The organism is Dolichospermum planctonicum, assembly GCF_005402965.1.
GTDB classification, from domain to species: domain Bacteria; phylum Cyanobacteriota; class Cyanobacteriia; order Cyanobacteriales; family Nostocaceae; genus Dolichospermum; species Dolichospermum planctonicum.
In genome coordinates this window covers 1-89123 of sequence record NZ_BJCF01000014.1, presented here as the reverse complement: position 1 = coordinate 89123, position 89123 = coordinate 1, and the positions used below count along the sequence as shown (strand labels likewise).

At 37.5% G+C, this 89123-nt stretch carries 72 protein-coding genes, 2 tRNA genes and 3 pseudogenes; 44 read left to right on the top strand and 33 right to left on the bottom strand.

Annotated elements, in window-relative coordinates; all coding sequences use genetic code 11:
• Positions 1 to 125 precede the first annotated feature (125 nt).
• From FFO06_RS08560 to FFO06_RS08510, 11 genes and pseudogenes are all read right to left on the bottom strand, one after another.
• Positions 126 to 461: pseudogene (locus FFO06_RS08560) on the bottom strand (FIST N-terminal domain-containing protein); the annotation flags it as partial.
• A gap of 169 nt (positions 462 to 630) precedes the next feature.
• Complete coding sequence (locus tag FFO06_RS08555; RefSeq protein WP_137907657.1) at positions 631 to 1185, bottom strand: Uma2 family endonuclease; 555 nt, start codon at positions 1183 to 1185, stop codon at positions 631 to 633.
• A 252-nt stretch (positions 1186 to 1437) separates the two neighbouring features.
• Positions 1438 to 4644 (bottom strand): Eco57I restriction-modification methylase domain-containing protein, encoded by a 3207-nt coding sequence (locus FFO06_RS08550; protein WP_236097105.1) that lies wholly within the window; start codon positions 4642 to 4644, stop codon positions 1438 to 1440.
• A gap of 48 nt (positions 4645 to 4692) precedes the next feature.
• Positions 4693 to 8112, bottom strand: coding sequence for an Eco57I restriction-modification methylase domain-containing protein (locus FFO06_RS08545; RefSeq protein ID WP_137907655.1), 3420 nt, complete (start codon positions 8110 to 8112; stop codon positions 4693 to 4695).
• Between the two features lie 95 nt (positions 8113 to 8207).
• Positions 8208 to 8846 carry a Uma2 family endonuclease gene (locus tag FFO06_RS08540; protein ID WP_137907654.1) on the bottom strand — a complete coding sequence of 213 codons (639 nt, stop codon included), beginning with the start codon at positions 8844 to 8846 and terminating at the stop codon, positions 8208 to 8210.
• Positions 8847 to 8867: 21 nt separating this feature from the next.
• On the bottom strand, positions 8868 to 12164 hold the full coding sequence (locus FFO06_RS08535; protein WP_137907653.1) for a helicase-related protein: 3297 nt from the start codon (positions 12162 to 12164) through the stop codon (positions 8868 to 8870).
• Positions 12165 to 12387: 223 nt separating this feature from the next.
• Positions 12388 to 14667 (bottom strand): dynamin family protein, encoded by a 2280-nt coding sequence (locus FFO06_RS08530; RefSeq protein ID WP_137907652.1) that lies wholly within the window; start codon positions 14665 to 14667, stop codon positions 12388 to 12390.
• Positions 14668 to 14679: 12 nt separating this feature from the next.
• Complete coding sequence (locus tag FFO06_RS08525) at positions 14680 to 15369, bottom strand: hypothetical protein (RefSeq protein WP_162501185.1); 690 nt, start codon at positions 15367 to 15369, stop codon at positions 14680 to 14682.
• A gap of 56 nt (positions 15370 to 15425) precedes the next feature.
• Positions 15426 to 16283: a hypothetical protein gene (locus tag FFO06_RS08520; RefSeq protein WP_137907650.1), complete on the bottom strand. Its 858-nt coding sequence runs from the start codon at positions 16281 to 16283 to the stop codon at positions 15426 to 15428.
• 44 nt (positions 16284 to 16327) lie between these two features.
• Positions 16328 to 18748 carry a dynamin family protein gene (locus FFO06_RS08515; RefSeq protein WP_137907649.1) on the bottom strand — a complete coding sequence of 807 codons (2421 nt, stop codon included), beginning with the start codon at positions 18746 to 18748 and terminating at the stop codon, positions 16328 to 16330.
• A 270-nt stretch (positions 18749 to 19018) separates the two neighbouring features.
• Complete coding sequence (locus FFO06_RS08510; protein ID WP_028090359.1) at positions 19019 to 19369, bottom strand: hypothetical protein; 351 nt, start codon at positions 19367 to 19369, stop codon at positions 19019 to 19021.
• A gap of 231 nt (positions 19370 to 19600) precedes the next feature.
• Between FFO06_RS08510 and cdf31 the strand changes: the two genes are divergently transcribed.
• Positions 19601 to 20497 carry a CDF family zinc efflux transporter Cdf31 gene (gene cdf31 / locus FFO06_RS08505; protein ID WP_137907648.1) on the top strand — a complete coding sequence of 299 codons (897 nt, stop codon included), beginning with the start codon at positions 19601 to 19603 and terminating at the stop codon, positions 20495 to 20497.
• A 49-nt stretch (positions 20498 to 20546) separates the two neighbouring features.
• Here the strand turns inward: cdf31 and FFO06_RS08500 are convergent, their stop codons facing one another.
• A complete protein-coding gene (locus tag FFO06_RS08500; protein WP_137907647.1) occupies positions 20547 to 21263 on the bottom strand; it encodes a pirin family protein in 717 nt (238 codons plus the stop codon).
• Positions 21264 to 21412: 149 nt separating this feature from the next.
• Here FFO06_RS08500 and FFO06_RS08495 point away from each other — a divergent pair, with 149 nt between their 5' ends.
• The 3 genes from FFO06_RS08495 (at position 21413) to FFO06_RS08485 (ending at position 23416) form a co-directional block, all read left to right on the top strand.
• Positions 21413 to 21826 (top strand): thiol-disulfide oxidoreductase DCC family protein, encoded by a 414-nt coding sequence (locus FFO06_RS08495; RefSeq protein ID WP_137907665.1) that lies wholly within the window; start codon positions 21413 to 21415, stop codon positions 21824 to 21826.
• A gap of 146 nt (positions 21827 to 21972) precedes the next feature.
• Complete coding sequence (locus tag FFO06_RS08490) at positions 21973 to 22311, top strand: type II toxin-antitoxin system RelE/ParE family toxin (protein ID WP_137907646.1); 339 nt, start codon at positions 21973 to 21975, stop codon at positions 22309 to 22311.
• Positions 22301 to 23416, top strand: a complete 1116-nt coding sequence (locus FFO06_RS08485; RefSeq protein WP_137907645.1) for a helix-turn-helix domain-containing protein — start codon at positions 22301 to 22303, stop codon at positions 23414 to 23416. The genes FFO06_RS08490 and FFO06_RS08485 overlap by 11 nt, the downstream gene beginning before the upstream one ends.
• 29 nt (positions 23417 to 23445) lie before the next feature.
• Here FFO06_RS08485 and FFO06_RS08480 read toward each other — a convergent pair whose 3' ends face one another.
• Complete coding sequence (locus FFO06_RS08480) at positions 23446 to 23874, bottom strand: Tery_1686 family protein (RefSeq protein ID WP_137907644.1); 429 nt, start codon at positions 23872 to 23874, stop codon at positions 23446 to 23448.
• 143 nt (positions 23875 to 24017) lie between these two features.
• Here FFO06_RS08480 and psbQ point away from each other — a divergent pair, with 143 nt between their 5' ends.
• From psbQ to FFO06_RS08455, 5 genes are all read left to right on the top strand, one after another.
• On the top strand, positions 24018 to 24470 hold the full coding sequence (psbQ, locus tag FFO06_RS08475; RefSeq protein ID WP_137907643.1) for a photosystem II protein PsbQ: 453 nt from the start codon (positions 24018 to 24020) through the stop codon (positions 24468 to 24470).
• A 203-nt stretch (positions 24471 to 24673) separates the two neighbouring features.
• Positions 24674 to 25843, top strand: a complete 1170-nt coding sequence (locus FFO06_RS08470) for an NAD(P)/FAD-dependent oxidoreductase (protein WP_137907642.1) — start codon at positions 24674 to 24676, stop codon at positions 25841 to 25843.
• 424 nt (positions 25844 to 26267) lie between these two features.
• Positions 26268 to 27713 (top strand): signal recognition particle protein, encoded by a 1446-nt coding sequence (gene ffh / locus FFO06_RS08465; protein WP_137907641.1) that lies wholly within the window; start codon positions 26268 to 26270, stop codon positions 27711 to 27713.
• A 189-nt stretch (positions 27714 to 27902) separates the two neighbouring features.
• On the top strand, positions 27903 to 28685 hold the full coding sequence (locus FFO06_RS08460; RefSeq protein ID WP_137907640.1) for a Uma2 family endonuclease: 783 nt from the start codon (positions 27903 to 27905) through the stop codon (positions 28683 to 28685).
• Between the two features lie 167 nt (positions 28686 to 28852).
• Entirely contained in the window at positions 28853 to 29431 is a 579-nt protein-coding gene (locus FFO06_RS08455; RefSeq protein WP_137907639.1) for a Uma2 family endonuclease, read from the top strand.
• Positions 29432 to 29494: 63 nt separating this feature from the next.
• Here the strand turns inward: FFO06_RS08455 and FFO06_RS08450 are convergent, their stop codons facing one another.
• Together FFO06_RS08450 and FFO06_RS22285 are read right to left on the bottom strand one after the other, a co-directional pair.
• Positions 29495 to 29683, bottom strand: a complete 189-nt coding sequence (locus tag FFO06_RS08450) for a cyanobactin biosynthesis PatC/TenC/TruC family protein (RefSeq protein WP_236097104.1) — start codon at positions 29681 to 29683, stop codon at positions 29495 to 29497.
• Positions 29684 to 29697: 14 nt separating this feature from the next.
• Positions 29698 to 29853, bottom strand: a complete 156-nt coding sequence (locus tag FFO06_RS22285) for a cyanobactin biosynthesis system PatB/AcyB/McaB family protein (RefSeq protein WP_255501544.1) — start codon at positions 29851 to 29853, stop codon at positions 29698 to 29700.
• Between the two features lie 564 nt (positions 29854 to 30417).
• On the opposite strand from FFO06_RS22285, the pseudogene FFO06_RS08430 reads away from it, so the two are divergent.
• Positions 30418 to 31101 (top strand): annotated as a pseudogene (locus tag FFO06_RS08430) (Uma2 family endonuclease).
• Here FFO06_RS08430 and FFO06_RS08425 read toward each other — a convergent pair.
• The 3 genes and pseudogenes from FFO06_RS08425 to FFO06_RS08415 form a co-directional block, all read right to left on the bottom strand.
• A complete protein-coding gene (locus FFO06_RS08425) occupies positions 31094 to 31699 on the bottom strand; it encodes a hypothetical protein (protein ID WP_137907638.1) in 606 nt (201 codons plus the stop codon). The pseudogene FFO06_RS08430 and the gene FFO06_RS08425 sit on opposite strands and share 8 nt — an antisense overlap.
• Positions 31700 to 31762: 63 nt before the next feature.
• Entirely contained in the window at positions 31763 to 32098 is a 336-nt protein-coding gene (locus FFO06_RS08420; RefSeq protein WP_137907637.1) for a XisI protein, read from the bottom strand.
• A gap of 33 nt (positions 32099 to 32131) precedes the next feature.
• Positions 32132 to 32347 (bottom strand): annotated as a pseudogene (locus tag FFO06_RS08415) (element excision factor XisH family protein); the annotation flags it as partial.
• Positions 32348 to 32415: 68 nt separating this feature from the next.
• Here FFO06_RS08415 and FFO06_RS21920 point away from each other — a divergent pair.
• Positions 32416 to 32595 carry a hypothetical protein gene (locus FFO06_RS21920; protein ID WP_228036437.1) on the top strand — a complete coding sequence of 60 codons (180 nt, stop codon included), beginning with the start codon at positions 32416 to 32418 and terminating at the stop codon, positions 32593 to 32595.
• The gene (locus FFO06_RS08410) at positions 32579 to 33841 is read left to right on the top strand and encodes a PatA/PatG family cyanobactin maturation protease (RefSeq protein WP_236097102.1); all 1263 of its coding nucleotides are present in this window, start codon (positions 32579 to 32581) and stop codon (positions 33839 to 33841) included. The genes FFO06_RS21920 and FFO06_RS08410 overlap by 17 nt, the downstream gene beginning before the upstream one ends.
• Positions 33842 to 33892: 51 nt before the next feature.
• On the opposite strand, the gene FFO06_RS08405 is transcribed toward FFO06_RS08410, so the two are convergent.
• The gene (locus tag FFO06_RS08405; RefSeq protein WP_137907636.1) at positions 33893 to 34081 is read right to left on the bottom strand and encodes a hypothetical protein; all 189 of its coding nucleotides are present in this window, start codon (positions 34079 to 34081) and stop codon (positions 33893 to 33895) included.
• A gap of 68 nt (positions 34082 to 34149) precedes the next feature.
• Between FFO06_RS08405 and rpsP the strand changes: the two genes are divergently transcribed.
• The 8 genes from rpsP (at position 34150) to bchI (ending at position 39185) form a co-directional block, all read left to right on the top strand.
• Complete coding sequence (rpsP, locus tag FFO06_RS08400) at positions 34150 to 34410, top strand: 30S ribosomal protein S16 (protein ID WP_137907635.1); 261 nt, start codon at positions 34150 to 34152, stop codon at positions 34408 to 34410.
• Positions 34411 to 34417: 7 nt separating this feature from the next.
• On the top strand, positions 34418 to 34804 hold the full coding sequence (locus tag FFO06_RS08395) for a KH domain-containing protein (protein WP_137907663.1): 387 nt from the start codon (positions 34418 to 34420) through the stop codon (positions 34802 to 34804).
• A gap of 411 nt (positions 34805 to 35215) precedes the next feature.
• Complete coding sequence (locus FFO06_RS08390) at positions 35216 to 36166, top strand: PhoH family protein (protein WP_137907634.1); 951 nt, start codon at positions 35216 to 35218, stop codon at positions 36164 to 36166.
• Between the two features lie 60 nt (positions 36167 to 36226).
• Positions 36227 to 36634, top strand: a complete 408-nt coding sequence (locus tag FFO06_RS08385) for a ChuX/HutX family heme-like substrate-binding protein (protein WP_137907633.1) — start codon at positions 36227 to 36229, stop codon at positions 36632 to 36634.
• A gap of 79 nt (positions 36635 to 36713) precedes the next feature.
• Entirely contained in the window at positions 36714 to 37490 is a 777-nt protein-coding gene (locus tag FFO06_RS08380) for a DUF6816 family protein (protein ID WP_137907632.1), read from the top strand.
• Positions 37491 to 37648: 158 nt separating this feature from the next.
• Positions 37649 to 37731, top strand: a tRNA-Tyr gene (locus FFO06_RS08375).
• Between the two features lie 88 nt (positions 37732 to 37819).
• Positions 37820 to 37891: transfer RNA gene (locus tag FFO06_RS08370), tRNA-Thr, on the top strand.
• A 175-nt stretch (positions 37892 to 38066) separates the two neighbouring features.
• Positions 38067 to 39185, top strand: a complete 1119-nt coding sequence (bchI, locus tag FFO06_RS08365; protein ID WP_028083523.1) for a magnesium chelatase ATPase subunit I — start codon at positions 38067 to 38069, stop codon at positions 39183 to 39185.
• 90 nt (positions 39186 to 39275) lie between these two features.
• Here bchI and FFO06_RS08360 read toward each other — a convergent pair whose 3' ends face one another.
• Both FFO06_RS08360 and FFO06_RS08355 read right to left on the bottom strand, forming a co-directional pair.
• Positions 39276 to 40046, bottom strand: a complete 771-nt coding sequence (locus FFO06_RS08360) for a DUF3226 domain-containing protein (RefSeq protein WP_306420200.1) — start codon at positions 40044 to 40046, stop codon at positions 39276 to 39278.
• 23 nt (positions 40047 to 40069) lie between these two features.
• Positions 40070 to 41194 (bottom strand): AAA family ATPase, encoded by a 1125-nt coding sequence (locus FFO06_RS08355; RefSeq protein WP_201275443.1) that lies wholly within the window; start codon positions 41192 to 41194, stop codon positions 40070 to 40072.
• A gap of 171 nt (positions 41195 to 41365) precedes the next feature.
• Between FFO06_RS08355 and FFO06_RS08350 the strand changes: the two genes are divergently transcribed.
• From FFO06_RS08350 to FFO06_RS08330, 5 genes are all read left to right on the top strand, one after another.
• On the top strand, positions 41366 to 41920 hold the full coding sequence (locus FFO06_RS08350) for an RDD family protein (RefSeq protein WP_137907630.1): 555 nt from the start codon (positions 41366 to 41368) through the stop codon (positions 41918 to 41920).
• Between the two features lie 46 nt (positions 41921 to 41966).
• Positions 41967 to 42161 (top strand): 50S ribosomal protein L33, encoded by a 195-nt coding sequence (rpmG, locus tag FFO06_RS08345; RefSeq protein ID WP_010998585.1) that lies wholly within the window; start codon positions 41967 to 41969, stop codon positions 42159 to 42161.
• 2 nt (positions 42162 to 42163) lie between these two features.
• Positions 42164 to 42379: a 30S ribosomal protein S18 gene (gene rpsR, locus FFO06_RS08340; RefSeq protein WP_137907629.1), complete on the top strand. Its 216-nt coding sequence runs from the start codon at positions 42164 to 42166 to the stop codon at positions 42377 to 42379.
• Between the two features lie 197 nt (positions 42380 to 42576).
• Positions 42577 to 44637 carry a ribonuclease catalytic domain-containing protein gene (locus FFO06_RS08335; protein ID WP_137907628.1) on the top strand — a complete coding sequence of 687 codons (2061 nt, stop codon included), beginning with the start codon at positions 42577 to 42579 and terminating at the stop codon, positions 44635 to 44637.
• Positions 44638 to 44801: 164 nt separating this feature from the next.
• Entirely contained in the window at positions 44802 to 45893 is a 1092-nt protein-coding gene (locus tag FFO06_RS08330) for an extracellular solute-binding protein (RefSeq protein WP_137907627.1), read from the top strand.
• Positions 45894 to 45895: 2 nt separating this feature from the next.
• Here FFO06_RS08330 and FFO06_RS08325 read toward each other — a convergent pair whose 3' ends face one another.
• The 4 genes from FFO06_RS08325 to FFO06_RS08310 form a co-directional block, all read right to left on the bottom strand.
• A complete protein-coding gene (locus FFO06_RS08325) occupies positions 45896 to 46426 on the bottom strand; it encodes a hypothetical protein (protein ID WP_137907661.1) in 531 nt (176 codons plus the stop codon).
• 177 nt (positions 46427 to 46603) lie between these two features.
• On the bottom strand, positions 46604 to 47500 hold the full coding sequence (locus FFO06_RS08320) for a restriction endonuclease (RefSeq protein WP_137907626.1): 897 nt from the start codon (positions 47498 to 47500) through the stop codon (positions 46604 to 46606).
• Between the two features lie 135 nt (positions 47501 to 47635).
• A complete protein-coding gene (gene uvrA / locus FFO06_RS08315; RefSeq protein WP_137907625.1) occupies positions 47636 to 50578 on the bottom strand; it encodes an excinuclease ABC subunit UvrA in 2943 nt (980 codons plus the stop codon).
• A 91-nt stretch (positions 50579 to 50669) separates the two neighbouring features.
• Positions 50670 to 51566 carry an alpha/beta fold hydrolase gene (locus tag FFO06_RS08310; RefSeq protein WP_137907624.1) on the bottom strand — a complete coding sequence of 299 codons (897 nt, stop codon included), beginning with the start codon at positions 51564 to 51566 and terminating at the stop codon, positions 50670 to 50672.
• Between the two features lie 253 nt (positions 51567 to 51819).
• On the opposite strand from FFO06_RS08310, the gene FFO06_RS08305 reads away from it, so the two are divergent.
• Positions 51820 to 53322: an S-layer homology domain-containing protein gene (locus tag FFO06_RS08305; protein WP_137907623.1), complete on the top strand. Its 1503-nt coding sequence runs from the start codon at positions 51820 to 51822 to the stop codon at positions 53320 to 53322.
• A 93-nt stretch (positions 53323 to 53415) separates the two neighbouring features.
• Here FFO06_RS08305 and ppc read toward each other — a convergent pair whose 3' ends face one another.
• Entirely contained in the window at positions 53416 to 56415 is a 3000-nt protein-coding gene (gene ppc / locus FFO06_RS08300; RefSeq protein WP_236097100.1) for a phosphoenolpyruvate carboxylase, read from the bottom strand.
• A gap of 603 nt (positions 56416 to 57018) precedes the next feature.
• Between ppc and FFO06_RS08295 the strand changes: the two genes are divergently transcribed.
• Genes FFO06_RS08295 through FFO06_RS08285 form a run of 3 tightly spaced genes read left to right on the top strand, consistent with a single transcriptional unit; the run spans position 57019 to position 62056 of the window.
• Positions 57019 to 60225, top strand: a complete 3207-nt coding sequence (locus FFO06_RS08295) for a glycoside hydrolase family 15 protein (protein ID WP_137907622.1) — start codon at positions 57019 to 57021, stop codon at positions 60223 to 60225.
• 38 nt (positions 60226 to 60263) lie between these two features.
• Positions 60264 to 61367, top strand: a complete 1104-nt coding sequence (locus FFO06_RS08290; RefSeq protein WP_137907621.1) for an AAA family ATPase — start codon at positions 60264 to 60266, stop codon at positions 61365 to 61367.
• Entirely contained in the window at positions 61367 to 62056 is a 690-nt protein-coding gene (locus FFO06_RS08285; RefSeq protein WP_137907620.1) for a DUF4276 family protein, read from the top strand. The genes FFO06_RS08290 and FFO06_RS08285 overlap by 1 nt, the downstream gene beginning before the upstream one ends.
• Positions 62057 to 62222: 166 nt before the next feature.
• Here FFO06_RS08285 and FFO06_RS08280 read toward each other — a convergent pair whose 3' ends face one another.
• On the bottom strand, positions 62223 to 63149 hold the full coding sequence (locus FFO06_RS08280) for an Rpn family recombination-promoting nuclease/putative transposase (RefSeq protein WP_137907619.1): 927 nt from the start codon (positions 63147 to 63149) through the stop codon (positions 62223 to 62225).
• 289 nt (positions 63150 to 63438) lie between these two features.
• Positions 63439 to 63753: a YkvA family protein gene (locus FFO06_RS08275; protein WP_137907618.1), complete on the bottom strand. Its 315-nt coding sequence runs from the start codon at positions 63751 to 63753 to the stop codon at positions 63439 to 63441.
• 263 nt (positions 63754 to 64016) lie between these two features.
• On the opposite strand from FFO06_RS08275, the gene FFO06_RS08270 reads away from it, so the two are divergent.
• The 3 genes from FFO06_RS08270 (at position 64017) to FFO06_RS08260 (ending at position 65984) form a co-directional block, all read left to right on the top strand.
• On the top strand, positions 64017 to 64727 hold the full coding sequence (locus FFO06_RS08270) for a MotA/TolQ/ExbB proton channel family protein (protein WP_137907617.1): 711 nt from the start codon (positions 64017 to 64019) through the stop codon (positions 64725 to 64727).
• A complete protein-coding gene (locus FFO06_RS08265; RefSeq protein WP_137907616.1) occupies positions 64717 to 65376 on the top strand; it encodes an ExbD/TolR family protein in 660 nt (219 codons plus the stop codon). Before FFO06_RS08270 ends, FFO06_RS08265 begins: the two co-directional genes overlap by 11 nt.
• A 245-nt stretch (positions 65377 to 65621) precedes the next feature.
• Positions 65622 to 65984, top strand: coding sequence for a phage holin family protein (locus FFO06_RS08260; RefSeq protein WP_137907615.1), 363 nt, complete (start codon positions 65622 to 65624; stop codon positions 65982 to 65984).
• 76 nt (positions 65985 to 66060) lie between these two features.
• Here FFO06_RS08260 and psb29 read toward each other — a convergent pair whose 3' ends face one another.
• Both psb29 and hemF read right to left on the bottom strand, forming a co-directional pair.
• Positions 66061 to 66768: a photosystem II biogenesis protein Psp29 gene (gene psb29, locus FFO06_RS08255; protein WP_137907614.1), complete on the bottom strand. Its 708-nt coding sequence runs from the start codon at positions 66766 to 66768 to the stop codon at positions 66061 to 66063.
• 230 nt (positions 66769 to 66998) lie between these two features.
• A complete protein-coding gene (hemF, locus tag FFO06_RS08250) occupies positions 66999 to 68045 on the bottom strand; it encodes an oxygen-dependent coproporphyrinogen oxidase (RefSeq protein ID WP_137907613.1) in 1047 nt (348 codons plus the stop codon).
• A 351-nt stretch (positions 68046 to 68396) separates the two neighbouring features.
• Here hemF and FFO06_RS08245 point away from each other — a divergent pair, with 351 nt between their 5' ends.
• From FFO06_RS08245 to FFO06_RS08215, 7 genes are all read left to right on the top strand, one after another.
• Positions 68397 to 68927 (top strand): SRPBCC family protein, encoded by a 531-nt coding sequence (locus FFO06_RS08245; RefSeq protein ID WP_137907612.1) that lies wholly within the window; start codon positions 68397 to 68399, stop codon positions 68925 to 68927.
• Positions 68928 to 69033: 106 nt separating this feature from the next.
• Positions 69034 to 70104 carry an Mrp/NBP35 family ATP-binding protein gene (locus tag FFO06_RS08240; protein WP_137907611.1) on the top strand — a complete coding sequence of 357 codons (1071 nt, stop codon included), beginning with the start codon at positions 69034 to 69036 and terminating at the stop codon, positions 70102 to 70104.
• 14 nt (positions 70105 to 70118) lie between these two features.
• On the top strand, positions 70119 to 70358 hold the full coding sequence (locus tag FFO06_RS21140) for a hypothetical protein (RefSeq protein ID WP_162501184.1): 240 nt from the start codon (positions 70119 to 70121) through the stop codon (positions 70356 to 70358).
• The gene (gene rodA, locus FFO06_RS08230; RefSeq protein ID WP_137907609.1) at positions 70258 to 71568 is read left to right on the top strand and encodes a rod shape-determining protein RodA; all 1311 of its coding nucleotides are present in this window, start codon (positions 70258 to 70260) and stop codon (positions 71566 to 71568) included. Before FFO06_RS21140 ends, rodA begins: the two co-directional genes overlap by 101 nt.
• Positions 71569 to 71782: 214 nt before the next feature.
• Positions 71783 to 71977, top strand: coding sequence for an NAD(P)H dehydrogenase subunit NdhS (locus FFO06_RS08225; protein WP_137907659.1), 195 nt, complete (start codon positions 71783 to 71785; stop codon positions 71975 to 71977).
• 198 nt (positions 71978 to 72175) lie between these two features.
• Positions 72176 to 72856: an HAS-barrel domain-containing protein gene (locus FFO06_RS08220; protein ID WP_137907608.1), complete on the top strand. Its 681-nt coding sequence runs from the start codon at positions 72176 to 72178 to the stop codon at positions 72854 to 72856.
• A gap of 77 nt (positions 72857 to 72933) precedes the next feature.
• The gene (locus tag FFO06_RS08215) at positions 72934 to 73125 is read left to right on the top strand and encodes a hypothetical protein (protein ID WP_028083513.1); all 192 of its coding nucleotides are present in this window, start codon (positions 72934 to 72936) and stop codon (positions 73123 to 73125) included.
• Between the two features lie 52 nt (positions 73126 to 73177).
• On the opposite strand, the gene FFO06_RS08210 is transcribed toward FFO06_RS08215, so the two are convergent.
• Entirely contained in the window at positions 73178 to 73447 is a 270-nt protein-coding gene (locus tag FFO06_RS08210; RefSeq protein ID WP_137907607.1) for a YciI family protein, read from the bottom strand.
• 362 nt (positions 73448 to 73809) lie between these two features.
• Here FFO06_RS08210 and urtA point away from each other — a divergent pair, with 362 nt between their 5' ends.
• From urtA to urtD, 4 genes are all read left to right on the top strand, one after another.
• Positions 73810 to 75126 carry an urea ABC transporter substrate-binding protein gene (gene urtA / locus FFO06_RS08205; RefSeq protein WP_137907606.1) on the top strand — a complete coding sequence of 439 codons (1317 nt, stop codon included), beginning with the start codon at positions 73810 to 73812 and terminating at the stop codon, positions 75124 to 75126.
• 204 nt (positions 75127 to 75330) lie between these two features.
• Entirely contained in the window at positions 75331 to 76491 is a 1161-nt protein-coding gene (gene urtB, locus FFO06_RS08200; protein ID WP_137907605.1) for an urea ABC transporter permease subunit UrtB, read from the top strand.
• Between the two features lie 51 nt (positions 76492 to 76542).
• Positions 76543 to 77718 (top strand): urea ABC transporter permease subunit UrtC, encoded by a 1176-nt coding sequence (gene urtC / locus FFO06_RS08195; RefSeq protein WP_236097098.1) that lies wholly within the window; start codon positions 76543 to 76545, stop codon positions 77716 to 77718.
• Positions 77693 to 78463: an urea ABC transporter ATP-binding protein UrtD gene (gene urtD, locus FFO06_RS08190; RefSeq protein WP_137907604.1), complete on the top strand. Its 771-nt coding sequence runs from the start codon at positions 77693 to 77695 to the stop codon at positions 78461 to 78463. The genes urtC and urtD overlap by 26 nt, the downstream gene beginning before the upstream one ends.
• A gap of 173 nt (positions 78464 to 78636) precedes the next feature.
• Here urtD and FFO06_RS08185 read toward each other — a convergent pair whose 3' ends face one another.
• The gene (locus FFO06_RS08185; RefSeq protein WP_137907603.1) at positions 78637 to 78837 is read right to left on the bottom strand and encodes a hypothetical protein; all 201 of its coding nucleotides are present in this window, start codon (positions 78835 to 78837) and stop codon (positions 78637 to 78639) included.
• A 140-nt stretch (positions 78838 to 78977) separates the two neighbouring features.
• Between FFO06_RS08185 and urtE the strand changes: the two genes are divergently transcribed.
• Positions 78978 to 79676 (top strand): urea ABC transporter ATP-binding subunit UrtE, encoded by a 699-nt coding sequence (gene urtE, locus FFO06_RS08180; RefSeq protein ID WP_137907602.1) that lies wholly within the window; start codon positions 78978 to 78980, stop codon positions 79674 to 79676.
• A 115-nt stretch (positions 79677 to 79791) separates the two neighbouring features.
• Here urtE and FFO06_RS08175 read toward each other — a convergent pair whose 3' ends face one another.
• Positions 79792 to 88770: a beta strand repeat-containing protein gene (locus FFO06_RS08175; protein WP_137907601.1), complete on the bottom strand. Its 8979-nt coding sequence runs from the start codon at positions 88768 to 88770 to the stop codon at positions 79792 to 79794.
• Between the last annotated feature and the right edge of the window lie 353 nt (positions 88771 to 89123).

The window sequence follows — 89123 nt, the reverse complement described above, 5'->3', positions numbered from 1 at the left end:
ATGACGTTTTTGGTGATTTACTGTTTCTCAAATGCCTTTTTTCACTTTATATGTTTGTTTTGATGCTCTCTTTAATTTTTTCTCTACGTAATTTACCTCTGTGACAGTTTGGGGTGCGGAATGTGGGCTAAAATATGAAAAGGTCGGATTTTTACACCCGGAAGATGGGCTAAAGTCAGACTTAAGGCAGGTTGTGCTTCTATTTCTTCCGTTTTTCCAGTCTGTTTCCTGCCAATTACACCCCCTGCACTACAACCAATTAATACGGGTACAGAAAGTTTTTCTGCCAATAAAGGTAAAAGCCTTGTATACTCACTCATAAAAGCAGAAGAAATGAATACCAGCCCTAAATCCGCTGGTGCTGTTAAAGATGCCACAGCTTGTTCTACGACATCGTTAATAGCCGCTTCTAAAGAAGAACGGGTTGATAAAGCATTTGTCCACTGCATTTGATCTACCATGAGTTTTCGGTGTGTTTCTGTTTTGAGGTTAGTTGAATATTTTAACTAAGTTTGTCACTTTGTTGGTGATTAGGGAATAGGGAACTCTGAGCAGGGAACTCTGAACAGGGAATAAATTGGTGTGTACTTCATTAGACAGGGATTCGCTATATAAACACTTATTCAGAACTTATTCAAATACAGGAGGCCATAATTCAGAAATAGCAATTTCCCAACCAGGAAATAATTCACTTACAGTTAATTTATCATCTTCTGTTAATAATGTCATTTTCCCATCAGGACGATAAACAGTAACAGTTAATTCATCAGGATTAACAAGAATTGCTACCTTAGCACCTAATTCTAAAAACAATTTGAGTTTATCTTCTAATTTAGAAACTCTATCAGTTTTTGATTTAATTTCTACCACTAAATCAGGAACTAAATTCCCAAAATCTCTCACAGTCCGTTTTAATCTTTGAGCAGAAACAAAGGAAACATCAGGAGCGCGTAAATCAGTATTTGGCATAATAAACCCACCACTGGAGTCAAATATTCTCCCTAATTTACGAGGATTAGTCCATAATTTTAGCAAATATATGAACTCAGCACCAATTTCACTAGATTCTATATCCGATGGACCCATAATTAAAATATTCCCTTCTTGTAGTTCTATTTGATAGTCGTTATCATCATCTTTTAATATTTGTTCTATTTTTTCTACGTTGTCAATTGTCAGAGTCATATAATTTTCATCTCCAGTGATATTTGTGATGATTCGATATTATAGCATTTCGTCAAACTATGTAGGATGCGTCAGATATTATAAATCTATTTATTGATATAATTTACAGCAGTTCCCGGCATTATGAAGCACAGATATTAATGATAAAACTCTTGTGGTGCGGGCATACTTCGACCAAACTCAGTACAAGTCTTGCCCGCATAAAGTATACCTCACTCAATCTGAACGTGCTGTATGCAGTAGCAAAGCACCTTACTTATCTATTTTTATCTCTGCATATTCTTGTTCTGTTAGTGCAAATTCGGGGTCTATGATTTTCACTTCTTGATAAGTTAGTTCATAAAGTTTATAAACCATATTGTCTATTTGTTGTTCTAATGCAGTGGTATCTTTACCTTGAGATTTGAAGGTTATAATTTCTTCTGCTTTTTTAATAAATATATTTTGGACATTTTCACAGGTTAACATAATAGGAATACGCGACGTTACAGGACTATCAAAATGTATTGTTTTAATTGCTTTTCCAAGTATAAAAAGATAGACATACCAATTTACAAGTTTTGAATTTAATAAGCACCAAATATATTTAGATGATATCTCATCTTTTTTTATGGTAACTTGATTAATAGTATCTACTAAAATTAGGTCAGTTTGTTCAGAAATACAGCTAATAATTTGAATATGTTCATAAGGTTTATTAATATGGGCTACAATATTCTGTACAAGCACAGAATTTCTATTAATTTTTGCTTTTTCACTAATTAAAATGGCATCATTGATATATCCTTTAATATTTCTAATTCCATATTTATTAATTTCCTTACCTCCTATAACTGCATATTTACCTTCTGTAACTAAATGTTTTTGTAATCCAATTTCCCCTCTACTATTATCAGCAATATCATTGAGAAAATTACTTTTTTCAAAAATCTTATTACCAATAATGAGTTCACTATTATTAATTCCATTGGGGAAAAGCCCAAATTTTGTCTTTAAGTTTTTGTGGATATTACCCATAAAATTAAAAGATTTATCAGCTTTAAATAAGATTGATTGATAGTTATTTAGTATTTTACCTTTATGTATAGAAATAATGCAAACTTCAAGTTTTACATTTTCAAATGCTTTTCCACAGTCTGCAATCAAAGAAATTTCTTTCTCAACAAAATCTCTTATGTCTGCATAATTTGATGCAAAAGTGAATGATTTGGGAAGAATATATGTTTTTATGCTCTTTTCTTTAGTCAATAAAATACCTCTTTCAATGAAAAGTATTGCAGTTTCAGAAGTTTTTATTTGATATTTTTCTTGAAAAAACTTAATATCTAATGTACTTAATTTTGCACCATAAGGAGGATTACCAATAACAATATCAAAACCCACATTTTCCACAACTTGCTGATTCATAACTTCAGGAAAATCTAACCTCCAGTCAAAGAAATTAAGAAACTGATCAGGATGATCTTTTAAATGTTTCAATTCCTGAATATTTTGTTTCCAACCAACAGTTTGTAAATAAATTTCCGTTTGCTTAGTTAAAGCTTTACCCCTACCAGTGGGTTTAGTTTCCATACCCTTACTTTTAATCATCAATTCCAATTGACTTATCAACAAATCAACTTTCAAATTACGGATATCCACAGCTAATTTTTTCTTATCGCTATCAGGACTAAAAAACTGCTTTTGTTTCTCACTAATTTTCCTCAGAATTTCTTCCGGTTGGAAAACATCAACTAAAAGACTACCTTGTTTAACATCCTTCATTTCCCAATCAATATCAATAATATCATCACCTAACTTACTTACCAAACTATTACCCACCACAATTTTATAATCAAGATTAGGTAAAGCTTTGGGTTGTTTTTCATCTACAATTAAACTCAACCAAAAACGTAATCTAGCAATATCCACAGCACCCCGTTCAATATCTACCCCATAAATACTATTTTGGATAATATTTAATTTCACTTCCGCACCATCAAAATTAGTCGTATTCCCAAATTCAAAAGTATGTAGAGTTTGTTTTGCGGTAAATATTTCATGTAACAAACCCATAGGAAAAGCACCCGAACCAATAGCAGGATCACAAATCTTGACTTTATCCAATGCTTGATTAAATTCAGCAGCATAATTTTTAATTAACTTTTGATCATCATCATCTAATTTATTTTTCAGTAACTTTTCAATTAATGTCCTATTTATTTGTTTAGATGCATCAAAGTTAGCTAAACTTGCATCAGTAATAACTTCATAACCGTGATTTTCAAACCAAGTAGTCAGATATTCAATCAAACTTTCCTGACACATATAATGGACAATTTCTTTCGGAGTGTAATATGCACCCTTATCTTTATTATCTTCCAGTAAATTCTCAAAAATATGACCTAACATTTCCGGGTCAACAGCTATAGTATGATCATCAGGATCATCTTCATAGATAGTAAAATTATATTGATCAAAAAAGTTAAAAAGATTTGCAAATAAATAGTCAGGAAAAACTAAATTACGATAATTTCGATTATCTTCCTCAAATAAACCCCCATTTAAGTAGGGTATTCTACAAGGTTGATTTTCACCAAGTTGAATTAAATCCTGAGGACGTTTTGTATTTAAAGTATCAAAAAATAACACAGATAAAAAATCTTGATAAAAAAGTTCTTTATGGGTAAAATTCTGAAATTGATTAGTTAAAAAATGATCATCACCATTTCCCCAAGTTTCATGTTCTGGGACACCTAACCAGCCTTTTTTCTGGATAAAATATAAAAAGACAATCCTTCCCAATAATTTTTTATTAAAATCACGAATAGTTTTTTCATTACCATTAAAGATAGTTTGGTAAATTCCTGGTTGGGAAATGATATATTTACAGAATATATCATAATGTTTTTTATATTCCTGGAAAAATGTTTGAGAAAGTTTTTCTACAGAAAACGCTTCTTTGATATCATCTAAAGTAGCTTTATTACCTTTATTAATAATCCGTTCAAACCGTTCTACCGCAGTTTTAATACTTTCACCCTCACCTAATATATAAGTATAGCGTTTAGGTTCGGTGGTGATTTTTATAAATTCTCCCTCTGGGTCATAACCTGTTAATTCGGAAACGTAGGTAAAACGCCAATTTGTATTTTCTGGATGATGATAAACAATGAAAGCAGCATCAATATTTTGCCAATATTTACGCAATAAATTTCTTAATCCTACCCGATTTCGTTCTAAGATAATACCATTTGCTAGGGTGACTTCATAAACTGCGATTTGTCTATCAATACCATTTTCGTCAAGTAATATATAGCCTAATTTTTGAGCATTGGTAGCCACATGATCATCAATACCTGTTAAGTTTTCAGGGGTTGATAATAATTGCACGTTAGCAAATGTTTGTCCTAGAAATTGTTTCCATTTAGCTTGGTTGTAGGGTTGGTTAAATAGGTTTTGGATTTGTTGTTTTTTCATAATATTATCATACCTGATTTGTTTTTGCATGATATCGAAGTCGAGAATTTAAACAGTTGCTAGTTTTATGTCTGCATATTCTTTTTCTGTTAGTGCAAATTCGGGGTCAATGATTTTCACTTCTTCGTAAGTTAGTTCATAAAGTTTATAAACCATATTGTCTATTTGTTGTTCTAATGCGGTTGTATCTTTACCTTGAGATTTGAGGGTTATAATTTCTTCTGCTTTTTTAATAAATATTTGTTGCTGTTCATTGGATATTTGCGGAACTGGTAACTGTTCAACAAACATTGGTTTATATTCAAAATAGCCGCCATTTCTCGTAACACCTAATTTTCTGATGTAGTAATCTGAAACAGGTGAGTTTAAAACAGCAAGAATGTATTTATTACCAGGTGTAATAATTGGACATGGCGCACATAAATACAAATTTTTATCTACAAAACTATATTGAGCGTTAAGTGCTAAATTACCCCATGTAATCTTTTCTTTTTCAAATTCTTCGTAGTAACCGATTTGATCTTGTGTTTCAAACCATTCATTACTTGTTTTTTTTCTTGATTTAGCCTTTTGTCCAATTTCATCAATAAAATCCTCCCCTGTTTGATATATTCTTCTACCAAAACTTTGAAGGTATTTTTTTACAACAGGATAGTTATCAATATCTATTTTTAAAGCGGGAAAAGTTGCAATTAACCACAATCCTACCCATTCAGCCTTGTAGCGTTTTATATCTCTACCGCGTAAAATTGGTTTTATAATTTCGGCACTTTTAGGATCTTCTTGACAAAGGCGTTCTTTAGTTACAGTATCAATAATAAACGCTTCATTAAAACCTGTTAAAATACCTCTATAAATATTAATATCCCAATTTTTTAGAGGTTTACCAATACGTTCTATTTTTTTCTTAATATTGTTTTGTGTAGAGTTAAGAATTGTCCAAGTTTCATCACTAAGTTGATCAACAATAACCCATTGTGTATCAAATTCTGCAAATGAATGAATCTGTTTTAATTTGGAAATATCCAAAGCTTTGAGTTGAAATTTATTGATAGACTTTTCAACTTTTTGTATTAAAAGAATATTTGTATCTACTGTAGCACTTTCAAAAATTCCAGCACCTAAATCAATTATTTTTAGTGGATTATGTTTACAGAAAAATGCACGAGTTGATTTACCATAACCTGCTCGCATCCACTTATTAGAAGTAATATACATTAAAACGCCTTTTATTTTTGCTAATTCAATCCCTTGTTCATAAAAAAGAGAATAAATATCTCCTTTGCGTTCAAAGGTTTCAAAACCTTGATTAACAAACATATCAGCTAATTTACCACCATCTTTTTGCAATTGAATATAAGGAGGATTACCAATAACAATATCAAAACCCACATTTTCCACAACTTGCTGATTCATGACTTCAGGAAAATCTAACCTCCAATCAAAGAAATTAAGAAACAGATCAGGATGATCTTTTAAATGTTTCAATTCCCGAATATTTTGTTTCCAACCAACAGTTTGTAAATAAATTTCCGTTTGCTTAGTTAAAGCTTTACCCCTACCAGTGGGTTTAGTTTCCATACCCTTACTTTTAATCATCAACTCCAATTGACTTATCAACAAATCAACTTTCAAATTACGGATATCCACAGCTAATTTTTTCTTATCACTATCAGGACTAAAAAACTGCTTTTGTTTATCACTAATTTTCCTGATAATTGCTTCCGGTTGGAAAACATCAACTAAAAGACTACCTTGTTTAACATCCTTCATTTCCCAATCAATATCAATAATATCATCACCTAACTTACTTACCAAACTATTACCCACCACAATTTTATAATCAAGATTAGGTAAAGCTTTGGGTTGTTTTTCATCTACAATTAAACTCAACCAAAAACGTAATCTAGCAATATCCACAGCACCCCGTTCAATATCTACCCCATAAATACTATTTTGGATAATATTTAATTTCACTTCCGCACCATCAAAATTAGTCGTATTCCCAAATTCAAAAGTATGTAGAGTTTGTTTTGCGGTAAATATTTCATGTAACAAACCCATAGGAAAAGCACCCGAACCAATAGCAGGATCACAAATCTTGACTTTATCCAATGCTTGATTAAATTCAGCAGCATAATTTTTAATTAACTTTTGATCATCATCATCTAATTTATTTTTCAGTAACTTTTCAATTAATGTCCTATTTATTTGTTTAGATGCATCAAAGTTAGCTAAACTTGCATCAGTAATAACTTCATAACCGTGATTTTCAAACCAAGTAGTCAGATATTCAATCAAACTTTCCTGACACATATAATGGACAATTTCTTTCGGAGTGTAATATGCACCCTTATCTTTATTATCTTCCAGTAAATTCTCAAAAATATGACCTAACATTTCCGGGTCAACAGCTATAGTATGATCATCAGGATCATCTTCATAGATAGTAAAATTATATTGATCAAAAAAGTTAAAAAGATTTGCAAATAAATAGTCAGGAAAAACTAAATTACGATAATTTCGATTATCTTCCTCAAATAAACCCCCATTTAAGTAGGGTATTCTACAAGGTTGATTTTCACCAAGTTGAATTAAATCCTGAGGACGTTTTGTATTTAAAGTATCAAAAAATAACACAGATAAAAAATCTTGATAAAAAAGTTCTTTATGGGTAAAATTCTGAAATTGATTAGTTAAAAAATGATCATCACCATTTCCCCAAGTTTCATGTTCTGGGACACCTAACCAGCCTTTTTTCTGGATAAAATATAAAAAGACAATCCTTCCCAATAATTTTTTATTAAAATCACGAATAGTTTTTTCATTACCATTAAAGATAGTTTGGTAAATTCCTGGTTGGGAAATGATATATTTACAGAATATATCATAATGTTTTTTATATTCCTGGAAAAATGTTTGAGAAAGTTTTTCTACAGAAAACGCTTCTTTGATATCATCTAAAGTAGCTTTATTACCTTTATTAATAATCCGTTCAAACCGTTCTACCGCAGTTTTAATACTTTCACCCTCACCTAATATATAAGTATAGCGTTTAGGTTCGGTGGTGATTTTTATAAATTCTCCCTCTGGGTCATAACCTGTTAATTCGGAAACGTAGGTAAAACGCCAATTTGTATTTTCTGGATGATGATAAACAATGAAAGCAGCATCAATATTTTGCCAATATTTACGCAATAAATTTCTTAATCCTACCCGATTTCGTTCTAAGATAATACCATTTGCTAGGGTGACTTCATAAACTGCGATTTGTCTATCAATACCATTTTCGTCAAGTAATATATAGCCTAATTTTTGAGCATTGGTAGCCACATGATCATCAATACCTGTTAAGTTTTCAGGGGTTGATAATAATTGTACGTTAGCAAATGTTTGTCCTAGAAATTGTTTCCATTTAGCTTGGTTGTAGGGTTGGTTAAATAGGTTTTGGATTTGTTGTTTTTTCATAATTTTGGTATAGGTTAATTACATTCATTTCTTAATTCACGTAGGTGGACTTTGTTTGTGTAGCACCGAATTATATTCGCAGGTTTAATTCTTTCTTATTGCTGTTTTAACCATTGTCGAAACTTCCTTAAAGTAGGACTTCTCCCAAAAATACGACTTTCTTGAACGAATTGAGGAATTATTGGCAAAATTGGTAAATTAGGAAAATTAGGACTAACTTCTGATTCTATATATTTACCATTTTGTAGAATATTAATGTATAATTTATCATCTTCATATCGCCATACTTCGGGAACTGCTAAAGCTAAATAAGCATCTAATTGTGTTTTGGAAGTAACATCAATTTCTATGACTAAATCAGGAGGAGGATCAATAGTTAAATCTATTTTTTGTTTACCAATCATCTGTAGATGATTTTGAATATAAAATGAATCATCTGGTTCTATACCACTATTCATATCTTGACGTTTAAAAGTAGTTGAACCAAAACATTCACAATCAATTTCTAACTCCTCTAGGATAATTTTCACTAAATCTCCAATAATAACTTTCGCTACTTCATGCTTAGGTAACGGCATTTTAATTTCTAAATTCCCCTGATAATAAGCTAATCTACTACCACGATTTTCTCCTAATTCTGTTAATATTTCTTCAAATTCCGGCCAAGAAATTTTGTGTAATATAATTCTATGTCCTGGTGGTACTGTTAATTGTCTTAGTTGTATTGTCACCATATTAGAAAAGGGGTAAGATGATTATATAAAAGATTCAGAAATAATTAATACTGGTTTCTCAACTTTTCTTTTTTCTCCTTTTAGGAAATTGGCTGAATCTAGACTATATTTTTCAGCGATTTTATCAAGTTCCAAAATAGCTACATCTAATTTTAACTTTTTCTTTTGTAATTTGTCAACATCCGCAGGTAAATTAGTGTATTTTCCTATATCAATTAACATGATAATTTTCTTAATATTTTCCCTTTGTTTTTCCATAATTTTAGGATGATTAATAATTTGAGACAGGAACTTTTTAGCATTTTGGGCTACACCTCCGAACGCTTCTGGATCTATTTGTGATTGTACTAAGTTATATTCTATCCTTTCAAAATGCTTGATAGCGTTATTTATGTGATCATGATGGTTAGCGATTAATTCTTCAGGTTTTTCGTTTTCATCAGCTTCAAATATTTTAAATGCTTCTAAGGGTGTAATCTCTCTGGGTTGGTTATGACTATCTATCCAATAAAACTCAAATTTTTTATCTGTCTTTAAAAAAGCAATTGTACCATTTTGTAAAGCAGGTTTTTTAATTGCAGTGGAATTTCTACCTACTCTCGATTTTAACGGCATTTTTTGGATTTTCTCAAACCAAGTTTGATGTTTTTTTCTAAAGTTTCGTAAAAAGTACAAAAATCTTAATCTTTCGTCTTGTTCTTCCTGATAATTCCCGCTAAAAAGTTTAACTTCATCTAAAATTTCCTCAGTAGAGAATACTTGATTATCTTCTCCAAATGCAGTATGAAAAGCCTGAATTTTCATCAAAGCAGTTTTGTTTAACTGAATTTGTGAATCTCCCTGTGCTGAGGGATAAAAAACATAGTTATAAATTGCATTGGCCTTTGTCCCAATGCGATTAACTCGGCCAATTCTTTGCATTAACTTAGTTGAGTTCCAAGGTGTATCATAGTGAATAATCACATTAGCACGATGTAAATTTACACCTTCTGCTAAAACCTCTGTAGTCATGATAATACTATAATCATTTACCTGTTTATCCACCGCACAATTAGCATCAAAATTACTAACAATAGTATCATAAAGCTGTTTTCTGTTTTCACTAGAAACTACCAAAACATCTTTGCGAAATTTAGCCTTTAAAGCCTGGGACAAATAATCAACAGTATCCTTTGATTCAGAGAATATCACCAATTTACCTTCTAAATTCATCTTTTTATCAAAAAACAGATTATTTAATTTAGTAATAAATACATCTAATTTCGGATCATTTTCAATTGCGTTCCAATCTTCTACTAATTCGCTTAAAATTTCAGCATCTTTCCTTAAACTTTCAATAAACTCAGGTTTAAAATCCGTACTTTTAAAAGTTTGATTTTTAGGATTTTCTTCGCTTAGTCTCTCAATTTCTTTTTCGATTTCTTCCTCACTCCAACCCTTATCTAACAACTTATTAATATTAGTATCAGGAGCTATAAATATTTTATCATTAGCAAACATACTAATCATTCTCTTAGTTGCTTGTTGAAAATTAGTTAATGATTTTTTAAAAGCATAAAAACTACTTTCTAATCTTTTCACTAATTGGGTTTTCATGATAAATGCTAAGGATTTAGAAACCGTTTCCGCATTTTCATAATACTTACTTTGAATTTCTGGATTTAACCCCGCAATAGCTTGATAACGACTATATGTAAGTTTATATGTCAGTTGTTCCTTACCAGTCAGATAAATCACAGTTTTATGAAATAACTCATTTAATTTTTCATCCATAAGATATTCCACTTTTTGAGGTGGTTTTACTTGAGGAAATATAATTCCTTGCGCTGCTAAATCTAATTTATATTCAATAATATTTTCTAAATCTGTTCTAGTTCTTCTAATAGTAATAGGTTCAATTACCTTACTCCTAATTTCTCCATAAATTGCTCTGAGTTTATTCACATCTAATTCTTCAAATCGTTTCAAACTTTTATACTGTTCCATTAAAGGATTAAAAAAAGCAGTTAAATTTGTAATTGGTAGGGTTGACTGTCTAGCGTCTTGAAACATTTGAATTTGATAATAAATGTCATCTGGACGATTATTTAAAGGTGTCGCAGATATTAAAATTACTTTTTTTTGATTACCGGGAATTAAACCCTGATTTATTCTGGGACTTTTACAAATTAATTGCAAGTTTTGAAAAGCACCAGTTTTATGATGACGAAATTTATGGGCTTCGTCAACTATCACTAAATCATATTCTTCCTTGTTCCAATAATCTTGATGTTGTGTTAATATCTTATCAAGACTACCATTAGTGATAAACTTGGTATATTTGTCAATATTAAAATCTTTGCAAGTGTTTTTCCAATTCTTTTCTACTGCTGGAGGATAAACAACTAATATTTTTGTATTGTTTCTGCCATTTTCCATTAAAAACTTTTTAGCTACCATAACTGCGATTACCGTTTTACCTAATCCCACCACGTCAGCTAAAATAAAGCCATTGTGCTTGATCAACATATTAAAACCTTCATTTACAGCATCAACTTGATAAGAAAGTTTTTTAAAATTTTCCGGTAAATCACCCATAGAATCAGCATCATAACTAATATGATCACCAACATATTCACTAAAATATTCACTCAGTAATTTTATATATAATTCAAAGGGAGTGGTTTCTGCATTCAAATAAGTTTCTTTAGTAATATCTTTAATATCAACTGGTAATATATCAACAGATTCAACCCAAAGTTTCTCAAATTCCGTAGTCGCAAATTGCACATCCTCATATTCCGTTAATTGCACATTAAACTCATAATTATAAAAATTTCCCCCACCCAAACCTGCATCTGTGAGATTAGAAGAACCAGTTATGACCGTAGCTGGTGTATGTTGATTAAATGGTTCAGGACGTAAAATATAAACCTTCGCGTGCATCTTTTTTTCTGGATGTGCTTTGACTTGAATTTTGTTTTGAATTATGTCATCAATAAATTGTAAAATCCCTTCTTCAGTCTCTTGATCATAATTAGCACTTTGAATATCTTTTTGCATTTCCCGAATAAAATCTGCTCTTGTCCTTTCCTCATGTTTAAAAAATTCCAGTCCTGATTTTTGAGCATTAGCCAGCATTTGATCAACATTAATTCCTACTAATATTCTAATCTGGGGAACCTTGTCTAAAAATGGTCTAATCCTAAAATAACCTGATGCTCTAAAATATCCTACCAAAGCATCAAAATATTGAATATGAGGATTATATGTAAACACCCCTGCAAACTTGTTAATTAGGGTATTTTCTTCGCTATTAGTGAAAAATTTTGTTGACATATTAATTAATGTTTTTTAGATATTCTTTCCCCCATTCTCCATAATATTACTTTTTAAAGCTAAGTAGGTGAACGGAAAAAAACCGACATCAGTAACGAAAAGTAAAGTTGCTCAAAACCGTTCGGCTGACGCTCACGGCGAAGCCCCTTCCCAGTTAAGAGTTCCCAGTTAAGAGTTCCCAGTTAAGAGTTCCTTTGTCATAACGACAATTTTTAGCGCCCACCTACTTACTTTTTAAAGCAATAGATAATTGTCGTAATCTTTCACTAACTTCTAAATTAGATGCTTGTGATTTTAAATGATTTAAATTATTTGGTATCTCCGCTAATAAAAGCGGATTTCCTTGTAACCATTCATTCAAAGCTACCCCCGTCCAAGTACCTTCCTTTTCTCGAAAACTATCAACTAAACCCTTGAGTTCTTGAATACAATAGGATTCAAAACTAGCAGCGTTAAAAATTGCAAACTTTAAATATTCCTCAAAAGCATTAAGATCATTTTCCACTTCAAAAATTACCGCTTGTTGTGGTATTTCATTATTAATAGCTGCTGTTGCTATTCCTGTTACTATTCCCGTTATTCCCAATACTTGTTGACGAACTTCTAAGTTAAAAAGTAAATCTGCACCATATTTGACATATCTTTTCAAAAGACTATAAGCAGGTTCTTTACCACTATAATAATTGTCAACAATTTCAATATCTACCCCCAGACCTTTAATGATTTTATTGCGAGTGTCACTATTAACAGGACCTCTAATTAATGCTTCTGCGACAGGCCGCGCAAACCGCAAAAATAAAACACTGAGACTATTTTCCAATTTAGCTAAAAAATAATCTTCTGAATTTTCAATTAACCTAGCTTTTACTTGATCACTTCCCCATAATAAACTTGTCATATATGTAACCAAGTTTAAGGATTCATGTTGTAATTCTAAAGCCAATTGTCTAGCAATATTAGATAAAAGTCTACTTATATCATTATACAAATCCTCTCTCCAAGCAAAGTTAGCTTTCATTCTATCAAATTCAGGATTAGAATTAGCCAAAAAGATAGTATCTTTCTTTTTAAATGTTTCCCCTCGGAGTTTCTGCATTTCCTGATCAACGATTTCCAGATATCCTTCTCGAAACTTCTCTATTTGAGTTAAGGAATTAGCAGTTAAATCTTCTACAGCTTTGTTGACAACATAGGTATCATAATATTTTTGTAAATCAGCTTTAATGATTAACCATTTTTGATTCCACCATTCTGCAAATAAAACCCGTTGATTGTTTTCTGCAAATAGCTTGGCCTGTTCAGGATTTTCTGGATGATTTTTACTAACTAAACGATAAATTTCTTCAGATGTGCTAATAATTGTATTTAGAGAAGCTTCACACCGTTTCCTTAAAATAGCGACTCTTTCGGTATTAATATAATCAAAGATTTTCTCCTTAATTATCGGCATACCAGTAGCATCTGTTTTGAGAATTTCCACATCATCAATACCTGTTAATCTCTGCAAATGAGATTGAATAACATGAGTATCTCCTATTTCTAATTTAGTTTGTTCTCCAGCAATATTATTTAATAGCAAATATGCACCAGCAGAACCAGAAACTATTCTATGATTTGGTAAATTTGCCCGTTTTAACCAATCTTGAGCAGCTTCTTGAATGTGGGTTTTCATTGCTTCTGCACTACCTAATGAATCAATGCGACTTAAAAATACAAATAATTTATCAGCAACAGTGACGTTTTTATCTCCCTGTTCTGTAAACTTAATGATTTCTAATTCCTTTTCTCGCAGACTGGTAAAACGCTGTACTAATATCACAGCATCACAATCTGATAACATTTCTTGAGCTTCGTCAACGTGCTTTGCTAAACCAGAATCTAAACCAGGAACATCATAAAATACAATCCCTTCCGCTTGTGCAAGTTTGTTTGTATAAAGTCTCGCTTCTAACACAGCATGAGCATATTTTTCATCTGCTACATATTTTTTTAAAGGTTCTCGAATATCCTCTAATCTCGTAAATGGAAATGTTAGATTTCCTTCTTGTCTCACTTGTTGTAAAGTGATTTCATTGGTGCGAATAGTATTAATATCTTCTTGAGCTTGAGCTTTTTCTAATTCTTTGAGTAAGTTGATAAATTCAGCTTCGGTTTTTGCTTGTACTTCTAATCTTTGTTCTGATTCATGTTCAACCGAATAAATTTGTGTGGTAGTAAATGTACATCTTCCTCCCTTTGCTGGAAGTAAGTCACATTCTAACCAAGCATTCACAAAAGTGCTTTTCCCGGCTTTTTCTAACCCGACTACTGCAATGCGAAATTCCCGTTTTTTGAGTCTTTCCAGTTGACGACGTGCGGGTTGTGCTTCTTGTAATAGGATTTGTTTTAATTTAGGGGGAACTTCTGCTTGAGGTAAGTTGGCTAAATTAACCGCGTGTCTTTGAATATTTAAAGCGTCGGTTAAACGGGTTTCATAGTAGGAAGATGCTGTTTTCCAATCCATTGTAGATACTCCTTAAATAATGCGGTTAAAATTTTCTAAACCAGATACAGATAGATATTTCAGACAAGCTATTTTTCTCACCACACCTTGTCCATTAGCAGGAAGATTTCTCTTTAAAATGTATGGAACTTTTTTTCCCATGATTCCTGGTGCATCAGCAATATTAATTCTGATGTAAACTTCTCTTTGTTCACTTACATTCGTCATATTTTCCTCAGTTAATTCTAGCTGATTTTGTATCATATCTGCTTCTGCTGGTTCTATACAGAGAAAATATGCAGAATTATCTATTAATTTTTCTAAATCAGAGATATCAATAGGATAATTTTCTCTTATATTTCCTCCCAATACCGAGGCTGGTACAACCAAACACAAGGATACAGGTGATACAGTTTGAGGATTTTTTTGTGGTGGTGAAAATTTACCTGATGGTATAGTTTTAGAACTTTGTGGTTGCTGAAGATATATAAGATAAGCAGCAAATCCTACAATTAAACATCCTGCAACAATCATCAGTAATGGGAGATCATTATTTTCCATATATTTACTCAAATCCGGTAAGTTGTTAGGGGGTTGTTTTTGATCATTTGACGTACTCACAAAAAGACTCAAGAGGTTATCTCTTAATAATGCTTTACTAACAATACCAAATGATGAGCAAATTTTTGTCGCCAATTCTTGTAGAACTATTGAATATATCACTTGACCTAAGACTCCTTTTTTTCATTTTTTATGTCGGGATAACGGGATAAATTTCTTCAAAAAATGCGGTTAAATTCGTCTAAACCAGATACAGATAAATATTTAAGACAAGCTATTTTTCTCACCACACCTATTCCATTAGCAGGAAGATATCTCTTTAAAATATATGGAAATTTTTTTCCGATGATTTCTTCTGCATCAGCAATATTAATTCTGATGTAAACTTCTCTTTGTTCACTTACATTCGTAATATTTTCCTCAGTTAATTCTAGCTGATTTTGTATAGTATCTGCTTGTGCTGGTTCTATACAGAGAAAATATGCAGAATTATCTATTAATTTTCCTATCTCAGAGATATTAATGGGATAATTTTCTTTGATATTTCCGCCTAATACCGAAGCCGGTACGACCAAACACAAGGATTGAGGATTTTTTTGTGGTGGTGAAGAGTTACCTAATGGTATATTTGATGGTATATTTGATGGTATATTTTTAGGGCTTTGTTGTGCTTTTCTGAGAAATGAAAGACAAGCAGAAGCTCCTACAATTAAACATCCGATCACAACAATTTGAAATAGCTTGAGATCATTATTTTCATATTTATTCAAATCCAGTAAGTTGTTAAAGACTTCTTGGAACTGTGCTGTGATCTGTTGTTTTTTACCATTTGGCGTACTCACAAAAATATCAATGATGTCAGATAATATAGATAAGTCCTCTTCTACCGATGCTTTATCACTAATATTTGATAATGAGAGAATTTCTTGGGCATTTTCTGGAACTATTAAATGTATTACTGTAAAGAGAATTCCTTTTTTATGACCGTTTATGTGGGGATAAACTTTTTCAAAAACTTGTTCATAAAGGGTCTTTAAGTTTTGACCTGGGGAGGATACTAGTTTTTTGTTGCTCATATCATTGTATTTTTGGATGGATAGATCTTATTTTACTTACAAGATTAGTTCTTGAATTTCCAGGAAGTTTCTAAACCAGAAAATTCTGCTGATAGATTTTGAGCTTTTGCTTGCATAGGTAGCCAAACATCTTTTTGTTTTTCATAATCTAAGGTAATTTCTTGGTTAGCTCTATCCAGTTTTTCTTGATAACGATCAAGAATATCATTCTGAATATTATTTACATTTTTTTTTAGAACGTCAATTTGTTCTAACAACCAACGCGCAATTTGATTTACTATTTTAATTTGTTCACCTTGTGATTGGATAATCCAACCTGCTAGTAAGTCTTCCACACTAGGTACTTGAGCATTATCACTAGAACGGGTTTCATATTGGGTTTCATAAAAAGTATGTTCCCAAAGCCATAATGTGTACCAATCTCTTCGCTTTTTTTCAATCTTTATTGCTTCTAGCCATGTTCCTTGTGTAATCGCAAATCCTGCTGTAAACTGAAAATTGAATGTTAGTTGATGATCAACTTGATTGAGTTGATAATCAGAAAACTTGATAGATATATCAGGTGCAATTGTATTTAATCCATCTTCAGTATAAGACAAATGGTGACGAAATAGTTGAGATACAGCTTCATAAATCCTATTTAATTCTTGGGTAGAAATTTGCTTTAATACATCCTCTATGACAATATTGAGGTGGATAGCTAATTCATTCAGTTCTTCATTGATTTGTTGAAGTTGATTTTTCTCTTCCTCTGTCTTTGCTTCCATTGTTTTACCTTCTTTAGCAACGGCAGCAGTATAACCCAAGTTGACTAAATGATTTAAGTTTCTGGATAGTAAATTTACATCTGAAATATTTGCCTTTTTCAAATTTGGATTGTTTAAGTCTATCTTACCAGTTTCTAAAGACTTGGCTACCGCTTCTAATACTTCCTGAAGTCCTTTTCTTAACGCATCACGCCATCCAAACAGGGGAGATAATTTTTCTCCCAATTCTTTATATGGTGCTACATTTTGCAATTCCGCAATTGCCTTTTTGATATGATTTACAGCATCATCTTTTAATTCCTCTTTTAATTCCTCTGCTAGAACTTGCTTAACTTTTGTATCTAATTTTTCAAAAGGTTTTCTTAAATTTGTATCGCTAATTTTCAGAAAACGCTCAATTGATGATCTAATCTGTGATATCTTTTCACATTCTTCTTGATACCGTTCCTCCGAACTATTAAGAATAGCATTTGTTGTCTGTGTTGCCCATTCCGCGATCGCATTTCCAGCAGCTATATTAAAACGTTCTATAATTTGGGGAATTACTAACTGGGGAAAATGTTTATTAATATGTTCCCTGAGATTTTCCTGAAATTCCTCACCATAGGATTTGTCCCATAATGCTTCAGCAACTCTATTTTTATCGTGTCTATTCCATTTTTGTGTATTACGTGGCAAATCTTCTAAAATATCTTCAATTAAGCCATTAAAATGATTATCGGCTTTTTTACAAGCTTCAGCACTGTAAAAATCATCTTGGTTTTGAATTTGCAAAGCTAACAAAGCAGGCCATGTACTCAGTTTAACTACTTTTAAATTTTCAATATCTTCGGTATATTCCTTTAATTGCTCAGTTAATTCATTTTTAATATCACGAATAGCTTTTTCTACAAACCGATTTTCTGATTCTGGCCAGCTTCTATCGGCTCGAAAAACATCAATCCTATTCAGTGCAAAAAGCATCCGCGCTGGAGAACCACCTAAATCTTTTACCTGCTGTACTACCTCTTGCAATAAACTTTTTACCTTCTGAGAATCTGTCTCAGCACTATTATAAGTAACTATACACAAAGCCTCTCGACATTGTTTAATCACATTAGCATTACCCTGATCACCCACATAAGCTAAACCAGGTAAATCAAGTATTCTTACTCTTGTTGCTTTTGGTAATTGTAATTGAGATTCTTTTAACAGTCGAAAAGGATAAGTAATTGTAGATTGGGGACAGGCTAAATTAGGTTGGGTTTCTCTATTTTCGATATAACCTATCATTGCTTGATAAAGACGTTGATAAATTTTATCGTCACTAATGCCTCTCCATTCTCCACATTCCCATAACGCCCCTGGTGTTTCATGAATGATCAGAGATTTTTCTGTATTATACTCAATGGTCACTGCACCAGCGCTCATTTCACTAACTGCAACCGGGACAATTTCCGCACCACATAGCAAATTAACCAGAGTGCTTTTACCACTGCTGGTAGTTCCCGTTGTGGCCAGGGTGAGAGTAGGATTTTGTAGTTCGTAGACTAATTGATTTAATGCTGTTTCTAATTTATCGGTAAGTTCTTGTATTTCCGGTTGATAACTCTCCGGTAGGTGCTGGGATATTTCCGTATGAAAGTTATCCCAGTATTGAGCTAGTAGTTTGGCTTTAGACTCGATTTCTGCAAATACTTTATATACTGAGTTGCTCATATTGCCAAATCCATACTTGGTAACTTTGGGTGTTGTCTGGTTGAAAATCCTATTACATAGTATATACATAGAATGTTTCATAAAGCAAGTCCAAGCAAAAAATAGCTTAGTAACAATAGCTCCACCGGAATTTGGTGACAAGTTTAGTCAGGGGTGCTAACTTATCTGGTGATCTCATTCCCATACTCTGTATGAGAGTGAGATATACGCACATTTAATTTTCACCAGATGTTTATTGGCAAAAATTCCCCTTCTTCCCTACTACCTAATTTAAAACTGCTCTAAATACTGATTAAGATCCTCAATAACGCGGGTAAGTTCCGCCTCTGTTGTCAACCGAATACCTAAATTGCGAATTGTTAACAAAACTTTAGCCGCAAAGGGAGTAGGCCAGATATTAGGATTACAAAATATCTCCACAAATACATCCCCAGTATAACGATACTCCAGGGAGGGTTGGGGGCTAACTTTACCTGTACCTGGGGTGGTTTTAGCAGCAACAGCTTTGAGGCTTTTCATTAATTCATTGATTTCTGCTTTTAATTCTTGCGCTGCTTGGGGTGAAAAACTGAAGGAAACAGAACCTTCTACTAGATTTAGTGTTAAAGGTACAAAAGACATAAGCTACTTATTAAAAATAATTCGTAATTATCCATATTACCTCAAGATGCTCCCAGATACCCAACTTCTCAAAGAAGTTGAGAATCTTTTTCTGTAATAAAGATATTAATTCTTAATTAGCAACTTTTGACCTATTTCCTGTATATTTATTCCTAGAAATAAATACCTATTGTTGTACAGTAAGAGAATAAATTCTCCATTCTTTTTTCCACAAATCACAATTATAAATATATGACTTACGATAACCGCACTGAAGTTAGGAAAGTTTTAATTATCACTCTCCTGCTGAATGTATTCGTCATGGGTTTAAAAGTCGTTGTAGGTTATTGGACAGGTTCTTTAAGTTTACTAGCGGATGCTTTACATAGTGTGACAGATAGTGCTAATAATGTCTTAGGATTAGTTGCTATTAAGTTTTCTTCACCATTACCAGACCGAGAGCATCCTTATGGACACAATAAATTTGAAGCAGTGGGGGCTTTAGGTATCGCTGCATTTTTAGGTATAGCCTGTTTTGAAATTGTCCAAGGTGCAGTAGAAAGAATTATCAAAGGTGGTGAACCTGTGAGAGTATCACCTATAGAACTGTGGTTATTACTGATTGTGTTAGGAGTAAATATTTTTGTCGCCTTTTATGAGCGCAATGTCGGGAGAAGAGTCGGTAGTTCCATTTTAGTCGCTGATGCTACCCATACCATGAGTGATGTGTGGGTGACAATCTCCGTTATCGGTGGTTTAATTGGGGTTTGGTTGGGTTATCAGTTGTTAGATGTCCTACTGGCTTTCCCAGTGGCTTTACTGGTATTTTGGAGTGGTTGGTCAGTTTTAAAAGAAAATTTACCTTGGCTGGTAGACCAAATGGCGATCGCTCCAGAAATAATTCATACAATTGCAGTTTCCGTACCTGGTGTCATTAACTGTCATGATATCGCCTCCCGTGGTGTCATCGGTCGTCAAGTATTTATAGAAATGCACTTAATTGTAGATGCACGCGATGTAGAGACTGCTCATATTATCACCGAAGAAGTAGAAAGACAACTAGAAGAACGTTTCAGTCCAGTCAGGATTTTAATTCATGTTGAACCACCCGCATATCAGTCTGAGCGCATAACCTTTGAATCTGAATAAACACTGTTTTCGGTTTAACTTTTGACTTTCGCCGATACTAGTCTGTATTTTAACTTAAATCAAACAGTAATATTTCCCCATTTGAATTACTGCTAATTGTTAATTTTTCTTCTCCTGTAATTTCTACACCATCTCCTGCTTTTAATTTATGATTATTAAAAACTACTTCACCTTTAGCTATTTGTAACCAAGCATAACGATGATTTTGAACGTGATAATTTACCACCTCACCTGGTGCTAAAATTCCCGCATATAAGGATAGGTCTTGGTGAATAATTACAGCCCCATCTCGTCCATCTTCAGCCGCAATTAACCGCAGTTTTCCCCGCTTTTCTTCTATAGGAAAAGCTTTTTGTGCATATCTAGGTTTTAGTCCTTGCTGATTTGGTAAAATCCAGATTTGCAGTAAATGTAATTCTTCTGTTTGAGAAGGATTAAATTCACTGTGCATAATTCCCGTTCCCGCACTCATAACCTGTGCTTCACCAGGAAGAATTACCGCACCTGTGCCTAAACTATCCTTATGTTCAACTGCACCGGATAAAACATAAGTAAGAATTTCCATATCCTTATGTCCATGAGTGGGAAATCCTGCACCAGCAGCAATGCGATCATCATTAATTACTCGCAAAGAACGGAATCCCATCCGCTTGGGATCATAAAAACTGCTAAAAGAAAATGTATGATAACTATTGAGCCAGTCAATATGATAATGTCCACGGGCATCGCCATCATGAATTACATAATTAATGGTATTTTGAGTCATGATTCCACCTTACTATTAATAGTTAGTTGTTTGTACCAGATAATAAATATTTTTCATCTGTTTATATAGTAAAGTAGTTACAGGTAAATTCCCAAATACACACTAAAAAGTAAGATACTTACCAAAAATATACTATGGCTAATAATTTTATGAACTACTACGTGATCTATGATGGCAACTGTAATCTTTGTGTAACTTTAGTCCAATTGTTGGAAACTTTAGACCAAGGGAAACTGTTTCGCTACGTTTCTATGCAAGATGAAGAGACATTATGCCAATGGGGAATTACTTCAATAGATTGTCAACAGGGGATGATTTTAATTGATAGTAATGCCACAGAGAAACGTTGGCAAGGTAGTAATGCTGCTGAGGAAATTGGACGACTATTGCCTTTGGGTAGTATATTTGTGGATGCGTATCGGGCGTTACCGGGGATGAAATGGGCAGGGGATAGGTTTTATGAACAAATTCGGGATCATCGTTATACATTGTTTGGGAAGCGTTCTCAAACCTATCAATCAGTATACTGTCTAGATGGTAGTTGCAAAGCTGATCATGAGTAATTTTGAGTCAGACTTTAATTTAGTACATGAGTTCTATTATGTAAGAATTTAAACCTCTTTTCTGGGCTATTGCCGTTATTTTTGCATTTAAAGCCTAAAATATATTTAACCTTAAAGGTTAACAATATTTATGAAAAATTGGTATAATGGATATTGTATTCGAGAATAGCAAATTTGAAGAAGAGTGCAATAACCAACGCCTTTTAGTCAAAAATCATGGTGCAGATCGAGCAAAACGCATCCAAAAACGGCTCAATTCCTTACTTTACGCCAACGTACTAGAGGATATGCGAAATGTTCCTGGACGTTGCCACGAATTAGTTCATGATCGAGCAGGTCAATTAGCGCTTGACTTGGATCATCCATACAGACTCATCTTTGAACCTGCAAATCACCCAATTCCCACCAAATTAGATGGTGGTCTCGACTGGAATCAAGTAACTACCGTAAAAATAATCGGCGTGGAGAATTATCATGGAAAGTAAGATCCAAAATCGGTACAATCCAGATTACGTTTCACCTCCGGGGGATACCCTGTTGGAAGTGCTGGAAGATAGGGGTATGACCCAAGCAGAACTGGCTGAACGGACAGGAAGACCAAAAAAAACAATTAATGAAATTATTAAGGGTAAAGCCGCAATTACCCCAGAAACAGCATTGCAACTAGAACGGGTATTCAATATCCCAGCCAGTTTTTGGAACAATCACGAACGACATTACCGGGAATTTTTAGCACAAAAGGAAGAAAAAAAGCGTTTAGCAAAACAAGTACCCTGGCTGAAAGAAATTCCTGTCACAGCTATGATTAAATCTGGCTGGATTCGCCGCTGTGGGGATAAAGTAGAGCAACTGCGGGAAGTGTTAAATTTTTTCGCCGTCGCCTCCCCTGAACAATGGGAGGGTATATGGTTGAATCATCATATAAATTTTCGTCAATCTCAAGCATTTCAAAGCGACCCTAAAGCTGTATCTGCTTGGTTACGTCGGGGAGAAATCGAAGCATCGGCAATTGTTTGCGCTCCTTACAATGCCAATAAGTTTAAAGAGACACTACAAAAAATCCGTACTCTCACATTAGAACCACCAGAAATTTTCCAAGCAAAATTAATACAATTATGCGCAGAAGCTGGTGTAGCTGTGGTTTTTCTGCCAGAACTTCCGAAAATGCGAACTAGTGGTGCAACTCATTGGTTGAATGCTGACAAAGCCCTTATTCAACTCAGTTTGCGGTATAAAACTGATGATCATTTGTGGTTTACATTCTTCCATGAAGCTGGTCATATTTTACTACATGGTAAGCGGGATTTCTTTCTTGAGGGAACAGGTATTATCTCCGTTGAGGATCAAGAAAAAGAGCAGGAAGCTAACAAATTCTCTGCGGATATACTCATTCCTCCTGGAGATTTACAACGATTTCTGGACTCAGTTTCACAAATTAGTAAAACCAATATTATCCAGTTTGCTAATGAGATTGATATTGCACCGGGAATTGTCGTTGGTAGACTTCAACATGATCAAGTTTTACCCTCTAATCACTGTAATGATTTAAAGCAAAGGTGGGAATGGGCGTTAGATCAACAGAAAAACTAAAGAAAAACTAATTATTTTTACTGTTATTTTTACTGACTCGGCCGATTAAACACCTCTAAAATTTGCCGACAAACCTGTTTGAGTTTTTCCCCAACAACAGCCAAAGGTACAGAATCACCGATAAAACTCCAGGTTTCCACCGTAGAAAGTCGCCAAACTTCACCACGATGGTCAAATCCAGCCGCTTCCACACCAATGGCGCGACGGTGATCAGTGATGGGATCTTGATAAAATCGAATTTGAATTAAAATACTGCGACAGCGCCAAGATTTGCTGACACCTGGGAAGTGAAAACCGATGTCAATGGAATCTGGATCTACTAATTCTCTGGTTTCCAGGTCATTATGCCAGGGTTTGAGATCAGATTTGACATCAGGAAATTCGTATTTAAACAAATTGACCACCGTAGCAATTTTGCTGGCAAATTCGACGTTTGTGGCTTGTTCGGCTGCGTTCACTCAATAATCTCCTATATTCGGTTAGCCTGGAGGGAAGATGAAGATAAAGACAGAAAAACCTAAGTTAATTGTAACGGTTGATTACATAGCGATCTAAAATAACACTGTTCATCGGCAACCAAAGAAAAAATTAATTTCCATTTATGGTGCGTCAACGTTCTATTTTCTCACTGATTTTCGTATTATTAGCAACATTCCTGATTGGTTGTGGTGGTCCTAGTGTTGCTACTTTACCACCATCTTATACAGCAGCGGAAGTTGCTAAAATTCAGGAGTATGTTCCGGGAATTAAAGCGGTAATTGATCGCCAAGGGGAACTGAAAAGCTTGATTTCTGAGGGTGAATGGATAAAAGTCGGCAATTTTATCCATGGACCGATGACGGAAGCTAAGTTAAATATGACTTATGTAGTCCCCAATTTGGCACAGCAGTCCCAGGGAAAGGCAAGACAAATCATTAAAGATTTGTTGAATGACTTAGTAAAAATAGACCAATCTGCTACCGTTGGCAATACCAGTCAGGCTTTGAGTAATTACAAACAAGCTTTTGCGGATATTGACAAGTTCTTAGAACTAGTTCCCGAAAAAAGTAGCTAAAGGAAAAGGCCACAGGCAACAGGTAGGAGGAAACAGGGAATAGGGTAAAGAATAATAAATATATATAATTTATTATAATTCTCCCTCTACTCCCTGCTTCCTGCCTGCTTTCGAGTCTTGAATCACAAAATGCTAGGGTGATGGAGTGATAGGGTGGAGAGGAAGACTTTTCATTCTTCACCCCTGACTCAAGTGCGAAAACCATGAATGTAGTAATTATCGGTTGTGGTGTGGTTGGGGCGGCGATCGCCTATGAACTGAGCCAAGTTAAAGGTTTAAATATCACTGTTTTTGAGCAAAAACAACCGGCACAAGGTTCTACTAGCGCCGCCCTCGGTGTATTAATGGGTGTAATTAGCAGTAAAACTAAGGGTATTGCTTGGCGAATGCGAGAAAGTAGTATCCAACGCTATGGAACTTTGATTCCTGAATTAGAAGCAATTACGGGGCGGAAAATCCCCTGTAACCGGCAAGGAATCGTCATGTTGTTATCGGAAAATTTAGAGCGTCCCCTAGAAAGTGGCGTTGAGGTACTTTCAGAATGGGAACAATTGCGGGAAATTCGTCAATCCCAAGGTTGGCAATTACAAGTTTGGGATCAAGAACAACTCGGAAAATATTGCCCCCAGGTTAATTATCCCCAAAGTATTGGGGCTGTCTATTCTCCCCAAGATCTACAATTAAATGCTACAGCTTTAACTTTAGCTTTAGTAGATGCCGCCCAACGCAATGGGGTAAATTTTCAATTTGGTGTGTCTGTTACGGGTACAGAAACCCCACCTCCTCCCCCCCCAACACCCTTACACATCAAAAAAGGATTGGGAGAAGCACACAAATGTAATTTTATTGAAACTACACAGGGTAAAGTCACCGCTGATTGGTTTATCATGTCTGCGGGTTTGGGTTCAACGGCTTTAACTGCAAAATTAGATCAGATGGTAAATATCCGTCCGGTACTGGGACAAGCTTTATATCTAAGTTTAGGACGGACTTTAGGAAATCCTGATTTTCAACCGGTGATTACTGGTAATGATGTGCATATTGTCCCCATGGGCAATGGTGATTATTGGGTTGGTGCAACGGTAGAATTTCCTAATGATCAAGACCAAATACCGCCAAATCAAGAATTATTAGATGCTGTTAGACAACAAGCGATCGCTTTTACCCCAGATTTAGCCGCCGCTAAGGTTCTCCGCACTTGGTCGGGACTGCGTCCCCGTCCTGAAGGACGACCAGCACCAGTTATTGATAAGTTACCGGGTTTTACTAATGTTCTTCTGGCTACGGGACACTATCGCAATGGTGTTTTACTCGCCCCAGCCACAGCCACAGCCATTCGAGAAATGATTTTACCCCAAGATTCTCATTCTTAAATTTTCCTATATTCCTAGTCCATCAGACCCCGGATTTCTTCAAGAAGTCTGGGATCTGAAGTATAGCGATTTCTATAATTAAATACAATTACTGCAAGATAGTTCTTCCTTATCAGAATCCATTATACCAAATTCCCCAGCACAAGTCAATACCTTTAACTCTTAAAATGCGAAATTTTTTCTTTTTCATGAATAGCAATCAGAGAGAAATAATTTCCCACCCTTGTTTATCCGTGTTCTATGTGTTCTTGAGTAGTTATTTTTAAATTTTTCTACGTAAGAGGACATCTATTACTGACTACCAGACTTTGAAAATTACAGTTTACCAGATCAATGGACTGCTAGAGTCGGATAAGCTGGGTATTGAAGATCCTGAAAAACTTACCAAATATTCTCAACAGACTAACTACATTGTAACTGAACTATGTTTGATGCACTATCTGACCGTTTAGAATCCGCCTGGAAAAAACTGCGAGGACAGGATAAAATATCAAAATCTAACATTCAAGACGCTTTACGGGAAGTGCGTCGGGCTTTGTTGGAAGCAGATGTTAATCTTCAAGTCGTTAAAGATTTTATTAGCGAAGTTGAAACCAAAGCACAAGGGGCTGAAGTTATCAGCGGTGTGCGTCCTGACCAACAATTCATCAAAATTGTTTATGATGAACTGGTGCGGGTCATGGGAGAGGAAAATGTTCCCTTAGCAGAAGTTACAGGGAAAACCACCGTTGTGTTAATGGCTGGTTTACAAGGGACCGGGAAAACCACAGCCACAGCCAAATTAGCCTTACATTTACGCAAACAAGAGCGTAGTTGCTTATTAGTGGCTACGGATATTTATCGTCCCGCAGCAATTGATCAATTAATCACTCTGGGTAAGCAAATTGACGTACCAGTTTTTGAACTGGGAATTGAGGCAGACCCCGTAGAAATTGCCCGTCAGGGTGTGGAACGCGCCAGAGCAGAAGGCATAAATACAGTAATTATTGATACTGCCGGACGGTTGCAAATAGACGAAGGGATGATGGCGGAATTAGCCCGTATTAAACAGGTAGTTGAACCCGACGAAACCTTGCTGGTTGTGGACGCAATGACCGGGCAAGAAGCGGCAAATCTAACGCGCAGCTTCCATGATAAAATTGGTATTACAGGGGCAATCCTGACAAAAATGGACGGGGATAGCCGAGGTGGTGCAGCGTTATCTGTGCGGCAAATTTCCGGCGCGCCGATTAAATTTGTGGGTGTGGGGGAAAAAGTCGAGGCCTTGCAGCCATTTTACCCGGAACGCATGGCTTCGCGGATTTTGGGCATGGGGGATGTTCTCACCCTAGTAGAAAAAGCCCAAGAAGAGATAGATTTGGCAGACGCGGAGAAAATGCAGGAGAAAATCCTGTCAGCGAAATTTGATTTTACTGACTTTCTCAAGCAAATGCGGTTGTTGAAGAATATGGGGTCATTAGGAGGAATCATGAAGATGATTCCGGGTATGAATAAGCTTTCCGATGACCAGTTAAAGCAGGGAGAAACCCAGCTAAAACGCTGTGAAGCGATGATCAATTCCATGACCGGAAAAGAGAGACGTGATCCAGATTTATTATCTAGTTCTCCCAGTCGGAGAAAGAGAATAGCATCTGGTTCTGGATACAGAGAAGCGGATGTAAGCAAACTAGTGGCGGACTTTCAAAAAATGCGATCGCTCATGCAGCAAATGGGACAGGGTGGCATCCCCGGTATGCCAGGAATGTTTGGGGGTGGAAATCCTTTAGCCGCAGGAAATCGCCCGGCACCGGGCTGGCGCGGTTATCCTGGGGGCGCAGCACCAGCGAAGAAAAAGAAAGAGAAAAAGAAAAAAGGTTTTGGCACTCTTTAAAATTTAAGCACAAAATCCCGGATTTCTTCCATAAATTCGGGACTTGCCAAGTGCAATAACTACGGAGTTTGTTTAGGGGTTCAAAAAAACGCAAAGCGATCGCAAATCACTATAATTGTTAATATATTCATCAGTGCCACTGCTTGTGTTCAAAACTTTATTTACCTTTGGTAAAATGGAGATTTAGATATGGTACAGCAACTTATACCACCAGAAATCAAACCAGAAATCATCTACCCTGATAGTGATGGCAACCTTATGTCCGATAATACTAAACAATATGAATGGATTGTTAAAATTAAGGAAAATTTAGAAATACTATTCGCCCCAAACGATGATGTATTTATAGCGGGTGATTTACTTTGGTATCCTGTAGAAGGAAGTGTAAAAACCCGACAAGCGCCTGATGTCATGGTGGTGTTTGGAAGACCCAAAGGTGACAGAGGTTCTTATAAACAATGGCAAGAAAATAATATTCCTCCCCAAGTGGTATTTGAAATCCTATCTCCGGGAAATACTACCAAAGAAATGGCCAAAAAAATCCTCTTTTATCAACGTTATGGAGTAGAAGAGTATTATATATACAATCCAGATACAATTGAATTAACAGGATTTATTCTTGAACAAGAATGTTTAGAGGCAATTGAGGATATTAATAATTGGGTCAGCCCGCGTTTAGACATACGTTTTAAACTCACAGCAGATAACTTAGAAATTTATTATCCTCATGGCGGTAAGTTTCTCACATCTGTGGAATTAAATCAACGTGTCGAAGAAGAAAAGGAACGTGCCGACAAAGAAAAAGAACGTGCTGAACAAGAACAACAACGTGCTGAACAAGAACAACAACGTGCTGAACAAGAACAACAACGTGCTGAACAAGAAAAAGAACGTGCCGACCAAGAACACAAAAATTATCAAGACCTATTAGCAAAATTAGCAGCTAAAGGTATTGATCTCAATAATCTCTAAAAATTAGAATTATATCCCCAACTTCTCAAAGAAGTCGGGGATATGAAAACCGCACCAACTAACACCACCAACTAACACCAAATGCGACCACGACGCAAAGGTTTATCAGGTTCAGTGTGTTGGGATTTTTAGAATATATAATAGCAAATCCTCAAGGAGCAACATATATGACTACAATTCAGGTTAAAAGCTTCACCCTAGAAGAATATCACGAACTCATCGAAATTGGCTTTTTAAAAGAAGATGATCACATTCAATTAATTAACGGAGAATTGGTAGAAATGGTATCAAAAGGTACGGCACATGAAACTTGTTTAAGAAAGCTATTAAAGGAACTTCCAAAACTTATAGAAGATAGAGCAATTCTGCAATCTCAAGCCCCTATTAGTATACCACCCAAAAGCGAACCAGAACCAGATTTTGCCATTGTCAAAAACCGTGATGATGATTATTTTTCATCTCACCCACAAGGGACAGATATATTGTTAGTCATAGAAGTTGCAGATTCTTCCATAGACTATGACCAAAAAGTGAAAATACCTCTTTATGCAAAAGCGGGAATACCTGATTATTGGATATTTAATTTATTAGATAATTGCTTGGAATGTTACAGTGAACCATATCAAAATAAACAGGGGATATTTGGGTATACAAATAAGCGAATTGTTTTACCTACTCAGGTGATATCTTTACCTTGGTTTACTGATTTACAGCTTGATTTAAGTAAAGTGTTTCCTGTGTATTAATGAATATCCCCAACTTCTCAAAGAAGTCGGAGATATGAAAACCGCACCAACTAACACCACCAACTAACACCAAATGCGACCACGACGGAAAGGTTTATCAGGTTCAGTTTGCTGGGCTTTTTGTCTAGCCATTTCCTGTGACCAAAAACCATAATCTTCCAAACCAGTAGATAACAATTTGCGTTCAATTTCTTGTGACTGTTGAGGTTCTGGTTGACTCGAATTTGCGGGGGTTTTCTTTTGTTTACTCATAACTTTGATAACTCCTAAATTGCACAACTGCAAGAAGATTTAATTTGCTGATAGCTACGATTTTGAAATGCGGCGGGGTCATTATAATTAGCACCATGTAATAAGTCCATACGAATGCTAACAAGGAAATAATAGCTGGAAGAATAGAAAATTTGAATCTTTATTATCAAATGAGTTCTTCTACAACCACCAACAGAAACTAACAATAACCTGTAATTCTACCTGGCAAAGACAGCAAAGATGCAAAACCCTATCAAGAGAAAGATATAATAGAAAGTATCAAATAACTTGAACAACTAGAAAAAGGAGATGAACTATGAAATATAGTATTCTAATTCAATAGTCCCAAGAAGATCAAGCGTATATTGCTTTTTTACCTGAGTGGGGAAAATATGCTAAAACCCACGGAGAAAGCTATGAAGAAGCTCTAGAAAATGCTAAGGAAGTGTTAGAAGATTTGCTGTATGGCTATAATCAAATCGGTAAGCCTATACCCCAACCCCAAATATTACAAAATATAGCTTAAAAAAGACATAATCTGACAATAATGATATCTATAAGTTAGATGTAGGTTGGGTTAAGCGACAGCGCAACCCAACAACATTAAATCACAAAATCACCGAAATGTTGGGTAACATCCTGTAAATCCTGAAATCCTGTACTTCGACTCCGCTCAGTAACCGTAAATCGTGATTGGTGACAATTTCATTTTCTGCAAAATTTGAGCAAATTTTATGATATCTACTACTGCAATTTCTCCCATCTTAACTATTCCTCCCCTAGAAAACGGCGACAAATTAACCCGTCATGAATTTGAACGGCGTTATCATGCCATGCCGAATCTCAAAAAAGCCGAATTAATTGAAGGAGTAGTTTACGTGGCATCACCATTAAGAATCAAAAGTCATGGAGAACCCCATGCTTATATTATGACTTGGCTGGGAGTTTATAAAGCAGCTACACCGGGTATAGGTTTCGCCGATAATGCCACAGTGCTAATAGATACAGATAACGAACCACAACCGGATGCTTTATTAAGAATTGAAACAGGAGGACAATCAAGAATAAATAAAGATGATTATGTAGAAGGTGCGCCAGAATTAATTGTGGAAATTGCTGCTTCTAGTGCTTCCTATGATGTGCATGAAAAACTCAAAGTTTATCGTCGTAATCAAGTCCAAGAATATTTAATCTGGCGAGTTTATGACCATCAATTTGATTGGTTTAGGTGACAATAAGGGGAGTATATTCAACTTCAAGCCAATGCAGATAATATAATTTGTTCCCAAGTATTCCCCGGTTTATGGTTAGATAAAACAGCATTATTAGGAGGAGATTTAGGTAGAGTATTAGCTGTTTTGCAGCAGGGTTTAGCAAGTCCAGAACATGAGAATTTTATTAGTAGATTATCTAGTTAGCAGCAGTTACCATCCAAACTAAAATTCCTAAAATGACATCAACAGGAGGAAGGGGATAATCTGTAAAATCAATTGTTACAGTTTGTTCCGTTAATTGTAGAAATCGCCAAACAGTACCATTAGTGACGCTACCATAAATTGTAGGAATGGGTTGATTATTAATTTCATTGAATTTTTGAGCAGCAATCATTTCTGCAATACACTGGCCAATACCCGGATTTAAGTCTGATTTTTTAGCTTCCACAATCATAACTGCTGGTGCTTCCACTTCTAACTGTTCTGCTGAAAGACTCAGAACAAAATCACAGACTCCATTCAATCCTAAAGCCGAATCTACAGTAAAATCTGTACCAGAAAATAAACTAATTTTTCTTTGTAAAATCTTACGAACCTCTAGTAAAACCGGACTAATGATTAACTCAGAACGTGCTTTTTCACTTCCTGTCGCTATAGCTAATGGTAAACTTTCTGCTAAAAAATCAGTCAGGGTTGCACTAGCAGCTATTGGTTGGATTTCTGGCAGAAACTTTTGATTTTCAATGGTGTTTATGCCAAAGGTTTGCTTGACTTTTCTGAGGGTAAAATCACTGTATGACATAATGTGACATAATGTAAATATTTCCAAAAATGATGTACAATTCATGTAAAATATATGTGAAAATCAACCAACAGCAAAACCTGTATATTGTCTCACTAAAGGTTCATGAAATGCTAAAACAATATCTGATTTTGGCACTCCTAATTTAACTAATTCATCTGCTATACCAATCTCAGTTCCATCATGTTGTATCCAAATTTTCTGATCTTTAATATCCAAATGCAAAACACAACCATGCTGCCGTTTTCTATTTTTCCAACCCACATACATCAATTGATAATGATCACCAAAACTATCAAAAATCAATTGTTGTTCAATTTCATCTTTAGCTGAACCTAATTGAGCATATTCTGTGATCACTTGTTTGACATAATTGCGATATTGTTCTAGTTTTTCCATGCTACAATTACCTCCTGAACTGGATCATAAATCATGATATTGAGAAATATTAGATGTACCAATAAAACTCTTAATTTCTACAGCTATTTTTTCTCCTTCTCTTTCAGCAGCTAAAACTTGCTCTGCACCGAGATCAATATACATTTCCACATCACCGACTTCTATCCTTAAAGGATCATCTGTAATCACCCAACCGTCTTTTTCTAACCCGATCCTAACAGCATCATGAAAAATATCTTTAGCTGGCATTAACTTTATAAAAAATTAGACTTTTCACCCATAATCATAACATCAATTACAACAACACAATCAAAACCATGCCTAACCTTACCGACATTCCCGGAATCTCCCAAATTTGGACACGCACAAAAGGCGACCCTCGCATTAAAATTGCTATCCTTGATGGTGCTGCTGATTTAGAACGCAGTTGTTTTCAAGGGGCAAAATTTAGTCAATTTAAACCCTACTGGGCAGAAGATATTGAACTTAAACGTTGAATACTATTATTATCTCAATTTATCTTTAGATTTTAACAAACAACAAAAAGACAAAAAAGACGACCCCGACCACGATAAAGAAGAGGCAAAAAAAGAACGGGAGGCATTTTTTGCACCTTTCCCTCCAGCTATTAGACAACGCATTGAATTATCCAGTCATGCTACTCACATTTCTAGCACAATTTTAGGGGAACACGGCACACCCGCCCCTGGTATTGCCCCTTTATGTACAGCATTAAATATTCCTATTTCCTTCGCTAATGATGATTTTATTTCCCCTATCAACCTTACCCACGCTATTAATACCGCTTGGCAATGGGGAGCGAATATTATCCATATCGCTGCTTGTCACCCTACCCAAACCGGAGTAGCACCTGATTTATTTGCCCGTGCTGTGAAACAATGCCAAGATAACAATATGTTAATTGTTGCCCCAGGTGGTAATGATAAAGGAGAATGTTGGTGTATTCCCTCTATTCTTCCTGGTGCAGTGAATATGGACGGGGCAATTATTCCTGCTAATCCCTATGATAGCCGGCAAATGGTTGATTACTTGTCAGCAAATCCTACGGAAGCTAAACCTTTAATTTGGACTCTTAACCAAGAATTAACTCCTATTTATGCTTTAGAACCTGTAAGTGGTTTTGCCGCAGATATCTATGAAACTCTAATTGCTATGTTAGAGGGACAAATTCAACCAGAAGATAGTGATGATTTTGTGGAACGGGTAAGTATTCCTGCAAGGTTAACTGATAGAACTGTGGAATTATTTTCTGGTCAAGTTGTGCCTGTAATTACTCTAACTAATACTAGGGGAATGTATGGCTGGAAAGTCAATAGTTTAGTAGATATGTCAATGCAAACTGTAATTACGGAAGCTACACCACCAGCCCAAGAAATGGCCATGAGAAAGGCTTTGAGTAGTTTCTTAAATCGAGTATACTATGATTTGCGAAATTTAGGACAATTTGCTAAAGATCGAGCGCTGAATTTTTCTGTAACTAATGCTTTTCAAGCGGCTTCTAGTTTTTCTCAAGCTATTTCTACAGGGATGCAGCTTGATAGTATTGAAGTGGAAAAAAGTCCTTTCTGTCGGATTAATAGTGATTGTTGGGATGTGAAATTAAAGTTTTTTGACCCGGAAAATGGCCGCAGAGCTAAAAAAGTCTATCTATTTACCATTGACGTGAGCGATCGCATTCCTGTAACTTTAGGTCAAGTTCGCTCTTGGTCTGTGCGGAAATAAGCACCTAGTCTAGCTCAAGACCTAGAATTTATCAAAATCGTTTATAATGAATTAGTGCAGATAATGGAGTAAAGATTGAGGTGCTACAACTGTTTTATCCCGAAACCACGGGAGCAGGGGGCTTAAAAGAATATCTTTCTTACCGACAACTGACAACTGACAACTAACTAATAGCCATTCACGGCCAGGAAGTGCTAAAATTAGCGTTTCAGTGTCGGAAATTGTGAACGCGGGTGTCATAACCCAGTCACTTCCTCATCAATCAGTTGCAAACTCACTAACTAGGAACAGGAGAAACAGTTCTCAACATGATCAAACTGCGTTTAAAAAGATTTGGCAAAAAGCGAGAAGCAAGTTACCGAATTGTTGCCATTAACAGCCTGGCTCGTCGTGACGGCCGCCCCTTAGAAGAATTAGGATTCTATAATCCCCGAACAGATGAAGTAAAATTAGACATTCCTGGTATTGTGCAGCGACTACAACAAGGCGCTCAACCTACTGATACAGTCCGTCGTATTCTCGTAAAAGCTAACGTTTTTGAACAGGTCAGTGCAACAGCCGCATCATAGTTTTGAGATTAAATCCTTAGCAACCAGTCCCAATTATGTTGGGCTGGTAAAGTTTCTTGTGCAGCCGTTTTTAGAATCTCCAGAATCTTTAAAGGTTGATTGTGAAATATCTCAAACCCTGAAGCGGGCTTGGGTACGCATTGCTTTTGATAGTACAGATAAAGGAAAAGTGTTTGGTAGAGGGGGACGCAATATCCAGGCAATTCGCTCTGTAATTGCCGCCGCAGCAGAACTAGCTGGTCAATCAGTATACCTGGATATCTACGGTGGTGCTTCCCCAGGTCGGGAAAGTATGTCTTTTGATGAAGAACAGGAAGAGCGGACACTACCACCCAAGTCGAAAGAAAGAGAGAGTAATATTCCCAAACCTGTTGTTAAACCACGTTTGCGGTAATATCAGCTGCATGAAAATTAAATATTAAAAATTAAAAAAAGCGGATTAAATAAGCTTTTGAGAAATTTTTAGTATTTGGTTAATTTCCGCCCTTGTCAAGTAGTCAGTTGAGATTGTTGGAGACGGGAGACAACAGTATTGTCAAATCTTGGCTAATAATTCCGTGTTTATTGCGGATTTACCAGCCAAGAATTAACAAGTGTTGTCAGCCTATTTCCCAATCATAAACATATTAACTAACGGAAAGTTAAGTTGCCCCGCTGAGGTAGGTAAGGGTGCGCTACCCTTACATGAAATGTAAATCATTTATATGGTTAATTTTGTCTACCTGCTTAGACAATTTTAAATTTACATGGAATAGGAAAATATTAATTTTGTTAAAAACCATTTTTCACCCAATTCAAGAATAATATGGCAGATGATTTGATCCAACTGCCTAATATGTCCAGTGCGATCGCTTTAGCAGGATATAGTGAGGCTAATATCAAGTTTTTATCTCAACAAACAGGAGCTAATTTAGTTCTGCGGGGACAAGAATTATTAATTTCAGGGACACCAAAACAGGTAGAATTAGTAAAGAAATTGGTGCGATCGCTAGAAAATTTATGGAGTAAAGGTAATAATATCTCTAGTGCTGATATTCTCACAGCCCGTCAAGCCCTCGATACCAATACAGAAGACCAATTACAGGACTTACAGCGCGATATCCTAGCCAAAACTCGCAGAGGGTTAGAAATTCGCGCTAAAACCTTTCACCAACGCCAATATATAGACGCGCTTCGCAGACGCGATTTAACCTTTTGTATTGGTCCTGCGGGAACAGGGAAAACCTATCTGGCTGTAGTTGTCGCAGTTCAAGCACTACTTAGTAATCAATTTGAACGGTTGATTTTAACTCGTCCCGCAGTGGAAGCCGGGGAAAAACTCGGTTTTTTACCGGGAGATTTACAGCAAAAAGTTAATCCCTATCTGCGTCCCCTTTATGATGCCATTAATGAGTTTATAGACCCGGAAAAAGTCCCCAATTTAATCGAGCGGGAAATCATCGAAGTTGCACCACTGGCTTATATGCGGGGAAGAACCTTAAATAATGCTTTTATAATTGTTGATGAAGCCCAGAACACTACACCGGCGCAAATGAAAATGGTTTTGACGCGCTTAGGTTTTAACTCCCGAATGGTGATTACAGGTGATATTACGCAAACTGATTTACCACCATATCAAAAATCGGGATTAGATGTGGCTTTACAAATTTTAAAAAACGTAGAAGGGATTGCTATTTGTGAATTTTCTCAGAAAGATGTAGTGCGTCATCCTTTAGTACAGCGCATTGTTGCTGCTTATGAGAAATATGAAACGTAGTAAATTAGTTATTGGTTATCAATCTGAAATTGAACACTCACTAGTAGAAAATTAACAAATATGACAACAACATTGAAAGAATTTTTAGAAGCTTGTGAAAGCTTAGGAACTTTGCGGTTAATTGTCACCAGTAGCGCTGCTGTTTTAGAAGCGAGAGGGAAAATAGAAAAGCTATTTTACGCAGAATTACCAAAAGGTAAATATGCAAATATGCACACCGAAGGCTTTGAATTTCATTTAAACATGGACAAAATCACCCAAGTGAAATTTGAAACAGGTGAAGCCAAAAGAGGGAATTTTACAACTTATGCAATTCGGTTTTTAGACGAAAAATCAGAACCTGCATTAAGCCTATTTTTGCAATGGGGTAAACCAGGAGAATATGAACCAGGACAAGTAGAAGCTTGGCAAGTTTTAAAAGCAAAACATGGCGAAATTTGGCAACCTTTACCCGTAGAAATTTTGTAATTTTTCGTTTCTTTCAGATCCCCGACTTATTTGATAAGTGGGGGAGTAGGTTTAATATTGAATTATTGAATTATTGAATATGTTTACAAAAATAATTGTTAGTTGTTGCTTAATGCTTTTATTGTTTTTAGGAAATAACGAAGCACAAGCGGGAGAATTAGCGGAACATTTAGCCAAATTCCCCCAATGGGAAAAATTAACATCAGTCAAACCAGCAGAGGGAGATTTATTGTACCCTGACTGGATAGCTGGTAAGTGGAAAGTAACAAGTACATTAGTAGATTTAGCAGCACCGTTAGCACCGAATATAGTCACACCAGGCTTTGAAAATAATCGCAGTCAATTAAATAAACCAATTAGTTTTTTAGTCAGATTTGTGAAAGTTAAACCAACTAATTCAGGTTTAAAAATTCTTGCTTATTTCCAAAATCAAACACCAATATTAGTAGCTGATAGAGAATTTAATAGTTTAAATTTAACCAGAGCGTATTTAGGAGATGAAACTGTATTATCATCCAAGGTAGATCCTGAATCTCCTAATCGTCAAATTACATTTTTGCGGGGTGAACGTCAATTAATTTCCATTGTCACTGCTCGCGCTACAGAGAGAATATCAGAACATCAATTCATCACTTCCGAAGTTTTTCAACAATTATTTAAAGGTGGTTCTCGTCCCTATTTGAATACTGTAGAATCAACCACCGCTTACCAAAAACTTTCCACCTCTTCCCCAACCATTACAGCCGACCAAGTTACCGCTGTCTACCTTTCCCCCCAAGATCCTGATTATTTTACCGCAGGTTCTCGACCAGTAGCATTATATCGCTATCGCTTAGAATTTTTCCCTTCCAGCTGAAGTTTCAGGTCAAAATGGTGTTTAACCCCGCTTGTACTTGTGAGCAACTGGGAAAACTGGCTTGGAGTAAAGGATTTAGGCTTTATGAAAAATATTTTCTCTAACCCCTTGCCAAACTTAAAAACTATTGCTATTATAGTTGAGCGTGGGACACAAACGGGTCGGTGTCCGAGTGGTTAATGGAGACGGACTGTAAATCCGTTGGTTTACGCCTACGCTGGTTCAAATCCAGCCCGGCCCACCTCTTACGGATGTTAGGAATTATAATTGCTGTGTAATGATAAAATACACAGCAATATAAATCTTGATTTACAAATTGTTTCAGTTTTGCCCGTGTGGCTCAGTGGTAGAGCACACCCTTGGTAAGGGTGAGGTCACGAGTTCAATCCTCGTCACGGGCTTTTAAAAAAGCATATAACTTACCCAAGAGTTGCGAAAGAATGAACCACGAAGAAGGGTTAACCTAAGGGTTTGAACAATATCTACCATTGGAAATTTGCTGTCATACCCATCCCGTCATCTCCCCAGATGTGTCAAAATAAGGAATTGTCATCAAAAATATTATAAGGTAATTTAGTGACTTCAACTGCTCAAGCTAGTGCGAGTGCGCGTCGTGCGGTCTTTCCATTTACAGCCATCGTCGGTCAAGAAGAAATGAAACTGGCACTGCTGCTAAATGTCATTGACCCCAAAATTGGTGGTGTAATGATTATGGGCGATCGCGGCACCGGCAAATCTACAACTATCCGCGCATTGGCGGACTTATTACCGGAAATACCTGTTGTTGCCAATGACCCCTTCAACAGCGACCCCAACGACCCGGACTTAATGAGTGATGAAGTGCGTCAACAAGTAGCCCAAGGGTTAGAAGTTCCCATTGCTCATAAAAAGGTGCAAATGGTAGATTTACCATTAGGCGCAACAGAAGACCGGGTTTGTGGCACAATTGACATTGAAAAGGCTTTGTCTGAGGGTGTGAAAGCTTTTGAACCAGGACTACTAGCTAAAGCCAACCGAGGGATTTTGTACGTTGATGAGGTCAATTTGTTAGATGACCACTTGGTAGACGTTCTTCTTGATTCCGCAGCGAGTGGTTGGAATACCGTTGAACGGGAAGGGATTTCTATTCGTCACCCCGCGCGGTTTGTGCTTGTTGGTTCAGGAAACCCAGAAGAAGGGGAACTGCGTCCTCAATTACTCGACCGTTTTGGAATGCACGCAGAAATTCACACAGTTAAAGAACCAGCTTTACGGGTGCAAATTGTGGAAGAAAGAGGGGAATTTGACCAAAATCCTGCTGTATATTTGGAAAAACACCAAACTCCCCAAATAGCATTACAACAGCAAATTGTCAATGCTCAGGAATTATTACCACAAGTTAATTTAGACTATGATTTTCGGGTGAAAATTTCCGAAGTTTGTTCAGAATTAGATGTGGATGGTTTGCGGGGTGATATTGTCACTAACCGCGCTGCTAAAGCCTTGACCGCTTTTGAAGGACGAACAGAAGTTACAGTTGACGATATCCGTCGCGTAATTACTTTATGTCTGCGTCACCGTTTGCGGAAAGACCCCTTGGAATCTATTGATACTGGCTATAAGGTAGAAAAGGTCTTTTGTCGGGTTTTTGGTGTGGAACTTCCAGAAGATTCCTCACAAAAAAACGGTGCGGGAATGAAAGCCGGAGTGCGTTAGTGATCATCTGGAGACGTTCTGGGGAACGTCTCTAAAACCGTTAATTAACAACTAACAAATTATCAGAATTGGTTAAATAGCTTGATTTTATTAGTATGATTCGGTTTCTAATTTTAACAAATTTTTTAAAAAATCAGTGAAATTTTTAATAGCTGGAATTTCCGCTGTTTCAGGACTAATCCAATCATCACATTTAATAGTTACTGTATTTGTCATACCTGGTTGAAGAACACTGGCCACTGTGGAAATTATAGCTTTTTGTTGATCAAAAGGTTTCCACTTTAAAGGCTTTTTATTCCTCTCTTGCTCAGAAAATTTATCTATATATTCCTTTGCTCTTTGCATATATTCAGGATAAACTAACTCTCCACAATCACAAATTAAAGTATCTAAAACTCCTGGTTGAGAATTATCTGGTAATATATAAATTCCTGCTTTTGTTTCTAATTCTGGTGAACCTTCTGTAACATTACCACTTTCAGTAACTTGAGTTGGAAAATGAGAAAAATATTCTTTAAAACCTTCATAATACTCTTTTACCACTTTGTCAGGTGTATTGTTATCAGTATCAGCTATGATACCAAAAGCGAAAAGCTCAGAATAATCCATGTTAGATAATTTATCTCTCAAATTACTAATTAACTGACTTCCATTACCTACATATATAGCTATTGAGAAATTATCATTATATAATATCTGAGGCATATCAAGCCTATCATATAAATTTCCACCTTTAGGATAATTAGGGATAAATTTTCGCCAAAAATTATCTAATTTCGAGTTATCTCCCTTAAATTCAGAAAAGCCTAATAATTTACACAATATCCTAGATACAAAAGCCTGATCATGGGGACCCTCCACACCAATTAAAACATATTTCCGACTCACCAACGCACCTCCTGACCTAATTCTTCTCTTAATCGTCTTAATCTATGTCCATCATGTCTAACTACTTTTGTTTTTCCTTCCTTTGGTTCTAAGCGATAAAGCACTAAATCTGAATCTGATTCAGTAACTTCTAGCAAAGCATCAACAGCTTCCAGACTATGGGTAGTTGCAAATAATTGAACATCCATTTCTGTACACCATTTAACTAACCATCGAAAAGAATTTTGTAGTGCTTCTGTGTGAATTGTTGATTCCAATTCATCAATTAAAAGAATACCACCTTTGACACTGGCTAGTTTAAGAGCTATATGTAATAAGCGACGAATACCATCACCAAAGGTACTGACTGGTGCAAGTCCTAGTTTTTCATGTTGAATATATATATTAAATCGAGAACTTATAGATTCTGGAGGTAACAATATTTCTATATCAGAAATATTATTATCAATCTGTTTTAATAATTTAATTACGTCAGCTTTAAAATTTTGAAATCTTGCTTCTGAAAGTAATCGAAATTGGCCAATTTCTGAACGATGAGATGATGGTGTAACTACAGAAGTATTTAATCTTGGGTCTCGTTTTCTATATGGTCTAGATAAAAATTCATCCTCCCATAGCTGATATTGCTCAACAGAAGTATACTGATGATCAAAAAGACTTAAATGATCGATATGATAAATTTCTATTTTTAAATCAATTCCTTTTCTAACTCCTGGAACATCATCACTGTCAATTTCCTCATCTTTTTTGGAATCAGATAACCATATTCTTTCTATTTCTTCATAACTGGATTTCAATTGTTTAACAGAATATAAACCACTACTAGAAATAAAAATATTAGGTTTTTTAAGTTCTCGATACTGATTATAAAAATAGCGTGTAAATAACCATTGTATTGCATCTATTGGGCGAGTAAGTCTACTTTCTTGTTCTCTTTGAAGTGCTGTACTCAGCCACACTTTAATATCCAATGGATGACAATAAATCTCTAATGCTTCCAGAACACTGGTTTTACCTGAGTTGTTAATACCAACAAGCAGGTTAATCCTTCCGAGATCCTTTAGTTCTAAATCTCGAAGTCCTCTAAATTGGTGAATTGTAACGTTTTCCAGATTCATCATCGCATTAGTTTATCGTAAGATGTGCATTATATATTGATTTGCATAAGATTATGTTGCCAATTTTAACAGTGATATCGTCTATCACTATAGATGGAATTTAATTAATTGATACTGATAAAATTTGATACTTTTTTAAAAACCCACTATTCTACCACTAGCGAGGTAAAGGGTATGAGTCTTGTTAAAGCAAATCAAAGACACTACCAGAAAGGAGACATTACCCGTCGGGGTATGGCCTTAGCTCTTGACTTATTGACCGCATGGTTTCTCAGTTCTATCGTCAGAAATAATCAAATCGGTGTACAATTTACCCAAATCTTTGTTTTTATTTTTGCTTGGCTAATTTTTCGCGTCGTCATAGTTTACAATAATCAGGGACAAAGTTTAGGACGTTGGGCATTTGATTTAAAGGTACTAGAAGTCGTAAATGGGGAAATAGTCAATAAAATCCCCCAATTTCAGACGTTATTGCTCAGAGAAGGGATTATTTGCTTTTCTAGCTTATTATTATCCATTTTCTTGACTAATATCATTCTCAATCCCACTGCTATCGTGTTATTGCTTCCCCTAATCATTGACAGCTGTGCTGCTTTATCTGATACTCAAATGCGTCAGTCTTTCCATGACCGCTTTTTTCGGACTATCATAGTTTCCTCCCAACGTGGTTATTCTTTAGATCTAAAAATTAAAAGACTAGTTGAAAAATTTCAGCGAAATGTGAGATAATGACCATTTGTGTTAATTGTCTCCAGGCTTTACAGTTTGTAAGTTTATGGCTAAGAGTAAAGGTGCGCGTATAATAGTGACACTAGAATGCACCGAGTGTCGGACAAATCCAGATAAACGTTCCCCTGGTGTATCCCGCTATACCAGCACTAAAAACCGTCGGAACACAACCAACCGTTTAGAACTGAAAAAGTTCTGTACCCACTGTAACAAACACACAGTTCATAAGGAAATTAAGTAAGAATGAGTTATTATCGTCGTCGTCTTTCTCCCATTAAACCAGGGGAGGTCATTGATTATAAAGATGTAGATTTGTTACGGAAGTTTCTCACCGAACGTGGTAAAATACTACCTCGGAGAATTACTGGGTTGACTTGTCAGCAACAACGGGTGCTGACTCTAGCTATTAAACGGGCCCGGATCGTGGCTTTGTTACCCTTTATTAACGCCGAAGGTTAAGAAGATTTTGGATTTTGGATTTTGGAAGATCATCCAAGAAAAGTGGCGGTTGCATAGGTATTGCGCGGTTACTTTGAGTCCAAAATCTAAAATTTAACAATTAATTAATGGGATAATGGGTAGAAAAGGATTAGATACTGGTTATTTAATCCCGAATCTCCAGTCTAAAAATCTAAAAATATTAAAGTGCGACAGTTGTGGATAAGGGGACGTTAGTTGAATTTAGGGTTCAAAGCGATCGCCGTCTGGGGGTGGTAGATCGTCCAGATGGGAAAACTCGTTGGTTTGTAGTAGATGAACGTGGTCAATCCCACAGCCTCGCACCGCGCCAATTTACTTACACAGTTAGCGGACAAATCTATAAACCAGGGGAAATTCCTGAGTTTTTAAATCAAGTCCAGCCTTATCTAGATCCGTCGAGTTTGGAAGTAGCATGGGAACTACTGATTGAAGATGGGGAAACTGTCACCCCTCAGCAAATGGCGAATCTACTGTTTTCGGAATCAGCCCCTCCCCAGTGTTATGCAGCCCATTGTTTGCTATCAGAGGATAAACTCTATTTTAAGCAAAAAGGGGAGGCTTACGAACCACGCAGCGCAGCCCAGGTAGCAGAACGCAAGCACCAGATGGCTGTAGAATCACAAAAAGCAAAGGGACAGCAGGAATTTTTAGCCCGTGTAGAACAGGCACTTCAGGGCGAAGTGGTAGAATGGCAAAGAATAGATCGCCAGCGTTTAGAAGCATTAGAAAAGTATGCGACTCTGCTGGCAGATGTGATCATGCTGAAGGTGAATTACGACTCTTTAGCCCGTGCTTGTCCGCCTCCAGCTTCAGTATTAGAAACTATGAATATGCTGGGACGTTCTGCTACGCCCCAGGGTGCTTTTCAACTATTGATAGATTTGGGTTGGTGGAGTTCTCATGAAAACCTGTTCCTACGCCGTTCATCAATTTCTGTTCAATTTCCTCATCAGGTATTAGAAGTGGCGCAAGAACGTTTGGATTTCCCTAGTACAGATTTAGACACAAACCGTCTCGATCTCACTCATCTCAAGGTATACACCATTGATGATGAAAGCACGACGGAAATAGACGATGGTTTGAGTTGGGAGGTATTACCAGATGGAAGAGAACGGTTATGGGTACATATAGCAGATCCTACCAGGTTATTAATACCAGATGATGAATTAGATTTGGAAGCGAGAAAACGGGGGAGTACGGTTTATTTACCTACGGGGATGATTCCCATGTTTCCAGAGGTGTTAGCTACAGGTCCGATGAGTTTGGTACAGGGGAAAGTCTGTTGCGCTCTCAGCTTTGGGGTGATTTTAGATCAAGTTGGGTCTGTAGAAGATTATTGTATACATACTGGTTTAATTAAGCCTACCTATCGTCTCACCTATGAAGATGTAGATGAGATGTTGCAATTGGGAGTACAAGCAGAACCAGAAATTGAAGCGATCGCTAATTGGGCAAAAATACGCAAAAATTGGCGTTATGGTCAAGGGGCTATTAGTATCAATATGCCAGAAGCGATGATCAAAGTCAAGGACGATGATATAAATATTGATATATTAGATGATTCCTTGTCCAGGCAACTAGTAGCAGAAATGATGATTCTTGCTGGAGAAGTAGCAGCCCGTTATGGTCAAACCCATAATATCCCTCTCCCTTTTCGCGGTCAACCCCAACCGGAATTACCTCCAGAGGAAGAATTACTGCAATTACCAGCGGGTTTTGTTCGTTCCTGTGCTATGCGTCGTTGTATGCCTAAGAGTGAAATGAGTATTACCCCTGTGCGTCATGCTGGCTTAGGTTTAGATACTTATACACAAGCTACTTCTCCTATTCGCCGTTATAGCGACTTACTGACCCATTTCCAATTGAAAGCACATTTACGCGGTGAAGGTTTACCTTTTTCTGCGGAACAACTCAAAGAAGTGATGATGACAGTCAGCAGCGCCACCCAAGAAGCAACGATGGTGGAACGACAAACTAATAGATATTATGCTTTAGAATATTTACGTCGTCATCCTGAAGAAGTTTGGCAGGTGACAGTATTGATGTGGTTGCGAGAAGATAGCAATTTAGCACTGATTTTATTAGAAGATTTGGGTTTACAATTGCCTATGTCCTTCCGGCGTTCTGTTAGTTTGGGAGAAAATTTATTAGTAAAAGTTAGTTTGGCTGACCCGCAAAAAGATTTGATTCATTTTCAGGAGATTATGTATCAAGAAGCCCAATCAATTATAAATTAATTAGCGATTGACCTAAAGTCCACGCAGGTGGACTTTGTTTATGTAGTAGCGACAAAAGTTAGGTTAACATAATCAAACCAAACTGTGTCAAGAAACGTAAAATCGCTGAAAACTTCTTTACTCTTGCCTTTTGCCTCTTGTCTCTTGCCTTAAATGCAAAATCCATGGACAGACGATCTTTTTTATTAGGTACAACTACTTTAGCACTTTCTCAAATCATAATTGGGTGCGAGACAAAGCAACCGCCTCTGAATGTACAGCTATTAAAAAATTCCATTCCCGGTCAGGTAGTTAATCAGTTTCGGAAAAGTGTAGAGTCAGGGGGAAAATTGAAATTTACCCCACTTGATCAGATTGAGGAATTATTTAAATTATTACAAACTTGGCAAAAACCACCAATTAATAAAAATCAAAAATCATTGCCAGCAAATTTGGTAACATTGGGAGATTATTGGTTACAAGCAGCAATTAATCAGAAATTGATTCAACCATTGGAAACAGGAAAGATCAAAAATTTAGCTAAACTAGATGAAAAATGGCGACAATTAGTTAAGCATGATCAGGAAGGGAAAATTTGGGGTATTCCTTACCGCTGGGGGAATACAGTCATTGTTTATAATCAAGAAAAGTTTGAAAAGTTAGGATGGAAACCGAGAGATTGGAGTGATTTATGGCGCAGCGAATTAGAAAATCGAATATCTTTACTTAATCATCCGCGAGAAGTAATTGGTTTAGTGTTGAAGAAATTAGGAAAATCTTATAATACCGAAAATATTAATCAAATCTCCTCCTTAGAATCAGAATTACAAGCATTAAATAAACAAGTTAAATTTTATGATTCTACAAACTATTTAGAACCATTAATCATTGGGGATACTTGGTTAGCAGTAGGATGGTCAAATGATATCATCCCAATGATCAGTCGTTATCAAAAATTTACCGCAGTTGTTCCCCAGTCAGGAACAGCAATTTGGGCAGATTTATGGGTAAGTCCTACAGGAGTTAGTAATGATACTCTAGCATATAAATGGCTAGATTTTTGTTTGCAACCGAATACATCTGGGCAAATTGCTTTACTAACTAAAAGCAATTCTCCCATTGACAATAATATTGCAATCACAGATATCCAGAAGCCCGTACAGAACTTGTTATTGAATAATTCAGAAATTTTTGCCAAAAGTGAATTTTTACTTCCCTTACGCCCTGAAGTAACACAAGAGTATGAAGATTTATTTATGAAGATGAAAAAATCGTAATTTTAGAAAGAGGGACGCAAACCAAATTTGCTTTGATTATTCATCTGAATACTACAGGAAACGGGAGTTTGAGTAAAATTACAGGTATAAGCTGCTAAAAGTTCTTTTTGATAGTCAAAAACTCGAATATTGTAACCAGACTTACTAGTTAAACTCCCCAAACGATTGACAAAAACATACTGTTCTAAATAATCTAATAAAATCCAAACTTGCTGATTAACAATTAAATCTACTCGTGGGGGTTCAGACTGGGAAGCAGGGTAAACTATCCAATTATCCAAAAGCTTGTTTTCCGAGTTTTCCTGAGACCACCATAAACTAGGAATTGTCAATTTTTGGGGATGAATAGTTTTAGAAGTGATGATATTATCTTTTGGTTGGGTGAGTAAATCTAATTCTAAAGGTGCTTGAGAAGGTAAAGGGATATTTTGGGATTTTGACGGAAGAATAGGAAAAAAGCAAGAAGTAGTAAAAGTGAGAATTGCTAATAATAGCTGGGGTTTTTTGTGGGTAAATAAATTATTTTGACTCATATATTTTCCTGTATTAATAATAAAACTCTTGTGGTGCGGGCAAGATGCCCGCACAAGGTGTACCTCACTCAAAGCTACTTGCTGTAATACTTTTAACTCTCTAACTTTCCTACGCATATATGATTATAAAACATTTTTAGTATTTAAGATCCCTATATTGGATAAAAATATAAATAATTATATTCCTAAAAAATAAATAGGAGTAAGAGGTAATCTTTTTTTGTCTTCATCTAGTAATTTTTCATAAAATTGTTGCCATAAACTGATAAACCTATCAAAATCTATGAGTTCAATATGAGTATGAGAACTTCTTGTTTCATTTTTCGCATCAGATGTAAAACCACCAGTAGCAACAAAAATTCCCACATCTCCATCTTTTTGTAATACTCCTCTTAATTGTCGAATTTCATCCACAGAAGCAGGTGATTCTCGATGTTTAATTTGAACTTTGATTCTTGGTGATACCGTCCCTAATGGATCTTGATATGCAATTACATCTAAACCACCATCTTTTCCCTTGGGAGCAATAAAAGGTGTATAGTAACCCATACCTCTTAATAAGGCTGCTACTAAATCTTGAAATTCATAAGGGTTCAAATTTCTGACAAATTTCTTTAACCCTTCTACCGCAATTTCTTCATATTCACTAATAGTTACCTCGCTAACTTTATCAACATCATTGTCTGTTTCTGCTTCATTATCTACCGAAGCAATATTTTCTTTTTCCGCTTTCCATTGTTTAAATGCCTGAGTAGCGGATTTTAAAAGTTGAGATTCTCCTAATTCTAAGGCTTTTTCTCCCTCTGGTGTTAAATACCAAATACCTTGATTTTTTAACATAAACCCAGCTTTGAGACAATCTATAGTGTAAAAATTCAAAACACTTTTCCAGCGAATATAACCAGATTTTTCATATCTAGCTTTTTCCCATTCATCTAAATCTACTCTTTTGCTAACTTCTTCAATTACTTGTTGTCCTTGTAATTCTCCTTCATGTTCTCTGAGAATTTGCAAAGCTGCAAAAATTACCTTTTCTCCTAATTTCCATGATTTAGAACTGCGGTTTTTATTCATGATCATATTTCCATGCAAGGAATTATTTTTGATTTTGAAAATATTTGAACTCTAAAAGTCAGATCAAGGACTCCCGGATAAGTCCTCTCTCCGTAATCTTTCCTTCGCGCCTCTGCGCTTCTGGGTGAGAAAAAATTACCCCATTGCTGGATATTGAGCCAACACCTGCCGTAAATATTCCCCAGTATAAGAACGGGGATTATTGGCCACATCTTCGGGCGTTCCCGCAGCAATTATTTCTCCTCCTTTATCTCCTCCTTCTGGTCCTAAATCTATTACCCAATCTGAACAACGAATCACATCTAAATTATGTTCAATGACTAAAATTGAATTTCCTTTATCTACTAATCTTTGTAAAACGTCTAACAATTTGTGAACATCATAAAAGGATAAGCCTGTGGTTGGTTCATCTATTAAATATAAGGTTTTTCCGGTCGCGCGTCGAGATAATTCTGTCGCTAATTTCACCCGCTGCGCTTCTCCACCAGATAAGGTTGTGGCTGGTTGTCCTAATTGGACATAACCTAAACCAACATCTACTAATGTTTGTAATCTCGTTACGGCTTTGGGAATATTTTGACAAAAATCTAATGCCTCTTCAACGGTCATGTTCAAAACATCAGAAATTGATTTATCTTTATATTTAACTTGCAGGGTTTCTCGGTTATATCTCGCACCTTTGCAAATTTCACATTGCACATAAACGTCAGGTAAAAAGTTCATTTCAATGACATTTACACCCTGTCCACTACAAGCTTCACAACGTCCACCTTTGACATTAAAAGAAAATTGTCCAGCTTTATAACCTCTGGTTTTCGCTTCTACAGTTTGGGAAAAAACATCACGAATAATATCGAAAACTCCGGTATAGGTTGCGGGGTTAGAACGGGGAGTTCTCCCTATAGGTGATTGGTCAATGACAATGGCTTTATCAACACAGTTTAAACCTTTGATTTCATCTATATCTTTGGGTGCGGGAGATTTTTTGAGTAAATGATGTTGTAATGCTGGATAAAGTAATTCATTAATTAAGGTAGATTTTCCTGAACCAGAAACACCCGTAACAGAAACAAGTTTTCCCAAGGGAATTTCTACATCTACATTTTGTAAGTTATTGCGACGCGCATTTTTAATAGTTAAAGCTCGGCCATTTCCTTCTCTTCTCTTGGTGGGAGTATTTATGACTCTTTTTCCTGATAAATAAGCCCCGGTTAAGGATTTTTCTGCATTGAGTAAATTCTCTAAATTTCCTTGAGAAATAATATGTCCTCCATGAATTCCCGCCCCAGGACCAATATCAACTATATAATCAGCCGCGCGGATAGTTTCTTCATCATGTTCGACGACTATTAGGGTATTTCCTAAGTCCCGTAATTTGGTTAAGGTTTTTAGTAATCTGGCGTTATCTCTTTGATGTAAACCGATACTTGGTTCGTCTAAAACGTATAAAACTCCTGTTAGTCCTGAACCAATTTGTGTCGCTAACCGAATGCGTTGAGCTTCTCCACCTGATAATGTCATGGCGGGACGATCTAAGGTGAGGTAATCTAAGCCAACATCTAATAAAAATTGTAATCTGGCTTTGATTTCTCTCAAAACTAAATCAGCTATTTGACTTTGGCGATCGCTCAATTTTAATTTTTCTATTCTTTCTCGACATTCCCGAATGGAAACGGTAGTAAAATCTAAAATTCCATATTGTCCCAATTTCACAGCTAAGGCTTCGGGTTTTAATCTTTTCCCTCCACAAACTTCACAAGGTTGATCAATTAAATATTCTTCTAATTTCTGTTTAATTAACTCTGTTCCCCCTTCATATTGTCTTTGTAAAATCGGAATTACGCCTTTAAAAATTTGCTTTTTCTCGGTTGGATTTTTCGGTTCTTCTTCTCCATACAAGACAATTTTTTGCTGTTGCGCTGTCAATTTCCCCCATTGAGTTTGTAACTCAAACCCATAATTTAACCCCACAGCATACAATAACTCTAAATAATAGGAATTTTCCTTTTCTGACCAAGGAGCGATCGCTGCATACATAGGCGAATTTTCATCAGGTACAACCAACTCCGGGGAAAATCTTCTTAAAGTCCCGATCCCATGACAATGGGGACAAGCGCCATAAGGTGAATTAAAAGAAAACAACCGTGGGGATAATTCTTCCATTACCGCACCATGTTCGGGACAAGCAAAGTTTTCTGAAAATACCATTTCTTTGGGTAATTCTTCTTCAGAAATACCTTGATTTTTTCCTTCAGTTGATATATACTTACTATCAGGTCGCTCCAGCGCTATCTTATCTAATGTATCATCTAATACCTCAATTATAGCAATACCGTGAGATTGCTTAAGACAAGTTGCTAGAGAATCTACCAAACGCTCTTGAATACCATCTTTTTTAACTAATCTGTCAATAACCAGTTCTATAGTATGTGTGCTATTTTTATCTAACTCAATCAAATCAGATAGCTCTCGGACCTCCCCATTTACCCGCAAACGAGCGAAACCTTGGGAAGCTAAACCAGAAATTAATTTGCGGTGAGTTCCTTTTTTTCCGCGGACTACAGGGGCTAAAATTTGGAAGCGGGTGCGGTCGGGAAGTTCCATAATGCGATCGCACATCTGGTCTATGGTTTGAGGCGCGATAGAGTGATCACAAAGGGGACAATGAGGTTCACCCGCTCGACCATATAACAATCGCAAATAATCATAAATTTCCGTTACTGTTCCCACTGTGGAACGGGGATTATGGGAAGTTGATTTTTGGTCAATGGAAATTGCGGGACTTAAACCCTCAATTGCTTCTACATCAGGTTTATCCAATTGTCCCAAAAATTGGCGAGCATAGGCGCTTAGGGATTCCACATAACGACGTTGACCCTCCGCAAAGATGGTATCAAAGGCCAAGGAGGATTTACCCGAACCAGAAACCCCGGTAAAAACAATCAAACGATCACGGGGTAATTCCAAATCAATATTTTTCAGATTATGCTGTCTAGCACCCCGAATGCGGATAGTATTTTGGCTATGATTAGGGGATGGAAGCACATCATTTAAACAAGCGGCTAAATTTTCTGACATATTGACAGGCTAGGGAAAGTTACACAATGAAACAATCCTTAATAATACTATCTTTATCTGGTTTATGGTAGAATTTGATTTTGAGTTCCTTTTACCCATTACCAATTACCTGTCCTAACCAACTAATAATTTCACCATTAACAACATCGGGAACTTCATCATGGGGACAATGGCCCGCACCAGGAACAGGGACAATTTTCACATCTTTACCATCTTTTTGTGCTAGTCTATAAACATCCGCCCCTGTAATTGGTGTCCAAGGATCTTCCTCACCCCAAATTACTAATAAAGGCCATTCTAACTTAGGTAATAACGAACTAGGACTAGGTCCAGGGGGTGCGGTCAGAATCGCAGCAAAAACATCCTGCGCTCCTGGGTCACAGGATGGTATATAGAGTAAATCTACAAGTTCATCAGTTACGGCATTGCGATCGCGGTACACTTGATATAATGTCCGTCTAATTTGTGATTTTTGGCGAATACGGTTAAAAACAAATTTACCCGTCACTGGGTTAGCCACTAACTTGTTAAAAGTCCCCATAAAAACCCGTAGCAGTGGGTTTAATTCCTGGGGACGGTGACTCAAACCACCAGCGGAGTTAATTAACACCCCACCAACCGCAATTTCGGGGTATTCTGTTAAAATAATTAAACTTAAAAGTGCGCCAATAGAATTACCGATAAATATAGCTGGTGTTTGGATATGTGTATTGTGAAAATCTTTTAATAATTCCGCCCACAGTTCCATGGTATAATCCACCTTGGCTTTATCAGAACCCCCAAACCCCAACAAATCTAAAGCAAACACCTGATAACCAGCCGCAGCCAGAACCGGGATATTTTTCCGCCAATGACCAATGGAAGCACCAAACCCATGAATAAGTACCAATGGTTGGCCTGTACCCATAACTGTATATTGAACTTTATAACTGCGCCAAGTCCAAACTTGTTTTTCTAATGTCTGTAAATGCTGGGTTGTAATTGTCATTTGTCAAAATTTCAGTGTAAATTTCTGGTTTAATTTATTATTTATGATGATCAATTGTCAATTATCATTGGATAATTGTAGGCTGGGTAAAGCAACAGCGAAACCCAACCAGGTCGTGAAGATGTTGATATTGAGTTTTGTTCCTCAAACCAACCTAGACAATTTAATGCTTGTGCCTTAAACTTAACAGTGTTTACTTGTAATTAATTACCAATTATCATTAGTTTACTTGCCAGGTGTGAGCTAAAATACCATGAACCCCATTAAATTAACTTATTGGAGTAAACTAGTTGTTACAACTGTTTCTATTGTCGCAATATCCTCAATATCTTCTGCATTAGCATTATCAAAACTGTCTTCTTTAGATACATCAAATCTCAGTCAGTTCTCAGAAAAGCAAGTTTTAGCAGATAAAGCAGATAAAGCAGATAAAGCAGATAAATATGACAGTGAAGCAGTCGGAGTTACTATTGCTACTAGTTCTTTTCCAGAGAAAAAACCAGCATTCACGCTTTATATCTGGCAACCAGGTGGTACAATCTCAGAGGTAACAGCCCGTATTTCCATCAAAAGTAAATATGGAAACAAATACCGCCAAGAGAGATTTTTAGGCGATTATAGATATAGGATGAAGCAAAAGGCTAATTTTGTCAAGGGGTTTAAATCAGAGGATCTTATAGTTGTTCGTTTATATGATACCACAAACCGCCTGATTGGCTACAGTGAATTTGCGATTTTACCGGAAAATACTGCGGTTAACATAATTTTATCAGCTAATCCCATAGTAGAACAAGTAGTTCGCAGCTTTTATGGTGCTGATGTTAACAATGATAGCATTGTTGATGATGATAGTATCAAATACGACTACTTCACCCAAGTTAATAACCAAAAAGTTACTTTCCTGAGTAGTTCGGAAAATGTCAGTATTACTCAATACCAAGCAGCAGGTTTTTCTCAAATTCCCAGAACTGCTGCTTATCCCATATCCCTGAGTGATGTCGTTGGTAAATCTATCAACATCTTTGATTCCAACTTAGCACAAGCCTTAACAGTCCCTCCAGGGAGGATAACACAGTTGATTCCAATTCAGGAAAATTCCAGTTTTGAACTGGGACAACTATTAAGTAAATATCGGCAAATAGGTGTAGCAAAAAATATTAAAGTTTCATTTTCTGATATTTCCAAAGACTATTGGGCTAAAGAATATATTAGCGAATTAGCCGCAATGGAAATAATTGGTGGCTTTCCCGATGGTTCTTTTCGTCCTAACGCAGCGGTAACTCGTGGGGAATTGGCCGTCCTGCTGCAAAAAGTGTTCACGAAAAGTAAAATTCGTAAAGCGGTAGCTTTTAAAGATATTCCACCGCGACATTGGGCTTATAATGCGATTCGAGAGAGTTATGAAATGGGCTTTTTCAACACATTGAATAGTAAAAAATTCAACCCTGCTCAAAAGCTGACTCGCTTAGATATTTTCATCACCTTAGCCAAAGGACTGAATTATCAATTTACTGGTTCTACAGAAAATATCCTTTCAGTTTACAGCGATGCTTCTACTATTAAGAGCGAACATCGTAATTTTCTCGCTAGTCTAACACAAAATGGTGTAATTGTCAACTATCCAAATATAAAATTGCTGAATACTAAAAAAATTGCCACCAGGGCAGATGTATGTGCGTTGCTATATAGAGCAATGGTTGTTAATGGTGAAGTAGTAGATTTCCCCTCCAGATACAATGTGAAAATCACAAGATAGAATGTGCGAAAATAGGGGAAACAATGGGTTTTTGATGATATTTTTGTTTCGCGCAAAGGAAGAAATAGAATGTCTCTTCCTTATGGTCTTTTATCAACCAGTATTTCTCATTCCTGCTGCAATACCGTTAATGGTTAATAATGCACCTCTGAGTAATTCTCCTTTACTGTAACGGGAGTGAATTACGCCGGTTGTGGGCGCATTTTTAGACTGACGCAAGCGTTTTAGCAAGGAAACTTGGATAAATCCTAAAGGCACAATTGTTCCGTTTCTTAATTGTACAGAACGTTGTAAAATTGGATCACCATCTAATAGTTTTTGGTGTCCAGTGATTTTTAAAACTAAATCTCTAGTGAGGAAAAATTCCCTAGAAATTTGTTCAAAAACATTCTCAAATCTAGTTTTGTCTTCAGGGTTAGATAATTCGTTGACATAATGACGTGCCATTTCCATGTCCACCTTTGCTAAGGTCATTTCTGCTTTAGAAATCACCATTTTAAAGAATGGCCACTTTAGGTAAAAATAGCGCAGTAATTTTAAATGTTGTTCTGGTTCTTCGTCCAGAAATTTTTGTAAAGCTGTACCAATTCCATACCAAGAAGGTAATAAGAAGCGGGTTTGTGTCCAACTAAAGACCCATGGGATAGCTCGTAAACTGCTTAAATCTTTTTTACCAGATGGACGACGGGCCGGACGAGAACTAATTTGTAATTGGCTGATTTCTTCTATGGGTGTAACCTGGTGAAAGAAGTCAATAAAATCAGGTTGCTCATAAATTAGGTTACGATAGTGCTGACGGGAGGCATGAGCTAATTCTTCCATGATCTCATTCCAAGGTTCAATATCATCAAACCCTGTCCCCAATAAACTCGCTTGAATTACTGCTGTGGTGATAGTCTCTAAGTGATATAAGGCTAAATCTAATAAGGAGTATTTGGAAGCTAATACTTCCCCTTGTTCGGTGATTTTGATCCGGCCGCTAATACTGTTACCTGGTTGGGCTAAAATTGCTTCATAAGCAGGACCGCCACCGCGACCCACAGACCCCCCGCGTCCGTGGAAAATCCGCAGATTTACACCATAACTTTCAGCAATTTTCTGGAGTGATTTTTGGGCTTTATGAATTTCCCAGTTACTACTTAAAAAACCAGAGTCTTTGTTACTATCAGAATACCCTAGCATTACCTCTTGTAAGTTAGGACTCAGTGTAGCAATAGATGGATGTGCTTGTGCCTCTGTATTGTTAATTGCAGCGTAGCCTCCAGCCAGCATAGCACGATACAAGGGCAGTTCAAACAGTTGTTGCATTACGCTTCTGGAGCGTTGTAAATCTTCTACGGTTTCAAATAAAGGCACAACGCGAATTGTCCCCACCGCAAGTACAGGGTCAAATAAGGTTGATTCTTTGGCTAATAGTAAAACTTCTAGTACGTCGCTAACTTCACGGCACATACTAATAATATAAGTTTGACAGATATTGATACCAAATTCTTGTTGCAGCGATCGCAAAATGCGGAAGGTTTGAATAACATCATTGGTTTTTTCCGAAAATGGTAATTCAGCGGGAATCAATGGTCTACGAGTTTGCAATTCTGCGGTTAACCAAGCTATTCTTTGTTCTTCCGATAATTCATGGTAAGATTGCGGTAAAAGCTGCAAATATTCCAGAATTTCATTAATTGCATCAGCATGACGAGAGGATTCTTGACGAATATCTAATTGCGTCAAATTAAAGTCAAATATTTCTACTTGACAAATCAGATTTTCTAACTCCGCACAACTTAAACCTGTTTCCCGCAAGTTGCGTTGAATTAATAACAATTCCGCTAAAAATTCTGTACCAGACCGGTATTTATGTGCATCTTCATTTTGCGGCGTTTCTCGATTATATAAGGCTAAATTCCGATCTCGTGTATTTTCTAGTCTTTTAAGTATATAAGATAACTTCAGGCGATAAGGCTCTTGACGAAACCTTAAAGCTAAAGAGTCATAAACGCTACTTAGCTGTGATTGATCTAACTCCAGAGATTCCAGTAAATCTGGCAATACATCACTCCACTGCATAGAAACGCTCAGTAATGTCACTAACTCTTTCACAGATTTAATATACCGCTCTAAAACCATTTTCCGTTGATAACAGGCGGTTTTCCATGTTACTTCTGGTGTCACGGAGGGATTACCATCTCGGTCTGAACCTACCCAAGAACCAAAGGAGCAAAAATTTGTCCCCGGTGGTTGTAACCAGGGAAAAGTTTCCTCTAGGGAGTATTTAAAGCGTTTATATAATTGTGTAATCCCATCAAATAACACCTCTTGAAAGTAGTGAAGGGCATAATCTACTTCATCTAAAACCGTCGGTTTGAATTGATGCAATTCATCCGTACGCCACCAGAGACGAATTTCTTCCAGTAACCTCTCTTTGATTTCTACTGTTTCCCAAGGATAACTACCAGCACGAGTGATACTATCATCCATTTTTTGTAAAAGATGTACCACCTGACGCTGTTTATCTCGGATAGTATGACGGACAATTTCCGTGGGGTGTGCGGTGAAAACCAAGCGGATATCCAGTTGAGAAATCAGACGTTGAATTTGTTGTGGGGGAACATTCAATTGAAATAATAGCGGAAATAAAGCCGCAAAACTGCCTTTTTGCTGGGTTTCCGGTGTCATTAAGTCGCTACCTACTTCTTTGGTAATCAGTACATCTTCCTCCCGTTGGTTGGTAGCATAAATGATACTGGGAAAAAGTTTTTGATCAGGTTGAATTGCATAGCGGGTTAATTGCTGCTTTTGCTCGTATTCCTGCTCAATAATATTAATTAGCTGAAAATAGAGCGCGAAAGCACGGGCGGCACGAATAGCCTCATTGATATTCAACTGTTCAATTAATTCTACGGCTGAGGCGGCTTGGTGATGTGTGGCTTGTCCTTCCGGGGAACACAGATTCCGCAGTTGACGTAATAAATCTACCATTTCTTGACCGCATTCTTGCCGGAGAACTGTTTCCCACAATTCCTCTACTACTTGTAGACGGTGACGCAAGAATAACTCCGAGTGTAGTACCGGAAAATCAATATTTTCAGTTTTCATACTTTTGATCATACTCATAAGATACTCAAAATGCTTAATCTACCTTGTTTTGAGTATCCAACATCAAGCTGTTAGCTTTTTTAGGAACTACTCACAGGTGATTCATGTTACTTTTAACTACTTTTGGTTCATTTTCGATAGGAAGAGGCAATTTGAATAAACCACTTCACTAAATGTCTACTCATCATTTTAAGATAAAGTTCGCCTTCACTCAATAGCAAACAGGAGAAAAGATATTTTCAGAATATTTACTCTGTTGTCACTGACTCAGATCATGGTAACTGGGATACAATCAATAAAAATATATCTATTTCAGTAACTTATTCTCTTAGCACTTTATACAAGCGAGTATTCTGAAAACTTAAATCTAACCTTGGTTCTATCTCAACACGAATTAAGGGAGTCAAGCGAGAATAGAATAAATAATCTTGGTAATAACTAATAGAAAATAGAGTCACGTCGCATATTATGATTATAATGTGTCTTGTCTGTAAAAACTTCCCCAGGTTTTTGCATACACCCACAGGAGAAATTGTAAAAAGTTCTTATTTATTCACCCGACACCAACAGAGTTAAATTTTTCAGCAGTTTATCATCAGCATAATGAACATATCTACCACATTCACAACCCGCTTAGATTCTTATTATCAGGAAATCAAAACAATTATTTTAGCGCGTCAAAATCCCATTACTGGTTTATTACCCGCAAGTACCGCTGTGACTGCTCATGGTGATTATACAGATGCCTGGGTGCGAGATAATGTGTATAGTATATTAGCAGTTTGGGGTTTAGCTTTAGCATATCGCAAATTAGATAGTGACGGTGGTCGCACTTATGAACTAGAACATAGTGTTGTCAAATTAATGCGTGGCCTGTTATTTGCTATGATGCGACAAGCTCATAAAGTAGAGAAATTTAAATATACACAATCTTTATTAGATGGACTTCACGCCAAATACAATACGTCCACAGGTGATATTGTGGTTGGTGATGATGAATGGGGACATTTACAACTTGACGCTACATCTATCTTCTTGTTAATGTTAGCAGAAATGACCGCCAGTGGCTTATCAATTATTTTTACATTAGATGAAGTTAACTTTGTTCAAAATCTAGTTTATTATATTGGCAGAGCTTACCGGACACCAGATTTTGGAATTTGGGAACGGGGTAATAAAATTAATCATGGTAATGCAGAATTAAACGCCAGTTCTTTAGGAATGGCTAAAGCAGCTTTAGAAGCAGTAAATGGACTCAATTTATTTGGTGTTTATGGTAGTCAAGCCTCAGTAATTCACGTTTTACCAGATGAAATTGCCAGAGCAAGAATCACCTTAGAATCATTATTACCCAGAGAATCAGGTTCTAAAGAAATTGATGCAGCGTTATTAAGCATTATTAGTTATCCCGCTTTTGCTGTCAAAGATGATAAATTACGAGAGCGAACCTTTAAAGAAATTGTGAGTAAATTAGCCGGAAAATATGGCTGTAAACGCTTTTTAAGAGATGGACATCAAACAGTTTTAGAAGATACCGAACGTTTGCATTATGAACCTAGCGAACTGAAAGAATTTGAGCATATTGAATGTGAATGGCCATTATTTTTCACTTATTTAGTTCTTGATGGATTATTTCGCGGTGAAAAAGCACAAGTTGAGAAATATCAACAACTTTTAAAATCATTGTTGGTAGAACAAAATGGATTACAGCTATTACCAGAACTATATTATGTTCCTGAAGAAAATATAGAATCTGAAAAATTAAATCCCCAAACTCAGTTAAGATTACCTAACGAAAATATTCCCCTAGTTTGGGCGCAAAGTTTATATTATCTGGGAGAAATGTTAAGCGAGGGTTTAATTTCCTTAGGAGATATTGATCCTTTAGGTAGACATTTAAGCGTAGGAAAAAGCAGAAGTGCCTTAGTACAAATTGCTTTAATAGCCGAAGATGAAGAATTACAAAATCAGTTAAAAATATATGGAATTGAAACCCAAACACCTAAGCAATTAGCACCAATTCAAGTCAGAAAATCTGAAGAACTTTCGCAAATTTATACCCAAATTGGTAGAAATGATCAATTAGGTTTAACAGGTCGTCCCCTGCGAAGACTGAGAAGTTTAACGACATCAAGATTTTTTAAAATTCAAGATCAAACAGTAGTATTTTTACCATCATTTTTAGATTCTCAGCAGTTTTATCTAACTCTTGATTATCACTTTTTAGTAGATCAAATTAGAGGAGAATTAGCTTATATTCAAAAATATTGGAGTGATTTAGGTCGTCCGACTTTGACCTTAATGATTACTCGGACAATGCTAGAAACTGGTGCAGAAGCATTATTAGAATTAATGCAAGAACTCAAAGATGGTATTTGTCATGGAGTGCAGGTAAAATTAGGAAAATTAAATCAATTAATGCTGACAGCCGCAATTCAAAAAATTGATTTTTTGTCAGACATAACATTATCTCAATCATCAGTAATTAATCAAAAAATTCGTTGTAATTATCTGACTTCCCATTTAGAAAAAAGTTGGTCTTTGGGACATACTCAAGAATTTCAAATGGAATGCGAAACCAACTTAAATTTATTATTACAATATTTGCGCTCATCGGAAAATATCTATGAGCAGATTGAATTACTGCAAACATTAAGTCGCTTACGGGGTTTAGAATTTAATACAGGTTATGCAGGTCCAAATCATAAAGTCATTGTAGCTGATTTACTGGATGAAGTTTACAACAAAGCCGGCGATTTAGGGATTTGGGCGGTGGTACGACGGGCTGCGGGTTTACGTCAAATGCTTGATATTGGCTTATCAGACGCGGTAACAAGTATTTTGGTGCAAGGAAAGCAAATTGCAGTCGGGAGGGCTTATAGTCAGGCTTCTTTAATGGTTGTTCCCATGTCTGCAAATGAAATTGCTGAGAAAATCAATAACTTCTGTCGTGAAGATATCCGCGACCGGGTTTTAACACAAGAAATTCTCATTTATCTTGGTGTTTTAATCAAATCTGAACCAAAATTATTTCGCGGTTTTATCACATTAAGAGTCGGTTATCTGATTCTTTTAATTACTAGCGACATAGCTAGAGAATTTAATCTCACCCAAGATGAAGCTTATGAGAAATTAATGGAGTTATCACCTTTTGAGGTGAAAATGCGTCTGCGTCAAGTGTTAACTGGATATAGTGGTGTAAGTAATTTATTGCGTCAACAGGAATCATTGCACGTCAAACAAAAAGAAAGTGATATCGCTTGGGTTGTGTTACCTGTAGTCAGTCAAGAAATAGAAGTTCCTCCCCATGGTTGGCGCAGATTTCGTCAAGCAGAAGGAGCATTAAATCGTGTACCCAAGGACTTTTTTAAACAAGTTTGGCTATTAATGCAGCATTGCAAAGGTGTAGTCATTGGTGACAAATTAGAACGCCGGAATCGTTTAGAAAGTGAAATTATGCTTTCAGAAATGACCGCCGGAGAAAGAAATTTTGCTTTATTGGTTGAACATTTACTGAATAAAATTGAAGCCCCTGAATATCGTCAAGTCAATGTAGAAGCCCTGATGGAATTGGCTACAATTGTCGCTAATAACCCAAACTTGCAAATTGAAGAATATATCGTTTTAGATGTGTTAATCGGTCACGCAGTGCGGTTAGCTTGGTTAGAAAATCATCCCCATCGTCAAGATAATTATGATGAAGATAAAGCTAGTGCCTGGCCATCATTTTATAATAGTTCTCCTCAAGATTGCGCTAATTATATTTTGAAGGCCTTTAGGTTCTTAACGGAGTTTGTGAAAGATGTTTAAACGTTTGCTATTCTTGGTATAAATACTAATTATCAACTATGCTACAACGAGTAATTATTAAGGGGTTCAAGTCTATTAAGACAATGGATATTGAATTGCGTCCCTTAAATATATTGATTGGAGCTAATGGAGCAGGTAAGAGCAATCTGATCTCCTTTTTCAAGATGCTAAATGAGATGATGGCCGGACGACTTCAACAATATATCGGTATATCCGGTTACGCTCAATCTCTCTTACACTTTGGACCAAAGGTAACACCGCAAATCGAGGCAAAACTAAAGTTTAAGATTGACAATGGGAGTGTGGATATTATCTATACCATTTGTCTACTTCATGCAGCAGGTGATACTTTAATCTTTGCTGAAGAAACAGGGACGCGAAACGGCTCACACCTACCTCAACCTTTAACTACTTACTCCTTCGGTGCGGGACATCAAGAAACAAAAATCAACAAAGCAGCACAAGCAGGTACACCAACAATTGCCAATACTATCAAACATTTGCTCAATCTCTGTCGTGTTTACCACTTTCACGATACTTCATCTACCGCGCGAGTTCGTCAATCCTGTTACATTGATGATAACCGCTACCTGGTGTCTGATGCGGGAAATTTAGCTGCATTACTTCTGAGATTCCGCGAAGATCATAGTACAGCCTATCAGCGTATTATTAAAACTATCCGTCTAATTGCCCCATTTTTTGATGATTTTGTCCTTGAACCTAGGGGGAATAATGTTATTCTCAACTGGCGAGAAAAAGGATCAGATCAAGTATTTGGACCACACCAATTTTCAGACGGTACTTTGCGTGCTATCTGCTTGACTACGTTGCTTTTGCAGCCAGAAAATGAACTTCCAGAACTCATTATTGTTGATGAACCGGAACTTGGTCTTCATCCCTACGCGCTCAATGTTGTAGCTGCGATGTTTGGTAAAGCTTCCTATCATACACAAATTTTGATTAGCACCCAATCTACTTCTTTTTTAGATAACTTTAATGCTGAAGATGTAATTACAGTAGATAGAGTGGGTAAGGAATCGCAATTTAGGCGGTTAAATCCTGAAGAATTAGAAGCATGGTTAGAAGAATATAGTTTAGGAGAAATTTGGGAAAAAAATATCATTGGTGGAGGTCCACACTAATGGTAAGACTCTATTTATTTGCAGAAGGACAAACTGAACAAACATTTGCTTCTATTATCCTGCAACCACACCTGGCGCAACATCAAGTATTTATGCACCACACTAGACTCATTGCTCATGGAAGAAAAAAGGGTAAAACTAATCGTGGTGGTAGTGGTTATGGTGATTATCAGCCAATGAAGGATGATATTTTGCGATCGCTTGCGGAGGATAAAAATACAGATGTTTTCTTTACCACCATGATTGATTTGTATGCAATTCATTATAATTTTCCGGGATTAAAGGAATCTGAAATTATGCGCCAAAATCCCATAAAACGAGTTGAGTTTTTAGAGAAAAGCTTTGCTAATGATATTGATGATCCTCGATTTATACCGTACATTCAACTGCATGAATATGAAGCTTACCTTTTTTCTGATCCTACTTGTTTTGAGTCCTTTTATGATCATTGCTCAGATCGGGTTGCAATTCTCAAAGCTGCGGCCGATAAACATGAAACTCCTGAGTTGATTAATGATAGCAAGGAAACAGCCCCCAGTAAACGTATTATTGCCCAATTTCCTGATTATGAAAGAGCAAAATCTACTTATGGTCCATTATTGGCTGAATCAATTGGACTGGAAATAATTCGGAATAAATGTCCTCACTTTAATTCATGGCTATTACGACTTGAATCATTGGGTAAATAAAGCATTGATACCCCCAACATTAATGGGGGGTACATTCCTATGTTCTTGAAATGCGATCGCCGGATAAATTCTCATAAAATTCATTGAAACGTATAAAGGATAAAAGCAATGACTCCGAGGTATTACTTGCTGAATTTTGGAATGGATATAGATCAAAACTTCGCTTCTATTTCTCAGAAACCTCTAAATTTTGCAACCAACTAACCAAATCATCTAAACTCGCAAAATCTAACAACACCTCCGTTAAATCTTCCAATTGTTCCAGAGATAACTTCTCAATCTGCATTTTTAGCTGACTAGGCACTTCCCCAAATTTTTTAGATAACAACCGCAGGATCAGATTTACTTCTCCCTCCTGTATACCTTGTTGTATACCTTGTTGTATACCTTGTTGTATACCTTGTTGTATACCTTGTTGCATACCTATTTCTGTCGCTTCTTCTCTTAGTTCTTGATATAAGCGAGTTTGCTCAAAAGTTATACCTAACATTGCTTCTATCTCCAAACGACTTAAACGAGTAAACCGATAAGACATGATCGTGGTAATTATTTCTAATATGGCACGACTATCCGCTGGTGCTTGTAACTCCTGTTGACAACGGTTGACTAAATATCGCGCTGCTGCTGGTGCTTTGTCTTGGTTTAGGGTTGTTAACACCAACAAACTCACATCAAGGGGTAATTGTTCAAATTCTCCCAACTCATTCAAATATACTCGATGTACCTGTTCTGAACTCAAAAGTGCGCGATAGGGGTGAATATCCCCTTGTTCTGTACTCCGAGTTGGATAAATTAACACCGCTTGCCAATCTTGAAAACGCTCCCTATTTCTGTAAAAATAGAGAAACAACTCCCCAAATAAACGTTCATACAGTCGCTCATCTCTTTGAAATTGTACTTCACAGAAATAAACAACTCCTGGTGTTTCCGTTTCTGGTGGTAAAAACACCCCATCAATTTCAAACTTTGGTTCTTTTACCGCTACCGAATCAAAGCGATAACTAGCCGCGTTTACCGGAGGATTTGCCAATAGCTCAAACAGTAGCGTTGGGTATTTTTGAAATAAATAATAAAAAATAGAGTCACGCCGCATATAAAAGTAGAAATCACCTTTTCATATATATTACCAGGAATAGTGTCGCCATCTATTTTGTGATGATCATGACGGTAGAGATTTGAATTTTTAACAGATTACAAAAAACCTATATAGGCCAGGGTAGAGCATTCCTAAATCCTGACCTATAGAAACAAACGATTAAACCACTTTGTTAACCATACCTCCAGTCAGTTTGATAACTCTTAGATTAGGAAGTGCAATAGCAAAGCTGACCTAAGGTAAGGTATCGCTTTTTTGCATCTAAAATTCCGTTTACATTCCAACACTACTTAACAGAAACAGAATCAACATCCACAGTTTCCCCAGTAGGAGGCGCATTATTAACTGTATTGCTGGTACTATTTTCTACAGTCCCTTTTTTAGCTTTCCAACCATCAATTACTAGTCCCGAAACTTCAGTAACGAATAAAGTTAAAAGTAAAACATCATCAATTTGACCAATAATAGGAATAAAATCTGGAGAAATATCCAAAGGGCTGATTAAATAGGCCACCGTACCGATAATTACCCACCAACGGTATTTAGGATTGCGTAATGTATTCCGATACCATGTATAAAGGGATTGAATTGAGAAGTTCATACTCTTAACCTCCAGTGATTTTTTTATTTTGGCAAATAATCCTCTAAACTCCCGGTGGGAATAACCGCCATCTTGTGTATAGAAGATGTTAATCCTTGGTAATTAATTAGAAAATTTTGTGAGTATTGCATTACTCTTGAAAATGAAAATGCTTTGATTACTAGTGATGGAGTGAGGAAACTTAAACAGTGGATATTTCAGATTTGTTGAATAAGAGTGGGACCTCTATAGTTTTTGACTTGTTCAAGAAGGGCGGTCCCTCTATGTGGCCTTTGCTGGTTTTATCAGTGCTATCACTAAGTGTGATTTTTGAACGTTTTTGGTTCTGGTTACAGATTCTTACCCAGGAAACAAAAATAGTTAATCGTGTTCTGGATGCTGCTGGTGAAAATTGGGAAATAGCGGAAGCAATTGCTGAAAAAGCAAGAAATCAGCCCATTGGTAGGTTTTTATATGCACCTTTACGCCTAAAGAAAAACGATCCAGAAACCTTTAGATTGGCGCTAGAATCAACCGCAGCAGACGAAATAGCGGGAATGCGACGGGGGGAAAAACTTTTAGAAGCTGTAATTGCTCTCTCGCCTCTGCTAGGATTGTTAGGTACAGTTCTGGGTTTGATCCATTCCCTAAGTTCAATTCGTATTGGTGATTTAGGTACAGAGTCTGCTGCTGGTGTCACCACTGGGATTGGGGAATCTTTGATTAGTACAGCCGCAGGATTAATAGTAGCAATTACTAGTTTGGTATTCTACCGCCTATTTCAAAGTTTTGTTGTTAACCAAGTTAAGGTTTTCAATAAAGCGGGAAATGAAATGGAATTACTCTACCGTCAGTATCCTCCTGATCCTAACAGAATGACTCTAGGGATAGTCTCAAATGAAAAATCATTTCCCGACAATTCTGTAATTGAGTCAGAGGGTACAATTGATAATTCCCAATTGAACTCTTTACCAGGAGAAGAAGATGAAAGTTAAGTTAGACACTCCCACTGAAGACGTTCAGATTCAAATTATCCCCTTAATTGATGTTGTTTTTTGTATTCTGACATTCTTTTTATTAGCAGCTTTACAATTTACTCGTCAACAAGCGATTAATGTTGATTTACCCAAAGCTAGTACAGGTACAAGTTCTGCTGCTAATTCCCAAACTAAAAATAACATTTTACCCGTGACAATTGATGCTGTGGGGATGACATATATAGAAAAAGAACCTGTAAGTCGGGAGGAATTGGAATCACGTTTAAAGCAATATATCCAAACAAATCCAGAGGGGATTTTAGTATTGAATGCGTCACGTACAGCAACTTATAATGATGTTATTCAAACATTAGATTTGCTCAGGAAGGTGGGAGGAAATCGGGTATCTTTGGGAATTATTCCTGGATCATCTCAACCACTGACAAATTCACCTAGCTTCCCTACTATTCCTGTTCCGGTAATACCTAATAATCCTGTTAACCCAGGAATTAACCCACCGGGAAACTTGAATTATTTACCACCCGATAACCCAAATTTATTTCCTGTTCCGGGAAAGGGAATAACTCCTGGTATTTCAATTCCCAATAATACTTTACCGCCAGCACCTGTAAAACCGGGAAAAAATAATTCTTCTCCTCAAAATTAATACCATTTCACCTGAAATTTTGTATGTTTATATCTCTCCATATTTTCCTCAATTACGAGTTTATGGGGAGATTTTTATTGATAAGGAAAGTAAACCTAAAGATATTTAGAATAAATTCCAGTTCTGGAAAAAACTTCTGTTAATTTGTAAATAATTGGTTAAGCTACAAAGATTTTCATATCCAGAAACCAAGTTAACCAGGTAATTTATCACCAATCACCATTTACATTTCAGGGGTTATGGTAATGGATATTACGACGCTGTTAATTGTTTGGTTAGTCACCGCTATTAGTTTGTTTATTATTAGTAAATTACCTTTGGGAGTGGAAATTGATACTCCAGAAAAGGCAATTTTATCCGCAGCAGTTTTAGGTATTATTACAGCACTCGTTAAGCCAATTCTCAAACTTTTGTTTGTGATTCCCAGTTTAGCCAGTTTTGATTTATTATCTGGTATCTTCACTTTTATGATAGCTGTTGTTTGTTTTAGTATTGCTGCTTGGTTGGTAGATGGTTTCTATTTGCGTTTTGGTATTTGGAGTGCTATTTTAGGTGCTTTTGCACTTACTATTATCAATAATATTATTTACAAATTATTGGGTGTGTAATTGGTAATTGGTGATTGGTAATTACTTCCTATCACCTATCACCTATCACCTATCACCTATCACCGATACCCATTACTTAGTCATTGATACTAGATGGTGCTGTAGTCGTGTCCGCTTGTTGTTGTCGTTGATCCCGTTTTTTGCGATCTGCTGACAATATATCTGCCATGACGATGAGTGCTTGCGCCATTTTTTCTAGGTTAGAACTGTATAGTTCTAAATCTTTGATCAGTTTGTCTTCTGAAAGATGTAACCCTTTGGCTATCGTTTTTAGTGCTTCAGTTCGTTGTGTATCATCTTTGACAAATGCCGGAGCAGATTCTGCCAATAATGCAAATAAACCAATAGCAAATAAGCGACTGTATTTAAAGTTGGAATTGGCTGCAATTGCCTCTAGTTGCCTTTGTAAATCTGCATCTTGATTTAAGAGAGTTGCTTGACTCAAACCGGCAATTAAATCCTGAACTGGTACATTGGCTGCTAAAGCTTGTAATCTAGAAGCATCTTGTCGGTAGCGGTGGGGGTCTTGTTCCACTGCGTGACAAATTGCTTGAAAAATTGACTCTTGATCTTGTTCTGGCTGGTAGCCAGCCATGAAGCGGTCAAAAGTTGTCACAACGCCCAAAGCATAAATCCCATCATAGCTAAAATCAACATTGACTGACAGTAGGTGCATTTCTACCATCAATTCTTCCACTACCCGGCGGTAAATAGTATTAATCGGCCTGGTATGAAGGTGATAGAATGTTTTTTTTGTATCAGATACCGTACGGACGTTATTCACAAAGAGAATTTTTAAGAGGGACGCATTTCCATTTTCTAGTATGAACCAATTAGGGCTAAATAGTTCAAGTTCTCTGAAAGCTATATTCCCAGGTAAACCCACCACAATCTAGTAAGTATCAATTCATGTATATGGGATGATACTTACCTATAAATCTCCTTTAGTGTCATGGTTTTTTAGGCAATAACCGGAAATTGATAACTGTCAATTATCAATCATTTATCAGTTGCCTATTGTTGAATTGGTTTCCAGTTGATCCAATCTTGAGGTTTGAGGAAAGTCTCATACAACTCAGCTTCGGGAGAATTTGGTTCTGGTTGATAGCCATATTCCCAACGAACTAAAGGTGGTAGAGACATAAGAATTGATTCTGTGCGACCGTTGGTTTGGAGTCCAAAAATTGTTCCTCGGTCATAAACCAAATTAAATTCTACATATCTACCGCGACGGTATAATTGAAAATTCCGTTGGCGATCGCCGTATTCCATCTCATGCCGACGTTGTACAATCGGGGTATAGGCTGGCAAAAATGCCCCAGCACAGTCTTGAACCAAAGCAAATATATCTTCCCAAGTGCGTGATGGTAAATCCCCTACCTGATTGCTATAAATAGCAGCGTCCCCATGAGGATCTGGACCGCGATATATAGAACCTTGACCATCTTGATAATCTAAAAATAAACCGCCAATTCCCCGTGTTTCTCCCCGATGTTTAAGATAAAAATACTCATCACACCAACGTTTAAACACAGGATAATATTCGGGATGATGTTGATCACAAGCTTGTTTTAAAGTTTCATGAAAGTGAACTGCATCTTCAGCAAAGGGGTAATAAGGTGTTAAATCCGCACCACCACCAAACCACCACACAGGACCTGCTTCAAAATAGCGGTAATTCAAATGGACTGTAGGTACATAAGGATTGCGTGGGTGTAACACCAAAGAAGTACCAGTTGCGTAAAAGCCATGTCCTTCTGCTTCTGGACGTTGGACTAAAATCGAGGGTGGTAAATGAGAACCCCAAACTTCAGAAAAATTCACCCCAGCTTGTTCAAATATTCTACCATCTCGTAGTACACGCGATCGCCCACCACCCCCTTCTGGACGCTGCCAACTATCTTCTTGAAACTTACCAACACCATCTAATTTTTCCAAACCCTGGGTAATTTGGTCTTGAACATACTGCATAAACTGACTAACTCTAGCCTGAGCATTGACACCAGGGAGAAAATTAGGTGATTCTTTTGTGATAGTGGGGGTTTGCGAGTTGGTTAACATAAATTCCCGAACCTAAAATTACGATTTCTAAACAATTACAAATTTTTGTTGTCAAAACTTGTCAGCAGTCAGGGTCAAAAATCCGGCTTAATCTGTCAGAACAGCTTTTTATTATAGGTGAAAAGACAACCGTTCAAAACGCCTGCAAATTTCCCTTAGCGCGGAAAGTTATTCTCATCCACAGATATCATATCTGAGGGATCATTTTCCTAGTTATACAAATAATCTTATGATTCTGTTTACAGACTTTGTTCATAGTTTTTTCCACAAAGAGGAGTTTGAGTACAATTTTTTCAACAGTCATAGTTACCAGACAAAATATAAAGCAATGTTAAGCATTGTCACAGTTATATGCAGCAGATCAAAATCATACCAAATTGGTTATCCAAACTCATCCACGGTAAACGTCGGCGCTTTTGTGCATCCTTAGTGCGAACCTATCGGGAAATCAGTTCTGCCTCCGTAGATGAACTTTGGCAAAAAGTCGTAGATTTAACAGATGTTTCCTGGCATCCTCTACTTAAAAGTACCAATGTTCCCTTAGGATTAGTCCCCAAACCGGGCTTAATTTTTCAAGCAGTGACAAGGTTTTGGCCAATTCCGATTCGGATTTTTGTAGAACGAGTCAGTCCCAAACAGACGTTAAGTATCCGGGTTTTAGCAATTCCTGGTATAGAAGAAAGAATAATATACCAAGTAGAATCAACCATCTGCGGATCTTACTTATCTTATTCTGTGACTTTGCGTGGTTGGTTATCCCCCCTAATTTGGTCTTTATCTCGTCCTTATGTAGATCGGGTCGCTAGAGCGCTGATAGAATCTGTAGAAAATCCTGGATTATCCCAGAAAAAATCTTTACATGGTGGCTGCTTTGATTTTTAGAGTCTGGGAAATTCTTGACCAATGACTAATGACCCCAATAAAGTTAAGATTCATCTATCAATGAAAATTTTTTAAGCTTTATAGAAGCGACAACGGTAAACACAGTATGTATGATGTCCTAAATTCCCATTCAGTCCTGGAAGTGTTGCGACCAGTAGAAGATCCAGAACTTCGCAAAAGTCTGGTAGAACTAAATATGATTCGCAACGTTAAAATTGATGGTGGCCAGGTTAGTTTCACTTTAGTGTTAACTACCCCTGCTTGTCCTCTCAGGGAATTTATAGTTGAAGATTGTCAAAAAGCTGTCAAAAAGTTGCCCGGTGTCACAGATGTAATTATAGAAGTCACAGCAGAAACACCCCAGCAAAAAAGCTTACCAGACCGCAATGGCGTTCCCGGAGTGAAAAATATTATTGCTGTTTCCAGCGGTAAAGGTGGTGTTGGCAAAAGTACAGTTGCGGTAAATATTGCAGTTGCTTTAGCACAAACCGGGGCGAAAGTCGGTTTATTAGATGCGGATATTTACGGACCCAATGATCCCACCATGTTGGGTTTGAGTGACGCTGAAATTAATGTTCGTTCCAGCGATGGCCGCGACATTCTCGAACCAGCATTTAATCATGGTGTTAAACTAGTTTCTATGGGCTTCTTAATTGATCAAGATCAGCCTGTGATTTGGCGTGGTCCCATGCTCAATGGTGTAATTCGGCAATTTCTCTATCAAGTAGAATGGGGAGAATTGGATTATCTCATCGTGGATATGCCACCGGGAACAGGAGATGCTCAATTAACTTTAACCCAAGCTGTACCCATGGCAGGGGTTGTAATTGTGACTACACCACAAACGGTGTCCCTGTTGGATTCCCGCAAGGGTTTGCGAATGTTCCAGCAGCTAAATGTACCAGTTTTGGGAATTGTGGAAAATATGAGCTATTTTATCCCCCCAGATCAACCAGATAAACAATATGACATTTTTGGTTCTGGTGGTGGCTCTAAAACAGCCACAGAATTAGGAGTCCCCTTGTTAGGATGTGTACCATTAGAGATTTCTACGAGAATAGGCGGTGATAATGGTGTACCAATAGTTATTGGTGAACCTGACACAGCCGCAGCTAAAGCCTTAACAGCGATCGCTCTTACTGTAGCAGGTAAGGTATCAGTTAATGCTTTGACATAAAACTTGGGGAGGAGGTGATTGGGAATAATTTCTTACCAATTACCAATTACCAATTACCAATTCCCCATTACCAATTACCAATTACCCATTACCAATTACCAATTACCAATTACCCATTACCCATTACCCCTTTAAAGTCCTCTGCCGCACACAATGTTATCAAAACCTTCTTTCCCGAAAATGCGTTGGCAATATTGGCTCAAGCCTTGGCAACAAATGGACGGGCTATTGTTTTTTCTACCCGTTGCCGTTAGTATGTTTGGTGGGCTAATGATTCTGAGTACAGAACTCAAGCAACCTGTAACTGACTGGTGGTGGCACTGGTTAATAGCCGGTATTGGCTCAACTATCGCCTTATTTTTAGCTCGTTGCCGTTACGAAAATCTCATACAATGGCATTGGTTCATTTACGGGCTAACCAACTTTAGTTTAATAGCCGTCATGCTGGCCGGTACTAGTGCCAAAGGCGCACAGCGTTGGATTAGTATAGCTGGTTTTAATGTCCAACCCTCAGAATTTGCCAAAATAGGATTAATTATCACCTTAGCTGCTTTATTACATAAGTCTACAGCCTCCACACTGGAAAGTGTTTTCCGGGTCTTGGCAATTACGGCTATACCTTGGGCATTGGTATTTTTACAGCCAGACTTAGCCACATCTCTTGTATTTGGGGCTATATTTCTAGGAATGTTGTATTGGGCAAATGCTAACCCCGGTTGGTTGATACTGATGATTTCCCCTGTCATAGCTGCAATTCTATTTAGTATATCTTGGCCATTATCTACACCCATAATTTTATCTAAAGAAATATCATTGAGTATATTAGGTTTAATATGGGCAGTGGCCATGGGAATAGTCGGTTGGTTTAGTCTCCCCTGGAAGAGATTTGGTATTGCTGCTATTGGTTCATTGTGTCTAAATATGCTCGGTGGTGAATTAGGTATCTTTGCCTGGAATCATATATTAAAAGAATATCAGAAAAATCGGTTGAGTGTATTTATTAACCCTGAACATGATCCCCTGGGTGCGGGTTATCACTTAATTCAATCTCGTATTGCTATTGGCGCTGGTGAAATTTGGGGCTGGGGTTTATTTAAAGGTCCTATGACTCAACTGAATTTCGTTCCCGAACAGCATACAGATTTTATTTTTTCGGCCGTTGCTGAAGAATTTGGACTGGTGGGGTGCTTAATTTTACTATCTATCTTTTGCTTGATTTGTTTCCGCTTACTTCATGTAGCACAAACCGCTAAAGATAACTTTGGTTCGCTTTTAGCCATTGGTGTTTTATCCATGATTGTGTTTCAACTTATTGTTAATGTTGGCATGACCGTTGGTTTAGCACCGGTGGCAGGAATTCCTTTACCATGGATGAGTTATGGGCGATCGGCTATGTTGACTAACTTTATTGCTATTGGTATAGTAGAATCCGTAGCTAATTATCGTCAACGTCAAAAGTATTGAGTTTAAATCACAAAAATATAGTCAGATCTAGTCAAACATAATCATCTGTGTTATAGTTGAGGAATGAAATTATCTGACAAAAGCCAAATCAAAAGGAATAAGCTATTATTAGGGAACTCTTAACAGGTTATTGACCAATGACCAAATAACTAATTACCAAACTCCCTCCTGAAGGCATTAAGCTAAGAATAGGAAACTAAAAAGGGTAAATATGATGATACTGCCTGGAACAACTGTTCGCGTCAAAAATCCCGCAGATACATATTATCGGTCTGAAGGACTTGTACAACGAGTTAGTGATGGTAAAATAGCTGTATTGTTTGAAGGTGGTAATTGGGATAAAATAATTACTTTCCGTCTCACAGAATTAGAACCTGTGGAAACTACAATTCAGAAAACGGGGAAATAGCAAGTTAGTCAGTGGTCATTAGTAAATATTAAATTCTAGACACGCAACTTGCATAATACATGAGATCGTAGTCAGGGCTAAAGTCCTGACTACAAAGAAAAGATGATAATTTTTTGTGACACTTGCGTGTCGTCCATTCTTAATTCTTAATTCTTAATTCTTAATTCTTAATTCTTAATTCTTAATTTTTAATTGTTTATGCGTCTACCTTTACCACATTTTACTACGGGTGATAGCGAAGCCAGACTTAATAGTCCCTATTCTCACTCTCACCATTTTGCAGAGGTAATTGAAACCAATACTACAGAATTTTTGGCCCAGTGTTTAGAACCGGAAGACTTGAGCTTCCCACCAATGCCACCTTTCGGTAGTTGGGTGAGTGCTGTGGATGAAGAATCTGGTAATCAAGTTTATGCTATAGTGTATCATGCCACAACTATGCCTGTTGATTCTGTACATCGGGCGGTTGCTTTGGGGTTATCCTTAGAAGCTTTGCGTGAGGAACAACCCCAAATATTTGCTATGCTAAAAACTGAATTTAGAGCCGCAATTGTGGGATTTGAGGAAAAATCTATAAATAGTCATCATGGCAATATGTATCAATATTTGCCACCTCGTCCCCCACAAATTCACCAAGCTGTTTATCGGTGTCAACCAGAGTCCATTATTCAGTTTACTGAAGATTTGGATTTCCTGCGAACATTACTGATGATTAATGCTGCGCCAGTAGATTCTCTGGTCGCAGCAGCTATACGTGGAGTGTATCAGTTACGTAAAACTGAGCGAGAATGGTTGATTAAAGCCGGACGACACCTGAGTATATTACTCAAGGATGATTATGACCGTCTGCGCTTTATTTTGAGTCAAATCCACCCATAGTGATTTTTAGACAACCCTGATTAATTGCGTTTAACTACTTGGCTTTCCCCTTTCCTAGATTAAGAGAGTTGATGGTAATGATCAAATTACTTATTTTTGGACTAATCGTGATTTATGTTGGTGGTGTGTGGAAATTTTGGACCGGATTTAACAGAACTAATTTTAACCAAACTTTACCCAACCGCATAGGTTTAGCTTTGTTGTGGCCTGCTTTGTTTTTGGCTAACCCATCCTATCGTCGCAATTTTAGAAAAGCGTTGAAGGGATAATTAACTCATAGTTACCAACCAATTATGAATTAATTATCTTTGCGAAAATTGACTAAAAAGCTTGAATCCATTCTTTAACAGCATACTCTATCCAAATACCGTTTTGCCAATAGGGATCAGATTCCACTAATTGACGAACGGTGTTTTCGTCTTCGGCTTCATAAATAGCAAAAACCTGAGTTATATCTTTTGTCGGTCCAATAGTAATCAAAATCCCCGCTTGCTTCTGTTTTGCTAATCCTGCTAAATGATCTTGACGATAGGGTTCACGTTTGGTTAATACGTCTTCACAGTAACTTCCCCACATGATGTATTTTGTCATAACTGCTGATGATTGATAGTTATTAAAAACTATAGCAACATGAGGTTTTTTAAGATAGAGATTGATGATCAAGTTTTTAATTTCACCAATATCACTGTATACTTAATCACATTTAATATGAATCTTAGCATCTATACAGATATTTATAATTATATGAGGATATCCTAACCTGCTAATCGCTGGCGGGGAGGTAGCTAGGTATGTGGTTATTACACCAATCCCGATGAGAAAGAAATTATATTTTTCATCTATCTTGAGGTAGATTTTTATTAAAATAAATTACAATTTTGTATAGCACATCACAGTTTAATAGTTAAATATAGAACTAATATCTCACTTTAAAAAGATAACTAATCAAAAATATGGGTAGACAATTTAACCGACGTAAGTTTCTGCTTTACGGTGCAGCGGGTATTGGTAGTAGCATTTTCTTAAAAGCTTGTGCTAATAATACCCCCAACACTGCGAATAGTCCCGCAGCATCTACCAGTACACCTACCGTAGCTAGTACGGATAGTAAAACCATCAAGGTAGGTATTTTACATTCTCTCAGTGGTACAATGGCCATTAGCGAGAAAAGTGTGGTAGACGCGGAAAAACTAGCAATTAAGGAAATTAACGCTGCTGGGGGTGTTTTAGGTAAACAAATTGAAGCAGTTGTTGAAGACGGCGCTTCTAATTGGGATACCTTTAGAGAAAAAGCTACCAAATTGATTGACCAGGATCAAGTAGCTGTAGTTTTCGGTTGTTGGACTTCCGCTAGTCGCAAAAATGTCAAGCCAGTTTTCGAGAGTAAAGACCATATGCTGTGGTATCCTGTGCAGTATGAAGGTCAAGAATGTTCTAAAAACATTTTTTACACTGGTGCAGCCCCAAATCAACAAATTGAACCTTCTGTTGATTGGTTGTTGAAGAATAAAGGTAAAGAGTTCTTTTTAGTCGGTTCTGACTATGTTTTCCCCCGCACTGCTAATAACATTATTAAAGCTCAATTAGAGGCTTTAGGTGGGAAAACTGTTGGGGAAGATTACTTACCTTTGGGTAATACGGAAGTAACAGCTATTATCACGAAAATTAAGCAAGTTTTACCAAAGGGTGGTGTAATTTACAATACTCTTAATGGTGATAGTAATGTTGCTTTCTTCAAACAGTTGAAAGGAGCGGGATTGACACCAGAAAAGTATCCTTCCATGTCTGTGAGTATTGCGGAAGAGGAAGTTAAAGCCATTGGTGTGGAGTATCTAAAAGGACATTATGCTGCTTGGAATTATTTTCAAACAGTAGACACACCTGCTAATAAGAAATTTGTGGCAGCCTTTAAGAAAGAATACGGTGAAGATAGAGTAACAAATGATCCTATGGAAGCCGCTTATATTGCTGTGTATTTATGGAAAAAAGCGGTAGAAAAAGCTACTACAACTGACTTGGCGAAAGTCCGGGCTGCGGCCTATGGTCAAACTATAGATGCACCTGAAGGAAAAGTGACAGTTAATGCCAATCATCACATATCAAAAATTGTGCGCATTGGTCAAGTCAGAAAGGATGGCCTATTTGACATTGTTTATGCTACCCCCGCACCAGTTGAACCAGTTCCCTGGAATCAATTTGTGAAAGAGACTAAGGGATTTGCTTGTGATTGGTCAGATCCCGCCAAAGGTGGTAAATACAAGAAAGGTTAATTTTGTGGTCAGTTGTCAGCGGTTAGTTATACAACTGCATCTCAATCAGGTACATATAGGCGGGCAAGATGCCCACCCCACAATAGTTTTACTATTCATATTTGTACTTTGTTGAGTAGCAATTTTGGGATGTGAAAATAACTGAAAAATAACTAATGGCTGACAACTGACTATTAGAAATAAATTGATAATTGCGGGGAGAAAATGTTAACAGGTTTTTTAGAAGCTGTCTTTAATGGTGTTAGTATTGGCGCTGTTTTATTAATTGCTGCGTTAGGATTAGCCATCATATTTGGCTTAATGGGTGTCATTAATATGGCTCATGGTGAGCTAATGATGTTTGGTGCTTATACAACTTTTGTGGTGCAAAATGTTTGTAAGCAATTGGGTGGGGTTTGGTTTGATGTTTATATATTTTTGGCTTTGATTATCGCTTTTATTTTCACCGCTGGTGTAGGATTAATTCTGGAAAAAAGCGTAATTCGTTATCTCTATGGACGACCTTTAGAAACTCTGTTAGCAACCTGGGGAGTAAGTTTAATTTTTCAGCAGTTTGTCCGCAGTGTAAATTTATTATTGATCATCGGGATAGCTTTGTTTTCTCTTCTGTTTTTTGGGGGTTTATGGATTTTAAATTCTCGGAATAATTTCCAGAAAACTCGTAATTGGTTTGTGGGAGTTTTACTATTTTTGTCCCTAGGATTGACAATTACAATCTGTAATTTGTTAAGTAAAACTTATCAGCAAGGGGTAACTTTACCTTGGTTTGGCGCTCAAAATGTAGATGTTACAGCCCCTAGTTGGTTACAAGCTGGTGTATCTTTAGCCGGTGTACAATTACCCTATGCGCGGTTATTTATTATTGCTTTGACGATTATTTGTGTGGGGGGAATTTATCTATTTTTGCAAGGTTCTCATTGGGGATTAAGAATTAGGGCTGTCACCCAAAATCGCAGCATGAGCGCCTGTTTGGGTATCCCCACTCAACAAGTTGATGCAATTACTTTCGCCCTGGGTTCAGGGTTAGCTGGTGTGGCTGGATGTGCAATTAGTTTACTTGGTTCTGTTGGACCAAATACCGGACAAAATTACATTATTGACACTTTTATGGTGGTGGTTGTCGGTGGTGTGGGTAATTTAGCTGGTACGATTTTGGCCGCTTTGGGAATTGGGACAACTAATTATTTGATTGGTTCGGGAACTTTAGCCTTGTTGTTGAGTCCGGTTAAGCCTTTGGCTGATTTATTTAGTTTTTTTGCGACAACAAGTATGGCTAAGGTGATGGTTTTTGCTTTAATTATTGTGTTTTTACAATGGAAGCCAGGAGGGATTTTTCCCCAAAAGGGTCGTCATGTTGATGTTTAAATTATCGGAAATTTAACGCAGATAAACGCAGATAAACGCGGATTTGAGAAAATGGATAAAGCAGGAATGATGAAAATTAAAAAGGGGCGAAATTTAATATTAGTTGAAGTTGGGGTGGTTTGCGCGATCGCTTTGATTTTGATTTTGATTATGCCGGTGTTACTTTCAGATTTTCGTCTGAATTTATTGGGACGATTTTTGTCTCTGGCTATTGTGGCTTTAGGAATTGATTTAATTTGGGGTTATGCTGGTTTATTGAGTTTGGGACATGGGATTTTCTTCGGTTTGGGTGGATATGCGATCGCTATGTACCTAAAATTGCAAGTTCCCACGGGGGAATTACCGGATTTTATGGCGCTTTATGGTGTTACGGAACTTCCTGGATTTTGGCGGCCTTTTTCTGATTTTCCCCTGTCTATGGCTGCTGTGGTGATGATTCCGGGTTTGTTAGCAGGATTACTAGGATATTTAGTATTTCGGAATCGCATTAAGGGGGTTTATTTTTCGATTTTGACTCAAGCTGCAATTATTGTATTTTTCAATTTTTTCAATGGACAACAACAATTTTTTAATGGCACAAATGGATTGATAGATTTTACCACCTTTCCGCCTTTATCTTGGGGAATTAATGGCAGTGGTGCTATAGTTAGTGATAGCAAAACTCAATTTGTTTTTTATGTCTTGACGGTGGTATTTTTGGCGGCTATTTATGGGCTTTGTCGCTGGTTAACTAGTGGACGTTTTGGCAGATTATTAATAGCTATTCGTGATGATGAAAGTCGGGTAAGATTTTCTGGCTATGACCCCACAGATTTTAAAGTATTAGTATTTGCAGTTTCGGGAGCAATTGCTGGTATAGCTGGGGCATTTTACACCGTTCAAAGTGGTTCTGTATCCCCTAGATCCATGGATATTGGCTTTTCTATTGAAATGGTGATTTGGGTGGCTGTGGGGGGACGCGGGACGTTAATCGGGGCTGTTATTGGCACTTTATTAGTTAATTATGCCCGCACTTTTTTGAGTGAACAATTCGCGGAAATATGGCTATTTTTTCAGGGTATACTGTTATTAACTATCGTCATTTTGCTTCCTGACGGCATTATAGGATGGTTATATAAACAAAATATTCCCTTTGGGAAAGGTCAGCAATTAAAATTTTCTGATACCTATCCTAGTTTGGAAGAAGATATGGAAGTGAAACATGAACGCCAAAATATTGGAAACTGAAAATGTCACCGTGAGTTTTGACGGTTTTAAGGCTTTAAATCGCCTAAATTTTAGTATGAATGTTGGTGAGTTGCGGGTAGTAATAGGTCCAAATGGGGCTGGAAAAACTACCTTTTTGGATGTGATTACAGGTAAGGTGCAACCAACCATAGGCAGAGTCCTATTTAAGGGTAAAAATTTACGTTCTTTAGCTGAACATCAAATTGCACGGCTGGGAATTGGTCGCAAATTTCAAACCCCACGCATCTATCTTAATTTAACACCTTTTGAGAATTTAGAAATCACTAGTAATCGTCAGAAAAATGTTTTTTCCACTTTGTTTCGTTCGCTCAATTCTGCGGAAAGAAATAGTCTCAAAGGCTTATTAGAAACCATTGGTTTAACTGCAAAAGCAAATATTCCAGCGGCTTTATTATCCCACGGAGAAAAGCAACGTTTGGAGATTGGAATGTTAGTAGCACAATCTCCTGATTTATTACTTGTTGATGAACCTGTAGCTGGTTTAACAGATGAGGAAACCTATAATATCGGTAATTTGTTATTAACATTAGCAGCAAGTCACTCAATTTTAGTCATTGAACATGATATGGAATTTGTGCGACAAATCGCTAAGAAGGTGACGGTATTACATGAGGGTTCGGTATTGTGTGAAGGTGATTTTGAGCAAGTCAGAAATGACCCCCGCGTTATTGAAGTATATTTGGGAAAACAGGAAGAGAATTACATCCCCCCCTCACAAGGGTAGGTTTTTTACATTGTCGTCGGGGTAAGACGGGGAAGACAAGGAGGGAAGGTAGACAAGGAGGGAAGGTAGACAAGGAGGGAAGGTAGACAAGGAGGGAAGGTAGACAAGGAGGGAAGGTAGACAAGGAGGGAAGGTAGACAAGGAAGTTATGCCTCTTATGAAAAAATACCCTTTTAAGAGCTATTAAAAGCAATTGATTGAGAAAACGGAGGTGGGAATGGGAATAAGCCATTTAAACAAATGCCTTTGCCATTAAGTAAATCAGCAATAAGTAGGTGAACGGAAAAAAACCGACATAAGTAACGAAAAGTAAAGTTGCCCAAAACCTCTTCCCTCTTCCCTGTCACCTGTCCCCGTGGCGTAGCACCTGTCACCTGTTACCTGTTACCTGTTACCTGTTCCCTGTCACCTGTTACCTGTTACCTGTTACCTGTTCCCTTGTCATTATGGGAGGGTGGGGTGAAATTGGGGAAAATTGGGGAAAATTAAAATAGTTAATCAGGTTGATTTTATAATGCTAAAAATTTCTAATCTTAATGTTCATTATGGTGAAAGTCATATTCTCAGAAATGTGGATTTGACCGTATTACCAGGACAAATGGTATGTTTAATTGGACGCAATGGGGTGGGAAAAACAACCATGCTCAAAACAATTATGGGGCTACTCAAACCCAGCAGCGGAATTATTGATTTTGCAGGGGAGATAATTAACGCCAAACCGACTTATGAAAGAGCGAAAATGGGTATTGGTTATGTAAGTCAAGGAAGGGAAATTATCCCGCGATTAACAGTTAAAGAAAATCTGCTTTTGGGATTGGAAGCTAGACACAAACCAGTCAAAAAACCGGAAATTCCCCCAGAAATTTTTAGCCTATTTCCAGTTTTAAAAACTATGCTTTCTCGTATGGGTGGAGATTTAAGTGGTGGACAACAACAACAATTAGCGATCGCTCGTGCTTTAATGGGAAGACCACAACTACTCGTATTAGACGAACCAACGGAAGGTATCCAACCCTCAATCATTTTGGAAATTGAGGCCGCAGTCCGTCAGATTATTGAAGCTACAGGGATTTCTGTTTTATTGGTAGAACAACATTTGCATTTTGTCCGTCAGGCAGATTACTATTATGCCATGCAAAAAGGCGGCATTGTTGCTTCAGGTTTAACTCAGGAACTTAGTCAGGATGTGATTCAAAGATTTTTAGCCGTTTAAGCGGATATTAATGTTTACTTGGGAATTTTGAGAGCAGCAGAGACGTTTTATATGTTTTATATAACGTCTCTACTTACACTCAAATTACTACCAATTAGGTTAAAACCAGGATTTCCTAAACTAAGGCTGTAGTAAAGTTATTCAATCCTAAAGTCCCTGTGAAACCTGTCACCTCAATAATTGCATCCGTAGTAGCATTAAATCCTGCGTTAGCGTCGTTAATAGCGACAAAGCTACGAGTATTAGTACCAGTACCAAAGGTAAATTGAGCAGCAGAGTTAGCTGTAAAGACAGTATTAGTTAACTTAGCTGTAATACCTGCTGTATCAAGTGTTGCCACAGTTCCCGCATTAGGGAATCTGGTGGGTGTAGTGGAAACGACGAATAAATCAGCAGTAGCATTGAAGTCAGTAATCACATCAAAGTTACTGAAAACAGAATCGCTTAAAGTGCGGTAGTCAAAACGGTCTGTTCCTAACCCTCCAGTTAAGGTATCTTTTCCAACTCCTCCAGTTAGTCTATCATTCCCAGCACCTCCATTCAGGCTGTTATTAGCACCGTTACCTATGATGACGTTATTACCTGTGTTTCCAGTCCCGTTAATTGCTGCTGTTCCTGTCAGGGTCAGGTTTTCCACGTTAGCAGCCAAAATAGTGTAAGTAACACTAGATTGAATGGTATCTGTACCAGCGTTAGCCAGTTCTGTAATAGTATCAGTGGTGCTATCTACAATGTAGATATCATCACCTAAACCACCGATTAACGTATCTGTACCCGCACCACCATCAAGGGTATTATTACCACCATTACCAGTAATCACGTTATTACCACCGTTACCAGTCCCGTTAATTGCTGCTGTTCCTGTCAGGGTCAGGTTTTCCACATTAGCAGCCAAAATAGTGTAAGTAACACTAGATTGAATGGTATCTGTACCACCGTTGGCCAGTTCTGTAATAGTATCAGTGGTGCTATCTACGATGTAAATATCATCGCCACTACCACCGATTAACGTATCTGTACCAGCACCACCATCAAGGGTATTATTACCACCATTACCAGTAATCACGTTATTACCACCGTTACCAGTCCCGTTAATGGCTGTTATTCCCGTCAATGTCAGGTTTTCCACGTTAGCAGCCGCAATAGTATAGGTGATACTAGATTGAATGGTATCTGTGCCACCGTTGGCCAGTTCTGTAATAGTGTCAGTAGTGCTATCTACAATGTAAATATCATCGCCACTACCACCAATTAGGATGTCAGTACCTGCACCACCATCAAGGGTATTATTACCAGTATTCCCAGTAATAGTGTTATTAATCCCATTTCCCGTACCGTTGATATTGGCTGTTCCCGTTAACGTCAGGTTTTCCACGTTGTCCGCTAAAGTATAGCTGACACTACTGGATTGAACTATATCTGTACCCTGTCCTACATTCTCCGTAATCACATCAGTGGCAGTATCAACAATATAAACATCATCGCCTATACCACCAACCAAGGTGTCAATACCATCCCCACCATTCAGGGTATCATTACCAGCCGCACCATCCAGGCTGTTATTACCAGCGTTACCAGTGATGACGTTATTACCTGCGTTACCAGTAGCGTTAGTCCCGTTAATTGCTGCTGTTCCCGTTAATGTCAGGTTTTCCACGTTAGCAGCCGTAATAGTGTAAGTAACACTAGATTGAATGGTATCTGTACCCTCGTTGGCATTTTCGGTAATGATGTCCGTGGTACTATCTACAATGTAGATATCATTGCCACTACCACCAATTAACCTATCTGTACCCGTACCACCATCAAGGGTGTTATTACCAGTATTCCCAGTAATCACGTTATTACCTGCGTTCCCAGTCCCGTTAATTGCTGCTGTTCCTGTTAATGTCAGGTTTTCGACGTTGGTAGCAATAGTCAAGGTGACACTAGATTGAATGGTATCTGTACCTGCGTTGGCCTGTTCCGTAATGGTGTCAGCGGTACTATCAACAATATAAACATCATTGCCAGTTCCCCCAATTAACGTATCTGTACCATCCCCTCCATTCAGGGTATCATTACCAGCCGCACCATCCAGGCTGTTATTACCAGTATTCCCAGTAATCACGTTATTACCTGCGTTCCCAGTCCCGTTAATTGCTGCTGTTCCTGTTAATGTCAGGTTTTCGAAGTTGGTAGCAATAGTCAAGGTGACACCGGATTGAATGGTATCTGTACCAGCGTTGGCCTGTTCTGTAATTGTGTCGGTGGCAGTATCTACAATGTAGATATCATCACCTAAACCACCAATTAACGTATCTGTACCTGCGCCACCATTAAGGGTATCATTACCAGCCGCACCATTCAGGCTGTTATTAACATCGTTACCAGTAATAAGGTTATTACCTGCGTTCCCAGTCCCGTTAATTGCTGCTGTTCCCGTTAATGTCAGGTTTTCCACGTTGGTAGCAATAGTCAAGGTGACACTAGATTGAATGGTATCTGTACCCTCGTTGGCCTGTTCCGTAATGATGTCCGTGGTACTATCTACAATGTAGATATCATCGCCTGTACCACCAATTAAGGTATCTGTACCTGCCCCACCATCAAGGGTGTTATTACCATTGTTGCCAGTAATGACGTTATTAGCTGCGTTCCCAGTCCCATTAATTGCATCTATTCCCGTTAATATCAGGTTTTCCACGTTGGGAAGGGTAGCCAAGGAGAAGGTTAGGGTGCTGTAAACTGTGTCTGTACCTTCGTTGGCATTTTCGGTAATAGTCTCAGTGGTGCTATCAATTAAATAACTGTCATCTCCCGTTCCACCTCTGAGAATATCGTTACCGACACCACCATAGAGGAAATCGTTACCGGCTTCACCATTGAGGGTATCGTTGCCTGTACCACCTTGGAGGAGGTCATGATCAGCACCGCCATTGAGAATGTCATCTCCACCTAAACCGTTAATTTTGTCCTTGCTGGCTGTACCGTTGAGGGTTTGGTTTGCGGCTGTACCGTTGGTGGTTTGGTCGGTATGACTGAGGAAGAAAGTTTGATTGGTAACGGTGTTTGTACCATCGCTGACGTTGAATTGGAAGAAGTCTTGAATACTACTACCACCGGGTTGATAGATTAACTTGCCACTGTCAATGTCCGCTTGGGTAAATGTATCTCCAACTTTTAACGGGGTGACGGTGGAGAGAATGGGATTACCTGTTGTAACAGTTGCCCCGTAAATTGTACCGTTGTTGCCATTGGTGGTTAAATCGGTGGCGGTATTTCCTGTGATGTTGTTGAAGTTCCAGTAACCTGCTAGTCCTGTTTCCGTGCCGGTTAAGGTTTTGTTGAGATTTGCCTGGATTTGGGTTTGGGTACGGGCAACATTCCAAATGCGAACATCGTCAATTTGTCCAGCAAAGGGAGTCCAGGCATTAAGTTCTCGCCCAATCTTAACCGGATAATTATTTTGCAATGGCGTACCAACCCAATCAACACTGGTATCTAACTGTCCATTGATATATAAACTCAGTTTGGCACCATCATAAGTGGCAGCAACATGAGTTAATTGATTGAGTGTTAATGAGGCTTGACTGGGATAAATGTATCGCCAATTACCATTACTATCTTGAAAACCAAAATCAAGGCGACTTCCATTCGGTTCAATATATAGACCATAATTCACTTCATAGCCGTTATTTGCCTCTTTCGTAATAATCGGTTGCCAATCACCTTTAATTTGAGTTTGATTAACCCAGGCTTCTAGGGTAAAGGTGTTCAAACTCAAAGCCGAACTATGGGGAATTTCGACATAATTATCAACCCCATTAAAAGACAGGGCTTTGTCACTTCCTGAAGTCAAACCTAAAACGCCTTTATCGGGTAAATCGGTGACGGTGTAGATAATATTGGCAGCGGCAAGTTGTTCAGTCGGTGTACCTGTTTGGTTAACATGAGTTGCACCAATAATATTACCATTATTGCCATTAATGGTTTTATCTAATGCAGTGCTGCCACTCGGTTCATTAAAGTTCCAGTAACCTGCTAATCCTGTTTCATTACCAACTAGTTGTTGGTTGTAATTAGCCTGGATTTGGGCTTGGGTACGAGCAACATTCCAAATGCGAACATCGTCAATTTGTCCAGCAAAAGGATTCCAGGCATTAAGTTCTCGCCCAATCTTAACCGGGGAGTTATTTTGGAATGGCGTACCAACCCAATCAACACTGGTATCTAACTGTCCATTGATATATAAACTCAGTTTGGCACCATCATAAGTGGCAGCAACATGAGTTAATTGATTGAGAGTGAGTGAACCTTGGGTTGTTTCAAAGCCTACCCCATTACCATAACTATCTTGAAAAGTAAAATTAAGGCGACTTCCATTCGGTACAATAAATAGACCATAATTCCGTTCAGAGCCGCCATTATTCTGTTTCGTAATAATCGGTTGGTAATCACCTTTAATTTGAGTTTGATTAACCCAGGCTTCCAGGGTAAAGGTGTTCAAACTCAAAGCCGCACTATGGGGAATTTCGACATAATTATCAACCCCATTAAAAGACAGCCCAAAATTCCCTGTTAAAGCACCAACATTACTAACCTTTAATTTTGTGTTGTCAATGGTAACTGGAATTGCTTGATTAAGAACAACACCTTGATTAATGTCATTATCCTGAATCGTTAATTTTGCCGTTGCTTGTGTGCCTAGAATCGCGCTGTTTGTGGGATTGCTTAAAGTTAAAGTTAGGTCTTCCTCTTCTTCCAATCTGATGTCGTCAACTAGAGGAATATTAACAACTTTACTGGTTTCCCCAGGGGCAAAGGAGACAGTTATGGAACTATTGTTGTAATCGTCGGGAGCAACGGCTTGACCATTGGTTAAACTAATGGTGGCACTGACTGTATTATCTGGACTTCCTGTGCGCGTCACCGTGATTTGAGTCGTACCAGTTCCGTCTTCTTTGACAATAAATGTCGGCTGACTAAAAGCTAAAACCGGTGGGGTTTCTGTGAGGGTAATGGTGCTGACATTTTGCCCTAAAACAGCGCCACCGGTGGGATTTGATAATGTTACATTAAAGGTTTCGTTACCTTCATAAACCCTGTCATTGTTAATATCAATGGTGAAGGTTTTAACACTTTCTCCCGGATTAAAGGTTAACGTGCCATTTGTGGCTGTATAATCTTGTCCGGCTGTGGCGGTAACGTCTGCGGTGCTATAGTCAACGGTGAAGGTTTTGTCGGGTCTAACGCCTGTGAGGGTGACGGTTACGGTGATTTTACCATTAATGACAGCTTCTTCATCAATGGAGACATTCCCTACGGATAAAGTAGATGCACCATTAACGACCTCAACAATGCCTCGGTAAAGATTATTGTTGCTGATATCAGCCCAAGTTCCTGGACCATAGTTCATGAAGACGTAATCTTCATTGTTAGAGTTATCAGGTTGACCACCATACCAGTTGGTGTATTTAGATGATTCTCCATTCACCCAGGCAAAGTTACCTTCTGCTGCGACATCGTTTAAGCCAATCCAGAAATATTCACTACCAAAAGCAGTGACTAAAAACTGGTTTTCGGTGGGATCATTGATTGTCACCAAATTACCACCCAATGCCTCCGCTTGCCCTTGGGCATTTGTCCAACTGCCGGCATTAGTTAGATAATATGTGACAGGTGCATCATTATTATCAACAATGGTGAGGGTGGCGGTATTTTGTGTACCTATGGCTGCACCACCGACGGCATTTGTTAAGCCCAATAACAGGGTTTCGTCGCTTTCGGCTTTGAAGTCGTTGTAAATAGGAATGGTGATCACTTTGGCTGTAGTGTCTAAATTACCAAAGGTGACATCAATGGCCGTAGGGTCAAAATCTCCCCAATTTGTAGCGGTTTGTCCTTGTGATGTAATTGTAGCTCGGACTTCGCCATTACTGCCCCCAGTACGGGTAACAGTCACAGCAGCTACAGCGGTGCCGTCTTCGTTGACTTGAAAGGTGGGTTGACTAAAGGCTAGAGTTCCCGCAGATAAAGCAGTTGAGGAGGTGAAAGTGGTAACTTTGACGTTATCTAAACCCCAACTTTCATTATAAATTCCTTCAAGTCCAGAACCGGCAAAGTTGATTATCAGGTTACTACTTGGGGCTTGAAAAGTGGAGGAGATGCGGTAAACTGAGTCTCCACCATAATAATAACCAAGAGTATTATTTTCAGTTGCACCTGTGCGTGCTGGATAGGTTACAGTACCAAAAGTGCCGGGATAAGCTTGGTTACTTGCACCTAGGTACAAAGAAAAGGTAGTATTGAGCAGGGTTTGTCCCCCAGCAATACTCAGGGTAAAGATATCTGGACCTGCACTCGGACCATTACCATCCCAACTTTTGAGGATAAAGAGGTCAAATTCCAGAGTCACTGTACTATTAGCCTGATTATTTAGCGTCAAACTAACGGTATCATTACCAAATTCACCCAGGAAATTTCTTTCTCCCACTGGTGTGATAGAACGAGTTTGATTTGACCATTCTGTTCCGGTTGCGGTTTCAAAATCATTGAAGTAATCAAAATAGGTGATAAAGGCAGGAGAAGTGAGGTTTAGCCCTGTCACACCTTGAATTATGCCAATTAGTTCTGCTGGTTCACCGGTAGGTTTGTTGCGATAAATGGCGGTATTGCCTGGGCTATAGGTAGTATTCAGGGTATAGTCGCTTTTCTCTCCCGATAATTCTATAAAGTCTTGACTGGCGCTAAAATCCTGAATTAGTGCATAGTCAGCGGTGCCGGCGTTGGTTGTATCTCCATCATCATAGAAAACTTTGCTGCCATTGCCCAAAACAAATCTATCACGTCCTGCTCCACCAATTAAGGTGTCAACTTCTGCCTTTCCTGGTGTTGCACTGGTTTCGTCTACACCAATGAGACGGTCATTACCGGCTGCACCATTGAGGGTATTATTACCACTGTTGCCAGTGAGGATATTGTTAATGGCATTTCCTGTGGCGTTAATGTTAGCAGTTCCGGTCAAGGTCAGGTTTTCAACATTGGCAATGCTGGCTAAACTGTAAGTAATTGAGGCTCTTACCGTATCTAAACCTTGGTTAGAACCTTCGGTGATGATGTCTCCCAATTCATTAATAATGTAAATATCATCCCCACGACCACCTACTAGGCTATCAGCACCAGTACCACCAGTAATGGTGTCGTTACCATTGCCACCTTGTATTGTGTCATTGCCAGTACCACCAGTAAAGGTGTCGTTACCGTCTCCACCGATGAGGATATCATCTAAGTTGCCACCGATGAGATTATCTGCTTCGGTTGTACCAGTAATGTTAAATTTCTCGATGTTGCTATAGTTGACGATATTACCCGCTGCGGAAATTGTCCCACTACTTGGGGTGGTAACGGTGGTGCTAATTCCGACGGTGGTAATAGCAGAATAATCAACTTTCAGGGTATCAGTTCCACTACCGCCATTGAGAGTATCATTTCCTAAGCCACCATCAAGGATATCATTATCATTTTCTCCATAGAGTTCATCATTCCCAGTCCCACCGTTGAGGATATCATTGCCCCGGCCACCGACTAGTTTATCATTGCTTTCATTGCCTGTGAGGAGATCATTACCTGCTCCTCCATAGATTTCATCGCCACCTACACCACCAATGACGGTATCATTACCATTATTGGCGTAAACTTTGGTGTCGTTATCTTGCCATCTGTTACCATAATAAGGATCTGAAGAGCGAGTATTGTCCGTGGCAGAAATGTCAATGTTATCATTACCTGAACCTGTTACCAGGTAAATTCTTTCGACTTCCTTGATCTCTTTTGTCGTCAACCCATCGCTAATTGTGCCATTGGTGGGGTCACTATAATTAATGGTGATGCCAGTGGTGTTTGTCGTATAATCTAAATCCAGTCTATCGCTACCTGCACCACCGATAACGCTATTAATTCCTTTGCCACCACTGAGATAATCATTTCCTTCTCCACCATTGAGGGTATCATTACCATCGTCACCGTAGAGTTCATCATCTCCCGCACCACCGTTGAGAATATCTTCACCTTCTCCACCGACTAGTTTATCATTGCCGGCGTTGCCTGTGAGGATGTCATTACCTGCTCCTCCATAGATTTCATCGCCACCAGAACCACCAATGACGGTATCATTACCATTATTGGCATAAACTTTGGTGTCGTTATCTTGCCATCTGTTACCATAATAAGGATCTGAAGAGCGAGTATTGTCGGTGGCAGAAATATCAATGTTGTCATTACCTGAACCTGTTTTCAGGTCAATTCTTTCGACCTCCTTGATGGTTGAACCATCGCTAATTGTGCCATTGGTGGGGCTGCTATAATTAATGGTGATGTTATTGGTGTTTGTCGTATAATCTAAATCCAGTTTATCGCTACCAGCACCGCCGATAACGCTATTGATTCCTTTGCCACCATTGAGATAATCATTTCCTTCTCCACCATTGAGGGTATCATTACCATCGTCACCGTAGAGTTCATCATCTCCGGCACCACCGTTGAGAATATCCTCACCTTCTCCACCGACTAGTTTATCATGGCCGGCGTTGCCTGTGAGGAGATCATTACCTGCTCCTCCATAGATTTCATCGCCACCAGAACCACCAATGACGGTATCATTACCATTATTGGCATAAACTTTGGTGTCGTTATACTGCCATGTGTTACCATAATAGGGATCTGAAGAGCGAGTATTGTCAGTGGCAGAAATATCAATGTTATCATTACCTGAACCTGTTTTCAGGTCAATTCTTTCGACTTCCTTGATGGTTGAACCATCGCTAATTGTGCCATTGGTGGGGCTGCTATAATTTATGGTGATACCATCTGTATTGTAATCATAGTTTAGATCTAACTTATCACTACCTGTGCCACCAGCGATCGCATTCACCCCATCTCCGGGATTTAAGTAGTCGTTCCCATCTCCCCCTTCTAAGGTATCATTGCCATCATTGCCATAAAGACCATCATTGTCTGCTAGTCCTTGAATCAGATCGTTACCATCAAGGCCATCAATGTTATCATATCCATCAGTTCCGACTAGAATATCATTGTCATCGGTTGGGATTGCCATAAAATCTGCCTACTAGATTTATTTAAGTAAATATGGAATTGCTAGAATCTGATTACTAATCACACTAACCGTGTTCGTCTTTATCCTACATTGTTTTTGATGTAGTGACAAGTAAGTTGGGGTGTAAAGTTTTGTAAAGTTTAATTACCCCTCTTAGTCCTTTTCCTTTATAAAGGGGAGAAATTGGCATCTAGTCCCCCTCCTCTTGCTAAGGGTTAGGGTGGAATAAAAACCTTATTTATCCCAGGAGTGCATTTTATGAAGTTCAATCGTAGTCAAGTTAAAAAATACCTGCAATTAGCTGATTTTACATCGCTTTTTATTGAAGAACTAGGTTGGGATTATGCTGATAT

What these genes read in the sequence shown, in the direction of transcription:
- FFO06_RS08555 (WP_137907657.1), bottom strand. Translation starts at nt 1,185, where the DNA reads ATGACTCTGACAATTGACAACGTAGAAAAAATAGAACAAATATTAAAA.
- FFO06_RS08550 (WP_236097105.1), bottom strand. Translation starts at nt 4,644, where the DNA reads ATGAAAAAACAACAAATCCAAAACCTATTTAACCAACCCTACAACCAA.
- FFO06_RS08545 (WP_137907655.1), bottom strand. Translation starts at nt 8,112, where the DNA reads ATGAAAAAACAACAAATCCAAAACCTATTTAACCAACCCTACAACCAA.
- FFO06_RS08540 (WP_137907654.1), bottom strand. Translation starts at nt 8,846, where the DNA reads ATGGTGACAATACAACTAAGACAATTAACAGTACCACCAGGACATAGA.
- FFO06_RS08535 (WP_137907653.1), bottom strand. Translation starts at nt 12,164, where the DNA reads ATGTCAACAAAATTTTTCACTAATAGCGAAGAAAATACCCTAATTAAC.
- FFO06_RS08530 (WP_137907652.1), bottom strand. Translation starts at nt 14,667, where the DNA reads ATGGATTGGAAAACAGCATCTTCCTACTATGAAACCCGTTTAACCGAC.
- FFO06_RS08520 (WP_137907650.1), bottom strand. Translation starts at nt 16,283, where the DNA reads ATGAGCAACAAAAAACTAGTATCCTCCCCAGGTCAAAACTTAAAGACC.
- FFO06_RS08515 (WP_137907649.1), bottom strand. Translation starts at nt 18,748, where the DNA reads ATGAGCAACTCAGTATATAAAGTATTTGCAGAAATCGAGTCTAAAGCC.
- FFO06_RS08510 (WP_028090359.1), bottom strand. Translation starts at nt 19,369, where the DNA reads ATGTCTTTTGTACCTTTAACACTAAATCTAGTAGAAGGTTCTGTTTCC.
- cdf31 (WP_137907648.1), top strand. Translation starts at nt 19,601, where the DNA reads ATGACTTACGATAACCGCACTGAAGTTAGGAAAGTTTTAATTATCACT.
- FFO06_RS08500 (WP_137907647.1), bottom strand. Translation starts at nt 21,263, where the DNA reads ATGACTCAAAATACCATTAATTATGTAATTCATGATGGCGATGCCCGT.
- FFO06_RS08495 (WP_137907665.1), top strand. Translation starts at nt 21,413, where the DNA reads ATGAACTACTACGTGATCTATGATGGCAACTGTAATCTTTGTGTAACT.
- FFO06_RS08490 (WP_137907646.1), top strand. Translation starts at nt 21,973, where the DNA reads ATGGATATTGTATTCGAGAATAGCAAATTTGAAGAAGAGTGCAATAAC.
- FFO06_RS08485 (WP_137907645.1), top strand. Translation starts at nt 22,301, where the DNA reads ATGGAAAGTAAGATCCAAAATCGGTACAATCCAGATTACGTTTCACCT.
- psbQ (WP_137907643.1), top strand. Translation starts at nt 24,018, where the DNA reads ATGGTGCGTCAACGTTCTATTTTCTCACTGATTTTCGTATTATTAGCA.
- FFO06_RS08470 (WP_137907642.1), top strand. Translation starts at nt 24,674, where the DNA reads ATGAATGTAGTAATTATCGGTTGTGGTGTGGTTGGGGCGGCGATCGCC.
- ffh (WP_137907641.1), top strand. Translation starts at nt 26,268, where the DNA reads ATGTTTGATGCACTATCTGACCGTTTAGAATCCGCCTGGAAAAAACTG.
- FFO06_RS08460 (WP_137907640.1), top strand. Translation starts at nt 27,903, where the DNA reads ATGGTACAGCAACTTATACCACCAGAAATCAAACCAGAAATCATCTAC.
- FFO06_RS08455 (WP_137907639.1), top strand. Translation starts at nt 28,853, where the DNA reads ATGACTACAATTCAGGTTAAAAGCTTCACCCTAGAAGAATATCACGAA.
- FFO06_RS08450 (WP_236097104.1), bottom strand. Translation starts at nt 29,683, where the DNA reads ATGAGTAAACAAAAGAAAACCCCCGCAAATTCGAGTCAACCAGAACCT.
- FFO06_RS08425 (WP_137907638.1), bottom strand. Translation starts at nt 31,699, where the DNA reads ATGTCATACAGTGATTTTACCCTCAGAAAAGTCAAGCAAACCTTTGGC.
- FFO06_RS08420 (WP_137907637.1), bottom strand. Translation starts at nt 32,098, where the DNA reads ATGGAAAAACTAGAACAATATCGCAATTATGTCAAACAAGTGATCACA.
- FFO06_RS21920 (WP_228036437.1), top strand. Translation starts at nt 32,416, where the DNA reads ATGCCTAACCTTACCGACATTCCCGGAATCTCCCAAATTTGGACACGC.
- FFO06_RS08405 (WP_137907636.1), bottom strand. Translation starts at nt 34,081, where the DNA reads ATGACACCCGCGTTCACAATTTCCGACACTGAAACGCTAATTTTAGCA.
- rpsP (WP_137907635.1), top strand. Translation starts at nt 34,150, where the DNA reads ATGATCAAACTGCGTTTAAAAAGATTTGGCAAAAAGCGAGAAGCAAGT.
- FFO06_RS08390 (WP_137907634.1), top strand. Translation starts at nt 35,216, where the DNA reads ATGGCAGATGATTTGATCCAACTGCCTAATATGTCCAGTGCGATCGCT.
- FFO06_RS08385 (WP_137907633.1), top strand. Translation starts at nt 36,227, where the DNA reads ATGACAACAACATTGAAAGAATTTTTAGAAGCTTGTGAAAGCTTAGGA.
- FFO06_RS08380 (WP_137907632.1), top strand. Translation starts at nt 36,714, where the DNA reads ATGTTTACAAAAATAATTGTTAGTTGTTGCTTAATGCTTTTATTGTTT.
- FFO06_RS08355 (WP_201275443.1), bottom strand. Translation starts at nt 41,194, where the DNA reads ATGATGAATCTGGAAAACGTTACAATTCACCAATTTAGAGGACTTCGA.
- FFO06_RS08350 (WP_137907630.1), top strand. Translation starts at nt 41,366, where the DNA reads ATGAGTCTTGTTAAAGCAAATCAAAGACACTACCAGAAAGGAGACATT.
- rpmG (WP_010998585.1), top strand. Translation starts at nt 41,967, where the DNA reads ATGGCTAAGAGTAAAGGTGCGCGTATAATAGTGACACTAGAATGCACC.
- rpsR (WP_137907629.1), top strand. Translation starts at nt 42,164, where the DNA reads ATGAGTTATTATCGTCGTCGTCTTTCTCCCATTAAACCAGGGGAGGTC.
- FFO06_RS08330 (WP_137907627.1), top strand. Translation starts at nt 44,802, where the DNA reads ATGGACAGACGATCTTTTTTATTAGGTACAACTACTTTAGCACTTTCT.
- FFO06_RS08325 (WP_137907661.1), bottom strand. Translation starts at nt 46,426, where the DNA reads ATGAGTCAAAATAATTTATTTACCCACAAAAAACCCCAGCTATTATTA.
- FFO06_RS08320 (WP_137907626.1), bottom strand. Translation starts at nt 47,500, where the DNA reads ATGAATAAAAACCGCAGTTCTAAATCATGGAAATTAGGAGAAAAGGTA.
- uvrA (WP_137907625.1), bottom strand. Translation starts at nt 50,578, where the DNA reads ATGTCAGAAAATTTAGCCGCTTGTTTAAATGATGTGCTTCCATCCCCT.
- FFO06_RS08310 (WP_137907624.1), bottom strand. Translation starts at nt 51,566, where the DNA reads ATGACAATTACAACCCAGCATTTACAGACATTAGAAAAACAAGTTTGG.
- FFO06_RS08305 (WP_137907623.1), top strand. Translation starts at nt 51,820, where the DNA reads ATGAACCCCATTAAATTAACTTATTGGAGTAAACTAGTTGTTACAACT.
- ppc (WP_236097100.1), bottom strand. Translation starts at nt 56,415, where the DNA reads ATGAAAACTGAAAATATTGATTTTCCGGTACTACACTCGGAGTTATTC.
- FFO06_RS08295 (WP_137907622.1), top strand. Translation starts at nt 57,019, where the DNA reads ATGAACATATCTACCACATTCACAACCCGCTTAGATTCTTATTATCAG.
- FFO06_RS08290 (WP_137907621.1), top strand. Translation starts at nt 60,264, where the DNA reads ATGCTACAACGAGTAATTATTAAGGGGTTCAAGTCTATTAAGACAATG.
- FFO06_RS08285 (WP_137907620.1), top strand. Translation starts at nt 61,367, where the DNA reads ATGGTAAGACTCTATTTATTTGCAGAAGGACAAACTGAACAAACATTT.
- FFO06_RS08280 (WP_137907619.1), bottom strand. Translation starts at nt 63,149, where the DNA reads ATGCGGCGTGACTCTATTTTTTATTATTTATTTCAAAAATACCCAACG.
- FFO06_RS08275 (WP_137907618.1), bottom strand. Translation starts at nt 63,753, where the DNA reads ATGAACTTCTCAATTCAATCCCTTTATACATGGTATCGGAATACATTA.
- FFO06_RS08270 (WP_137907617.1), top strand. Translation starts at nt 64,017, where the DNA reads ATGTGGCCTTTGCTGGTTTTATCAGTGCTATCACTAAGTGTGATTTTT.
- FFO06_RS08265 (WP_137907616.1), top strand. Translation starts at nt 64,717, where the DNA reads ATGAAAGTTAAGTTAGACACTCCCACTGAAGACGTTCAGATTCAAATT.
- FFO06_RS08260 (WP_137907615.1), top strand. Translation starts at nt 65,622, where the DNA reads ATGGATATTACGACGCTGTTAATTGTTTGGTTAGTCACCGCTATTAGT.
- hemF (WP_137907613.1), bottom strand. Translation starts at nt 68,045, where the DNA reads ATGTTAACCAACTCGCAAACCCCCACTATCACAAAAGAATCACCTAAT.
- FFO06_RS08245 (WP_137907612.1), top strand. Translation starts at nt 68,397, where the DNA reads ATGCAGCAGATCAAAATCATACCAAATTGGTTATCCAAACTCATCCAC.
- FFO06_RS08240 (WP_137907611.1), top strand. Translation starts at nt 69,034, where the DNA reads ATGTATGATGTCCTAAATTCCCATTCAGTCCTGGAAGTGTTGCGACCA.
- rodA (WP_137907609.1), top strand. Translation starts at nt 70,258, where the DNA reads ATGTTATCAAAACCTTCTTTCCCGAAAATGCGTTGGCAATATTGGCTC.
- FFO06_RS08225 (WP_137907659.1), top strand. Translation starts at nt 71,783, where the DNA reads ATGATACTGCCTGGAACAACTGTTCGCGTCAAAAATCCCGCAGATACA.
- FFO06_RS08220 (WP_137907608.1), top strand. Translation starts at nt 72,176, where the DNA reads ATGCGTCTACCTTTACCACATTTTACTACGGGTGATAGCGAAGCCAGA.
- FFO06_RS08215 (WP_028083513.1), top strand. Translation starts at nt 72,934, where the DNA reads ATGATCAAATTACTTATTTTTGGACTAATCGTGATTTATGTTGGTGGT.
- FFO06_RS08210 (WP_137907607.1), bottom strand. Translation starts at nt 73,447, where the DNA reads ATGACAAAATACATCATGTGGGGAAGTTACTGTGAAGACGTATTAACC.
- urtA (WP_137907606.1), top strand. Translation starts at nt 73,810, where the DNA reads ATGGGTAGACAATTTAACCGACGTAAGTTTCTGCTTTACGGTGCAGCG.
- urtB (WP_137907605.1), top strand. Translation starts at nt 75,331, where the DNA reads ATGTTAACAGGTTTTTTAGAAGCTGTCTTTAATGGTGTTAGTATTGGC.
- urtC (WP_236097098.1), top strand. Translation starts at nt 76,543, where the DNA reads ATGGATAAAGCAGGAATGATGAAAATTAAAAAGGGGCGAAATTTAATA.
- urtD (WP_137907604.1), top strand. Translation starts at nt 77,693, where the DNA reads ATGAACGCCAAAATATTGGAAACTGAAAATGTCACCGTGAGTTTTGAC.
- urtE (WP_137907602.1), top strand. Translation starts at nt 78,978, where the DNA reads ATGCTAAAAATTTCTAATCTTAATGTTCATTATGGTGAAAGTCATATT.
- FFO06_RS08175 (WP_137907601.1), bottom strand. Translation starts at nt 88,770, where the DNA reads ATGGCAATCCCAACCGATGACAATGATATTCTAGTCGGAACTGATGGA.